Annotated in this window: 101 protein-coding genes, 1 tRNA gene, 1 pseudogene and 1 riboswitch (2 of these 104 only partly in view); of the genes and pseudogenes, 54 read left to right on the top strand and 49 right to left on the bottom strand. The window is 67.1% G+C overall.

Translation table 11 applies throughout. From position 1 onward, the window contains the following. On the top strand, positions 1-187 hold the 3' end of the coding sequence (locus tag G6N57_RS09240) for an FAD-binding oxidoreductase (RefSeq protein WP_077740183.1). 980 nt of this gene lie to the left of the window's left edge; only the last 187 of its 1,167 coding nucleotides appear in the window; the start codon falls outside the window, past its left edge; its stop codon occupies positions 185-187. Between the two features lie 18 nt (positions 188-205). Beyond that, complete coding sequence (locus tag G6N57_RS09235; RefSeq protein WP_077740182.1) at positions 206-1,114, top strand: aldose 1-epimerase; 909 nt, start codon at positions 206-208, stop codon at positions 1,112-1,114. On the opposite strand, the gene G6N57_RS09230 is transcribed toward G6N57_RS09235, so the two are convergent. Genes G6N57_RS09230 through dnaK form a run of 4 tightly spaced genes read right to left on the bottom strand, consistent with a single transcriptional unit; the run spans position 1,111 to position 5,186 of the window. Continuing rightward, positions 1,111-1,485 (bottom strand): heat shock protein transcriptional repressor HspR, encoded by a 375-nt coding sequence (locus G6N57_RS09230; RefSeq protein WP_036447248.1) that lies wholly within the window; start codon positions 1,483-1,485, stop codon positions 1,111-1,113. The two genes, G6N57_RS09235 and G6N57_RS09230, sit on opposite strands and share 4 nt — an antisense overlap. Beyond that, positions 1,482-2,648, bottom strand: coding sequence for a molecular chaperone DnaJ (dnaJ, locus tag G6N57_RS09225; protein WP_077740181.1), 1,167 nt, complete (start codon positions 2,646-2,648; stop codon positions 1,482-1,484). The genes G6N57_RS09230 and dnaJ overlap by 4 nt, the downstream gene beginning before the upstream one ends. A 37-nt stretch (positions 2,649-2,685) precedes the next feature. Beyond that, entirely contained in the window at positions 2,686-3,327 is a 642-nt protein-coding gene (grpE, locus tag G6N57_RS09220) for a nucleotide exchange factor GrpE (RefSeq protein WP_077740180.1), read from the bottom strand. Then, positions 3,324-5,186, bottom strand: coding sequence for a molecular chaperone DnaK (gene dnaK / locus G6N57_RS09215; protein WP_077741861.1), 1,863 nt, complete (start codon positions 5,184-5,186; stop codon positions 3,324-3,326). The genes grpE and dnaK overlap by 4 nt, the downstream gene beginning before the upstream one ends. 304 nt (positions 5,187-5,490) lie before the next feature. Here dnaK and G6N57_RS09210 point away from each other — a divergent pair, with 304 nt between their 5' ends. Both G6N57_RS09210 and G6N57_RS09205 read left to right on the top strand, forming a co-directional pair. After that, entirely contained in the window at positions 5,491-6,309 is an 819-nt protein-coding gene (locus G6N57_RS09210; protein WP_174814470.1) for an Abi-alpha family protein, read from the top strand. A gap of 4 nt (positions 6,310-6,313) precedes the next feature. Further along, positions 6,314-7,624 (top strand): DUF445 domain-containing protein, encoded by a 1,311-nt coding sequence (locus G6N57_RS09205; RefSeq protein ID WP_077740179.1) that lies wholly within the window; start codon positions 6,314-6,316, stop codon positions 7,622-7,624. 8 nt (positions 7,625-7,632) lie between these two features. Here G6N57_RS09205 and G6N57_RS09200 read toward each other — a convergent pair whose 3' ends face one another. The 5 genes from G6N57_RS09200 to G6N57_RS09180 form a co-directional block, all read right to left on the bottom strand. Continuing rightward, positions 7,633-9,135: a PucR family transcriptional regulator gene (locus tag G6N57_RS09200; protein ID WP_133118294.1), complete on the bottom strand. Its 1,503-nt coding sequence runs from the start codon at positions 9,133-9,135 to the stop codon at positions 7,633-7,635. A gap of 40 nt (positions 9,136-9,175) precedes the next feature. Next, a complete protein-coding gene (locus tag G6N57_RS09195; protein WP_077740177.1) occupies positions 9,176-10,594 on the bottom strand; it encodes a purine-cytosine permease family protein in 1,419 nt (472 codons plus the stop codon). Between the two features lie 33 nt (positions 10,595-10,627). After that, positions 10,628-11,020, bottom strand: coding sequence for a hypothetical protein (locus tag G6N57_RS09190; protein WP_077740176.1), 393 nt, complete (start codon positions 11,018-11,020; stop codon positions 10,628-10,630). A gap of 7 nt (positions 11,021-11,027) precedes the next feature. Continuing rightward, a complete protein-coding gene (locus G6N57_RS09185; RefSeq protein WP_077740175.1) occupies positions 11,028-12,653 on the bottom strand; it encodes a GMC family oxidoreductase in 1,626 nt (541 codons plus the stop codon). A gap of 123 nt (positions 12,654-12,776) precedes the next feature. Beyond that, positions 12,777-14,267, bottom strand: coding sequence for a PucR family transcriptional regulator (locus tag G6N57_RS09180; RefSeq protein WP_234815600.1), 1,491 nt, complete (start codon positions 14,265-14,267; stop codon positions 12,777-12,779). Positions 14,268-14,399: 132 nt separating this feature from the next. Between G6N57_RS09180 and G6N57_RS09175 the strand changes: the two genes are divergently transcribed. Genes G6N57_RS09175 through G6N57_RS09165 form a run of 3 tightly spaced genes read left to right on the top strand, consistent with a single transcriptional unit; the run spans position 14,400 to position 16,897 of the window. Continuing rightward, positions 14,400-15,317 (top strand): NAD-dependent epimerase/dehydratase family protein, encoded by a 918-nt coding sequence (locus tag G6N57_RS09175; RefSeq protein ID WP_077740173.1) that lies wholly within the window; start codon positions 14,400-14,402, stop codon positions 15,315-15,317. Next, entirely contained in the window at positions 15,310-16,104 is a 795-nt protein-coding gene (locus G6N57_RS09170) for an SDR family NAD(P)-dependent oxidoreductase (RefSeq protein WP_234815590.1), read from the top strand. Before G6N57_RS09175 ends, G6N57_RS09170 begins: the two co-directional genes overlap by 8 nt. A gap of 19 nt (positions 16,105-16,123) precedes the next feature. Further along, a complete protein-coding gene (locus G6N57_RS09165; protein WP_077740172.1) occupies positions 16,124-16,897 on the top strand; it encodes a creatininase in 774 nt (257 codons plus the stop codon). A 311-nt stretch (positions 16,898-17,208) separates the two neighbouring features. On the opposite strand, the gene lpdA is transcribed toward G6N57_RS09165, so the two are convergent. From lpdA to speB, 8 genes are all read right to left on the bottom strand, one after another. Then, positions 17,209-18,576 (bottom strand): dihydrolipoyl dehydrogenase, encoded by a 1,368-nt coding sequence (lpdA, locus tag G6N57_RS09160; protein ID WP_077740171.1) that lies wholly within the window; start codon positions 18,574-18,576, stop codon positions 17,209-17,211. Next, positions 18,573-19,514, bottom strand: coding sequence for a lipoyl synthase (lipA, locus tag G6N57_RS09155; RefSeq protein ID WP_077740170.1), 942 nt, complete (start codon positions 19,512-19,514; stop codon positions 18,573-18,575). Before lipA ends, lpdA begins: the two co-directional genes overlap by 4 nt. A gap of 5 nt (positions 19,515-19,519) precedes the next feature. After that, positions 19,520-20,905 (bottom strand): L-serine ammonia-lyase, encoded by a 1,386-nt coding sequence (locus tag G6N57_RS09150; protein ID WP_077740169.1) that lies wholly within the window; start codon positions 20,903-20,905, stop codon positions 19,520-19,522. 2 nt (positions 20,906-20,907) lie between these two features. Then, positions 20,908-22,176 (bottom strand): serine hydroxymethyltransferase, encoded by a 1,269-nt coding sequence (gene glyA / locus G6N57_RS09145; RefSeq protein ID WP_077740168.1) that lies wholly within the window; start codon positions 22,174-22,176, stop codon positions 20,908-20,910. 2 nt (positions 22,177-22,178) lie between these two features. After that, entirely contained in the window at positions 22,179-22,577 is a 399-nt protein-coding gene (gcvH, locus tag G6N57_RS09140; protein ID WP_036447229.1) for a glycine cleavage system protein GcvH, read from the bottom strand. 13 nt (positions 22,578-22,590) lie between these two features. After that, on the bottom strand, positions 22,591-23,703 hold the full coding sequence (gene gcvT / locus G6N57_RS09135; RefSeq protein ID WP_077740167.1) for a glycine cleavage system aminomethyltransferase GcvT: 1,113 nt from the start codon (positions 23,701-23,703) through the stop codon (positions 22,591-22,593). Beyond that, positions 23,700-26,573 carry an aminomethyl-transferring glycine dehydrogenase gene (gene gcvP, locus G6N57_RS09130; protein WP_077740166.1) on the bottom strand — a complete coding sequence of 958 codons (2,874 nt, stop codon included), beginning with the start codon at positions 26,571-26,573 and terminating at the stop codon, positions 23,700-23,702. The genes gcvT and gcvP overlap by 4 nt, the downstream gene beginning before the upstream one ends. Before the next feature lie 151 nt (positions 26,574-26,724). Further along, a riboswitch (glycine riboswitch) is annotated at positions 26,725-26,814 on the bottom strand. A 35-nt stretch (positions 26,815-26,849) separates the two neighbouring features. After that, the gene (gene speB, locus G6N57_RS09125; RefSeq protein WP_077740165.1) at positions 26,850-27,851 is read right to left on the bottom strand and encodes an agmatinase; all 1,002 of its coding nucleotides are present in this window, start codon (positions 27,849-27,851) and stop codon (positions 26,850-26,852) included. Between the two features lie 249 nt (positions 27,852-28,100). Here speB and G6N57_RS09120 point away from each other — a divergent pair, with 249 nt between their 5' ends. The 5 genes from G6N57_RS09120 (at position 28,101) to G6N57_RS09100 (ending at position 32,345) form a co-directional block, all read left to right on the top strand. After that, positions 28,101-28,946: an oxidoreductase gene (locus G6N57_RS09120; RefSeq protein ID WP_077740164.1), complete on the top strand. Its 846-nt coding sequence runs from the start codon at positions 28,101-28,103 to the stop codon at positions 28,944-28,946. Beyond that, entirely contained in the window at positions 28,930-29,559 is a 630-nt protein-coding gene (locus tag G6N57_RS09115; protein WP_077740163.1) for a TetR/AcrR family transcriptional regulator, read from the top strand. Before G6N57_RS09120 ends, G6N57_RS09115 begins: the two co-directional genes overlap by 17 nt. 105 nt (positions 29,560-29,664) lie before the next feature. Beyond that, positions 29,665-30,591, top strand: coding sequence for an alpha/beta hydrolase (locus G6N57_RS09110; RefSeq protein WP_077740162.1), 927 nt, complete (start codon positions 29,665-29,667; stop codon positions 30,589-30,591). 93 nt (positions 30,592-30,684) lie between these two features. Continuing rightward, complete coding sequence (locus G6N57_RS09105) at positions 30,685-31,566, top strand: SDR family NAD(P)-dependent oxidoreductase (RefSeq protein WP_077740161.1); 882 nt, start codon at positions 30,685-30,687, stop codon at positions 31,564-31,566. Continuing rightward, positions 31,557-32,345 carry an SDR family NAD(P)-dependent oxidoreductase gene (locus tag G6N57_RS09100; RefSeq protein ID WP_077740160.1) on the top strand — a complete coding sequence of 263 codons (789 nt, stop codon included), beginning with the start codon at positions 31,557-31,559 and terminating at the stop codon, positions 32,343-32,345. The genes G6N57_RS09105 and G6N57_RS09100 overlap by 10 nt, the downstream gene beginning before the upstream one ends. Positions 32,346-32,370: 25 nt before the next feature. Here G6N57_RS09100 and G6N57_RS09095 read toward each other — a convergent pair whose 3' ends face one another. After that, on the bottom strand, positions 32,371-33,693 hold the full coding sequence (locus G6N57_RS09095; protein WP_077740159.1) for a PucR family transcriptional regulator: 1,323 nt from the start codon (positions 33,691-33,693) through the stop codon (positions 32,371-32,373). 115 nt (positions 33,694-33,808) lie between these two features. On the opposite strand from G6N57_RS09095, the gene G6N57_RS09090 reads away from it, so the two are divergent. From G6N57_RS09090 to G6N57_RS09080, 3 genes are read left to right on the top strand one after another with little or no spacing between them, the layout of a single operon-like run. Then, a complete protein-coding gene (locus G6N57_RS09090; protein ID WP_077740158.1) occupies positions 33,809-35,326 on the top strand; it encodes a WS/DGAT/MGAT family O-acyltransferase in 1,518 nt (505 codons plus the stop codon). Positions 35,327-35,352: 26 nt separating this feature from the next. Continuing rightward, complete coding sequence (locus G6N57_RS09085; protein WP_077741858.1) at positions 35,353-36,939, top strand: long-chain fatty acid--CoA ligase; 1,587 nt, start codon at positions 35,353-35,355, stop codon at positions 36,937-36,939. 14 nt (positions 36,940-36,953) lie between these two features. Continuing rightward, on the top strand, positions 36,954-37,550 hold the full coding sequence (locus G6N57_RS09080; RefSeq protein ID WP_077740157.1) for a hypothetical protein: 597 nt from the start codon (positions 36,954-36,956) through the stop codon (positions 37,548-37,550). Between the two features lie 22 nt (positions 37,551-37,572). On the opposite strand, the gene G6N57_RS09075 is transcribed toward G6N57_RS09080, so the two are convergent. Further along, on the bottom strand, positions 37,573-38,553 hold the full coding sequence (locus G6N57_RS09075) for a LacI family DNA-binding transcriptional regulator (protein ID WP_077740156.1): 981 nt from the start codon (positions 38,551-38,553) through the stop codon (positions 37,573-37,575). A 188-nt stretch (positions 38,554-38,741) separates the two neighbouring features. Between G6N57_RS09075 and G6N57_RS09070 the strand changes: the two genes are divergently transcribed. Genes G6N57_RS09070 through G6N57_RS09055 form a run of 4 tightly spaced genes read left to right on the top strand, consistent with a single transcriptional unit; the run spans position 38,742 to position 42,661 of the window. Then, positions 38,742-40,067 carry an aryl-sulfate sulfotransferase gene (locus G6N57_RS09070; protein ID WP_077740155.1) on the top strand — a complete coding sequence of 442 codons (1,326 nt, stop codon included), beginning with the start codon at positions 38,742-38,744 and terminating at the stop codon, positions 40,065-40,067. After that, positions 40,064-40,903: an ABC transporter permease gene (locus G6N57_RS09065; RefSeq protein WP_077740154.1), complete on the top strand. Its 840-nt coding sequence runs from the start codon at positions 40,064-40,066 to the stop codon at positions 40,901-40,903. Before G6N57_RS09070 ends, G6N57_RS09065 begins: the two co-directional genes overlap by 4 nt. Position 40,904: 1 nt before the next feature. Continuing rightward, positions 40,905-41,663: an ABC transporter ATP-binding protein gene (locus G6N57_RS09060; RefSeq protein WP_077740153.1), complete on the top strand. Its 759-nt coding sequence runs from the start codon at positions 40,905-40,907 to the stop codon at positions 41,661-41,663. A gap of 29 nt (positions 41,664-41,692) precedes the next feature. After that, positions 41,693-42,661: an ABC transporter substrate-binding protein gene (locus G6N57_RS09055; RefSeq protein WP_077740152.1), complete on the top strand. Its 969-nt coding sequence runs from the start codon at positions 41,693-41,695 to the stop codon at positions 42,659-42,661. A gap of 6 nt (positions 42,662-42,667) precedes the next feature. Here the strand turns inward: G6N57_RS09055 and G6N57_RS09050 are convergent, their stop codons facing one another. Then, a complete protein-coding gene (locus tag G6N57_RS09050; protein ID WP_077740151.1) occupies positions 42,668-43,450 on the bottom strand; it encodes a DUF3159 domain-containing protein in 783 nt (260 codons plus the stop codon). Positions 43,451-43,533: 83 nt separating this feature from the next. Here G6N57_RS09050 and G6N57_RS09045 point away from each other — a divergent pair, with 83 nt between their 5' ends. The 7 genes from G6N57_RS09045 (at position 43,534) to G6N57_RS09015 (ending at position 48,472) form a co-directional block, all read left to right on the top strand. Then, positions 43,534-44,253, top strand: coding sequence for an oxygen-binding di-iron domain-containing protein (locus G6N57_RS09045; protein ID WP_077741857.1), 720 nt, complete (start codon positions 43,534-43,536; stop codon positions 44,251-44,253). 37 nt (positions 44,254-44,290) lie between these two features. Next, the gene (locus G6N57_RS09040; RefSeq protein ID WP_234815589.1) at positions 44,291-44,839 is read left to right on the top strand and encodes a hypothetical protein; all 549 of its coding nucleotides are present in this window, start codon (positions 44,291-44,293) and stop codon (positions 44,837-44,839) included. A gap of 44 nt (positions 44,840-44,883) precedes the next feature. Continuing rightward, the gene (locus G6N57_RS09035) at positions 44,884-45,507 is read left to right on the top strand and encodes a TIGR03085 family metal-binding protein (RefSeq protein WP_077740149.1); all 624 of its coding nucleotides are present in this window, start codon (positions 44,884-44,886) and stop codon (positions 45,505-45,507) included. Between the two features lie 18 nt (positions 45,508-45,525). After that, positions 45,526-46,455 carry an LLM class F420-dependent oxidoreductase gene (locus tag G6N57_RS09030; protein ID WP_077740148.1) on the top strand — a complete coding sequence of 310 codons (930 nt, stop codon included), beginning with the start codon at positions 45,526-45,528 and terminating at the stop codon, positions 46,453-46,455. A gap of 39 nt (positions 46,456-46,494) precedes the next feature. Further along, entirely contained in the window at positions 46,495-46,977 is a 483-nt protein-coding gene (locus G6N57_RS09025) for a hypothetical protein (RefSeq protein ID WP_077740147.1), read from the top strand. Positions 46,978-46,996: 19 nt separating this feature from the next. Then, positions 46,997-47,458: a hypothetical protein gene (locus G6N57_RS09020; RefSeq protein WP_077740146.1), complete on the top strand. Its 462-nt coding sequence runs from the start codon at positions 46,997-46,999 to the stop codon at positions 47,456-47,458. Between the two features lie 78 nt (positions 47,459-47,536). Further along, a complete protein-coding gene (locus tag G6N57_RS09015; protein WP_077740145.1) occupies positions 47,537-48,472 on the top strand; it encodes a type IV toxin-antitoxin system AbiEi family antitoxin domain-containing protein in 936 nt (311 codons plus the stop codon). 58 nt (positions 48,473-48,530) lie between these two features. Here G6N57_RS09015 and G6N57_RS09010 read toward each other — a convergent pair whose 3' ends face one another. The 5 genes from G6N57_RS09010 to G6N57_RS08990 all read right to left on the bottom strand — a co-directional run bounded on the left by G6N57_RS09010 (position 48,531) and on the right by G6N57_RS08990 (position 55,924). Further along, positions 48,531-50,435, bottom strand: a complete 1,905-nt coding sequence (locus tag G6N57_RS09010; RefSeq protein ID WP_097925793.1) for an Hsp70 family protein — start codon at positions 50,433-50,435, stop codon at positions 48,531-48,533. A 30-nt stretch (positions 50,436-50,465) separates the two neighbouring features. After that, positions 50,466-51,959 (bottom strand): dynamin family protein, encoded by a 1,494-nt coding sequence (locus tag G6N57_RS09005; RefSeq protein ID WP_097925792.1) that lies wholly within the window; start codon positions 51,957-51,959, stop codon positions 50,466-50,468. Between the two features lie 60 nt (positions 51,960-52,019). Beyond that, positions 52,020-53,873, bottom strand: a complete 1,854-nt coding sequence (gene iniA / locus G6N57_RS09000; protein WP_077740143.1) for an isoniazid-induced dynamin-like GTPase IniA — start codon at positions 53,871-53,873, stop codon at positions 52,020-52,022. A 95-nt stretch (positions 53,874-53,968) separates the two neighbouring features. Further along, positions 53,969-55,093, bottom strand: coding sequence for an IniB N-terminal domain-containing protein (locus G6N57_RS08995; RefSeq protein WP_077740142.1), 1,125 nt, complete (start codon positions 55,091-55,093; stop codon positions 53,969-53,971). 282 nt (positions 55,094-55,375) lie between these two features. Further along, a complete protein-coding gene (locus G6N57_RS08990) occupies positions 55,376-55,924 on the bottom strand; it encodes an Rv0340 family IniB-related protein (RefSeq protein ID WP_077740141.1) in 549 nt (182 codons plus the stop codon). 198 nt (positions 55,925-56,122) lie between these two features. Between G6N57_RS08990 and G6N57_RS08985 the strand changes: the two genes are divergently transcribed. The 3 genes from G6N57_RS08985 (at position 56,123) to G6N57_RS08975 (ending at position 63,868) form a co-directional block, all read left to right on the top strand. Further along, on the top strand, positions 56,123-57,910 hold the full coding sequence (locus G6N57_RS08985; protein WP_097925843.1) for an Hsp70 family protein: 1,788 nt from the start codon (positions 56,123-56,125) through the stop codon (positions 57,908-57,910). 10 nt (positions 57,911-57,920) lie between these two features. After that, complete coding sequence (gene iniR, locus G6N57_RS08980) at positions 57,921-60,413, top strand: isoniazid response ATPase/transcriptional regulator IniR (RefSeq protein ID WP_097925842.1); 2,493 nt, start codon at positions 57,921-57,923, stop codon at positions 60,411-60,413. 422 nt (positions 60,414-60,835) lie between these two features. Further along, positions 60,836-63,868, top strand: coding sequence for a heterodisulfide reductase-related iron-sulfur binding cluster (locus G6N57_RS08975; RefSeq protein WP_097925841.1), 3,033 nt, complete (start codon positions 60,836-60,838; stop codon positions 63,866-63,868). A gap of 68 nt (positions 63,869-63,936) precedes the next feature. On the opposite strand, the gene G6N57_RS08970 is transcribed toward G6N57_RS08975, so the two are convergent. Beyond that, positions 63,937-64,182 carry a hypothetical protein gene (locus G6N57_RS08970; protein WP_077741856.1) on the bottom strand — a complete coding sequence of 82 codons (246 nt, stop codon included), beginning with the start codon at positions 64,180-64,182 and terminating at the stop codon, positions 63,937-63,939. 235 nt (positions 64,183-64,417) lie between these two features. Between G6N57_RS08970 and G6N57_RS08965 the strand changes: the two genes are divergently transcribed. Continuing rightward, positions 64,418-65,707, top strand: a complete 1,290-nt coding sequence (locus tag G6N57_RS08965) for a pyridoxal phosphate-dependent aminotransferase (protein WP_077740138.1) — start codon at positions 64,418-64,420, stop codon at positions 65,705-65,707. A 118-nt stretch (positions 65,708-65,825) separates the two neighbouring features. After that, positions 65,826-67,082 carry a YibE/F family protein gene (locus G6N57_RS08960; protein ID WP_077740137.1) on the top strand — a complete coding sequence of 419 codons (1,257 nt, stop codon included), beginning with the start codon at positions 65,826-65,828 and terminating at the stop codon, positions 67,080-67,082. Here the strand turns inward: G6N57_RS08960 and G6N57_RS08955 are convergent. From G6N57_RS08955 to G6N57_RS08920, 8 genes are all read right to left on the bottom strand, one after another. Beyond that, positions 67,057-67,425 (bottom strand): nuclear transport factor 2 family protein, encoded by a 369-nt coding sequence (locus G6N57_RS08955; RefSeq protein WP_077741855.1) that lies wholly within the window; start codon positions 67,423-67,425, stop codon positions 67,057-67,059. The two genes, G6N57_RS08960 and G6N57_RS08955, sit on opposite strands and share 26 nt — an antisense overlap. Positions 67,426-67,443: 18 nt before the next feature. After that, the gene (locus G6N57_RS08950; protein ID WP_077740136.1) at positions 67,444-68,196 is read right to left on the bottom strand and encodes a maleylpyruvate isomerase family mycothiol-dependent enzyme; all 753 of its coding nucleotides are present in this window, start codon (positions 68,194-68,196) and stop codon (positions 67,444-67,446) included. A 1-nt stretch (position 68,197) separates the two neighbouring features. Continuing rightward, positions 68,198-69,511 (bottom strand): cytochrome P450, encoded by a 1,314-nt coding sequence (locus G6N57_RS08945; RefSeq protein ID WP_077740135.1) that lies wholly within the window; start codon positions 69,509-69,511, stop codon positions 68,198-68,200. A 38-nt stretch (positions 69,512-69,549) separates the two neighbouring features. After that, entirely contained in the window at positions 69,550-70,881 is a 1,332-nt protein-coding gene (locus tag G6N57_RS08940) for a UDP-glucose dehydrogenase family protein (protein ID WP_077740134.1), read from the bottom strand. Positions 70,882-70,967: 86 nt separating this feature from the next. Further along, positions 70,968-72,587: a DUF7159 family protein gene (locus tag G6N57_RS08935; RefSeq protein ID WP_097925839.1), complete on the bottom strand. Its 1,620-nt coding sequence runs from the start codon at positions 72,585-72,587 to the stop codon at positions 70,968-70,970. A gap of 221 nt (positions 72,588-72,808) precedes the next feature. After that, entirely contained in the window at positions 72,809-74,152 is a 1,344-nt protein-coding gene (locus tag G6N57_RS08930; protein WP_077740132.1) for an ammonium transporter, read from the bottom strand. 292 nt (positions 74,153-74,444) lie between these two features. After that, positions 74,445-75,014 (bottom strand): dCTP deaminase, encoded by a 570-nt coding sequence (gene dcd, locus G6N57_RS08925; RefSeq protein ID WP_036447189.1) that lies wholly within the window; start codon positions 75,012-75,014, stop codon positions 74,445-74,447. A 16-nt stretch (positions 75,015-75,030) separates the two neighbouring features. Then, positions 75,031-76,023: a DUF7159 family protein gene (locus G6N57_RS08920; protein WP_077740131.1), complete on the bottom strand. Its 993-nt coding sequence runs from the start codon at positions 76,021-76,023 to the stop codon at positions 75,031-75,033. A gap of 385 nt (positions 76,024-76,408) precedes the next feature. Between G6N57_RS08920 and G6N57_RS08915 the strand changes: the two genes are divergently transcribed. The 4 genes from G6N57_RS08915 to G6N57_RS08900 all read left to right on the top strand — a co-directional run bounded on the left by G6N57_RS08915 (position 76,409) and on the right by G6N57_RS08900 (position 78,874). Next, positions 76,409-76,482, top strand: a tRNA-Gly gene (locus G6N57_RS08915). Positions 76,483-76,642: 160 nt separating this feature from the next. After that, on the top strand, positions 76,643-76,891 hold the full coding sequence (locus tag G6N57_RS08910) for a hypothetical protein (RefSeq protein ID WP_077740130.1): 249 nt from the start codon (positions 76,643-76,645) through the stop codon (positions 76,889-76,891). 181 nt (positions 76,892-77,072) lie between these two features. Continuing rightward, on the top strand, positions 77,073-78,188 hold the full coding sequence (locus tag G6N57_RS08905; protein ID WP_077740129.1) for a TIGR03857 family LLM class F420-dependent oxidoreductase: 1,116 nt from the start codon (positions 77,073-77,075) through the stop codon (positions 78,186-78,188). Positions 78,189-78,358: 170 nt separating this feature from the next. Beyond that, positions 78,359-78,874: a TetR/AcrR family transcriptional regulator gene (locus G6N57_RS08900; RefSeq protein WP_234815624.1), complete on the top strand. Its 516-nt coding sequence runs from the start codon at positions 78,359-78,361 to the stop codon at positions 78,872-78,874. A 63-nt stretch (positions 78,875-78,937) separates the two neighbouring features. Here the strand turns inward: G6N57_RS08900 and G6N57_RS08895 are convergent, their stop codons facing one another. After that, entirely contained in the window at positions 78,938-79,612 is a 675-nt protein-coding gene (locus G6N57_RS08895) for a rhomboid-like protein (protein ID WP_077741854.1), read from the bottom strand. 253 nt (positions 79,613-79,865) lie between these two features. On the opposite strand from G6N57_RS08895, the gene G6N57_RS08890 reads away from it, so the two are divergent. The 3 genes from G6N57_RS08890 to G6N57_RS08880 all read left to right on the top strand — a co-directional run bounded on the left by G6N57_RS08890 (position 79,866) and on the right by G6N57_RS08880 (position 83,727). Then, positions 79,866-80,327: a MarR family winged helix-turn-helix transcriptional regulator gene (locus G6N57_RS08890; RefSeq protein WP_234815623.1), complete on the top strand. Its 462-nt coding sequence runs from the start codon at positions 79,866-79,868 to the stop codon at positions 80,325-80,327. 147 nt (positions 80,328-80,474) lie between these two features. Beyond that, a complete protein-coding gene (locus G6N57_RS08885; protein WP_077740126.1) occupies positions 80,475-82,994 on the top strand; it encodes an arylsulfatase in 2,520 nt (839 codons plus the stop codon). Between the two features lie 115 nt (positions 82,995-83,109). Next, entirely contained in the window at positions 83,110-83,727 is a 618-nt protein-coding gene (locus tag G6N57_RS08880; RefSeq protein ID WP_077740125.1) for a maleylpyruvate isomerase family mycothiol-dependent enzyme, read from the top strand. 328 nt (positions 83,728-84,055) lie between these two features. On the opposite strand, the pseudogene G6N57_RS08875 reads toward G6N57_RS08880, so the two are convergent. The 5 genes and pseudogenes from G6N57_RS08875 to G6N57_RS08855 form a co-directional block, all read right to left on the bottom strand. Continuing rightward, positions 84,056-84,223: pseudogene (locus tag G6N57_RS08875) on the bottom strand (HipA N-terminal domain-containing protein); the annotation flags it as partial. Further along, positions 84,207-84,416 carry a type II toxin-antitoxin system RelB family anti-toxin gene (locus G6N57_RS08870; protein WP_077740123.1) on the bottom strand — a complete coding sequence of 70 codons (210 nt, stop codon included), beginning with the start codon at positions 84,414-84,416 and terminating at the stop codon, positions 84,207-84,209. The gene G6N57_RS08870 and the pseudogene G6N57_RS08875, both read right to left, overlap by 17 nt. Before the next feature lie 144 nt (positions 84,417-84,560). After that, complete coding sequence (locus tag G6N57_RS08865) at positions 84,561-86,381, bottom strand: ABC transporter ATP-binding protein (RefSeq protein WP_234815622.1); 1,821 nt, start codon at positions 86,379-86,381, stop codon at positions 84,561-84,563. A 24-nt stretch (positions 86,382-86,405) separates the two neighbouring features. Then, positions 86,406-87,317, bottom strand: a complete 912-nt coding sequence (locus G6N57_RS08860) for a hypothetical protein (protein WP_077740121.1) — start codon at positions 87,315-87,317, stop codon at positions 86,406-86,408. Positions 87,318-87,380: 63 nt separating this feature from the next. Continuing rightward, entirely contained in the window at positions 87,381-88,058 is a 678-nt protein-coding gene (locus G6N57_RS08855) for a VldE C-terminal domain-containing protein (RefSeq protein WP_077740120.1), read from the bottom strand. A gap of 264 nt (positions 88,059-88,322) precedes the next feature. Between G6N57_RS08855 and G6N57_RS08850 the strand changes: the two genes are divergently transcribed. Further along, on the top strand, positions 88,323-89,183 hold the full coding sequence (locus G6N57_RS08850; RefSeq protein ID WP_165777756.1) for a helix-turn-helix transcriptional regulator: 861 nt from the start codon (positions 88,323-88,325) through the stop codon (positions 89,181-89,183). Here the strand turns inward: G6N57_RS08850 and G6N57_RS08845 are convergent, their stop codons facing one another. Further along, on the bottom strand, positions 89,184-90,038 hold the full coding sequence (locus tag G6N57_RS08845; RefSeq protein ID WP_077740119.1) for a helix-turn-helix domain-containing protein: 855 nt from the start codon (positions 90,036-90,038) through the stop codon (positions 89,184-89,186). A 215-nt stretch (positions 90,039-90,253) separates the two neighbouring features. Between G6N57_RS08845 and G6N57_RS08840 the strand changes: the two genes are divergently transcribed. The 3 genes from G6N57_RS08840 (at position 90,254) to G6N57_RS08830 (ending at position 94,129) form a co-directional block, all read left to right on the top strand. After that, entirely contained in the window at positions 90,254-91,672 is a 1,419-nt protein-coding gene (locus G6N57_RS08840) for a hypothetical protein (RefSeq protein ID WP_133118307.1), read from the top strand. A 186-nt stretch (positions 91,673-91,858) separates the two neighbouring features. Then, positions 91,859-93,082, top strand: coding sequence for a hypothetical protein (locus tag G6N57_RS08835; RefSeq protein WP_133118306.1), 1,224 nt, complete (start codon positions 91,859-91,861; stop codon positions 93,080-93,082). Between the two features lie 192 nt (positions 93,083-93,274). Further along, the gene (locus G6N57_RS08830) at positions 93,275-94,129 is read left to right on the top strand and encodes a helix-turn-helix transcriptional regulator (protein WP_077741852.1); all 855 of its coding nucleotides are present in this window, start codon (positions 93,275-93,277) and stop codon (positions 94,127-94,129) included. 65 nt (positions 94,130-94,194) lie between these two features. Here G6N57_RS08830 and G6N57_RS08825 read toward each other — a convergent pair whose 3' ends face one another. After that, positions 94,195-94,911, bottom strand: coding sequence for a GntR family transcriptional regulator (locus G6N57_RS08825; protein WP_077740116.1), 717 nt, complete (start codon positions 94,909-94,911; stop codon positions 94,195-94,197). 176 nt (positions 94,912-95,087) lie between these two features. Between G6N57_RS08825 and G6N57_RS08820 the strand changes: the two genes are divergently transcribed. Genes G6N57_RS08820 through G6N57_RS08805 form a run of 4 tightly spaced genes read left to right on the top strand, consistent with a single transcriptional unit; the run spans position 95,088 to position 99,462 of the window. After that, complete coding sequence (locus G6N57_RS08820; protein WP_077740115.1) at positions 95,088-96,065, top strand: phosphate/phosphite/phosphonate ABC transporter substrate-binding protein; 978 nt, start codon at positions 95,088-95,090, stop codon at positions 96,063-96,065. A 6-nt stretch (positions 96,066-96,071) separates the two neighbouring features. Beyond that, on the top strand, positions 96,072-96,884 hold the full coding sequence (phnC, locus tag G6N57_RS08815) for a phosphonate ABC transporter ATP-binding protein (RefSeq protein WP_077740114.1): 813 nt from the start codon (positions 96,072-96,074) through the stop codon (positions 96,882-96,884). Continuing rightward, entirely contained in the window at positions 96,881-98,473 is a 1,593-nt protein-coding gene (gene phnE, locus G6N57_RS08810; RefSeq protein ID WP_077740113.1) for a phosphonate ABC transporter, permease protein PhnE, read from the top strand. Before phnC ends, phnE begins: the two co-directional genes overlap by 4 nt. Further along, positions 98,449-99,462: a zinc-binding dehydrogenase gene (locus G6N57_RS08805; protein ID WP_077740112.1), complete on the top strand. Its 1,014-nt coding sequence runs from the start codon at positions 98,449-98,451 to the stop codon at positions 99,460-99,462. The genes phnE and G6N57_RS08805 overlap by 25 nt, the downstream gene beginning before the upstream one ends. 74 nt (positions 99,463-99,536) lie before the next feature. Here the strand turns inward: G6N57_RS08805 and G6N57_RS08800 are convergent, their stop codons facing one another. The 4 genes from G6N57_RS08800 to G6N57_RS08785 all read right to left on the bottom strand — a co-directional run bounded on the left by G6N57_RS08800 (position 99,537) and on the right by G6N57_RS08785 (position 104,625). After that, positions 99,537-100,415 (bottom strand): glycoside hydrolase family 16 protein, encoded by an 879-nt coding sequence (locus tag G6N57_RS08800; RefSeq protein ID WP_077740111.1) that lies wholly within the window; start codon positions 100,413-100,415, stop codon positions 99,537-99,539. A gap of 86 nt (positions 100,416-100,501) precedes the next feature. Continuing rightward, positions 100,502-100,945, bottom strand: coding sequence for a cupin domain-containing protein (locus G6N57_RS08795; protein ID WP_077740110.1), 444 nt, complete (start codon positions 100,943-100,945; stop codon positions 100,502-100,504). Positions 100,946-101,020: 75 nt separating this feature from the next. Further along, a complete protein-coding gene (locus G6N57_RS08790; RefSeq protein ID WP_077740109.1) occupies positions 101,021-102,607 on the bottom strand; it encodes a PE-PPE domain-containing protein in 1,587 nt (528 codons plus the stop codon). 170 nt (positions 102,608-102,777) lie between these two features. Continuing rightward, positions 102,778-104,625: an Hsp70 family protein gene (locus tag G6N57_RS08785; RefSeq protein WP_097925838.1), complete on the bottom strand. Its 1,848-nt coding sequence runs from the start codon at positions 104,623-104,625 to the stop codon at positions 102,778-102,780. A gap of 416 nt (positions 104,626-105,041) precedes the next feature. On the opposite strand from G6N57_RS08785, the gene G6N57_RS08780 reads away from it, so the two are divergent. Continuing rightward, the gene (locus tag G6N57_RS08780; protein ID WP_077740108.1) at positions 105,042-106,550 is read left to right on the top strand and encodes an FAD-dependent oxidoreductase; all 1,509 of its coding nucleotides are present in this window, start codon (positions 105,042-105,044) and stop codon (positions 106,548-106,550) included. 50 nt (positions 106,551-106,600) lie between these two features. Continuing rightward, on the top strand, positions 106,601-107,059 hold the full coding sequence (locus tag G6N57_RS08775) for a nuclear transport factor 2 family protein (RefSeq protein ID WP_234793391.1): 459 nt from the start codon (positions 106,601-106,603) through the stop codon (positions 107,057-107,059). A 1-nt stretch (position 107,060) separates the two neighbouring features. Here the strand turns inward: G6N57_RS08775 and G6N57_RS08770 are convergent, their stop codons facing one another. Further along, entirely contained in the window at positions 107,061-107,714 is a 654-nt protein-coding gene (locus tag G6N57_RS08770; protein ID WP_077740107.1) for a L,D-transpeptidase family protein, read from the bottom strand. 78 nt (positions 107,715-107,792) lie between these two features. Between G6N57_RS08770 and G6N57_RS08765 the strand changes: the two genes are divergently transcribed. Further along, entirely contained in the window at positions 107,793-109,256 is a 1,464-nt protein-coding gene (locus G6N57_RS08765) for a bifunctional phosphatase PAP2/diacylglycerol kinase family protein (protein ID WP_077740106.1), read from the top strand. Here G6N57_RS08765 and G6N57_RS08760 read toward each other — a convergent pair. Further along, entirely contained in the window at positions 109,210-109,881 is a 672-nt protein-coding gene (locus tag G6N57_RS08760; RefSeq protein ID WP_077740105.1) for a phosphatase PAP2 family protein, read from the bottom strand. The two genes, G6N57_RS08765 and G6N57_RS08760, sit on opposite strands and share 47 nt — an antisense overlap. Positions 109,882-109,939: 58 nt before the next feature. Between G6N57_RS08760 and G6N57_RS08755 the strand changes: the two genes are divergently transcribed. From G6N57_RS08755 to G6N57_RS08745, 3 genes are read left to right on the top strand one after another with little or no spacing between them, the layout of a single operon-like run. Then, positions 109,940-110,422, top strand: a complete 483-nt coding sequence (locus G6N57_RS08755; RefSeq protein WP_077740104.1) for a hypothetical protein — start codon at positions 109,940-109,942, stop codon at positions 110,420-110,422. A gap of 50 nt (positions 110,423-110,472) precedes the next feature. Further along, positions 110,473-111,468 (top strand): AurF N-oxygenase family protein, encoded by a 996-nt coding sequence (locus G6N57_RS08750; RefSeq protein ID WP_077740103.1) that lies wholly within the window; start codon positions 110,473-110,475, stop codon positions 111,466-111,468. Next, complete coding sequence (locus G6N57_RS08745) at positions 111,468-112,895, top strand: FAD-dependent oxidoreductase (protein WP_077740102.1); 1,428 nt, start codon at positions 111,468-111,470, stop codon at positions 112,893-112,895. Before G6N57_RS08750 ends, G6N57_RS08745 begins: the two co-directional genes overlap by 1 nt. Here the strand turns inward: G6N57_RS08745 and G6N57_RS08740 are convergent. After that, entirely contained in the window at positions 112,892-113,614 is a 723-nt protein-coding gene (locus G6N57_RS08740) for a TetR/AcrR family transcriptional regulator (protein ID WP_077740101.1), read from the bottom strand. The genes G6N57_RS08745 and G6N57_RS08740 overlap by 4 nt on opposite strands. 112 nt (positions 113,615-113,726) lie before the next feature. Between G6N57_RS08740 and G6N57_RS08735 the strand changes: the two genes are divergently transcribed. Both G6N57_RS08735 and stf0 read left to right on the top strand, forming a co-directional pair. Then, positions 113,727-115,097, top strand: a complete 1,371-nt coding sequence (locus G6N57_RS08735; RefSeq protein ID WP_077740100.1) for a sulfatase family protein — start codon at positions 113,727-113,729, stop codon at positions 115,095-115,097. 78 nt (positions 115,098-115,175) lie between these two features. Continuing rightward, positions 115,176-115,343, top strand: partial view of a trehalose 2-sulfotransferase gene (gene stf0 / locus G6N57_RS08730; RefSeq protein WP_077740099.1) — the start only. The gene runs 636 nt beyond the window's last position; the window shows 168 of its 804 coding nt (coding positions 1-168); the start codon lies at positions 115,176-115,178; the stop codon falls past the right edge of the window.

Here is a 115,343-nt window from a genome sequence, read left to right as displayed (position 1 = left end):
GCCGCCGCGCGGCCTGCATGTACGCCAGACCGGCACCCTGGCCGAGGTGGTGACCAGGTACGGCAACTGGGGCGATCGGCAAATCCTCATCTGCGGCGGCCCGGACATGGTCACTGCCACCAAAGCCGCCCTGGTCGAGCGGGGGGCTCCGGCCGAGCGCATCCAGCACGACCCGCTGACGCGCTGAGGATGCCAGACTGGCGCCATGACCGCGGTTCAACCAGTCACCCTGCATGACCCGTCGTCGTCGCTGACGGCGACGTATGTCCCGGCGGCGGGCATGATCTGCACCTCGCTGGCCGACAAGAACACCGGCGTCGAATACCTGGGTCAGCGGCGCGGGTTGCAGGCCTACCTCACCGACGGCAAGACGATGGGCATCCCGATCCTCTACCCGTGGGCGAACCGATTGAGCGCCAATGAATATCGGGGCGACGGCATCACAGTGCGCGTGACACCCGGGGTCAACGGCGTGCGCGCCGACGCGCATGGAGCACCGATGCACGGCGTGCTGGCCGCCAGCCCGGACTGGCAGGTGGTCGAACAAACCGACAACACGCTGACCGCTTCACTGGACTGGGGCGCCCACCCCGACCTGTTGGCGACGTTCCCGTTCCCCCACCGCCTCACTATGGCGGTGGCGCTGGCCGGCTGTGCCCTCACCGTGTCCACGACCGTGGCGCCGACCGCCGACCGGTCGGTGCCGCTGTGCTACGGCTACCACCCGTACGTGACGATTCCTGGTGTGCCCCGGGAAGATTGGCAGTTGCAGACCCCGGTCATGCGGCACCTACTCGTCGACGACCGAGGATTGCCCACGGGCGAATCCCTGGAGTGGCCGGGCGGGGCCAGGCGGCTGGGCGCGACCGAACTCGACGACGGATTCGATGGCGTCGCCCCGGGTGCGGTGTTCACCCTGTCCGGTGGCGGCCACCGGGTCGATGTCAGCTTCGACGAGGGTTACACCGCCGCACAACTTTTCGCTCCGGGCAACGATGCGGTGGTGGGTATCGAGCCCATGGCCGCACCGACCGACGCGCTGCGCCGGGGAGATTACAGAATGGCCGCCCCCGGAAGTCCGGAGACGGCCACCTTTTCGATCAGAGTGGGCTAACGCGCACCTCGGCGCGGTTGCCACAGGACCACTGCTTTGGACGCCACCGAGACGTCGCGGCGCTGATCGCTGAGTTGTTCCACCTGCTGGGTCAACTCGGAAACCCGAGTGCGCAGCGCATCGACCTGATTGGTCAGTTCGATGATGCGCTTGATCCCGGCCAGATTGACGCCCTCGTCCTGCGACAGCCGCTGCACCTCACGGAGCAGATCGACGTCACGCTCGGAGTAGCGACGCCCGCCGCCGGAACTGCGCTGCGGGCTGACCAATCCGAGCCGGTCGTATGTGCGCAGAGTCTGCGCGTGCATGCCGGCCAGCTCGGCGGCCACCGAGATCAAGAACGTGCGTGCTTCCTCTTTCCGCTGGCTCATATGTTGCCTGCCCATCCGGCCCGCGGATCGAAACCGCTGGCCCGTTCGGCTTTCGCATAAGCCTCCAGCGCCTCTGCCGCTTCACCTTCCAGGTTGGGCGGCACCGCGACCTTCACCGTGACCAGCAGGTCACCGTGGCCGCCTGAGCGTTTGGGCACCCCGCGTCCGCGCACCCGCAGGATCCGGCCGTCGGACGTGCCCTTGGGCACCCGCACTCCGACCTTGCCATCCAGCGTGGGAACGGAAAGCGTTGTCCCCAATGCCAACTCGTGGAAGCTGACCGGAACGCTGACAGTCAGGTCGTCGCCGTCCCGCCCGAACACCTTGTCCGGACGCACGTGCACGGTGACGTAGAGGTCGCCCGACGGCGCACCGCGCAGCCCGGCTTCACCCTGGCCGGCCAGCCGGATGCGCTGACCGTCCTCGACGCCCGGTGGAATCCGCACGTTGATCGTGCGGGTCCGGGTCGTGACGCCCGTGCCCTGACATTCGGCGCAGGGGTGCTCGATGATCGAGCCGCTGCCCCGGCATTCGGTGCAGGGTTCGGAGAATCCGAACGCCCCCTGGTTGCGGTTGACCACGCCCGAGCCGTTGCAGTTCGGGCATACCTTGGGGCTGGTGCCCGGCCGCGCACCACTGCCATGACAGTTGGTGCACGGAGCCGGGCTGGTCAGCCGCAGCGGCATGGCCACGCCCTTGGTGGCTTCCAGGAAGGACAGTTCGGTTTCGGTTTCCAGGTCGTTGCCCCGGCGCGGCCGACTCGGCCGCGGTTGCGCACCGCGCCCGAACAACCCACCGAAGAGGTCACCGATGTTGGCGCCGCCGCTCTGACCGGCCGCGTCGAACAGGTCTCCGAGGTTGAATTCGGCTCCGTCGGAACCGAACCCGCCACTGAAGTTTCCGCCCGTGTTGAACCGACGCCCACCCCCGGCGAACAGCCGGCGGGTCTCGTCATACTCCTTGCGCTTCGCGGGGTCCGACAAAACACTGTTCGCCTCGGAAACCGCCTTGAACCGCTCGGCCGCTCCCGAATCGGGATTGCGGTCCGGATGCAGTTCGGAGGCCAGTTTCCGGTAGGCCTTCTTGATCTCGTCGGCGCTGGCGTCAGAGGAGACGCCGAGTTCTTTATAGAAGTCCTTCTCGACCCACTCGCGTTGGGCCATGCGCCACCTCCTTACCTCTTCTCTCTAGTTGGATTGTCTAATTGTCTGATTCTGCGGCCTGACCGCCGGTGGCGTCAGCGTTATTCGCTGTCCCCGCCGGGGAATCCGCACCTGCGTCGGACTCGGGCACCGTGTCGACCACGCCGACGAGGGCGTGCCTGACCACCTGGTCACCGATCTTGTAGCCCCGGCGCATCACGGTCCCGACAACGGGATGGGTGCCTTCGCCCTCATGCTGCACAGCCTCGTGCAGCGACGGGTCGAACTCGTCACCCTCCACGCCGAATCCGGAAAGACCTTGACCTTCAAGGGCACTGACGAGCTTGTCAGCAACCGACTTGAGCGGTCCGGATTCCAGGTCACCATGGCTGCGGGCCCGGTCGAGGTCGTCGAGCACACCCAGCAACTGGGTGATGACGGCAGCCTTGGCCCGGTCGGCGGTGACCTGCTGATCGCGCAGTGCCCGCTTGCGGTAATTGTCGTATTCGGCCTTCACGCGTTGCAGCGTGGCCTTGAGCTCGGCAACCTCGTCGCTCTCGCTCGCCGGCGCACCGGCATCGGAGGCGGCGGACGCCGGCCCACCAGGGGCCGGCGCCTGCTCACGAACCTCACCGGTGTCGGGATCGATGCGCCGTTTGTCGGTGATGGTCACCGGCTCGTGCGAATCGTTCTCGCTCACTTGGTCTCCTGATCGTCGTCGACAACCTCGGCGTCCACCACGTTGTCATCCGCGCTGGACGAGCCCGCGGCTCCGTCCGGTCCACCGGCGGCCTGCTCGGCCTGGGTGGCCTCGTAGATCGCCTGGCCCAGACCCTGGGACTCGACACCGAGCTTCTCCATCGCCGTCTTGATCGCGGAGATGTCGCTGCCTTCCAGCGCGGTCTTGGCCTCGGCGATGGCACCGTCGACCTTGGCCAGCGTCTCTTCGGGGACCTTCGAGCCGCCCTCGGCCTCACGCTGCTCCTTGACGAACTTCTCCGTCTGGTAGACCAGCGACTCGGCCTGGTTGCGGACGTCGGCCTCCTCGCGACGCTTCTTGTCCTCTTCGGCGTGCGCCTCGGCGTCCTTGATCATCCGGTCGATCTCTTCCTTGGACAGGCCGGAGCCTTCCTGGATCTTGATCGTGTTTTCCTTGCCGGTGCCCTTGTCCTTGGCGGTGACGTGCACGATGCCGTTGGCGTCGATGTCGAAGGTGACCTCGATCTGCGGCACGCCGCGGGGGGCCGGCGGGATGCCGGTCAGCTCGAACGAACCGAGCAGCTTGTTGTGCGCGGCGATTTCGCGCTCACCCTGGAAGACCTGGATCTGCACCGACGGCTGGTTGTCGTCAGCGGTGGTGAAGGTCTCCGACCGCTTGGTCGGGATGGTGGTGTTGCGCTCGATCAGCTTGGTCATCACGCCACCCTTGGTCTCGATACCGAGGGACAGCGGGGTGACGTCAAGCAGCAGAACGTCTTTCACCTCGCCCTTGAGCACGCCGGCCTGCAGCGCGGCACCCACGGCGACGACCTCGTCCGGGTTGACGCCCTTGTTGGGCTCCTTGCCACCGGTCAGTTCCTTGACCAGATCGGTGACGGCGGGCATGCGGGTCGAACCACCGACGAGCACCACGTGGTCGATCTCGGAGACCGAGATACCGGCGTCCTTGATCACCGACTGGAACGGCTGACGGGTGCGGTCCAGCAGATCCTGCGTGATCTTCTGGAACTCGGCGCGGGTCAGCTGCTCGTCGAGGAACAGCGGGTTCTTGTCGGCGTCAACGGTGATGTAGGGCAGGTTGATCGAGGTGCTCTGCGAGGAGCTCAGTTCGATCTTGGCCTTCTCGGCGGCTTCACGCAGCCGCTGCATGGCCATCTTGTCCTTGGTCAGGTCGATGCCACTGGTGGCCTTGAACTTGTCGACCAGCCAGTCGACGATCCGGTCGTCCCAGTCGTCGCCACCGAGGTGGTTGTCACCGGAGGTGGCACGCACCTCGACGACACCGTCGCCGATCTCCAGCAGCGAGACGTCGAACGTGCCGCCGCCGAGGTCGAAGACCAGGATGGTCTGTTCCTTGCTGCCCTTGTCGAGCCCGTAGGCCAGGGCGGCCGCGGTGGGCTCGTTGACGATGCGCAGAACGTTGAGGCCGGCGATCTGGCCGGCTTCCTTGGTGGCCTGACGCTGAGCGTCGTTGAAGTACGCGGGCACCGTGATGACGGCGTCGGTGATGTCCTCACCGAGGTAGGCCTCGGCGTCGCGCTTCAGCTTCTGCAGCACACGGGCGCTGATCTCCTGCGCGGTGTAGTTCTTGCCGTCGATCTCGACGGTCCAGTCGCTGCCCATGTGGCGCTTGACCGAACGGATGGTCCGGTCGACGTTGGTCACGGCCTGGTTCTTGGCGGGCTGGCCGACCAGCACCTCGCCGTTGCGCGCGAACGCGACGACCGACGGGGTGGTCCGGGAGCCCTCGGAGTTCGCGACGACAACGGGGTCGCCACCCTCCAGAACCGCGACGCATGAGTTGGTGGTCCCGAGGTCGATACCGACCGCACGAGCCATGGTTGCCTCCTGATAGAGATATAGGGGTCTGAGCGGGCTGCGCTCAAGCTTGCTCCGGGCGACCATAGCTTGTCAACCCAAACTTGAGTCACTGTCACTCAACTTGCTGTCGATGTGGTCAACGGGGGGTTCCGCGGTTTTGTTCCCGAACTCCATGAGTTTTTCTCGGCGGGTTTTCCGGCAGACCCGGAGCCGACGTCGCCGCTGGACTCGGCCCCGCCGCGACCGGGTACCGTGCCCCATAATCAGATGCCCGGTCGGCTCGACCGCGCGCTAGCAGCCACTCGAGGGGGATCGACCGGCGATGGCAGACGAGATAACGACGACCGGGCAGAACGTGCCCGCGGACAAGCCTGCCAAGCGCGGCTACCAGCGGCGGGCGTTCAAATTCGACACCCCGATCGGCGAGATCGCCTTCGCCATCCGCACCCCGCGCAACCAACGCCCGCTGGTGCCGAAGCGGTTCGATCCGTTCGGCCTCACCGACCGCGCGGTGGACGCCGCGAAGACCAGCATGAAGCTGGCCGCCTGGGGCGAAGAGCAGCTGGCCACCCTGGTGAAGAACCGGCTGGAGGCCATCGAATCGGCGCCGCGGCCCGCCCCGACGGCCGCGCCGGAGGAGCCGACGGCCGAATCGCTGAACAGCAAGATGGACCGGCTGCTGGACCGCGCCCTGGACCAGAGCACGGCAGGCAGCCAGGTCGAGCTCTATCACCGCCTGCTCGACCAGCTGGTCGCCGACGAGGCCCGGATCATCGGCGCGCTGTCGGAGGGTGCGGCTTCGCCGTTGGTCAACGTCTACACCTGGACGCGGGCCCGGACTCCGGGGCAGGCCGTGCTGGAGAACGCCTGCCTGATCGGTCGCACCGCCAATGTGGCGCTGCCGACGATGGTCCCGCAGTACGTCGGCCACCTGCTGTCGCTGGGTCTGGTCGAGACCGGGCCCGAGGACCCGTCGCAGAAGGCCGAGTACGAGGTACTCATGGCCGAGCCCATGGTGCTGCGGGCGATCAAGAGCGCCTCCCGTGGGCCGCTGACGGCCCGGGTGGACAAGCTGACGCTGACGCTGTCCGGGCTGGGGCGTGGCCTGTGGGAAGCCGCGGTGCTACGGGACGGTTCGTAGCCGCATGACCGGCAGCGAGACAATTCTCGCGATCCAGACCTGGCAGGAGATCAAGGCAGATTTCAGCGTCAACTGGCTGATCTATCTGTCCATGCCCTTCGTCGCTGCCTTCGTCGGGTGGAGCACCAAGATCGTCGCGCTCGAGATGCTGTACCGGCCGATGGAGTTCAAGGGCATCGGCCTGTTCGGTTGGCAGGGCATCGTGCCCCGCCGCGCGGGCAAGGTGGGATCGAAGACCATCGAGCTGCTCACGCAGAATCTGCTGAAGCCGGAGGAGCTGCTGGAGAAGGTCGACGCCAAGGAGGCCGTCGATGCGTTGCGTGAGCCGCTGACCCAGGCGGTCGACGACATCTCCCGCGACATCGCCGAGCAGATCCGCCCCGGGCTGTGGGATTCGCTGCCCGACGCCGCGCGCAAGGCGATCATGGCGCGTATCCACGACCAGACGCCGAAGGTCGTGGAGAAGATGCTCAACGAGATGCGGTCGGACCTCAACCGGTTCGTCGACATCCAGTACCTGGCCGTCACGACGCTGGTCCGCAACAAGGACAAGCTCAACAAGCTGATGCGCGGGCTGGGCGACAACGCGATGGCCTTCGTCCGCCGCAGCGGCATCTACTTCGGGCTCGTGATCGGCGTGGTCCAAATGGTCGCGTGGGCGTTGTTCCAGAACCCGTGGATCATGCCGGCCTTCGGCTTCGGCGTGGGTCTCGTGAGCGACTACATCGCGCTCAACATGTTGTTCCGGCCGGTGCGGCCCACGAAGTACCTCGGCTTCATCCCGTTCCAGGGATTGCTGCACGCCGAGCGCGACAAGATCACCCAGGACTACGCACGCATCCTGGCCGAAGACCTGTTCTCACCCGAGATCCTGTTCGACGGCGTGCTGCGCGGGCCGGGCGCCGACAAGCTGTTCTCCTTGATCGGCAAGGAGGTCGAAGCAGCCATCGACGCGCAGACCGGCATCGCCACCCCGCTGGTCAAGTTCGCCGTCGGCACCCAGCGGTACAACGCCCTCAAGGACACCATGGTGAAGATGGTGCTTGAGCGGCTCCCCACCACGCTGGTCGAGGCTCAGGACTACGCCATGAACGCGCTGGACCTGGAGAAGACCATCATCGACAAGATGGGTCAGCTCACCAACGAGGAGTACGAGTCGATCCTGCGGCCGGTCTTCAAGGACGACGAACCGACCATGATCGCGGTCGGCGCGATCCTCGGCGGCGTCGTGGGCGAGATCCAGGTGCAGGTCGTCGAGCACTTCGGCAACGACCCCGAGGCCGTCGCACTGCGCACTCTTCTGCTCCATCACTAGCCCAGCGGTTACTTGCCGCCGGCCAACAGATCTCGGGACTGCAGGGCCAGCCAGAGCTGGGCGATGTCCGCGGTGTCGGACAGGTGCGCGCCGGTGAGTTCCTCGACCTTGTGCACGCGGTAGAGCACGGTCTGCCGGTGGACATTCATCGCGGCCGCCGTGCGCTGCCAGGACCGCTGGTTGGCCAGGAACGCCTCCAGGGTCTCGACCAGATCGGTCCGGTGCTGGGCGTCGTGCTCGATCAGCGGCCCGAGCCAGCGCTCCACCATCGCCCGGGCATCCTCGACACCGCCCATGCCCACCCACGAGGTGGCGGTGCCGTAACGCACCACGGCGTCACCGGTCCGCTGCGCGGTGCCCAACGCCCAGGTCGCCTCGCGGGCCGATTCCGCCGAGCGGGCAACGGTTTTCAGCACCCGGCCGGCACCAACCCTGGCCGTGGGCCCGAGGGAGGCGGCGATGGCGTCGACCGCGGCATCGGTTCCCGGCACCACCGCGTGCGCGACGCCTGACCGGAACGCGGACACATGGGGAATGCGGCGGCGCCACAACGCCACATGGAGATCGCGCAACCGACGTTCGTCATCGCAGGTGGCCGAGACGAACATCGACGTCGCCGGGTCCAGCCCCGAAGACAGCAGTTGCCTGCGCCCGACGCGCTGGTCCATCCGGCCGTCGATGAGCTGCGCGGTGAGCTCGGCGCCTGAGCGCCGGGCGTGCTCGAGGGTCAGGTGGGTCTGGGACAACTCCAGCGCGACGACGGTCGCAGCGTGCTGGATCAGCACCCCGTCGAGCGCGGCTCCGCCTTCGCGGATGACGGCCAGCACCGCGTCGTCATGCGTGGGCACCTCGCCGACCAGCACCTCGACCCCGCCGGTGGTGAGCACTGAGCGCGCTCCGGCGGCGAGCGTGCCCTGCGAGGCCGTCCGCACGGTCTCCTTCACATCGTCCGGCGGGTGCGGCCCGTCAGGGTGATAGGCCTCCCCGGTCATCCGATCACACACGTACACAGCGCATTTCAGTTCCTTCGTGAGTGCATCGGCGATGCTCGACCGCCCCGCGTCGCCGGCCGTGGAATGGCGCAACGCGTCATAGATGCGGGCCGTGCGCATGAGCCTCTGGGACTGCTCGAGCAGAGTGGCCTCGGCGACCGCGCGCGAGATCGCCACGAACGGCATCGGATAGCGAATCCACAGCACCGGCAGCTCGAGCCGTTCGCTGGCCCGGGTGAACCGTTGGGTGAGCCGGGGGCAGAACATGTCCTCGCCGATCGCCAGGCCGCTGGCGCCCACCCGATGCAGTTCCTCGAGCAGGTGCTCCTGGTCGTCTGCCGACGACGGGAACGACATCCCGTTGGTCATCAGCAGTTCGCCGGCGCTGACCCACTGCCACGGCTCGGGCAGATCCGAGGTGTGCGTCCAGGTCACCTGGCGGTCCAGCCCGGCCTTGCCGGAGTGCAGGCGCAGCTGCAGGTGCGGCATGTCCAGCAGTTCGCGCACCGTGATGCTCACATGCCAACCGTATCGAGTCACCGCGGTCACGCCACTGGAATCAGTGCGCACTCTCGGCGGCGAGCGCGGGCTGCACCTCTTCGACCTGGCGAACCCGCCACAGCTTGATCAGCCCGAGGTAGATGAAGAACGTCGCGATCGTCCCCACGATCCACGCCGTATCGATGCCACCGATCTTGCCGGCAATCGCGCCCTGATAGAACGCCGTTGACATGAAAGGGATTTGGACGACGAAGCCGAGGAAGTAGCTGAGCACCGCCGGGACGTTGAACGCGCCGTACCCGCTCTTCGGATCGCTGAACGAGGCCGGGTCGTAGTGCCCCTTCTTCACCACGTAGTAGTCGATCAGGTTGACGATGCTCCACGGGATCAGCAGGTAGATCAGGATGCTGATGAAGTTGGAGTACTGCACGAGGAAGTCATCGGAGAATCCGACGGCGGCGACGAAGACCACGACCGCGATCGCGGTGGCCGTGATGTTCCTGGCCGAGGATTTCGGCGACCACTTCAGCTTGAAGGCCTGGATACAGGTCAGAGTGCACAGCGACGATCCGTACATGTTGATGACGCCGGCGTCGATCGCGCCGAAGAAGAACACGAGCATCACGAAGACGAACAGCGGGCCGGGCATGATGTGCGACAAACTGGTCAGCTGCGCATCGGCACCCAGGGCCGCGACGAGGAGCGCCCCGACGATCATCGCTCCGGCGGCACCCAGCAGCGTGCCGAAGTAGGTGTACCAGAACGCGGACCGCGGGGTGGTCGAGGACGGCAGATAGCGGGAGTAGTCCGAGACATACGGTGCGTACGAAAGCTGCCAGATCCCGGCAACGGATGCCATGCCGAGGAAGCCGGTCCAGTTGAAGGCGCCACCACCACCGCCGTCACCGATGCCGCCGTGTGCCGCGGCGAGCGCGGTGTAGCCGAGGGTGAGCACCAGGGCCAGACCTGAGAGCCAGACCATCACCCGGTTCAGCCGGAGGATGAGCTGGTAACCGACCACCACGGTGACCAGCGTCAGGGCGGTGCTGACGGCAAGCGCCACACCGGCATTCAGCGATGGGAAGACGGCGACCAGGGTCTGCTGCGCCAATATCATCAAAGAGACGATCCAGCCGACGTAGGCAAGAATGACGACCACGATCACCAGCAGCGACCCGTACATCCCGAACTGGGCGCGCGCCTGGATCATCTGTGGCACACCGAGACCCGACCCCTGCACCGAGTGAAGGGCCATGAACACCGCGCCCACGACACTGCCGAGCACGATCGCGATGATCGTGGAGGTGACGTCCAGCTTGTAGATCGTCGGCCCCAGAAGACCTGTGACCACGGCGAGCGGGATGATCTGGACCGTAAACCAGAATGAGAAGAGGTGCCGCACCTTGCCGGTGCGCTGCGATTCCGGCACCGGCTGGATGGTCAGATACTCGACCCGCGAGGCACTGTCATGCGACATGGAAGGCGTCCTTGTTCGGTGGGATCGGCCGGATCAGCGGATCGTGAAGCCGCGGTCGACGACGGTCTCGAGCATGTCCACATAGGTGTCCATGTCGTCGCGCGCCGGCCGGGGCGCCGCGTCGTAGGGCATGGCGGCTTTCACCACCGGGCTGAGGAAATAGGCGCCCGCAGCCAGCACGGTCAGCGCTTCGAACTGGTCCGGCTGCTCGGCGGACAGGCTGTCCAGCGCGGCTTCGGGATCCTTACCGGCGCTGGAGTCCAGCGCCGCGGTGAGTGCGTCGACGAGGTCGGGCCGGTAGTCCAGGACCTGGTCGAGCAGGCTGCCGGACACGTCTGCGGTGGTCGCCGACGGCATGGTGTCGCTTGCCGGGATAAGGGTTTCGGCCAGGGTGGCGAACACTTGCCGCTGTTCGGAATTGAGCATGGGGACCTCAGAACGGAGTCGGGATGTCAGAGCGGGTTGCGGCGAGATGTCGCATGGACCGCAGGGCGACCGCCATGATCGTGGCGGTGGGGTTCATACCGGTCGACGTGACCATGGTGCTGCCGTCCACGATGAACAGGTTCGGGACGTCATGCGTCCGGCACCATTCGTCGACGACGGAGGTGGCCGGGTCGGTGCCCATCTTTGTTGTCCCCAGCAGGTGCCAGGCACTGTGCCGGACCACCGGAATCGGGTGCACCTCAACGGCTCCCGCGGCCTCGTGAGCTTCGACGGCCCGTGCGACGTTGAAGTCGAGCATGCGCCGGCAGTTCTCGCCGATCTGGTAGTGGATCTTGGCTGCTGGAATCCCGTCGGAGTCGGTGACGTCGGGATCCAGTGTGACGGTGTTGGTTTCGTCGGGCAGGTCCTCGGTGGTGATGCCCCACTCGGTGTAGCGGCCGAATGTCTTCTTCAGCCGCGGGTGGAAGTTGGCGCCGAATCCGTCGCGCCAGTTGTCGCCGGGCTCCCACAGGGTCTGGGCCAGCGGGCCGCCGGTCGGCATGAGGTTCCACTTGGCGCCACGCACGAATCCGCGGTCGGTGTCGGTCTCGTAGAACTGCAGGGACTGCAACGCCTGCCCGGCCGGACCGAGCCAGGTCTCCATGTCCTCGTCGTACGCACCGTACACCGAGGCGTAGGGATGGGTCATCAACCGCTTGCCGACCAGGCCCGAGGAGTTGGCCAGGCCGTCGGGGGCCGAGTTCAGCAGCAGACGCGGCGTGCCGATTCCGTTGGCCGCCACCACCGTCACTCGTGCAGCCTGATGCTGCAGCGTGCCGTCGCGGTCGATGTACTCGGCGCCGGTCGCCAGTCCGCGGTCATTCGTGGTGATTCGGCTGACCCGGGCTCCGGTGACCAGCTGCACCCCGAGTTTGATCGCGTCACGCCAGTGGGTGATGTCGGTGCTGGCCTTGGCGCCGACGGGACAACCGGATTCGCAGGCGCCGTAGCGCTGGCAGGCTTCCTGGTTCTTGTACTTGCGCGACGCGATGGCGTTCGGCGCGGGCCACCAGTGCCAGCCCAGCTTGTTCATACCCTTGGCCGCGACCAGGCCGTACTTGCCGATCGGCAGCGGCGGCAGCGGGAACGTGTGCGGGTCCGGGTAGGCCGGGTCGCCTTCGAGACCGGACGCCCCGATGTGGTGGGTCACCTCGTCGAGGAACGGCCGCAGATCCTCGTAGGTGAACGGCCAGTCCTCGGCCACCCCGTCGAGGGTCTTGACCCGGAAGTCCGACGGCATCGGGCGCACCCAGTGGCCGGAGAACATGATCGTGCTGCCGCCGACACCGTTGAACATCAACGGTTCAACCGGGCTGTCAGTGCTGTCGATCGGATAATCGGCTTGGTTCTGCCGGACATTCGGGCTGGAGTTCCACTGCTTGAGGCGGGTGAGCTCCCACGCGGGCTTGCCCGCGGTGAAGTCGTCGGGCAGGTTCCAGCCGCCCTGCTCAAGGCAGACAACCTTGAGTCCGTGGCGGGCCAGTTCGAGGGCCGCCACCCCGCCGGAGGCTCCGGCCCCCACAATCAGCACGTCGGGTTCGTCATGGATGTCTCGGGTGTCCACTGCTCGCACTCCAGGTCAGATGGGCTGCTGTGCGAACAATGATGCGTGCGTCACACCTTTGAGGGCGAGAATCGATCCGCACAAAGTGCCGGACCCGCCTTGTGCATGCGCACAAACGCTGTCAACAACCTGTCAGTTCTTCGGCCGGGTGACCCGGCGGGCCGCAATGGCGACCGCCAAGGTTGTCAGCTGACCCGGCTCATCGAGGTTGACCTCGAGTAGACGCGCGATCTGATCGAGCCGGTAGTACAACGACTGTCTGCGGATGTGTAGGCGCTTGGCGGCCTCGGCCTTGCTGCCCGCGCACGCGACCAGCACTTCCAGGGTGCGGACCAGCTCGCTGCCCTTGGCCTCGTCGCTGCGTTCCAGTGCGCCGATCTGGTCCTCGACGAACTGGCGCACGGCACCGGCGTCGCCGTGTTGGGCCAATAACCGCTCCAGCACGAGTGTCTGCACACCGATGACCGGGCCGGCCTCGCCCAGCTCCTGGCCGAGCTGCAGCGTCTCGCGTGCCTCGGTCATGGCCCGTGGCAGCAGGCCGACCGTGTCGACTGTGCGACTGGCAGTGGCGCACAGCTGGTTTCGTGGCAGCCGGGCCACGCGGGCCGCCTCGCGCACGGCGTCGAGGACCTCGATCGTCGGCACCCCGGCAGGCATGACCAGCACACCGCATAGCAGGCCCTCAACGAGTCCGAAGATGCCATGGCCGACCTGGCGCATCAAGGCATCGGCCACCGAGGCAACCGATTCGACGCGTTGCGGGTCGATCGCGACGCACACATAGCGTTGGCCGGCCGTCGCGATGCCGGCCGCCCGCAGCCGCGCTTCCAGCGCGCTGTGGTCGATGGGTTGATTCGCCACCAGTTGATCGAGCACCAGCTGCTGGGCCCGCAACGTGCCCGCGATGCCCGTCTGCTCCCGCATCAAACAGAGGCCCAGAACCGTCGGCGCCCGGTCGAGGACTGCGGCACAGAGCAATTCGGGTACGCCTTCTGGGTCCACCGACAGCCGGCCCCACGCCGTTCCGTCGACCATCACCGGCACCTCCGACCGCGGACCACCGCCTCCGTCGCCGGCCCCGGACTCGACCATGACGCGTCCCGCGTAGTCGCTCAGCCGCGCCGAAGTCCCGAGCATCGAGGCGACCTGATCGATCAGTTCGTTCAGGGTCGCGCCTCGGGCCAGCGCTTCCGACAGCGCCCGGGATGTCTCGTCGGCGTAGCGCAACCGGGAGACCGAGCGGTCGATGAGCTCGCTGTTCACCGCCTCGGCCACCTCGGTGAACCGTAGCGTCGGTGCCAGTTCCACCACCGGGAATCCCAGCGGCAGCGCCTCCTCGACCATCTCCGGCGGCACCTGTGCGAATGTCCTGCCGACCTCGAAGAACAACCCGGCCACCCCTCGCTCGGCCAGCCGCCGGACATAGAGCCGGCGCCCGGCGTCGCTGACGTCGAGGAGGCCGACACCGTTGGTCAACAGCACTTCGTCGCCGCGCAGCAGGCCTGCGATGTCGTAGAGATCGGTCGAATGGACCCAGCGCACCGGGTGCTCGAGACTGTCGTGGCCGCTGAGCACGGCGGGCCTCGCCGATTGCAGCGACGGGTGCGCCAGCACGTCTCTCACCGTCAAGGACATACGACAGTATGTCCCACATGAGCCGATAAACCTATGACAATGCGTCCGTTGTCGTGGCGCGGGCGGCGCGGCATTCTGTGTTCGACACAACAGGTTCGACCCACCAGTTGAGGAGCACGCATGACCACACTCGTCACCGGCGGCCGCGGATTCGTCGGCCGCCGCGTGGTGGACCAGTTGCTCGCCGACGGCGAACGCGTCGTCATGTACAACCGCGACTACTCCGTCGACCCCCGGGACGGGGTGGTCGCTGTCCTCGGCGAGCTGTTCGACATCCCGCGCCTTACCGACACCCTCCGCACCTACGAGGTGGACCGCATCATCCACACCGCCGGGCAGAGCCATCCGGCGCTCTCGATCGAACTGCCGGTCACCACCTTCGCCGCGAATGCCGATGGCACGCTTGCGGTTTACGAAGCGGCGCGGATGACGGCCGTGCGGCGCATCGTGTTCTTCTCATCGGAGTGCGCGCTGGGCAACATCACCGGGGACGGGCCCGTCACCGAAGACATCAAGCCCGCCCCGACCACCGTCTACGGCGTGACCAAGGTGGCGGGCGAACTGCTGGGCAACGCGTACAACTCGCTCTACGACATGGAGATCGTGTCCCTGCGCATCACCGAGGTGTACGGGCCGGGCCTGTGGATGCCCAGCCTGCTCGGCGACATGATCCGGGCCGGCCTGCGCGGTGAGACCTTCACCCTCGAATCCGGCGGCGATCACGGATTCCAGTTCGTCTACGTCGACGACGTCGCCTCCGCCGCCCAGTTGGCCTCGACCACCGCCAATCTGACCCAGCAGGCGTACTTCGTCTCGGGTGGCGACCGGATGACCGTCTTCGAAACCGCCGACCTGCTGACGAAGTTCCTGCCCGACGCCCGCTTCGACATCGGACCCGGCTACCTGCCCGACTGGGACCGGCAGGTCCAGTTCGATCTGAGCCGGTCTGAGCGCGACCTCGGCTACGTACCGGGATGGGCCTTGGAAAAGGGGCTGGAGAAGCAGATCGATTGGCTGAGAGGACATGCACATGGGTGAGATGACGGACCGGATTGCCCTGGTGAGCGGGGCCTCATCGGGTATCGGGCTGGCCACCGCCGCGACCCTGGCCCGCGAGGGCGCCGACGTGGCTCTGCTGGCCCGGCCGCAGGATGATCTGTCCGAAGCCGTGCGTCTGGTCGAGGGACACGGCAGGCGCGCCCTGCCGGTCAGCGTCGACGTGCGTGATTCGGTTGCGGTGCGCACGGCGTTCGATCAGGTCGAGGACGAGCTGGGTCCGATTGATGCGGTGCTCAACAACGCCGGAATCTCCCGTGTCGCACCGCTTGTCGAGACGACCGACGAGATCCTCGACGATCTCATGTCGATCAATGTGGCCGGCTCGTTCTACGTGCTGCGGGAGGCGGCTCGCGTCATGCAGCCGCGAGGCAAGGGCTCCATCGTCAACACCGGCTCCGAGCTCGCCCTCATGGGCCAGCCGGGCTTCGTCGCCTACACCGCCACCAAGGGCGCGATCGTGGCGATGACCCGCAGTGCCGCAGCGGAACTGGTGTCCTGGGGCATCCGGGTGAACTCGGTGTGCCCCGGCACCACCAGGACCCCGTTGCTCATGGTCGAGTTCGAGGACAGCGCCGACCCCGAGGCCGAGATCGCTGAAATCGCCTCCAGCGTCGCCGCCGGACGGTTCGGCGAGCCACAGGAGATCGCCGAGGCAGTGGTGTTCCTGTTGTCCGACCGGGCCAGCTACGCCGTCGGCACCCATCTTGTCGTCGACGGCGGGAGGTCGAGCTGCATCCCCGCCGGAAACGTCGGCGTTTCCCACTGAGCATCAAGGAGTTTCGCAAATGACCGAGAAACAGCCCCGGATGTACCGGGACATGACCTGGACGGAGATCGCCGAGGCGGCCCGCGCCGACATCCCGGTGGCCATCCCCATCGGGTCGACCGAACAGCACGGTCATCACCTACCGGTGTGCACCGACTGGCTCATCCCCGAGAAGCTGCTGGAAGAGGCCAGCCGTCGCACCGACCTGGTCGTCGGCCAGTTCGTTCCGTTCGGCTATCGCAGCCGCCCGGGCAGCGGTGGCGGACAGCATATTCCGGGCACCCTGTCGCTACGGGCCACCACCTACATCGCGCTGCTGGAAGACATCCTCAGCGAGCTCAAGCGGGCCGGGTTCCGCAACATCGTGCTGTACAACTGGCACTTCGAGAACAGCGGCTTCATCTACGAGCCCGCATTCCTGATCTCCGAGAAGCACCCGGAACTGAAGATCCTGGTGATGGAGGACGCCAACCCCGATTTCACCGAGGAGCGTCAGCAGGCCATCTGGCCCGAGGGCTTCCCCGGCCTGGCCTTGGAGCACGCGGCCGTCATCGAAACCTCACTGCTGCTGCACCACGCACCGCACCTGGTGCGGACCGAGCACATCAAGGCCGATGCTCCCGAACGCGTCGTCAACCACGACGTGCTGCCGATCGACACCCGGATGTCCACGGCCAGCGGAGTATTGGCATCCCCCGAGGCGGCGACCGCCGAGAAGGGCAAGATGCTCACTGAGTGGATGGTCGACCGGCTCGTGACCATCCTCGACGAGGAGTTCGCAGGCCGCCGCTAGATTCGCACCGCGAGCGTGCGTGTCTGCCCCTCGACACTCCGCTCGCAGTCGGCATTTTGCGCACGCTCGCGGCTATCGATTGGCATGCGGGCACACTGACCGCCACAACGCCGAGGATTGCTGTCAAATACTCACTGACCGCAATCCTCGGCGTTGTCGTTGAGTCGTTGATCGCCCACATGGGGCAGACTCCGGCTCGCGATAACCACTTACAGCGCACGCTCGCCATCCTGATGCGGCGCGAGCGTGCACGAACTGTTGCCACAACACGGTGTGTTGGGCAGCAGACACGCATGCTCGCGGTGCCTGGGTTACCCGTGCAGGTGAAGCGGCGCGCCGGACACCGCCATCAACGCCTCACCCAGCGCCTCGTTCTGGGTGGGGTGGGCGTGCACGAATCGCGCGGCCTCGTCGGCCTTGACGCCCAGGTTGTACAGCATCTGAGCCTCACCGATGAGTTCCGAGACACCGTGGCCGATCATGTGAACTCCTGCGACCGCGCCGGCCGGGTCGACGACGAGCTTGATCGCACCGGAGGCCTTGAGGATCTGGCTGCGCCCGTTGCCGGCCAGGTCATAGGTGACGGTTTCGACGCCGTCGCCGTAGCGTTCCCGCGCCGCCTCCTCGGTGAGCCCCACCGAGGCGATCTCCGGGTTGCAGTACGTGACCCGAGGGATACCGAGGTCCGAGACCGGCTCGGGGTTGCGTCCGGCGATCTGCTCGGCGACGAAGATGCCCTGCTGAAAGGCGCGGTGCGCCAACTGGAGTCCACCGACGATGTCGCCGATCGCGTACACGCTCGGCACGCTGGTGCGCAGCGCGTCGTCCGTCACCACGAACCCGCTTTCGAGGGCAACGCCGGCCTCCTCGAGCCCGAGGCCGGCAGTACGCGGCGCCCGGCCGACGGCGACCAGCAGCACATCGGCGGACAACTCGTCGCCCGATTCCAGGGTCACGCGCACATCGTCGGCGTCGGTGGCGACCGCGGTGACGCGGGCTCCGGTCTTGGCGGTGATACGGCGACGGCGGAACAGCCGCTCCAGATAGGCAGAGACGGCGGCGTCTTCGTTGGGCACCAGCCGTGGCAGCGCCTCGACGATGGTCACCTTGGTGCCGAAGGATGCCCAGAGACTGGCGAACTCGACGCCGATCACGCCGCCGCCGAGGATGATCGCCGATTCGGGGATGGTCTGCAGTTCCAGGGCCTGGTCGCTGGTGAGCACCCGGTCGGAGGCCGTGATGAGCCCGGGCAGTTTCGGTGCCGATCCAGTGGCCAGCACGATCGACTTGCCGCTGATGGTGGTGCCGTCGACCTCGACGGTGGTCGGCCCGGTGAGCCGGCCGCGGCCGTTGACGACGGTGATGCCCAAGGCCTCGATCAGCCCGGACAGTCCCTTGTGCAGGCGTGACACCACAGTGTTCTTGAACGCGTGCAGCTTCTCCGGGTCGACGCCGTCGAAAGTCGCGTTGATCCCGAATTGCGCTGCGGTGCGTGCGGAATCGGCGACCTCGGCCGCGTGCAGCAGCGCCTTGGTCGGGATACATCCGCGGTGCAGGCAGGTGCCGCCCACCTGGGCCTCGTCGATCAGGACCACAGACAGCCCGAGCTGCGACGCGCGGATCGCGGCGGCATATCCGCCCGGCCCGCCGCCCAGGATGACGACATCTGCTGTATTCACGAGTGACTCCTTGAAAGTTCGATTGCGGTGCGGGCCTGGGTGTAGAGCCACCCGGCCCGGTAGGACGAGCGGACCAGCGGGCCGGACATCACCCCGAGGAAGCCGATCTCACGGGCAACACTGTCGAGCTCGGCGAATTCCTCTGGAGTGACCCAGCGTTCGATGGGGTGATGCCGCGGCGTGGGCCGCAGGTATTGGGTGATGGTGATCAGCCGGCAGCCGGCAACGTGTAGATCCCGCAGGGCGGTGACGATCTCGTCGGTGGTCTCCCCCATCCCGAGGATCAGGTTCGACTTGGTGATCAGGCCTTGACTGCGGGCCCGCTCGATCACGGCGAGTGAGCGTTCGTAGTCGAAGCCCGGCCGGATGCGCCGGAAGATGCGCGGCACCGTTTCGAGGTTGTGCGCGAGCACTTCCGGCGCCGCGTCGAACACTTCGTCGAGCTGTTCTGGCGTACCGGTGAAATCCGGGATCAGCAGTTCGACGCCGGTGTCCGGGCAAGCCGTATGGATCTGGCGCACGGTCTCGGCGTACAGCCAGGCACCGCCGTCGGCGAGGTCGTCACGCGCCACCCCGGTGACGGTCGCGTAGCGCAGCTGCATCTGTGCCACCGACTCGGCCACCCGCCGCGGTTCATCGCGGTCCAACGGGTCGGGACGACCGGTGGCGATCTGGCAGAAATCGCAGCGCCGGGTGCACTGGTCCCCACCGATCAGGAAGGTGGCCTCCCGGGATTCCCAGCATTCGAAGATGTTGGGGCAGCCCGCTTCCTGGCACACCGTGTGCAGGTCGTTGCGCTCCACGAGCGCCCTGACCTCCCGGTACTCGGGCCCGGTTCGCAGTTGGGTCTTCATCCAGGCCGGTTTGCGCTCCACGGGGGTCTGCGCGTTGCGGACCTCCAGGCGCAGGAGCCGGCGGCCTTCCGGGGTGACGGTCATATCCCTCAGCATTCGACGACGTTGACGGAGACGTTGACCGCCAGCCCGCCCGTGGATGTCTCTTTGTACTTGGCGCTCATGTCCATCCCCGTGGCGCGCATGGTCTCGATGACCTGGTCCAGGCTCACCCGGTGCGTGCCGTCACCGCGCAGCGCCATGCGGGCCGCGTTGATCGCCTTGCCCGCCGAGATGGCGTTGCGTTCGATGCACGGGATCTGCACCAGGCCGCCGATCGGATCGCAGGTGAGGCCGAGGCTGTGCTCCATGGCGATCTCGGCAGCGTTCTCCACCTGTTGCGGTGTACCACCCAGGATCTCGGCCAGGCCTCCGGCGGCCATCGACGCCGCCGAGCCGACCTCACCCTGGCAGCCCACCTCCGCACCCGAGATGGAAGCCCGCTCCTTGTAGAGCGAACCGATGGCGCCTGCGGTCAGCAGGAAGCGGATGGTGGTGTCGTCCGGGTCGGCGATGCCGGCCGGGGTGTAGCGCAACGCGTAGTGCAGGACAGCCGGGATGATCCCGGCCGCGCCGTTGGTCGGCGCGGTCACGATCCGGCCGCCCGACGCGTTCTCCTCGTTTACCGCGAGCGCCACCAGGTTCACCCAGTCCTCGGCGAAGGCCGGATCACGCTGCGGGTCTTCGGCATCGAGCCGCACGAACCAGTCCCTGGCCCGACGGCGGACCTGCAGGTTGCCGGGCAGGTAGCCGTCGCGCGACATCCCGTTGGCCTGGCAGGCGACCATGACGTCGCGGATGTGCAGCAGGCGTTCCCGAACCTCGGCTTCGCTTCGGTTCACGCACTCCTGCCGCATCATCGCCTGGCTGACCGACAGCCCGTCCCGCTCGGTCAGCGCTAGGAGCTCGGCGGCGGAGCGGAACGAGCCGTCGACGCAGCCTTCCGCCCCGTCGGCTGAAGCGGGCGAGGTTTCGGTGACGACGAAGCCTCCACCGACCGAGAAGTACGTCTCGCGGTAGACGACATCACCGCAGGCCGAAAACGCCGTCAGCGTCATGGCGTTCGGGTGCTGGTCGAGCCGGCGACTCGGTTGCAGATTCATGTCGGATTCGGTCAGCGCGATGACGGTCCGCCCGGCCAACAGGATTTTCCCGTCGGCACGGATGGTCGCCAGCCGCCGCTCCATCTCGTCGGTCTCGATCGTCTCGGGCCGGTAGCCTTCGAGACCCAGCAGGATGGCCGGCATCGTGCCGTGCCCGGCCCCGGTCGCCGCCAGCGAGCCGAACAGATCCACCCGGACCTCGCCGACGTGATCGACCATGTCACGACCGAGGAGTTCGTCGACGAACATTCCGGCCGCCCGCATCGGGCCGACGGTGTGTGAGCTCGACGGGCCGATGCCCACCGAGAACAGGTCGAACACGCTGACCGCCATGGCTACAGCTCCGGATACAGCGGGAACTGTTCGGCCAGCGTACGCACCTGCGCCGCAAGCTCTTCGGTGTCCGCCTCCCGATCCGCGATCAGCGCGGCGGCGATGACGTCGGCGACGCGCGCGAACTCCGCGTCGCCGAACCCGCGGGCGGCCAGCGCCGGGGTGCCGATCCGGAGCCCGGAGGTGACCATCGGCGGACGCGGGTCGAACGGAACCGCGTTGCGGTTGACCGTGATCCCGACGGCCTCGAGCCGGTCCTCGGCCTGCTGCCCGTCGATGGCGGCGTTGCGCAGATCGACCAGAACCAGGTGCACATCGGTGCCACCGGTCAGGACGGTGATCCCGGCGTCCTTGACGTCAGGCCGGCTCAGCCGTTCCGCAAGGATTCGCGCGCCGCGCAGGACGCGCTGCTGACGTTCGGCGAACTCCGGCTGCGCGGCCATCTTGAAACCGACTGCCTTGGCGGCGATCACATGCTCCAGCGGCCCGCCCTGCTGGCCGGGGAACACCGCCGAGTTGATCTTCTTCGCGATGTCGGCCTCGTTGGTGAGGATGACACCACCGCGGGGCCCGCCAAGGGTCTTGTGCGTGGTGGAGGTGACGACGTGGGCGTGCGGCACCGGCGACGGGTGCAGACCGGCCGCGACCAGTCCCGCGAAGTGCGCCATATCGACCATCAGGTAGGCACCGACCTCGTCGGCGATCTCACGGAAGCGGGCGAAGTCCAGCTGGCGCGGGTAGGCCGACCAACCGGCGATGATCAACTGCGGCTTGTGCTCTCGCGCCGCGTCGGCGACGGCGCCCATGTCGATGAGGTAGTCCTCTTTCGACACCCCGTAGGCGGCGACGTTGTAGAGCTTGCCGGAAAAGTTCAACCGCATGCCGTGGGTCAGGTGTCCGCCGCAGTCCAGGGACAGGCCGAGGATCGTGTCGCCCGGTTTGATCAGTGCGTGCATCACCGCCGCATTGGCCTGGGCACCCGAATGCGGTTGGACGTTGGCGAATTCGGCGCCGAACAACGACTTCACCCGGTCGATGGCCAGCCGTTCGACCACGTCGATGTGTTCGCAACCGCCGTAGTAGCGCCGGCCCGGATAGCCTTCGGCGTACTTGTTGGTCAGCACCGAGCCCTGGGCCTGCATGACCGCCAGCGGCGCGTGGTTCTCCGAGGCGATCATCTCCAGGCCCAGCCGCTGCCGGTGCAGTTCGTCGCCGATCGCCGAGAAGATCTCAGGGTCGAAGTCGGCGAGACGTTCGTCGAGGATGCTCATGTCTAGGCCTCGCTCTTCTCGGTGTATTCGGCAGCGGTCAGCAGGTTTCCGGCCGCGGTGGCCTGGACCTCGAACAGCCAGCCCTCGCCGTACGGGTCGGAGGTGACCAGGGCGGGATCGTCGACGGCCGCGGTGTTGACCGCCGTGACGGTCCCGCTGACCGGTGGATACAGCTCTGAGACGGTCTTGGTGGATTCCACCTCACCGCAGGTCTCGCCCGCGACGATGTCGGAGCCAACCTCGGGAAGGTCGAGGTACACCAGGTCACCGAGTGCCGCGGCCGCGACCGAGGTGATGCCGACGCGCACCGGGGTGTCCGGCAAGGCAGCGCCCGGTGCGATCAGCACCCATTCGTGTTCTTCGGTGTAGCTACGGTCATCGGGGATGGTCTGATTCGTCATGTCTGGGGTCCTTTCAGCTGCGGCGGTAGAACGGGGCCGGGGTGACTTCGAACTGTTCTTTGTTGCCGCGGATGTCGACCTGCAGCACGGTTCCTGGTTCGGCCAGGCTCGTGTCGAGGTAGGCCAGCGCGATCGGGTAACCAAGGGTCGGCGACAGCGCGCCCGACGTCACGGTTCCCACCTGGCTTCCGTCGGCGTTCTCGACGGCGTAGCCGGCTCGGGCCGCCCGGCGGGTGGCGCCCTTCAGCCCGACCAGGACGCGTGAGATCGGCTGCTCGGAAAGCCCTTGCAGCGCCTCACGTCCGACGAATTCCTTGCCCAGTCGGACAACCTTGCCCAGTCCGGCCGCATACGGGTTGAGCTCGCGGGTGAGTTCATGCCCGTAGAGCGCCATCCCGGCTTCCAGTCGCAGTGTGTCGCGGCAGGCCAGGCCGGCCGGCAACCCGCCGGCCTCGGTGGTGGCGGCCAGCAGGGTTCGCCACAGGGCGACGGCTTGCGCGTTCGGCACATAGAGTTCGAAGCCGTCCTCGCCGGTGTACCCGGTGCGGGCCAGCAGCACATCGATGCCGTCGACCTGAGCCTCGGTCACCGCGTAGTACTTGAGTTCGGTGACCGCTGCACGCTGGTCCTCGGGCACCAACGTGCGCACGATGGCTTCGGAAGCGGGGCCCTGAACGGCGATCAGCGCGGTGCTCGTGGACTGGTCGTCGACATTGGCATCGAACTGCGCTGCCCGACTGACCAATTCCCGGGCCACCACCGGTGCGTTCGCGGCGTTGGCGACCACCAGAAAGTGCTCGTCCGTGAGCCGGTACACCACCAGGTCGTCGATCACCCCGCCGTCGGCGTCGCACATCAGCGAGTACTTGGCCCGGCCGAGGCCGATCTTGGAGGCCTCGCCCACCAACGCGAAGTCCAGGGCGTCGGCGGCCTGCGGCCCGGTGATCGAGATTTCGCCCATGTGGGACAGGTCGAACAGCCCGGCGGTCTCCCGGACCGCCTTGTGCTCGGCCAGTTCACTGCCGTACTTCAGCGGCATTGCCCAGCCGGCGAAGTCGGTGAACGCGGCGCCCAGCCCCCGATGTTCGTCGAGCAGCGGCGATGCCGGGGTGTTGTTGTCGGTCATGCGAAAACCTCCTGAAGGCTGTCGGCGATGTCGGTCTGGAACGCCTCGGGTGCGGGGCACGAGCAGGCGAGATTGCGGTCCCCGTGTACGCCATCGATGCGGCGGACCGGGGGCCAGTATTTGTTGAGTCGCAGGGAGGCAACGGGATACGCCGCGTACTGCCGGCTGTAGGGCAGGGTCCATTCGGCGCCGGTGACCTGCTCTGCGGTGTGCGGAGCCTGCCGCAGTGGGCTCTGTTCGAGCTCCCACTCTCCCGAACCGACGCGGCTGATCTCGTCGTGGATGTTGATCATCGCCTCGATGAACCGGTCCAGCTCGGCCAGGTCCTCAGATTCGGTGGGCTCGACCATCAGCGTTCCACTGACCGGGAAGGACAGGGTCGGGGCGTGGAAACCGTAGTCGATCAACCGCTTTGCGACGTCCTCGGCGGTCACCCCGGTGCGCTTGGTGATCTCCCGGAGGTCGAGGATGCACTCGTGCGCGACCAGCCCGGTTTCCCCGGTGTACAGCACGGGATAGTGCCCGGCCAGTGACGTCGCCAGGTAGTTGGCGCCCAGCACTGCGGCCTTGGTGGCCGCGGTCAACCCGTCCGGGCCCATGAGTGCCAGGTAGGCCCAGGTGATCGGCAGAATGCCGGCCGATCCGTAGTTGGCCGCCGACACCGGCGCCGGGCCGTCCTGCAACGGGTCACCGGGGAGGAACGGTGCCAGGTGGGCGCGGACCGCGACGGGCCCGACGCCGGGACCGCCGCCGCCGTGGGGGATGCAGAACGTCTTGTGCAGGTTGAGGTGCGAGACGTCGCCGCCGAACTCACCGGGTTTGGCCAGCCCGACAAGGGCATTCAGGTTGGCGCCGTCGACGTAGACCTGCCCGCCGGCGCGGTGGACCAGCTCGCACACCGTGCGGACGTCGGTCTCGTACACGCCGTGGGTGGACGGGTAGGTGAGCATGATCGCGGCGACGTTGCCGTCGTGGTCGGCGAGCTTGGCCTCCAGGTCGTCGTGGTCGATGTTGCCGTTGGCGGCTGTCTTCACCACGACCACCCGCATTCCGGCCAGGACCGCCGAGGCTGCGTTGGTGCCGTGTGCCGACTGCGGGATGAGGCAGATGTCGCGGTGGTTCTCGCCACGTGACCGGTGGTAGGCGTTGATGGCCAGCAGTCCCGCGAGCTCACCCTGAGACCCGGCGTTGGGCTGCAACGAAACCCGGTCGTAGCCCGTGATCTCGGACAGCCAGGCTTCCAGATTGCCGACCAGCTCGCGGTAGCCGGCGGTCTGCTCGGCCGGGGCGTACGGGTGGATGCCGGCGAAACCGGGCCAGCTGATCGGTTCCATCTCGGCGGCGGCGTTGAGCTTCATGGTGCAGGACCCGAGCGGGATCATGGTGCGGTCGAGCGCCAGGTCCCGGTCGGAGAGTTCTCGCAGGAAACGCAGCATCGCCGTCTCGGACCGGTGTGTGTGAAACACCGGGTGCTGCAGGAACTCCGATGTGCGCAGCAGATCGGCGGGCAGCGCAGCCGGAGGGTCGGCCGCCGCCGGAACGGCGCCGAACACATCGAGCACCCGCGCCACGATCTCGTCGGTGGTGCACTCGTCGCAGGCGATGCCGACATGGTCGGCGTCGACCAGTCGCAGGTTGATGCCTGCGGCGTCGGCGGCCGCCACGATCTCGTGGGCGGTGCCTGGGGTACGCACCTGCACGGTGTCGAAGAACCGGTCGTGGACGACCTCGCGACCCGCCGCCCGCAGGCCGTCGGCCAGCGCGACGGCGTGCCGGTGCACACGAGTTGCGATGGCGCGCAATCCATCCGGTCCGTGGTAGACGGCGTACATGGCGGCGACGTTGGCCAGCAGTGCCTGCGCGGTACAGATGTTGCTGGTCGCCTTGTCCCGGCGGATGTGCTGCTCACGGGTCTGCAGGGCGAGCCGGTAGGCGGGCTTGCCGTCGACGTCGACCGAGACGCCGACCAGGCGCCCGGGCAGCATGCGCTCGAGCCCGGACCGCACCGCCATGTAGCCGGCGTGGGGCCCGCCGAAGAACAGCGGCACACCGAACCGCTGGGCCGAACCCACGGCGATGTCGGCGCCCTGCTCACCGGGGGCCGCGATCAGGGTCAGCGACAGCAGGTCGGCGGCGACCGTGGTGAGCATGCCGCGCTCGCGTGCCGCGGCGACGAGCGGGGCGAGGTCGCGGACCACACCGCTGGCGCCCGGAGACTGGAACACGATGCCGAACGCGTCGCCGTCCGGCAGCGCGTCGGTCAGATCGGCGACCACGACCTCGACCCCGACGGCCTCAGCCCGCCCACGCACCACCGCGAGGGTCTGCGGCAGGCAGTCGGCGTCCAGGATCACGCGGTTGGAGGGCACCGCCTTGTTGGCCCGTCGCATCAGCAGCACCGCTTCCATCACCGCTGTGGCCTCGTCGAGCAGCGAGGCGCCGGCCACCGGCAGTGCGGTGAGGTCCTCGATCAGCGTCTGGAAGGTGAGCAGCGCTTCGAGCCGGCCCTGCGAGATCTCCGGTTGGTACGGCGTGTAGGCGGTGTACCAGGCGGGCGATTCGAGCATGTTGCGGCGCAGGACGGCCGGTGTGATGGTGTCGGAGTACCCCAGGCCGATCATCTGGATCCGCGGTTGATTGCGGTCGGCCAGTTCGCGCAGCACCGCCAGCACCTCCTGCTCGGACCGGGCCGCGGGCAGTCGCAGGCCCTCAGGGCAGCGGATCTGCTGCGGCACCGCGCTGTCGATCAGCTCATCGGTGGTTGCGAACCCCAGAACGCCGAGCATGTGCCGCTCGCCCGCCTGGTCGGGGCCGATGTGTCTGTCGCGAAAAGAGTTGACGTCGTTGACTTTTGCGGTGCGCTCAGGCATGAGGTGACTCCGGTTTCGGGCACCGCGGTTACGCGATGCGTCGTGAAGTTTCACCTCCCCGCTCTGTCCTGAAACCTGAGAGCTTTAGCGCGTTGCGCCTGTCCCCTTCGGTAAGCGCGATACGTGCGATCGCGCTGTTCTCCAGAGTTGTCTCGACACTGCGGTATTGGGCCTGAGAGATTCCCGGGGAGGAGTTGCTCCTACGGCGCCTCCGAATCGGAGGTTCTCCCACAGCGCGTCAACGACGTATTGAGTTATGTGACGGATGCTACTCGACTACGGCGCTGTGGCCGCAACTTCTCCGTTGACGGGCAGATTTGACACCCGTCCAGCGACCATCAGCGACACGAGGTCGAATACCACGGTGGCCGCGGCCACGCTGGTGATCTCGGCATGGTCGTAGGCGGGTGCCACCTCGACGACATCGGCACCGACGATGTTGAGCCCGGACATCTTGCGCAGCATCTTCAGCAGTTCGCGCGAGGTCAGGCCACCGGACTCGGGGGTGCCGGTGCCCGGGGCGAACGCCGGGTCGAGCACGTCGATGTCAACTGACAGGTACACCGGCACGTCGTCGACCCGGCGCCGCACCACGTCGACGGCCGCGTCGGTGCCGATCACGTCGAGATCGCCGGCCCGGATGATCTTGAAGCCCATGCGGGCGTCGTCATCGAGGTCGATCTGGTCGTAGATCGGGCCGCGGATACCGACGTGGATCGAGTGGTCCTCGATGAGCAGACCCTCTTCGAAGGCCCGCCGGAAGATCGTGCCGTGGGTGACCGGGGCGTTGAAGTAGGTGTCCCAGGTGTCCAGGTGGGCGTCGAAGTGCACCAGGGCGACGGGCCCGTGCTTGGCATGCAGTGCCCGCAGGTTCGGCAACGCGATGGTGTGGTCGCCGCCGATGGACACGATCCTGCGATCGCCGCCGGCCAGGATGTCGGAGGCGTGATCCTGGATCTGCTGGCAGGCCTCGGCGATGTTGTACGGGGTGACGGCGACGTCGCCGGCGTCGACCACCTGCACGTGCTCCAACGGGGCAACGCCGAGTTCCACGTGATAGCCGGGGCGCAGTGTGCGGGCGGCCTGACGGACGGCCATCGGGCCGAAGCGGGCACCGGGCCGGTAGGACGTGCCGCCGTCGAACGGGACACCGAGGATTGCGATGTCGTAGTCGGACACCTCGTGGATGTCGGCGATCCGGGCGAACGTGCCCTTCCCGGCATAGCGCGGGACCTTGGTGGCGGGCAGTGCGCCGATGATGCCGTTATGCGTGCTCATCTGTGGTTTCCAGCCTTTCGACTCGCCAGGTGTTGAGAGTCAGCATCACTCCCGGCGCACACGTGTGGCGAGCAGATAATGCCCAAACACTGACGAGTGCCATTGAGCAATCGCACAACGGATCTGCCGTCGGCAAGAGGCGTCGAGTCCTGCCGGAATACCTCCGCCGCGAACGCGGTTACATCGACCATCAACGACAACTAAACTGGACGTACAGTTCAGATAGACAAAGAACAGGTGGTCAGAGACATGAGCGTTTGGTTCATCACCGGAGCTTCCCGCGGATTCGGATTGCAGATCGCCCGCGACGCCTTGGAGCGCGGCCATCAGGTGGTCGCCACCGCGCGCGACGCCGCCGCCGTCACCGCCGCCCTCGGCGAGAACGACAATGTGCTCGCCGTAGCCCTCGACGTAACCAACGAAGCGCAGGCACAACAGGCCGCGCAAGCCGCCGTGGAACGCTTCGGCCGCATCGACGTGCTGATCAACAACGCCGGGCGGGGACTGCTGGGAGCGGTCGAAGAAGCCACCGACGCCGAGGTGCGCGCCGTCTATGAGACCAATGTGTTCGGACTGCTGACCGTGACCCGCGCCGTGACCCCGGTGCTGCGGGCCCAGCGGTCGGGCACCATCGTCAACATCTCCTCGGTCGGCGGATTCGTCGGGTCGCCGGGGTGGGGTGTCTACGCGTCGACCAAGTTCGCCGTCGAGGCGCTCTCCGAGGCACTGCACGCCGAACTGCAGCCGCTGGGCGTGCACGTGATGGTCGTCGAGCCCGGTTACTTCCGTACCGATTTCCTCGACTCGTCGAGCCTGCAGACCCAGCGCAACATCATCGACGACTACGCCGACGGCCCCGCCGGCCAGATGCGCGTCGCCGCCGGCGAGCGCAACCACGACCAGCCCGGCGACCCGGTGAAGGCCGCGAAGGCCATCATCGACGTCGTCGAATCGGCAGAGCCGCCGCTGCGCCTGCTGTTGGGCAACGACACCATCGCGGCGGTCGAAGGCAAGATCGCCCACGTGCAGGCTGAGCTCGCGCAGTGGCGAAGCGTCTCGGAATCAACGGATTTCGACGATGTCGCCGCGAGCTGAGGCGGGAGTCGGCGGGGCGGGCGAGGATTTCGTCCGCCCCACCGGCGCGCGCAGCGACCGAATCCACCAGGCCATTCTTGACGCCACCGCGGAACTGCTCGACGAGGGCGGACTCCCGGCGGCCACCATGGACGCGATCGCCGCCCGATCGGGCGCCAGCAAGGCCACACTGTACAAACACTGGCCATCGCGGACCGCTGTCGCGGCCGAGGCGTTCGGAACGATGATGGCCGAGGCACTGCCGCTGCCCGATACCGGCAGCACCGCAGGCGATCTCACCGAACAGGTGGTACGCGTGTCGGCGTTCTACGCGAGTGCGCGCGGTGAAGTCTTCGCCCAGCTGCTCGCGGCGTGCGTCGAAGATCGGACGGGCGCAGCGTATTTCCGCGAGTACTTCCTGGGCGGCCGGCGCGCGGCGATCACCGAACTGTGGCAGCGCGGGGTGGATCGCGGCGACGCCGACGCGGACATCGCGATCGACGACGTCATCGACATCCTGTTCGGGCCGCTCATCTTCCGCCGCATGACGGGCCATTGTGCGCTCACCGACGAGAACGCACGGCGGCTGGCAGAAACAGCCATGCGGGGTCTCAAGCCACAAACTTCCCGGTGATTCGATCTACCGAGTTCTGCATGTGTACCTGCGACAACGAAGCCCGCGTTTTTCAGCCGGTCACGACAAGCGGCTACCGGATGAGCAGCGCTAGCGTTCCGCCGGGTGAACACAGCCACGTCGACCACGCCGCGGCGAGCAGGCGCCTGGGTCGCAGCCCATCTGGCGCAACGCCTGCTGCCGCTGGTCCCCACCCCGCGAAGTTTCAGTTCGGCGACACGACGGGTCACCCCACCTGAGATAGTCGACGTCCCCACCCGCCACGGCGTGGTCCGGTGCCTTGTCTATTCTCCCCACCCCGACGCCCCGCTCGCCGAGACCGGCGTAGACGGGCCGCCGGTCAACCTGCACCTGCACGGCGGAGCCTTCATCGTGCGCAACCCACGGCAAGAGGAATACATCGCCCACCACATCGCGGCGGAGGTCGGCGCAGTGGTCATCCTCGCCGACTACGCCACGGCGCCGCAGGTCCGGTATCCGACAGCCGAACAACAATGCTTCGACGTCGCGTCGTGGGTACACAGCCAAGCCGGCCGCCGCGGCTGGGACCAGGCCCGAATATCGGTGTCAGGCGCGAGTGCCGGGGCCAAGCTGGCCGTCAACGTGTGCCAACAGGCTTACCGTGCAGGCGATGTCAGGCTACGGGCGGCAGCATTGGCCTTCCCGGTGATCGACCTCAGCCGAGCCGACCGCACCTCTGACAAGGTGCGTCCACGGATCTCGCCTCGGATCCAACGACTGGCGATCGACGCCTACCTCGTGGACACCAGCCGTTCTCGAGAACCGCTGGCATCCCCGCTGTTCGATGACGACCTGGCAGCCGCGTTGCCGCCGACATTGATACTGACCGGCGAACTCGACACCCTCGGACCCGAGGGCGACCATCTGGCGGCACGACTGGCCGGCGCGGGTGTCCCGACCACTCACCATCGCCTGCCTGGCATCGACCACGGGTTCGCCAGGTCAGAGGCGGCCGCTGCCCACGACGCGATGAACCGTATTGCCGCCCATCTCGTCCGGCATCTGCGGTGAGCAGGGTCCGTTGGCCCATCGCGACAACCCACTGCCCACATGTTGGCGCATCCGCACGAGCGGACGACCCTGTCGCCTCCCTAGCTTGCTCGTATGCCTAGAACTCGATTCCGATTCAAGACCGCAGACCTCACCGATCGGGTCGTGGTGGTCACCGGCGCAGGCAGCGGTATCGGCCGCGAAGTAGCGCTGTTGTGTGCCCGGCGCCACGCCCTCCTGGCACTGTGCGACATCAACGAGGCCGCGCTCGACGGTACCGCCGAGATGGCGGAGAAGCTGGGCGCCGAGGTGCTGACCTGTCAGGTCGACGTGTCCGACGCCGACTCGATGAGCAGTTTCGCGCAGGCCACCTTCGAACATTTCGGACGGGTCGACCTGTTGGTCAACAACGCCGGAGTCGGTCTGGTCGGGGGCTTCTTGGAGACCGATGTCAAGGATTGGCAATGGCTGATCGGTATCAACCTCATGGGCGTGGTGCACGGTTGCGGCGCCTTCCTGCCGACAATGGCCGAATCGGGTCGCGGCGGCCACGTCGTCAATCTGTCGTCGGCAGCCGGCCTCCTGGCCAACCCCCAGCTGACCGCCTACAGCGCAACGAAGTTCGCGGTTCTCGGGTTGTCCGAAGCGCTGCGGATGGAATTGAAGCCTCATGGCATCGGGGTCACCGCGGTGTGTCCCGGCATCATCAACACCGCCATCACACAGAACAGCGTCATCCGCGGCACCGGGGACATCGACGAACGGCGCAAGCATCTCGCATCGGCCTACCAGAAGCGCGGGTACACCCCCGAGCGCGTCGCGAAGAACATCCTGCGCGCGGTCCACCGCAATCGTGCCGTGGCGCCGGTCGCCGCGGAAGCACACCTGATGTATGTGCTCTCCCGCACCGTCCCACCGCTGGCCCGGTGGCTCGCAGCACGCACCGCCGAATTATCCAAGCGACAAACCACATTTGAGGACCTGACATGCAACTGAAAGGGCGCAGCGCACTGGTGACCGGAGCGACGGGAGGCATCGGCCGCGCCATCGCACACGAACTCGCCGACCGCGGGTGCGCACTCACGGTGACAGGTCGGCGCGAGCTGGAACTCAAGCGGCTGGTCGGTGAGCTCGGACCACCCGCCCAAGCGTTCACCGCAGATCTCGCCGACCTCGACGAGGTGCGGAATCTGATGGATGATGCGGGCGACGTGGACATCCTCGTTGCCAACGCGGGCGTCGGCATCCCACAGGATCTCGCGATGTTGAGCGACAGCGAGATCGCGGAGGCCGTGCGCATCAACCTGCTGGCCCCGGCCGTACTCGCACGTGCGGCAGTGAACTCGATGACACGTCGCGGCCGAGGACACATCGTTTTCATCTCGTCGGGAGCCGGACTCATCGCAACGCCGGGGAACGGAGCGGTGTACACGGCCACCAAATGGGGCCTGCGCGGGCTCGGGCTTGCGCTACGGCAGGAGTTGCACGGCACCGGCGTCGGCGTGTCCACGATCTTTCCCGGCCCGATCCGTGACGCCGGGATGCTGGCCGACACAGGTGCCGCTCTTCCGCGAGGCTTCGGGACGAGCTCACCGGGGGACGTCGCGTGGGCGGTGGCCGCGGCGATCGAACGTGGCACACCGGAGACGACGGTTGCGTCGGCCGGCATCCGCCTGCTGGCCGGGATCGGTACCGTCGCACCGGTTCTGATCGGCGACCTCGCCCGCCTGGCCGGGGTCGGACGGGTCCGCGAGGCGATGCTCGGCCGCGTGTGAGCAGACCGCGCACAAAGCACAACGATCAGTTGGCCGGCCTGAGCGAATCGGCCTGTTCAGCAGCTGCTGCCGCGTCGGCCGGTTCGCCGACCACATCGGCCAGGGCCAGGGCGACACGCAGCTCGAGCGTGCGCCGCTCCAACGACCGTCCCAGCAGTTCCTCTGCCTGACGGATCCGGTAGGCGACGGTGTTGTCATGGACGTGAAGTCGCTTGGCTGTTCGTCCACGACTGCAGTTCTCGTCGAGATAGGCACGCAACGTGGCGGCGAGCCGTCGGGTGGTTTCGTCCGTCTCCCCCAGCCGACCGAGTTCGCGCCGCACGAACTCCCGCGCCTGGTCGATGTTGGCGGTCGCGAGGGCACGCAGCACCACGTTGTCGTAACGGGTGACACTGCCGGGCGGGCGGCCGGCGAGGCGGGCGACGCGTTGCGCCTCAACCGCTTCCACATAACTTGAGCGAAAACCCGTGATGCCGGCCGCCGGCTCCCCGATCGCGACGCGCACGCCCGGCGCACTCGCCGTCCGAAACCGTAACTCGTCCAACACTTTCGAGGGTATGTGACTGTGTGAGCTGATCCAGGCGGCCGTCGACAGAATTCCGAGCGGATGCACAAGCGGTTTCTGATTGCCGATGGCGGAGGCGATATCGCGAATCGCCGCCTCAAGAACCGCCTGCGTGTTGCGCCCTTCCTCGTGAGATTCCAGCCAGGCGATCGCGGCGACGTGGACACGGCGGACGTCGTGACGAAGCCGCCGGGTGGCCACGTCGATGTCGACGGGTTGTCCGGCCAGGATGGTGGCGATGGTCTCGGCTTGACTGGCCGCAGCGCTGCGCAGCCATCGGTCGCGCTCTGCGGTATACACCTCGTCTACCAGACATAGTGCGGCGTCGACATAGGCAAACATCCACGCTCCACCCAGCTCCGATGCACGGTGCAGTTCCTCGGCATTGCACGCATGTCGCTGAAGAATCTCGTTCAGATGAGTCGATGACGCGGCATGTGCGAGACGGTAGCTGCGCATGAGCGTGGTGAGCGGTATTCCGTGTTGAGCTCCGTCCCGCGCATAGTCCAGAGTCGGCGACTGCAGCTGTACCGCCAGGGCGGGGTCGTCCCCGGCCGCCAGTACTTTCGCGAAGTCGCGAATGCTCGCCTCGGTACTCGCACGATTGACCTCGAGGGCTTGTTCGTCGACAAGCAGGTCGCTCAACCGCGTACGGGTGTATTCGTTCACCGCCGCCGAGATTTCACCCGCCCGCTCGATGAGTTCGGCGGCGGCCGGCCGCAACACTGCCGACCACACCCGCCGCTGCTCATCACCCTGTGCGCCTGCCCAGGAGGGCTCCATGCAGTGCACGGTAGCGCCGCCCCCGGCCGACGGTGCGCAAATTGGACAACCGCCGGGCACAGCGTTGGCGCGCGCAGACAAGAGAACGCCGCCCTGTGCGGCGGACGATCTTCACATGCGACAACTGACCAGCCTCGACGCGCAGTTCCTGGCCATGGAGAACGACCGTGTCCAGGGGCACGTCAGTGTTCTCGGCATCTACGACTCCCACACCGCATCGGGCGAACCTTTGGATGCTGCCCTGGTTCGCGGTGTGATCAGCGAACGTCTGCATCTGCTGCCCACCTTCCGCTGGCGGCTCGCCCAGGTGCCTTTCTCGCTCGACTATCCGTACTGGGTCGACGACGGCTCCTTCGACATCGAGTACCACGTGCGCGAGCTGGCGTTGCCCGCACCGGGAGATCAGCGGCAGCTCGCCGAGCAGGTGGCCCGGATCATCGGCCGCCAACTCGACCGGGCGCGCCCGCTCTGGGAGGTGTACGTCATCCACGGACTCGACGACGGCGGCGTCGCGGTGCTGACGAAGATGCACCATGCCGCGGTCGACGGGGTGTCCGGTGCCGAGGTCATGAGCATCCTTCTCGACGACACCACGGGACGCGACCGGGAAGCGGCACCGACGATCGTCGCGGAGAAGTACCCGTCCGAGGTGGAGATGCTGGGCCGCGGTCTGGTCGGGCTGGCGAGCCAGCCGCTGCGGGTCATGCGCGCCGGCCCCACGGCCCTGCCACACCTCGACGACGTCCCGACGATCCGCCATCTGCCCGGAGTGAAGACAATCGCGCGCAGCAGCCGGCTGGTCAAACGCGCCCTGCGAGCCGGCGCCGGCGCGTCCGGCTTTCGGGGCAGTGACGTCACGGCTCCCCGGACCCGGTTCCAGGCTCGGGTGTCGCCGCACCGCCGCGTCGCCTTCGGCTCGATGTCGCTTGCCGAGGTCAAGGCGGTCAAGAACGCCCTCGGCTGCACGGTCAACGACGTCGTCCTGGCGATCTGTACGGCGGGCCTTCGGTCCTGGCTCGACAAGCAGGGTGAGCTACCCGCCGAACCCCTCGCGAGCTTCATCCCCATGTCCGTGCGGACCCCCGAGCAGCAGGGCACTTTCGGCAATCGGGTCTCGGTGATGATCACCGAGCTGCCCACCGATGTGGCGGATCCCGTTGAGCGCGTACGCCGGATCAACGAATCGATGAGCACCGCCAAACAGCGCCAGCGCGCGCTGCCTGCCTCGCTGTTGCAGGACGCCAATCACTTCATCCCGCCCGCACTGTTCGCGCAGGCAGCCCGGTCCCTGTCCCGCCTCGCCGGAATGCGCGGGCTCAATCAGCCGGCGAACGCGATGATCTCGAATGTCCCGGGGCCGTCGACGCCGCTGTACCTCGGCGGTGCCCGCCAACGTGCCCAGTTCCCGGTCTCCGGAGTGCTCGACGGGATCGGCATCAACATCACGGTGATGAGCTACCAGGACTCTCTGGAGTTCGGAATCGTGGTCGACCGCGAACTCGTCGATGACCCATGGCCGATCCTGGCCGCACTCTGCGACGGGCTGGAAGAGCTGCGCAACGCCACCCAGGCCACGCAGCCCAAGGCGCCGACCCGACGCAGCGCATCGAACCGGCGGAAGGCGACGTCGTGACCGGAAACACGTTGAGCAGCAACAGCATGGATGACTCTCCGCTGACGCTGACGAGCATCGTCGAACGCGCCGAACGATTCCACTCCGACGTAGACGTGGTGTCGCGGCGCCCTTCCGGAGCGGTCACGCGAACCACATTCGGCGAATGTGCGGTGCGCGCACGGTATCTGGCGAATGCGCTGAGCGCCCTGGGCGTTCACGAGGGCGACCCGGTGGCCACATTGTTGTGGAACCAGAGCGAGCACCTGGAGCTGTACTTCGCCGTGCCCGCCATGGGCGCGGTCATCCACACCCTCAACCCCCGGCTGTTCCCCGACGAGTTGGCGTTCATCGTCGACGATGCCGGAGACAAGGTGATCGTCGTCGACGAGTCCCTGCTGGAGGTATTCGAAACCTTCCGCGCGGTACACGATTTCCGCCGCGTCATCGTCGTCACCCACGACAAAGCGGCTCCCGAGGGAATGCTCGATTACGAAGCCCTCCTGGCCGACGCCGAACCGGCCGAGTGGCCCGTCCTCGACGAACGTCGCGCGGCAGCCATGTGCTACACCTCCGGCACCACCGGGCGCCCCAAAGGGGTGGTGTACTCGCATCGAGCGCTGGTGCTGCACTCGCTCGTCGCGGCGCTGCCCGACCAACTGTCCGTATCAGCCAGGGACACAGTCCTTCCCGTTGTGCCGATGTTCCACGCCAACGCGTGGGGCCTGCCATATGCCGCGGCACTGGCCGGCGCTCGCCTGGTTCTGCCGGGCCCTCGCCTCGATCCGGAAAGCATTCTCGACCTGTGCGCGGTGGAGCGGGTCACCATGACCGCGGGTGTGCCGACGGTGTGGATGGGCATGCTTGCGGCGCTCGATGCCGAACCGAACCAGTGGGACTTGCCGGAGCTCGACCGCCTGATCGTGGGAGGCGCCGCCGTGCCCCGGTCGATGTTGGAGGGCTTCGACCGCCACGGGCTGACCGTCGTGCAGGCCTGGGGAATGACAGAAACCGCTCCCCTTGGCGCGGTCTGCCGCCCGCCGGCCCGCCTCGACGAGGGCGAACGCGACGAGCAGTACGACTACCGCATGCGGCAGGGCGTAGCGAGCCCGTTCTTCGACATCCGCGCCCGCGACGACAACGGCGAAGCCATCGCCTGGGACGACGCCGCCATGGGTGAACTCGAAGTGCGTGGCCCGTGGGTGGCGGGCAGCAACCACGGCGGCCGGGGTACGGACAGCTTCACCGCCGACGGCTGGTTCAAGACCGGCGACGTCGTGCGCATCGATGCCCACGGATGCATCCGGATCTGCGACCGCTCAAAGGATTTGGTCAAGTCCGGCGGCGAGTGGATCTCCTCGGTGGACCTGGAGAACCAGCTGATGTCGCATCCCGCGGTCGCACAGGCCGCCGTGATCGCCGTGCCCGACGAACGCTGGGGCGAACGGCCTCTGGCGGTAGTGGTGCTTCAGGACGATGGCCACGCGTCCGCCGAGATCCTGCGCGAGCACCTGGCCCGGGACTTCGCCAAGTGGCAGCTGCCCGACCGCTTCGAGTTCGTCGAGGCGATTCCCTGCACTGCCACCGGGAAATTCAAGAAATCCGAACTCCGAAACATGTTCTTGTCAGCCTGAAAGGAAACGAACAGATGAGCCGCTACGACATCACCCAGACCAATCGAGCCGTGGAGCGCTTGATCGAGACGACGGACAACCCGCGTCACCTCTACATGCTGCACGCCTACAACCGGCACCGCTACCTGGAAATGGCCGGCCGCTACGAGGAGATCTTCGCCCCGGACATGACCGTCGAAAAGCCGGTCTACCACTTCAACATGCTCGGCAAGAGCGTCACCGTGGAAGGCACCGATGCGGTCAAGGGCCTGTACCACGCATGGAAGGACACGGCCCAGTGCATCTTCTACGCCGACGACGAGAAGCTGGCCATCAGCGATGACATGATCGTGTCGACGTCCTATATCTACCAGCAGACGCCGGGCGTTCTACTCGCGGCCGAAGGGATGGCGGCCGACCCCGAGGCCACCTATCTGGTCAAGACCGCCGAGCACATGATCTGGCCCTACGACAACGGCCGACTCGTCGGGGAAGACGTCTGGGAGTACGACGAAACTGCCCGGGAATTCATCCAGCTCGACCCAGCTGACGTGCTCACCGTCGAACAGTCGGCGAAGCTGCTCGATCCGTTGATCAAACCGCTCCCCGAGCACAATCCGTTCCTCGCGTGACGACGGCGGCCTGCGGGTGCGTTCACCCGACGACGCACCCGCAGGTCTCCCCCACCCGCAGCGTGGGCAGGAGGTCGCCGCCGAGCGGGTGATCCCCGAGCAGCCGGCCCAGCGCCAGCCCGGCCAGCGCGTCGACAGGTTGCTGGGCGGTGGTGAGCCGCAACTGCCCGTAGTCGACGGCGGCGCCGTCGAACCCCACGACCCGGATGTCCTCGGGCACGCGCAGCCCGGCATCGATGATCGCCCGCACCGTGGCAGCTGTCTGACCGTAGGTCCCCACCACCAGGGCTCGCGGGACGGGTGTCGCGCCGTTCAGAAAAGCGCTGACCGCGGCATACGCGCCAGACGGAGTGAGATCGGTCCGGATGAGCGGCACCTCATGATCAACACCGGAGGCAACACCCTCGAATCGCTGCTGCACGGTTTCCCGGTCGCCGTGGCGGACATCGTCCTCGGTGAAACCGCCGACGAACGCGATGTCACGACAGTCGTGAGCGTCGAGCAGGTGCCGGGCGAGCAATTCGCCGGCCTGGGCGTGATCGACCCCGACGATGTCGGCTTCGACATCACCGCGGATGTTGTGCATCCAGACCACCGGAATCCGTTCCTGCTGACAGAGCTTCGCGGTCTGCGGGGCGTTGGCCGCACCGACCACCAGGAGCCCGTCGACGCCGACCTCAGCGAATGCCGTGGCGAACTCGAGTTCCCGTTCGGGGTCGTATCCGGTGTTGCCGATCAGGGTCAGGTGATCACGCGCCCGGGCCTCGACCTCGATACGTCCGACGAACTGGCCGAACAGCGGCAGCGTGAGGTCGGGAACCAGCAGCCCGATCTGTCGCCACCGCCTCGAGCGGCGCAGCGCCCTACCCCGCGCATCCGGCCGGTAGTTCAACTCGTCGATCGCACGGATCACCTTGGATCGCAACAGCTCTGACACCGGGCGCGGGCCGTTGTTGAGCACATAGCTCACCACCGCCGTCGAGGTGCCGGCGCGGCTGGCCACATCTGCCAATGTCGGACGTTTCCCATTCACAACGGGTGGACCCTCCGCTCGTCGATGACCGCTCGAAAGAGTTTGAATCACCTCGATTGTGACGGTTCCATCCAGGTTTCGCCTGCCTCACGCTAATCGATTAGAACCGTAACGAGGAGGACCCGTGGTTGTAACCGGACGTTGGTGGAGTAACTGACATGGCATTTGTACGTCTCAATGGAGTCAGCTACCTCGATCCCGACCTGGTCCACGACAGCTATGTCCTGTTCACCGGCGCAGACGGAACCACCCGGGTGATCGACCTCAACGGCACCGTGGTGCACGAGTGGCCGTATGCCGGTGTGCCACCGCGCATTCTGGACCCTGCGCTCAATGACGGCCGGCTCGGCGACGTCGGGGTGCAACTGTCCGACAGCGACGACGCCCGCGGCGGCATCTACGCCAACGGCACCGTCGGCCAGCTCAACTGGAACGGCGAGATCGTCTGGGAGTGGGGCACCCAGGCACCCGACGGCGCGGCCCGGCAGAACCACGACTGGGAACTGCTGCCCAACGGCAATCGACTGATCCTGGTCACCGTGCCCCGGGTGGTGCCCGGTCTCGGCGAGCACACCGTCGGAGACCAGGGACTCTACGAGGTCACGCCCGGCGGCGAGATCGTCTGGCAGTGGCTGGCCGGCGACCACCTCGACGAGTTCGGATTCTCCGAATCAGGTTGGGAGGCCCTACGACAGACCGTCGCTCGCGACCCCGACGATCCCTGGGGCTACCTGGAGATGAACAGCGCCAAGACCCTTGGGCCCAACCGGTGGTACCTCGACGATCCGGACTCCGTCTTCCGCCCGGACAACATCCTGGTCAGCTTCCGCAAGGCCAACATCATCGCGCTGATCGACAAGGCCTCCGGTTCGATCGCCTGGAAGCTGGGGCCTTATTACGACGCCGAGTTCGGCGCCCAGCATCAGCGGATCAACGTGCACAAGGTGCCGCGCCCGGTCGATCAGACCTCCGGTCAGCACAACCCACACATGATCGCCGCGGGCCTGCCCGGTGCGGGCAACATCCTGGTGTTCGACAACCAGGGCGGCGCCGGATACCCGCCGGCCCCGCTGGGCATCTACGCCGGTTCCCGGATCCTCGAAATCGACCCGGCCACCAAGGAAATCGTGTGGCAGTACACCGCCGAGGACTCAGGTCTGCCGTCCTGGACCTTCTTCAGCTCGTTCGTCAGCAATGCCCAACGCCTGCCCAACGGCAACACCTTGATCACCGAGGGGATGCAGGGCCGGTTGTTCCAGGTCACCCCCGACGGCGACGTGGTGTGGGAGTACCACAGCCCGTATCAGGGATATGGGGTGGCCGGCGAACCCGAGGTCAAGCAGACCCGGGTGCCCGGGGTGGACCGGCTCACCCGGACCGCGCTGGTGTACCGGTCGCAGGCCGTGCCGTTCGACTGGGTGCCTGCCGGTGCCGCACGCGAACCGCTGCACCCCGTCGGTGTTGAAGCGGGAAGCGTGCCATGACAGCCGGTTTGGCGGTCCGCACGCCCGCCCTGGACCGCCTAGGTAGCACGCGTCCGGCCCGGGTGCGGTCGGCGTTCGCGCGGTTGGGTGTCCTCGGGTGGACGCTCGCCGGGCTGGGCATCGCCGCGGCGTTATGGTCGCTCATCGTGGCGACCGGACGGTTCCCCCGGCAGCTGTTCCCGAGTGTGCCGGAGATCCTCGCGGCCGGGCACACCCTGTGGACCGAAGGCTTGCTGGCCGACGACATCGTCGCCAGTCTGCGCAGGGCGGCAGTCGGTTTCGCGATCGGAGCCGCCGTCGGGATCGTCGTCGCGATGTTCACCGCCACCACCGCGGCGGGCCGCAACTTGCTACAACCCGTACTGCGGGTCTTCTCACCGATCCCGACGATCGGCCTCGTCCCACTGGCGATCCTGTGGTTCGGGCTTGGCGAGAACAGCAAGCTCCTGGTCATCGCCCTCGGAGTCTTCGTGCCGGTGTGGATCAACAGTCATTCCGGGCTGGCGAGCACACCGGTCGACTACCTGAAGGCCGCGCGCTGCCTGGGCGCCGGCCGGTGGCAGACCCTGTCCAGGGTGGTCTTGCCCGAGGCCGCCCCCGACATCGCGTCGGGCCTGCGGGTGGGCGCCGCGATGGCGTTCGTGCTCATCGTGGTGGCCGAGATGACCGGTACCACATCGGGTATCGGGTACCGGATCTCGCAGGCGCAGCTGTTCTCTCAGGCGGACCGGCTGATCTTCTGCCTGATCATCCTGGGCATCGTCGGTGCGCTGTGCGACCTGCTGGTCGCGTCGGCGACGTCCCCGTTCACCCGTTGGGCTCAAGAGGAGCGCTGAGATGGCCATCCAGACCCACGACCTCGTGGTGCGGTTCCCCGGTAAGCAGGAGCCGACCCTCAAGGGCATTTCGCTGACCATTCCGGACGGGTCCTTCTCCGTCCTGGTCGGCGCGTCCGGCAGTAGCAAATCCACCCTGCTGCACTGTCTGGCCGGCCTCATCACCGCGACCACAGGCTCGGTGTCCGACAACGGCGAGACGGTCACCGCGCCGCATCCGCGACGCGGTGTCGCCTTCCAGCGGGACGTGCTGTTCCCGTGGATGACGGTGGCCGACAACATCGACTTCGCCCTGGCCGCGCGACGGTTGTCAAAGTCCCAGCGGCGGGGCAAGATTCACGAGCTGCTCGACCTGGTGGGCCTGCATGACGAAGTCGCCGCGCAGCGGCCCGGCGAGTTGTCCGGCGGGATGCGGCAACGGGTCAGCATCGCCCGCGTGCTGGCCGGAGAGCCGTCCGTGATGCTGATGGATGAACCGTTCGCGGCGCTCGACGCACTCACGCGGCTGCGGATGCAGGATCTGCTGATCGATCTGTGGACCCGGTTGAACCGCACGATCGTCTTCGTCACACACGACATCGACGAGGCGATCCGGCTCGGCGACACCGTCAGCGTGCTGCGCGACGGGCAGATCGCCGATCAGATCACCAACCCGCTGAGCCGTCCCCGGCCCGCCGACTCCCTGGCCGATCAGCCCGGCTACAGCGAGATCCGCAAGACCCTGCACCACCAGCTCGGCATCGACCACGCCGTGCACTGATCCCCCACTCCCACAAAGGAACCCACAACGTGAAGACTCCTCTCCGGCGCATCGTCGCCGCCGTCGCCGCTGCCGCCCTCGCCGTGACCGGAACCGCCTGCACCGACTCGGGCACCGCGAACGCTGATCAACTCACCGTCGGGTTCGTCGTCGACCCGTCCTGGGCGCAGATCCCCGTCGCCGCCGACACCGGCCTGTTCGGCAAGCACAACGTGAACGTCAAGGTGGTGAACTTCCAGTCCGGCGTCGAGGCCTTGCAGGCCGCGGCCGCCGGTCAGGTCGACATCACCACCGCCGCCGACGTGCCGACCTCGGCCGCACTGACCCGCACCCCCACGCTGCGGGTGATCGCCGACGGTTCCCGTTGGGAAGGCTCGCGCATCGTGGCCCGGCGCAGCGCAGGCATCAACACGCTCGCCGACCTGGCCGGTAAGTCGATCGGCACCCCGCTGGGCACCAGTGCCGCCTACTACGTGTCGAACGCCTTGGCGCAGAACAACATCAAGGCCGAGCTGGTGCAGGTCGCGCCGTCGGCCATCGTCACCGCCGCCACCCAGCGCAATGTCGACGCGGTGTCTATCTTCCAGCCTTACCAGGCGCAGGCCATCAAAGCTCTCGGCGACGATGCCGTCGCTCTGACCGGCGGGACCTACAACCAGCACAGCCTCTTCGTCGCCACCGAATCGGCCGTCTCGACCAAGGGCAAGGCGATCACCGCCTTCCTGGCCGCGCTCGGCGACGCCGGCACCGCCCTGTCCCAGCACGACAAGGCCGCCACCGACGCCGTGGCCAAGGCCACCCAACTGGATCCTGAGCTGCTGGGCACGGTGCTCGGCGAGTTCGACTTCACCCTGCAGCTCAAGCCGGACCTGGCCGACAAACTGGCCGAGCTGGGAGCCTGGGCCAAGACCCAGAAGTCGATCGACCCGGGCACGCAGCTGCCGGACTACGCGAAGTTCCTCGACAACCAGTTCCTGCCGGAATCGAGCAAGTCGTGATGCCTATCAAGCCCGTACTCGCGCTCGATGGTCACGCAGCCGCAGCAATGCCGTCCCGAATGCACCGACCACCACCAGGTCGGAGGCCACGCCGCTGCTGACAGTCGCCAGTAGCCAACCGGCGATACCGGTGGCCAGCACGAACGGTGGCAGCCATTCGAACACCTGCGACCAGGACGGCACCGGATGCAGGGCATGCGGCGCCGCCTTCGCCCGGGCGTATTCGGGATAGAACTCGGTGACGGCCACCGCGAAGAACAGCGCGCCCAGCTGCAGGATCCACCCGGTCCAGAAATTGTCGGTGCTGCCGTACACCGCGTCGCCCAGGAAGCCGACGGACGCCGAGAAGCCGAACGCCGCCGCCCACACCGCGGTCACCACCATGTTGGTGCGCTTGAACAGCGGGGTGTCCCACCGGTCCGGCGGAGTGACATCGCGTGCATACGCCGTGGTGTACGGCCGGCCGATCACCACACTGACCAGGGCGAACAACGCGAGCGTGGCGTTGGTGATCTCCCCCGACCACATTTCCAGCCACGCCTTCTGGCCGCTGGAGGCCACCAACCCCACAGCCGCCAGCACCACGAAGAAGGCCACTCCGAGCCCCTCGAGCACGTGCACCGGGATATCGCGGCGCCGGTCCAGGGCCAGCACCAGCAGTGAGAAACCGAGCGCACCCCACACTGCGATCTCGTAGCGACCGGGGCCCGCCAGGATCGCCATCAGTGCCCACGGCACGATCCCGGACAACGGGGAGTCCAGAAACGCATCGAGGGCCTTGCCGAGCACGCGACGACGGTAGGCGACGTAGCTGGGAAAATCCCAAGACTTCGGGTTCTCCTCCGGCGGACCATGGAGGCATGGCCACCGACCTGGACACCCGTATCGACGAGATCGCCCCGGACATCTACCGGCTGTCCACCTGGATACCCGGGATCACCGAGCACGGCTTCACGTTCAATCAGTTCCTGCTGACCGGCGACGAGCCGTTCCTGTTCCACACCGGTCAAAGGTTCCTGTTTCCGCAGGTGTCGGCGGCCATCGAGCGCGTCCTGCCGCTGACCCGGCTGCGCTGGATCTCGTTTGGACACCTGGAAGCCGACGAATGCGGCGCCGTCAACCAGTTCCTGGCGACCGCACCGCACGCCGAGGTGATCCACGGCCCGCTGGCGATCATGCTGTCGCTGAACGACATGTGCGACCGTCCGCCCGTCACCGCACCCACCGAGGCCGCGCACGACATCGGTGGACATCAGCTGCGCTTCATCGCCACCCCGCACGTGCCGCACAACTGGGAGGCGGGGCTGTGGTTCGACGAGACGACGTCGACGCTGTTGGCCGGTGACCTGTTCACCCACACCGGTCAGTGCCCAGCCCTCACGGAATCTGATTGCGTTGCACCGGCATTGGATGCCGAAGGGCTGTTCCACGCCACCGGCCTGACCACGAACCTGGCGCCCACGTTGGCTCAGCTCGCCGAGCTGAACCCCACCACCTTGGCGATCATGCACGGCGCGTCGTTCCACGGCGACGGGGCCGGGCAGCTGCGTGCCCTGTCCGACGGTTACGCAGGGCTTTTCGGCGCGTCATAACCCGGCGCGACCATGGGCGATGCGTACCCTAGGCCCGGTGAAGGCGTGGCAATCGCTGAGCGCCCTGCTGGCCGTGGGTGTGCTGTTGTCCGGCTGCCAATCGAGCATCGAAGGCACCCCGAGCACCAGCCCGCAATCACCGACCGAACCCAGTTTCCCGACCGCGCGGCCCACGCGGTCCAGCCCGGCGCCCGCACCGAGCACCACCGCCGCAGCGCCACCCAGCACGTCCCGTGCGCCATCCGGCGCCACCCCGCTGGAGCCGGAGAACGGGTACGTCTTCATCGAGACCAAATCCGGCCGGACCCGCTGCCAGCTGTCCAAGCAGTATGTCGGCTGCGAATCGGATTTCGACGATCCGCCGGTGATCGACGGCGAGCACGCGACCGGGGTCCGGCTCACCCCCGACGGCCAGATCAAGTGGGTCGTGGGCAACCTCGGTGACATTCCGGTGGTCACCCTCGACTACCGCAAGTACAGCGCGGTCGGCTGGACCATCGATGCGAGCGAGGGCGGCACCCGCATCAGCAATGACGGCAGCGGACATGGAATGGTCATCGCTGTCGAAGGGGTCAAAACCTTCTAGAGTCGCTTTATGACTTCAAGCGAGAAGCCGAAGGCGGATCGCGCATGACTATCGCTCGGCGCGAACGTGCCGCCCTGGTCGAGTCCATGCGTGCCGCCGGACCCGATGCACCCACCCTCTGTGAGGGCTGGACCGCCCGTGATCTGGCCGCCCACCTGGTAGTGCGCGAGCGTCGCCTCGATGCCGCCCCGGGAATCCTGGTGCCTCAGCTCGCCGGCTACACCGAGCGCGTGCAGCAGAAGGTCACCGAAAGCACCGAATGGGACGACCTGGTCGACCAGATCGCTGCGGGCCCACCGCTGTACTCCCCGTTCAAGCTGCTCGACCCGCTGGTCAATGTGGCCGAGATGTTCATTCACAACGAGGATGTACGCCGGGCCCAACCTGATTGGGAACCAAGGGAACTCGATAGCGCGACCGTTTCCGCGCTGTCCCGCGGGATCGCCGCGATGGCCCGCATGACGATGGGCAAATCTCCGGCGCGGGTGGCCTTGACCACCCCGGCGGGCAAGACGCTGGCCACCGTCGGCTCCGGCCCTGAGGTGACGGTGACCGGAGAGCCCGGCGAGCTGCTGTTGTTCGCCGCCGGGCGCGAGCCGGCCCGGGTGACGTTCTCCGGCGACGACGCTGCCGTCGCCGCGCTGCGCGCCGCCCGGCGCGGGCTGTAGCACTCTAGGCTGGCGTCCGTGGACTTCCGTGTTTTCGTCGAACCCCAGCAAGGCGCTACCTACTCTGACCAGCTCGCGGTGGCTCGCACCGCCGAAGCCCTCGGCTACTCGGCGTTCTTCAGGTCCGACCACTACCTGGCGATGAGCGGTGACGGCCTGCCCGGGCCGACCGACTCCTGGGTGACGCTGGCCGGCATCGCTCGCGAAACCTCGACGATCCGACTCGGCACCATGGTCACCTCGGCCACCTTCCGCCATCCAGGGCCGTTGGCCATCTCGGTGGCACAGGTCGACGAAATGAGTGGTGGCCGCGTCGAATTGGGTCTTGGCGCCGGCTGGTTCGAGGCCGAGCACCAGGCGTATGCGATCCCGTTCCCGCCGCTGGGTGAGCGGTTCGACCGGCTCGAGGAGCAACTACGCATCCTGACCGGCCTGTGGGGCACACCGATCGGCGAGACGTTCGACTTCTCAGGCAAGCACTACACCGTCGTCGACTCCCCGGCGCTGCCCAAGCCCGCCCAGTCCAACCTGCCGATCATCATCGGCGGCATGGGAGCCAAGCGCACACCGGCACTGGCCGCGGAGTTCGCCGCGGAATTCAACATCCCGTTCGTGCCGCTGGACACCCTCAAGACGCAGTTCGCACGGGTGGCCGACGCGGTGACCGCGGCGGGACGGGCCGCGGACTCCCTGACCTACTCGGCGGCGTTCGTGCTGTGCGCCGGGCGCGACGAAGCACAGATCGCCAGGCGGGCTGCCGCGATCAACCGCGAGGTCGACGAGCTGCGCAGTAATTCGCCGCTGGTGGGCACGCCCGCCGAGATCGTCGACAAGCTCGGGCCGTTCCTGGAGGCCGGGGTGCAGCGGGTCTACCTGCAGATGCTCGACCAGTCCGATCTGGATCATCTGGAGCTGTTCGCGGGTGAAGTCATCCGTCAACTGAGCTGATCGAGACCCGCTCGGCGGCCGGGCATAGTATCGGACCCCGTGACCGGTGACGACGACGATCAGGGCCAGCCTCCCGAGGCGCCCTGGCATCACTCGACGCCGGCAGTGGCAGGGGCCAGCGCGGCTGCCCTCGCCGTGATCGGCCTGGTGGTGTGGGCGGCGATCGCGCTGACCGGCTCCGGCGGGCCCGAGGATGCGCCGATCGATTTCGTCCCGCCCACCTACACGTCGACGACGGTGAAGACCACGAAGTCCACCACCACGCGCACCACCAGCAGCCGCCTGCCCATCACCACCGAGTACGGCGTGCCCGGGGAGTCGGACACCTCGACGACGTCGCCCTCAGAGACCTCGGGGACCTCGACCACGTCCGAGACGTCGCCCACGTCGACGACTACGACCACCACCACGACCACAACGACGGAGTCGGGCAGCGCGGGCTACGGCGAGTACCCCACCACGACGCACCACCGGCCGCGCACCAACGTGACACGCACGCTGTATCCGCCGCCGGGCGGCTGAACCCGCCTACCATCGGCGAGTGTCGAACTATTACGACGACGACGAGCCCACCCAGTACGCCCCCAGCTACGGCGAGTACTCCGAGCCACCCGCGCCGCCTGCTCCCGAGCCTGTTCCCTGGTACCGCAAGCCCGCCGCACTGATCGGCATGGGCGCCGCGGGGGCCGTCATCGCGGCGCTGGTCATCTACGCCCTGGTGCAGCTGTTCTCGTCAGACTCCCCGTCGACGACAACGACCACCACCACTACGACCACATCGGCGACGACCACATCGGTCGCCACCACGGCACCGGTGGTTCCGGCGCCGACTCACACCGTCACCGAGACCGTGGTGCCCACGACGACCACAGTCGAGGAGACCACCCCCACGACCACCGAAACCACCGCTACCGAGACCACGACCACAACGACTTCGCCGACGACGACCACGACGACCGCACCGGTGACGACGACAACGCAGCCGCCCGCGGGCAACCCTTAACCTGGCTCGGCGGGAGTTATCCACAGGTCCTGGAAATGCTTCTGGCCGCCGTAGCGTTCGCCCACGAGTATCGAGTTGGTGGACGTCGGCAATGTGCTTCGCCAACAGGACGGGGTGATCTCGCGTCGGCAGGCCTTGGACGCGGGCCTGCGGGAGCACGAGATCCGGCGACTCCTCAGGCGCAACGAGTGGGCACGGGTCCACGTCGGGGTCTACGTCGACCACACCGGACCACTGACCTGGTCGCAACGTGCATGGGCCGCAGTGCTTTACGCGGCACCGGCCGCCCTGTGCTTCGAATCTGCCCTCGGAGCCGACGCGTTGCCCATCCATGTCGCTGTCGCGCAACAGCGGGCGATGCTGACTGAACCGGTGGGAGTCCGCATTCACCACCTTGCGAATCTTCATGAGCGGGTGCTGTGGAACGTCAGCCCACCGCGGATGCGCTTTGACGACGCCGTGCTCGACGTCGCATGCCGCGCCACGCGCGAACTCGATGCCATCGAGGTCCTGGCCAACGCCTGCCAATCGCGGCGCACCACCGCGCGGCGGCTGCTGCAAGTGCTCGATTCTCGGGCACGAGTCCGTCGTCGCCGGTGGTTGCGCGCGGTGTTGGTCGATATTGCCGACGGCACCTGCTCGGTTCTGGAGCACGGCTACCTCGTTCGCGTCGAACGTCCGCACGGTCTGCCCAAGGCCGCACGACAGAAGCGGTCCACGTCGTCGGTCGGCGTCTGCTATCGCGATGCCGAGTATGGCGAACGGCTCATCGTCGAGCTTGACGGCCGGGTGCACCACGATTCTGCGACCAGGCGGGATGCGGACTTCGAACGGGATCTCGACGCTGCGGTCGACGGCCGTTCAACCGTCCGGCTCTCCTACGGGCAAGTCTTTGACCGGCCGTGCCAGACCGCACGCAAGATCGCCCAGGTGCTGCAACGGCACGGGATCGCGGTGGCCGGCCAGCCGTGTGGGCCGGGCTGTGAGTTCACTCGACTGGACCGCGCCGCGTAGTCGTCAACACCTAGGTTTCCAGTCAATATCAAGCAGGAATCCTCGGTTTAAGTGCGACTCAGGGTGTGGGCACCGCTGAGGTGGGTGCAGGCTCAGGCACCTGGGTGGGCTCGGGCGCCTGGGTGGGCTCAGGCGCCACAGTCGGCTCCGGTGCATGCGTGGGCTCAGGCGCCTGCGTCGGCTCTGGGGTATGCGTCGGCTCCGGCGAAGGTGAAGGAGTCGGCGACGGGCTGGGCTCCTGCGTAGGCGTAGGCGTGGGCGTGGGACTCGGACTTGGCGACGGCGACTGCGACGGCTCAGGCACCGGCGGCTTGAACGTCGGGATCGGCAGTTGCGGAAGTGTGACCGGTGGAAACACCAACGGCGGCACCGGGATCGGTGGGATCGCGGCAGGCGGAGGCGGAAGCGCAGGTGCCGGAGCCGGAGCGGCCGGCCGAGGCTGGGGTGCCCGTGGTGCCGGGGCCACCCGCTGCGGGGCCGGGGCCAGCGGCGCGCTCTGGCGGCTCTGCACCAACCATGGCGCAGCCGCGGGTCGGGGAGCAGCAGCCGGCGCACCGGCCTTGGGTCCCGGCCACGACGGATCGCGAACCACCACGGTTCGGGTGGGCGGTGCGGATGCCGCGGCCGGCGCCAATGGCGACTCAGCCGGAACGTTGTGCGGCGCAGACAAACTGGAGCCCAACGAAGCATCGAGGCGGTCGGCCCGTGCCGACAGCACCATGCCGACCGTGCCGACGACGGCGAGGAAGACCCCCGCGTAGGCCACCACTCCCCCACGCCGATACCAGGCACGACGCGGCGGAGTGGGCGCCACGGGCGCTTCGGCGAACACGAACTCGGGGCGGGCTGAATCCTCGGTCACCGACTCCGGGACGAACGCGGCGACCTCAGCCGCCGAATCTTCCACCGACCAGGCCAGCGCAGACGCGGCCACAGTAGCCGTCCCCGTCACGGGAACCGCAGCGGGTGCCACCGCCACTTGCGTCGCGGTCTCGTCGGCTCCGCGGCGGCCCAGCAGCGCGGCCCCGACTGCGGCAATCACCTGCGCCTGCGGCACGGTGGTGACCGGCATCCGGAAGGAATCGGAAAGTCGTTGGGTGACAAGGGGTATCCGCGCACCACCGCCGACTGTGACCAAAGCGGACAACTGTGCGGGGTGAATGCCGTTGCGGCGCAGCAGGTCCAGCAGCGCCTCGATCACGCCGCCGAGCGGCTCGGAAACCACCGCGTCCAGTTCGGCACGGGTCAACCTGATCGTGCCGGACGGACCGTCCAGGCTGGTCGCACTCTCATCACTCAGGCGTTCCTTGGCGGCCCGGCACTCGTCACGCAGTCGGCCCAGTGCGGCCACCGCTGCGGTGCCTGCCGGTTCGGCCTCCAGATTGCGCAGGACGTGGCGGAGCATTTCCTGGTCGATCAGGTCGCCGGAAAACTCGTCGAACCGCACCGTCTGCCCGATCGTGGCGAACCCCGCAGAAGCGTCGGCAAGGGTCAGGCTGGTGCCGGACCCGCCGAAATCACACAGGGCGACGACGCCGCGGGCGGGCAGACCGGGATGTGCCTGGATGGCCGTCAGCGCCGCGACAGAATCGGGAACCACGCGGACGCCGGGCATCGCGCGCCGCACAGACTCAACGGCACCATTGCCCCAATGCGCGGGCACCGTCACCACCGACACGTCGGGCCGATGTGTCGGGCTGGACTCCCGCGTCAGTGCCTCGACCGCGCCGGCCAACAACAGCTCAGCGCGGTGCGTCGAACCGTCCGCGGCGACCAGCGGCACCGGGTCGCCGACCCGTCCCACGAAATCGGTGAACACCAACCCGCCGTCGACCGAAGGCACGCCGACCACAGGCCCCTGTTGCGCGGACACGGTGAGCACCGCCCGCCGCACCAGCGGCGCATGATCAGCGATCGCCACCAGATTGGTCGCCCCGACGGACAACCCCAGGCAATCACGCATACCTGTATGTCGACGGCGAGGCCGGATTCGTTAGTACTGGCGTGACGCGTACTCGGCGACCAGCGCCTCGGCACTGCGCACCGCGGCCCGGCAGGCCCGTGTGGTGAACGGATCGTTGAGCGGGTGATCCGCCCGCCGCCGCCAGCGCTGCGCCGCGGCGAAGGCCGAGCGAGGCCCGTCGAACGGGGCGTCGGGCTGCAACCCGAGTCGGCTGGCCGCATCGGTGCCCGAGCCGCCGATGATGCGGCGCAGTGAGGCCATCTCGTCCTCGTTCAACGTCGTGGGACGCGAGCGCAACAGGCTGAGCAACCGCAGCTCTTCGAAGGCATGAGTGTCGGCGAGCAGCGGGTCGATGTCGGCCAGGATGTATGGCGTTGCGTAGATCGGGTTGGCCTGCACGAACTGCCGTAACGACAGCAGCGCGGTGTGCGCCTTGAGCAGCTCTGAACGCTGTGCGAACTGCTGGTCGATCACGTCGCGCAAGGCAATCAGGCCGCTGCGTTCCAGCAGTTCGTCGGCCAGGGCGACGGAGTCGGACACCCCCGCGTGTATGACCGCGATCGAGATCCGGATGCCGAACATCCCGAACCGGTCCAGCAACGCCGCCCGGGTGGCCGCGTCCACCGGCAGCGCACTGTCCTCGCGGACGAACCGGTCCACCGAGAGCATCGCCTTCGTCAGTTGGGCGGGCTCGATGCTTGCGAGCTTCTGCAGTGCGACGAATTCGCTCTGCCGCAGCGTGCGGGCGGTCAGGGCGAGCAGTCCGGACACCGGGACGACGGCCTGGCAGATGCCGGTCTTGTCCATCTCTTCGGTGAACCGCTTGGCCACGTCCTTTGCGGACATCATCGCGTCGATGCGGCCGGCCCCGATCTCGTCGGCCCGTGAGGCCACGCCGATGACGCCGAGCGCGCCGGAGGACCCGCCGACCAGCTCACCGATCTGTTTGAGCAGCGCGATGTCGGCCGCGTTGAGGGTGCGCAACAGGAACACCACGGCGTCGACGCGGGGCACGCCGTCCTCTGGCACCAGCAGCCGGTGGGTTCGCAGCGAGACGTCACGCGACAGCGACGAGGTGCCAGGGGTGTCGATGATCGTGGTGTCGACGAGCTCGGCAGCCGGCCACTCGACGTCGAGGTCCATCACGTCTTCTGGGTTGAGCCCGGCGAAGCTGAAGGTCAGACCGCGGTCGTGCGGGTCTCGCGCGATCGGGACATTGGAGCGGCGGCCGCCGCGGTGGTTGGCCGTCACCTTGGGTGTGGGCCCGTGCCGGAACCAGGTGACGATGCGGGTCGCCTCGGTGGCATCGGTGGGCGCGATGTCCTCCCCGACCAGGGCGTTGACGAGCGTCGACTTGCCCGCCTTGAGCGGGCCGGCCAGCGCGATGCGGATCGGCTGGTTGAGCCTGCGCCCGATGCGGTCGAGCTCGTTGTGCACGTCGGGCCGATTGAGGTAGGCCGGGTCGCCCCGGTACGCCTTGATGGTGCCGCCCAGAATCGAGCGCACCTGATCGGCCGTGCTCACGCTGCGGAGTCCACCCCTTCCAAACCGGAAACCCGGAGATCGAAAACTAGCTCTTGGAGCTTAGTTGCCCGCTGCGGCCAGGTTCTGGGCGTGGTCGACCACCTGGGTCAGGATGTTCTTCTGCCGCTCCAACTCTTTGACCCGAGTGTTGCGTTCGGACTCCTCGGTCCTCGCCGCAGCGAGCGTGGCCTGCAGCGACTCGTTGAGCGACCGGGTGGTCTGGTTTGCGATCTCGCGGTAGTGGTCGCGCAGTTGCCGCTGGATGCCTTTGAGCCGGTCCCGCGATTCCTTACCGACGACGAAGGCGACGTCGTCGATGAACTTGCGCATGTTGGTCTTGGCCTCAGCGCGCACCCGGAGCATGCGGTTCTCCATGTCCTCCTTGTAGGCCTTGCGGCCCAGCACCAGACCGGCGCCCAAAGACAGCGGGTTGAACATGCCCAGCCCGGCGAAGGAAGTGAGCATGCCGAACATCAGCACACCGCCGTAGGAGCCGCGCATGCCGGTGATGACCTTGTGTCCCGCCTTGATCGGTTTGGCCTCCAGGCGGGCCAGCGATTTCATCTCACCGAATCCGGCACCCATGTCGCGCGCGTCGATCTGCGGCAGCTGCACCGCCTCCAGACCCGCCTCGGTGAAGGTGCGGGCGACTTCGGCGGCGAGCGCCTCGGCACGCTGGTAGGCCCAGACGAAGTTGTCGCCGACCGCGGTGGCCACTGCCTCCTCCAGCTCCGAGCCGATCTCGGCCCAGTGCAGCGTGGGGTCGCCGGTGTCGATCACCTTCTCGGCGTGCTGGGTGATGTTGCGGAACCGGTTGCGCAGATCGTGGTCGACGTCGGCGGTCAGGTCGGAGATGCCGTCGTTGAGCACCTGCTGCCACAGCGCGGTCTGTTGCAGCGCATCCTGGGCTTCCTGCTTGCGCCGTTCCAGCTCGGCGGTGAGTCGCTCGCGTTCGTCGGGATCGGTGAAGGCGGACAGCTCCGAGTCGACCGCCAACAGCAGATGCTCTGCGGCCGAATGGATTTCCGCGACCACCTGGTCGCGGATCCGGTCGCTCTCACGGTTCAGCACTCGGTCGGACAGGAACTTCACGATGGCCGGGAAGTTCGATTCCTCGTTGAGCTCTTTGTCGTTGAGCTGGATCGCGTGGCTGCGCAGCACGCTGGAAACAGGGGTGATGGGCACGTGCACGCCCGCCCGCTGCAGGTGGCCGGTATTGGCGCCGACGATCTCACGCCAATGCGGGTAGAGGTCGGTCTTGGTCGCGACAATCGTTGCCACCGGGCAGATCTCGATGGCCTGCCGGATGAAGGTCATCTCCGGTTCGGTGAACTCCTGGCTGGTGTCGCTGACCATCAGCAGCGCGTCGGCGTCGGGCAGCAGGCCCAGGGTCGCCGAAAGATGCGGCTGTCCAAGGCCGCCGACACCCGGAGTGTCGACGAAGGCCAGCCCGCCCTTGAGCAGTGGGCTCGGCGCGGTGACCTCCACCCGCAACACCTCACGCCCGCCGGCCTGGGGAGCCCGGCGCAGGTCGTTGGTCACCTCCGAAGGCGGGATCTCGATCAGTTCGGGTTCGGCCCCGTCGGGCCGGGCCACCACCAGCCGCGCCGACGGCTGCTCACCGTAGGCGACCACCGTGGCCAGCACGGTGGACTCGTCATCACCGACGCGGGCCACCGGAATGTTGAGCAGCGAGTTCAGCAGCTGGCTCTTGCCCTGCTTGAGCTGGCCGGCGATGACCACCCGGATCTGCGGGTCGCTGATGCGCACCTTCGCCACGCGCAGCCGCTCCACGAGGTCGCCGCGGTCGTAGGTGGCGGCGATCGTGCTGGTGTGGTCGATGAGTTCGACGATCACCTTGACCTTGCGCGGGTCGCCCGCTGCGGCGTTGCGCTGGTCGTTCGGTTGCGTCATCAGATTTCCTCCTGCGTGCCGGGCTCAACGGTAGGCGCGCCAATAGGGCGGGGACCACCCGCGTACGGATGGCCCCCGCCCCTATGGCGATCGGATCAGAAGGCGTCGAACCCGGTGTCGGTCGCATTGTGCGACGCGACGTCGGTGTGCGACTGCGACTCGTAGCTGTTGCCGGAACCGAATGCCGAGCTGGTGTCGTAGCTGTTGCCCGACGCGAGCGCGGTGTTGGTTTCGTTGCCGGAACCGAGTGCAGTTTCGTTGCCCGAGGCGATGTTCGACGAGTAGGACGAGGAGTTGTCCTCGACGCTGGAGTGCGTCTCCGTCTGCACCGAGGTGCTAACCGAGTTGTCCTGGGTGTTGCGGCTGCCGTAGTCGCCGTCGACCGTGGTCTGGTTGCCGCCGACCGCGGTGGTGGACGCATCGGTGAGGATGATCGAGCCGGCGTTGCCACCGTCGCCACCGGAGGCACCACCGCTGCCGATACCGATCAGGCTGTCGCCGCCGGAAGCGCCGCCGCCGTGGCCGCCGCTCATATCGACGTCGCTGATGACCGGGCCCTCGTTGTCGGAGATCAGGTCCCCGCCGGCGGTCTGCGAGTTGTCCTCGATGTCGTTGTCCTTGCCCACGGCGACGTTGGATCCGGCGCCGGCCCAGATGTCACCGTTGTTGGTGGTGTTGCCGTCACCGAGCACGGCGCCGTCACCGCTGACGATGTCGCCATCGTTGTCCCCGTCGACCACTACGCCGCCGTTGGTGGCGGTGTTGGTGCTCTTGTCGCCGAGGGTGATGTCACCGAAGCCGAGGTTGAACGCACCCTGCTGGGCGTTGGCGCCGGCGTCCTGGTTGGGGCTCATGATCGGCGTGTGGTTGTTGCTGGCGAAATCGGTGTCGTTGTGGCTGGCGAAATCGGTGTTGTTGCGGCTGGCCACCTCCGGCGCGAACTGGGTCTGCGGGGAGAACGGCGAGGCCACCTGGTTGGCGAACTGCGCCGGGATGCTGTGGTGATCGGCGACCGCGCGCTGCAGGCCGAGCACCGGGTTGCCGCCCCCGAGGAGGACACCGGCTGGGGCCGCGGTGGCCGCGACGGCGTGCAGCTGGGCCGCAGTCACGTTCGGCAGGCCGGCGTCGCGCAGGCTGCCGTCCGGGTCGGCGATGAACGAAGCTGCCGAGGCGGGGCTGCGGAACAGGTCCAGGATGAAGTCGATCAGTGAGATTGCCATTGCTCCAACCCTTTCGGTTGTTGTGGGAAGTTCTTGCGAGTTCCCCCGCCGGGCTGTCCGGCGATCTGGAGACCAATTTATGGATCCGCGGCAGCCCCGGAAACGGGGTCGATTCCCCTCCCCGTACCGCCCCTACTCGGGGTGCAGGGGGTTACCCCAATAGGGGGTTAGGGGATAGGTGGGGGTAGCGGGTCCAAGCCCCAGTAGTATTGACGTTTCCGCAGGTAAATGCGAAAAAGCGCACGACCACTTGGGTCGTGCGCTTTTCCGACGCGGGGCTGATCAGTCGAAGATGTCGAATCCCCCACCGCTGTCGGTGTGGTGCTGGTCGTCGATGATCGGCTGGGCCCAGTCGGGAGTCGGCGCCGGATCGACGATCGGCGCGTCCTCGATGACGGGCTCGGTGAGCTGCAGCGACAGATCGTCGAGCGGCTGATCCGCCAGGCCGCCATCATCGATGGTCGACGCGGCGGTGGCGAGATGGTCCAGCGAGCCGGACTGGTCGATGACGTTGCCCGCCGTCGCGTCCCAGGCGTCGTTGGGGGAATCGAGCGGCACGTGATCGCCGAAGGCGTCGAACGCCGCCGTCGCAGCGCCGCTGGCCCATACGTTGCCGCTGGAGTCGGCGGCACCAAGGTCGCCGAATCCGCCGTTGGCGCCGGCCGTCGACAGCGACTCCGAGACGACGGGAATCAGGTTGTTGACGTCCGCGCTGGTCACATCGGTCAAATGAGCGTCGGCGATAGCCTGTGCCGGATCCGCGGCATAGTGGGCAGCGGCGTCAGGGTCGCGTACCAGCGACATCACAAAGTCCAGCAATGTGTTCGCCATGCTCCACCTCCTCAACAGTTCGATTTGAATGCTAGCCAGCTGTGAGGGCGCTGGGATCGGTGCCGAACCCACCCCTCCCAACCCGGCATTAGGGGGGCGGACATTAGGGGATTGACGCCACTAGGGGATCAATCACGGGCTGCGGAGGTCTCAGCAGCTAGGGTGAGGTTTCGGCCGAGACAACAGGAGTGACGCCTGATGACCGACTCACTGGGATTGTCGATCGGGATGACCAACCTGGTGGCAGCCCGCGAGGGTCGCCAACCGGTGATCCGCCGATCGATCCTCACCCTGCACAACGACCGCGCCCCGGACGTGGGCGAGTACGCCGGCAACGGACTGCCGCTGGCCGGCTTCGTGGAGCGGGTGGGTGATCCGGTTCCGCTGGTCGCCGCCGATGGGTCCCAGCACCGCGGTGAGCTGGTGCTGGCCGAGGCGTTGGCCGCGATGGCACGCCTTGCCGGTGGCGGCGCACCGGTGGTGATCGCCGTGCCGGCGCACTGGGGTCCGAGCACCGTCAGCGCTCTGCGCGATGTACTGCCTCGTTATCCCGCGCTGGCCCCCAATGGCGCCGCTCCGGGCCTGGTACCCGACTCCCTGACCGCGCTGGCGGCCCTGCAGGCCGATCCGGGGTTGCCCACCGAGGGCGTCGTGGTGTTGTGCGATCTCGGTGGCAGTGGCACCAGCGTGACCCTGGCCGACGCCGGTGCGGCGTTCGCCACCATCGGACCGACGGTGCGTTATCCGGATTTCTCCGGCGACCTGATCGACCAGGCCTTGCTCAACCATGTGCTCAGCGGCGTCGCCGCGGCCAACGATGCCGACCCGGCAGGCACGGCAGCTGTGGGATCGCTGGCCCGGTTGCGGGCCGAGTGCCGTCAGGCCAAGGAGCAGTTGTCCGCCAACACCGCCGCGGTGATTCGCACCGAGCTACCAGGGTTCAACTCCGATGTCCGGGTGACCCGTCCCGAACTCGACCAACTCATGTCCGCGCCGCTGGCGGGCCTGTTGGATGCCATCGAAGACACGTTGCAGCGCAACAACATTGCGTTGTCGAGTGTGAACGCGGTGGCCACCGTCGGCGGTGGTGCGGCGATTCCTCTTGTCACCCAACGGCTCTCGGAACGCCTACGCACAACGGTCGCCACCACTCCGCGCCCACAGTTCAGCGTGGCCGCCGGGGCGGCACTGGTGGCCGAGCGGGTCATCGACGCGGGTGCGCCGACCGGGATGGCCCCCATCGTGGCGGCCGCCGAGGCGCCAACGGGTTTGGCTCCCGAGGTCACCGGCGCCGACGCGCCGACGGGCATGGCGCCGACGAGTCAGGCGCCGGCAGCCGGGGCCGAATCGGGCAACTTCGGAGCACTGGCCTGGTCGCAGGACGACGCGCCCGGCAATGAGCCGGTGCCGTATGCGGGCGGCGAGTACGAGACTCCGGCGGGCTCGACGGCAGCGCGGCCGTCGGTCGAGTTCGCCCACGACGAGGAGATGTTCGACGCCGGCCCGGCTCCGCTTCCCTGGTACAAACGCCCGACGATCCTGTTCGGCGCCGCAGCCGCGGCCGTGCTGCTGGCCGCCGGCGGGCTTGCGGTGACTTTGACCAGCTCCGAAGGGGATTCGACCCCGGTCACCGAGACGAGCACCACCTACTCGATGGAGGGGCCGCCTCCTGAGCCGGTCACGACCGTGACCGAGGGGCCGGACGGAGTCAAGACCACCACGGTCGTGGTACCGCCGCCTCCGCCGCCGGAGACCACGACTCCACCGCCGGAAACCACCACGACGACCAACCCGACCACCACAACGACGACCACCACGACAACGACGACTACGCAGCCGACGACAACCACCACCACCCGCACCACGACCACCACGACGCAACCGCCGACGACAACCACGCAGCCACCGACTACGACAAAGCCGCCCACCACCACCCAGCCGCCGGTCACGACCACTGCGGCGGCGGAGGGCGACGGCGGCGCCTAGGCCGGCCGTGATGACCGCACCGGATTCTGCTCCGGAGCTCCCGTTGGCGGCCCGGCCGGCGATCGACGCCGTCCTGGCCAACCCGACCGCACCGGTCAAGCTGCTGGTCTCCGGCGGCATCGGAACAGGCAAGAGCACGGTGCTCGCCGAGATCCGCGAGGCGTTGCGCCAGGCCGACCGCGTCGTGTTGACCCGTGCACCCCGACCGGACGACGCACCCGAAGCCGCATTCGTCATCGACGATGCGCACCTGCTCGACGACAGCGAAATCGACCGCCTCGCAGAGAAAGTCGCCGATTCGTCCTCGACCGTCGTGGTGGCGAGCGAGCCGTTGACTCATCGCGTGCCGTTGGTCGCCTTGGCTACCGCCCTGGAACGGGAGAACCCCGCGGTCCGGCTCGGTCCGCTGACGGTCGCCGATGTGGGTCGGGTGCTGAGCACGGCTTCGACAGCGCCGGCGACTCAGGAAACGGTTCGGTCGGTGCTGGCCGCCACCGCGGGGCTGCCGTTTCTGCTGTCGGCAACAGCGGTGGCCGAGGCGCAGGCGGACGCGGCCCGGTTCACCCTGCTGCAGCGGTTGCGCCGGCTCGACGACGACACCCGCGACGCACTGCTGATCCTGTCCTTGAGTCACGACCTCGGTCCCGACGATGTGGCGGCCGCGCTGCGATTGCCCAGCGCCGAGGCGTCAGCCCTGGTGGATCGAGCCCGGGCCGGCGGCCTGGTGGAGCCGTCACACGACCGGCGGTTCGTGCGGATGGTTCACGAGTCACTCGCCCAGATCGCCGGCGCCGCCCGCCACCATGAGATCGAAACCTCGCTTCTCACTTCACAACTCGAGCTGTCCACATTGTCGGCCGACCTCGCGGTGCGGCTGGCCGAGCATGGCCTGCGTGACGACCGGCTGGCCGAGGCACTCGCCGAGCACGCCGCCCACAACCGCGCCCGGCCCGCACGGGCAGCCCGCCTCTACCGCGCCGCGGTCACAGCGGGCGCGGCGGCGGTGAGTACCCGACTGGCCGATGCACTGGCCCTGGCCGGGGACTGCACGACGGCGGCGCGGATGGCCGACGAGCTGCTCGCCTCGGAGGATCCGGCCGAACGGGCCACCGCGGTGCGGATCGCGGCCAGCGTCGCCCTGCACGACGGCGGCGCGGCCCAGGCGGCCGATCTGTTCCGCTGGCTCGGCTCGTACCCGGATGTGCTGGTCAGCTCAGCCGCCGCGACCTGCTTTCTCGCCGCTGGTGACGCCGAGGCCGCGCGAGCGTCGTCAAGTTCCGACGCTGTCGGGCCACCCACCTCGACGGCACGCGCCGCCCGCAGCCTGGCCGAAGGTTTGGTGCTGTCGCTCGATCAGCCGTTCGCCGTGACCGTGGCTCGGCTGGGCCAGGCCGTCACAACGGAATATCAGGCCGGCGGCGTCGCCCCCGACACCCCGGCTGCGTTGGTGACGCTGGCGGCGCTGCACGGGGGCGACTCGGTGCGCGCGCGCAGTGTGATCAGCCGGGCCGTCCGCGCGGGGGCGGCCGGTGACGAGGCATTCAGCGCGGCCCGGCACCGCCTGCTGCTGGGCTGGGTGAAGATGCAGGACGGTCAGCTCGGAGCGGCCGGGGCCGACGCTGCCGCGGCCGAAGCCGGTGAGGAGCTGCACCGGCGCGACGCCTTGTGGGCCGCCGCGCTTCGTACTGCGATCGCCCGGCGCAGCGGGGACAGCGGCGCAGTGCAGAAGTATTGGTATGCCGCGGTGGAGGTGCTCGCCGAGTATTCGATCGACCTGTTCTCGCTGCTACCGCTGGGCGAGTTGTGGGTGGCCGGTGCCCGCATGCGTCAGGTCGACCGCCTGGAGCACACGCTGGCCGAGGCGTGGAATCTGCTTGCGGCGCTCGGCAATCCGGTGTTGTGGTCGGTGCCCCTGCATTGGGCCGGTGTGCACGCCGGGATCCTGGCCAACTCCCCCGGCGCCGTCGCCCCACATGGGCAGGCGTTGACGGCGGCCGCCGGGCAGAGCGCCTTCGCCCGCGCGCTGGCCAATGGCGGGCGCACCTGGTTGCGAGTGCTGGCCAACCACGTCGACATCGACGAGGTGACGGGCGCAGCTCGCGCACTGTCCCAGTTTGGCCTGACCTGGGATGGCACCCGGCTGGCCAGCCAGGCCGCGCTGCAGACCCCGGACGCGCGGGTGTCACAGGCGATGCTGCAACTGGCCCGCGATCTGAAGCAGACCAGTGCGGTCGAGGAGGTCGAGGTCGCGTCATCGGCGGCTCCGGCCGGCGCTTCGACGCAGCCCGCCCCGGCCCCGGCGTCGACCAAGCTGTCCGACCGCGAGCGCGAGGTCGCCGAACTCCTCCTGCTCGGGATGCCCTACCGCGACATCGGCAGTCAGTTGTTCATCTCGGCCAAGACCGTCGAGCATCACGTCGCCCGCATTCGGCGGCGCCTCGGCGCTGAGTCCCGTACGGAGATGATCTCGATGTTGCGGGCGATGCTCGCGCCGCAGGGCTGAGCCGCGATAACGCGGGGGATTGCTGTCAACATGTGGCAGCAATCCGCCGCGTAGTGCCGATCAGTCGCTGCTGGCCCCGCCATCGTCGCCGGCCTCGCGACCCCCGCAGTGAGATGTGGGCGAGCAGCTACGTGCATCGCAGTCCTTACCTCGTGGGTGTGGTTCGGACGCTCAACGGGTCGCTGAGCCGTCCGCTGCGGGAATGTAGCCACGAATGCCGTTTTCGACATTCGCATTCTTTGCCACTTTTCGATTCTTGACGTGGCGGCCGCCGCCGACAGGAGCTGAGAGCTATACCACTGTGCCCTCAAAGTTAGGTAAGCCTCGGTAGCGGTAAGAAACACCTAAATGTCACTATGAGCTGAAGGAAGCTAAGTTACCGACGGGTAACTATGCCCAAGTTACCCGCGAGTAACTCGCGAATGGAGGCGTTTCTGGTGGAGAGTCTCGAACACACCCTTGTGGTGGCGCGGCTGATTCTCGGTGTGCTCGCCACGCTCGTCGTTTTGGCGTTCGCCGCCAAGCGCGTCATGTGGCTCACGAAGCTGATCAGCTCGGGTCAGAAGGTCGGCGACGAGCGCGGCCGTAAGGACCATCTGGTTGAGCGCTTCCTGAACCAGAACAAGGAGGTCTTCGCCCAGTCGAAGCTCCTGAAGTGGTCGATCCCCGGCATCGCGCACTTCTTCACCATGTGGGGCTTCTTCGTCCTGGCCACGGTGTACCTCGAGGCCTACGGCGTGCTGTTCGACCCCGAGTTCCACATCCCGTTCGTCGGCCGCTGGGCGGTACTGGGCTTCCTTCAGGACTTCTTCGCCGTCGCCGTGCTGGCCGGCATCATCGTCTTCGCGATCATCCGTATCCGGAAGAACCCTGAGCAGCTGGGCCGCGAGTCCCGCTTCTACGGCTCGCACAACGGCGGCGCCTGGACGATCCTCATCATGATCTTCCTGGTCATCGCGACCTACGCGGTGTTCCGCGGTGCGGCCGTCAACGTGCTCGGCGAGAACTTCCCCTACCAGTCGGGTGCCTTCTTCTCGGACGGTATGGCCAAGCTGCTGGCTCCGCTGGGCCACACCGCCAACGTCTGGCTGGAGAGCCTGGCGCTGCTCGCCCACCTCGGCGTCATGCTGGCCTTCCTGCTGATCGTGCTGCACTCCAAGCACCTGCACATCGGTCTGGCCCCGATCAACGTCACCTTCAAGCGTCTGCCCAACGGCCTCGGCCCGCTGCTGCCGATGGAATACAAGGGCGAGAAGATCGACTTCGAGGATCCCGCCGAAGACGCGGTGTTCGGCAAGGGCCGTATCGAGGACTTCACCTGGAAGGCCAACCTCGACATGGCGACCTGCACCGAGTGCGGTCGCTGCCAGTCGCAGTGCCCGGCCTGGAACACCGGCAAGCCGCTGTCTCCCAAGCTCGTGATGATGAACCTGCGCGATCACCTGTTCGCCAAGGCGCCGTACATCATCGAAGGCAAGGAGATGCCCGAGGAAGGCTCGGTCGACTTCGCCAAGCTGGGCGACAGCCTGCACGGCCACGGTGTGCCCGAGGACGGCTTCGCCCGGATCGAGGGCTCCGGCCCCGAGCAGGCGCTACGCCCGCTGGTCGGCACCGCCGAGCAGGGCGGCGTCATCGACCCCGACGTGCTGTGGTCCTGCACCAACTGTGGCGCCTGCGTCGAGCAGTGCCCGGTCGACATCGAGCACATCGACCACATCGTCGACATGCGCCGCTACCAGGTCATGGTCGAGTCGGAGTTCCCCGGTGAGCTCGGCGTGCTGTTCAAGAACCTGGAGACCAAGGGCAACCCCTGGGGCCAGAACGCCAAGGACCGCACCAACTGGATCGACGAGGTCGACTTCGACGTGCCGGTCTACGGCGAGGACGTCGAGAGCTTCGACGGCTTCGAGTACCTGTTCTGGGTCGGTTGCGCCGGCGCCTACGAGGACCGCGCCAAGAAGACCACCAAGGCCGTCGCCGAGCTGCTGGCCGCCTCGGGCGTGAAGTTCCTGGTCCTGGGCACCGGCGAGACCTGTACCGGTGACTCGGCTCGCCGCTCCGGCAACGAGTTCCTGTTCCAGCAGCTCGCCGCGCAGAACGTCGAGACCATCAACGAGCTGTTCGAGGGTGTCGAGACCGTCGATCGCAAGATCATCGTCACCTGCCCGCACTGCTTCAACACGATCGGCCGCGAGTACCCGCAGCTGGGTGCCAACTACACCGTCGTGCACCACACACAGCTGCTGAACCGCCTGGTCCGGGACAAGAAGCTGGTTCCGGTCAAGTCCACCGGCGGCCCCGAGGTCACCTACCACGACCCGTGCTTCCTGGGTCGCCACAACAAGGTCTACGAGGCTCCTCGCGAGCTGGTCGAGGCTTCCGGCGTGACACTCAAGGAAATGCCCCGCCACGCCGACCGCGGCCTGTGCTGTGGTGCCGGTGGTGCGCGGATGTGGATGGAAGAGCACATCGGCAAGCGCGTGAACGTGGAGCGCACCGAAGAGGCGATGGACACCGCCTCGACCATCGCGACCGGCTGCCCGTTCTGCCGCGTGATGATCACCGACGGTGTCGACGACGTGGCTGCTGCCCGCAACGTCGAGAAGGCCGAAGTCCTCGACGTGGCTCAGCTGCTGCTGAACTCGCTGGACAAGAGCTCCATCACGCTGCCCGAGAAGGGCACGGCGGCAAAGGAATCCGAGAAGCGGGCCGAGGCACGCGCCGAAGCGGAGGCCAAGGCCGCAGCTGCGGCACCGGCACCGGTCGTCGAGGAAGCCCCGGCAGCCGAGGCGGCACCTGCTGCCGAGGCACCGGCTGCACCCGCCGCTCCGGCCGCGGCTGCCGCCCCGGTCAAGGGCCTGGGCATGGCCGGTGGCGCCAAGCGTCCGGGCGCCAAGAAGACGGCGGCTCCCGCGGCGTCCGCGGCTCCGGCTGAAGCAGCCGCCGCTCCGGCTGCTCCGGTCAAGGGTCTGGGTATCGCCGGTGGCGCCAAGCGTCCAGGTGCCAAGAAGACCGCCGCTCCTGCGGCGTCGGCCGCTCCGGCCGCTCCGGCTGCCGAGGCACCGGCGGCCCCGGCTGCACCCGCGGCTCCGGTGAAGGGTCTGGGGTTGGCGGCCGGCGCGCGTCGTCCGGGTGCCAAGAAGGCTGCTCCTGCCGCGTCGGCTGCCCCTGCGGCTCCGGCTGCCGAGGCACCGGCTGCCGCTCCTGCGGCAGCCGAGCCGGCCAAGGCCGAACCGCCGGTCGTGGGCCTGGGCATTGCCGCAGGCGCGCGTCGTCCGGGCGCCAAGAAGGCCGCCCCGGCTGCGCCCGCCGCTCCGGCTGCACCGGCGCCCGCCGCGGAGCCGACCCCGGAGGCCGAAAAGCCTGCGGAGAAGCCCGCCGAACCCGCCAAGCCGGAACCTCCGGTGGTGGGCCTGGGCATCAAGCCGGGCGCCAAGCGCCCCGGCAAGCGCTGAGCACGTCGTTAACGCACCGAACGGCCATCTTCCGCAAGGAAGGTGGCCGTTCGGCGTCAGACGGGGTGTCAGCCCCCGCTGCCGCCGTAGGGCGGGGCTTTGACCGCGGGCGCCGCGACGGCGGGGGCGATCGTGCCGGTGTAGGTGACCGTCGTGGTCTCACCGAGGGTCATCGATCCGCCGGAGACGACGGTGGCCGGGCCCTCCGGTGCGCCACCCATGGTCGCAGCGATGACGCCCATCGCGACGACGGCGCTGCCGCCGAGCGCCGCAGCCAGGGTGTTGACTCGGAGGATGCTGGTAATTCGTGCCATCTGATTGCCAATCTTGTAGAACTTGTTGCTGACGCAAACACCCTTTGAGCTGGGAAAATAGGCGGCCGTTTGCGTTCCAGCCATGGTTGCGCAGGTTCAGGGACAGTGCGCGGCCACCCAAGGGAACCCACAGGGGCTGGCATGTGTCTGCCAGGAACACCCACGGTTGCCGCGCCTCGGCAAATCGGCGCACTGTGGCGGTGGCCACCTACAAGATCGGCAAATTCCAAAATCAGTGGACTGTGGTGAGACCATGGTGAGCGTGACTACCCATCAGTTGCCGTGGCATACCGGTCAGCACCCGAAGCCGCGTACGTTCGCCCAGTCCACGAAGCTGCAGGACGTCCTGTACGAGATCCGTGGACCGGTACACGAGCAGGCCTCACGGCTGGAAGCTGAAGGGCACCGCATCCTCAAGCTCAACATCGGCAACCCCGCGCCGTTTGGCTTCGAGGCACCCGACGTGATCATGCGCGACATGATCCAGGCCCTGCCCTACGCGCAGGGGTATTCCGACTCCAAGGGCATCGCCAGCGCGCGCCGCGCAGTGTTCACCCGCTACGAACTCGTCGAGGGTTTCCCCCGGTTCGACATCGACGACGTGTATCTGGGCAACGGCGTCTCCGAGCTCATCACGATGACCCTGCAGGCGCTGCTCGACAACGGCGATCAGGTGCTCATCCCGGCGCCGGACTACCCGCTGTGGACGGCCTCGACCGCGCTGGCCGGCGGCACCCCGGTGCACTACATGTGTGACGAGACGCAGGGCTGGAATCCCGACGTCGCCGACATCGAGTCCAAGATCACCGAGCGCACCAAGGCGCTCGTCGTGATCAACCCGAACAACCCCACCGGCGCGGTGTACAGCCGCGAAACCCTGGAACAGATGGTCGAGTTGGCCCGCAAGCATCAGCTGCTGCTGCTGGCCGACGAGATCTACGACAAGATCCTCTACGACGACGCCAAGCACATCTCGCTGGCGACATTAGCGCCTGACCTTCTGTGTCTGACTTTCAATGGGCTGTCGAAGGCCTACCGGGTGGCCGGCTACCGCTCGGGCTGGCTGGTCATCACCGGCCCCAAGGAGCATGCGACCAGCTTCATCGAGGGCATCAGCCTGCTGTCGAACATGCGGCTGTGCCCGAATGTGCCTGCGCAGCATGCCATTCAGGTCGCCTTGGGCGGTCATCAGAGCATCGACGATCTGGTTTTGCCGGGTGGCCGGCTGCTCGAGCAGCGAGACACCGCGTGGACCAAGCTCAACGAGATCCCCGGGGTTTCCTGTGTGAAACCAGAGGGTGCGCTCTACGCGTTCCCCCGCCTGGATCCCGAGGTACACGACATCCACGATGACGAGCAGCTGGTGCTCGACCTGTTGTTGCAGGAGAAGATCCTGCTGACACAGGGCACGGGATTCAACTGGCCCACACCGGATCACCTGCGCATCGTCACGCTGCCGTGGGCGCGGGACCTGGCCCAGGCCATCGAGCGGCTGGGCAACTTCCTGGCGAGCTACCGCCAGTAGATCTTCGCGCCGGCACTACGGTTTCTGGCGCAAATCTGCCCAAACCGCGACATAAAGCGTCGTCTGGGCGGACCACGGCCCACGGGAAACTGCTAGCCACTCCCTCTACTCTGTCGGGGTGGCGCACACGCATTCCCACTCCCATTCGCTGGCCGGCCCGTCTCCGCTGGGCCCGTTGGCCGCACGCGTCGTCGTGGGCCTGCTGGTGACCATCGGACTGGCGGTCCTGATCGGCGCGGCCGTGTTGTGGCCCAGCCATCAGCGGGTCGACATCCCGCTGCCTTTCCAGAACGCCGCGGGCGGCGCCGTCACCACCGAGGCCGGGCACGTGGTGTCCAGCAGCCTGGCCGACTGCGGCAGCCCGTCAGCCGGGGGTGTGCTGACCTCCAAACCGCAGCCTGCCGCCCCCGGCGGCGGCACGTGCGTGCAGAACCTGGTGGCCATCGATTCCGGACCGAACAAGGGCGCCAACACGCTGCTGGAGTTCACCACCGGCCCCGGGCAACCGAATCTCGTTGCCGGAGACAATATTCGGGTGAGCCGCCAGGTCGATGAGGCCGGCACGACAAGCTACGCGTTCTTCGACTACGAGCGCACCTGGCCGTTGATCGCCCTGGCCGTGGTGTTCGCCGTGGTGATCGTGGCGGTGGCGCGCTGGCGCGGGCTGCGGGCGATCATCGGCATCGTGGTGGCGTTCGCCGTGCTGATGATCTTCCTGTTACCCGCATTGCGCGACGGTGCCCCCGCGATACCGGTGGCGCTGGTCGCCTCGGCAGCCATTCTGTATGCGGTGATCTATCTGGCCCACGGCGTCAGCCTGCGCACCAGTGCGGCCCTGCTGGGCACGCTGACCTCACTGCTATTGGCCGCCATATTGTCCTGGGCGGCAATCGAAATGGCCCATTTGACGGGCCTGTCCGAAGATCAGAACAACGAGGTCGCCGCGTACCTGGGCAATGTGTCGATCACCGGCCTGCTGTTGGCCGGGTTCATCATCGGCTCGCTCGGTGTGCTCAACGATGTGACCATCACCCAGGCCTCGGCGGTGTTCGAGCTCGCCGAGCACGGCGGAAGCCGGCGGGCGATCTTCGTCGGCGCCATGCGGGTCGGCAGCGACCACATCGCCAGCACCGTCTACACCCTGGTGCTGGCCTATGCCGGCAGCGCGCTGCCGCTGCTGCTGTTGTTCAGCGTGGCCAACCGGTCGTTGGCCGATGTGCTGACGGGTGAGAGCGTGGCCATCGAGATCGCCCGCTCCGCGGTCGGTGGTATCGCGCTGGCCCTGTCGGTTCCGTTGACGACGGGGATCGCCGCAGTGCTGGCGACGCCGACGCCCGCGAAGGCAGACGTCAGCCGACGAGGTCCTTCTCGGTGAGTTCGGTGGCGGCCAGCGCGGCCGCCAGAGTGTCATGGCGGAACACCGAGGTGACGTGGTCGTGCACCACGCGGAAGGCGGCGGCCCCGGCGTGAGCCGTCCCGTCTGCGGCCCGGACGGTCTGTTCGACGACGACCACGCCGTCGTGCACGAACATCCGCCCCGGCGTCACGGTGTCGCCCGCAGATGCGGCCCAGTCGCGCAGCGCGGCATGGCCCTGGGCGGCCCCGGCGGCGTCTCCGACCTCGATGTCATCGCTGGACAGTGCGATCAGGGTGTCGATGTCGTGGTCGTTCAGCGCGTCATGCCAAGCCAGAACCGTGGCGATCTCGGAAGTGGTCATGAACGAAACGTACGCCACTCAGAACGGTGTGCGGTCGAGCCAGGTGTCCCAGGTTGCGGTGTCGCCGAACACTTCGATCCCGAGGTCGGCCGCACTGCGCCGCCGGGTGATGGCCAGCAGCAGGGCGTTGGCCGACCCGCGCAGCGCGACGGTGCCCTTGCCGTGGCTGTGCGACCATCCGAGCCCGTCCTCGTCGTGCTCCACCGTCCACTCCCCTGTCGGCCCGAGCCCCTCGTCGGTGGCGTGCAGGTGGATGCTGGTGTTCAAGGCGAGCGGTTCGCCGTGCCGCTTCTTGGCCATGCCGGTGGAGATATCCAGCCATTCACTGACCGCGTCGGCGGCGAGGTCGGCCGGCATGTCGAATGTGGTTCCCAGGGCCAGCGCGGCGTCGGTGTGGTGTACCGCCACCTCGTGCACGCGTCGTCGGATCCACCAACCCCCGGGTTTGGGGCCCAGAAACGTCCACACCCGGGTGTCGGTGCCGACCTGGTCGACGGCCTTGAGGATCTGTGCCGCACCGGCGTTGAGCCATTCGATCGCGGCGGCGAGATCATCGGGCGGTTTGCCCTCGTGGACCTCGCGGGGGTCCAGGGGTGACACCCGGCGCTCGGAGATAATCTGTGCCGCCCAACGGTTTCCGCGTCCGACATGGCGGAACAGTTGCTTGAGCGTCCACTCCGGACACGTCGGCACCGGCGTCTCAGGATCGCTGGAGGCGATCAGCTCCCCGAAGGTCCGGGTCTGGTCGAGCAGAGCAGCTCGGAAGTCCACGTCACGAACTTACCGCTGTGCGTGCCTTCCCGAGCGCGATCGGCAGAGTCGACCAACCCCGCAGGATTCGGGTCTCACGGCGGCTGCCTTCGCCGGCCGCCCGCGCGTCGGGGAACCGCTCGAAGAAGGTCTGCAGACCGACCTGGCCTTCCGCTCGGGCGAGGGCTGCGCCCAGGCAGAAATGCCGGCCGCCGGAGAACGAGAGGTGCCGGCCGGCGTTGTCGCGTTCGATGTCGAAGCGGTGCGGGTCGGTGAACACCGCGGGGTCGCGGTTGGCTCCGGCCAGATGGATGATGACGAGTTCCCCGGCCTGGACCGAGGTTCCGGCCACTTCGGTGTCGCGGAGGGCGACCCGCGCGCTCATCAGCACCGGCGAGTCCAGGCGCAGGATCTCCTCGACTGTGTTCGGCCACAGCTCGGGCCGCGCCGCCAGCGTCTGCAGGTGTTCGGGGTGATCCAGCAGCATGCGAATGCCGTTGCCCAGCAGGTTGACCGTGGTCTCGAAACCCGCCGCCAGCACGAGCCCGGCCAGTGCCCGCAGTTCCGATTCATTGAGCGGTTCCCCGGCGGCTCCGGCCTCGGAGGCCTGGATGATCTGGCTGAGCAGGTCCTCGCCGGGGTTGCGGCGCAGTTGGCGTAGGTGATCGGTCAGCCAGGTCTCGAACCCGTGGATGCCGGAGTTCACCTCCTGGTACTGCCGCCAGGTCAGCCCGATGTCCAGGCTGGGCGCGCCGAGCTCGCCGAAGCGCAGGATCTGTTGCCGGTCCGCGTCGGGCACCCCGAGGATGTCGCTGATCACCGCGACGGGCAGCTGCGCGCAGTAGGTGTCGACGATGTCGACCACCCCGCCGCCGTCCATCGAGTCGAGCAGCTCGTTGGCGGTGTCCTGGACCCGTTCACGCAGCCGGGAGACCGCGCGGGTGGTGAACACCGAGGACACCAGCTTGCGGTAGCGGGTGTGATCAGGTGGTTCCGTCGCGAGCAACGACGGCGGCATCAGGGGGTGCAGCCCGCCGGTATCGGTCTTGTCGGCCACCCACCGCAGCGGACGGGGCAGGTTCCCGCCGAGCCGCGACACCCGGAAGTCGTCGGAACGCAGCAGGTCGGTGGCGACGTCGTGGTCGAACGTCATCAGGAGCGCACGACCGCGCACAATCGGTCCGCGACGGCGCATCTCATCGGCGAAGGGCGCCGGATCCGCACGCACCGCCGGGTCGGCGATCAGCCGAGCCTGAGGATCCCCATGACGCATCCCGTACGCCGAGATGCCTCGAACCACCCCGTGCAGGGCCATCCACCGGATTCGTTCCCGCATGGCCCGAGCCTACGACCGCAGAAATTGTTCTACAAGCGTCAAACAGTGGCGACCGGTCGCCCCAACGCGTACACGCGCCATCCCGCGTCCCGCCACCGCTGCGCGTCCAGGCAATTGCGGCCGTCCACAACGACTTTGACGCGCACCATGTCCGCCAGCTCGGCCGGGTCCAGGTCGACAAACTCGGCCCACTCGGTGAGCACCAGCACCGCGTCTGCCCGGTCGCAGGCTTCGACGACGGAGGTGGAGTAGTTCAGCGTGGGGAACACCCGCTGCGAGTTGTCCATGGCCTTGGGGTCGTACACGTTGACCGCGGCACCGTTGAGCTGCAGCATGCCGGCGACGTTGAGGGCGGGTGAATCGCGCACGTCGTCGGATTCGGGTTTGAAGGCCGCGCCCAGCACCGCGATGTTGGCGCCCAGCAGCGATCCGCCACAGGCCCGGGTAGTCAGCTCCACCATGGCGGTGCGGCGCCGCATGTTGATGCTGTCGACCTCACGCAGGAAGGTCAGCGCGTGGTTGGCGCCGAGCTCACCGGCCCTGGCCATGAATGCCCGGATGTCCTTGGGCAGGCAACCACCGCCAAAGCCCAGGCCCGCGTTGAGGAATCGCCGGCCGATTCTCGGGTCGTAGCCCAGGGCGTCAGCCAGCAGGGTCACGTCGGCGCCGACGGCTTCACAGACCTCGGAGATCGCGTTGATGAACGAGATCTTGGTGGCCAAGAACGCGTTGGCCGACACCTTGACCAGCTCGGCGGTCTCCAGGTCGGTGACCAGGAACGGCACGCCGTCGGCGATCAGCGGCGCATACAGCTCGCGCACCGCTGACTCACCGCGCTGCGAATCACGCTGCACCCCAACCACAATCCGGTCCGGGTGCAGGGTGTCGTGCACGGCGTAGCCCTCGCGCAGGAACTCCGGGTTCCAGGCCACCTCGACGTCCACGTCGACCGGCGCCAGGGCCCGGGCCCGCTCGGCCAGGTCGGCAGCGGTCCCGACCGGGACGGTGGATTTGCCGACGATCACCGCGGACCGGCGCAGCCGGGGCACCAGGGTGTCGATGACAGCGTGCACGTGGCGCAGATCGGCGCTGTAATCGCCCTTCTTCTGCGGGGTGCCGACGCCGAGGAAGTGCACGTCGGCGAAGTCGGCGGCCTCGTCGTAGTCGGTGGTGAACCGCAGCCGGCCGGCAGACAGGTTGTCGTTCAACACCTTCCGCAGGCCGGGTTCGTAGAACGGGATGTCACCGGCGGCGAGTTTGGCCACCTTGCCCGGGTCGATGTCGACCCCGATCACCTCGTGGCCGAGCTCGGCCATGCCCGCGGCATGTGTCGCGCCCAGATAGCCGGTACCGAATACGGTGCATCGCATACTGCCTGGATAGGCCGCGATAATGAGCTAGCTGCTACGTGACACTGAGCGGCAGGCCAACGTCAGGTAACGGTTGGTCGCGGGGCCTAGTGCCCGCCGAATGACGGGAAGGGCCACAGGCCTCCGCCGTCACCGCCACTGCGCGATCCACCCGACCGCCCAGGGTTCCAATCACCAGAGCCCGAGCCACCCGGGTTCCAGTCACCGGAGCCGGAGCCGCTGGACCGGCCAGGGTTCCAGTCACCCGATCCCCGGCCCGGGTTCCAGCCCGAGCTCGGAGGCTCCCAGTCATCCGACCCTGAACCCGGCCACTTCGGGGCTTGGGGTTCGTGGCGCGACGGCGGATCCCACGGCTGCTGACGCTGCGGCGGGTCCCACGGCGGCCGGAAGATGTTCGGCAGCCGCGGTGCGGGCGGCAGCACGACCAGCGGCGGGATGTACGGCGCAGGCGGGTTGTAGATCGGGGCCGGCGGCGGCGCGACCGGAACCGGCGCCGGGGCCGGGGCCTCGGGCGCAGGTGCCGGAGCGGGCGCCTCAGGCGCGGGCGGCGGGGCCGCTGCGGGCTGCTCGACATAGACCGTGCGCGGCGGCGCCTGCGGTGCGGGCGCTTCCTGGACCACCGGGATCGGGGCCTTGATGGTCTCGGGCGGTGGGGCCGGTGGCGGCGGCACCAGCGCTTCCGGCGGCGGTGCGGGTGCGGGCGCCGGAAGCTTGGCCGGGGCAGTCGGTGCCACCGCGCCCTGCGCCGGGGCGGGACGCTGATCGACCGTCGGCCGGATGCTCACCGCGAGCGAAATAACCAGTGCCACAACACCAACCACGAACACCGACGTCAACGCGGAACCCACCAGGAGGAAGGGTTTGCGTTCCTCGTCCATCGGCATCTCGTCGGCGACGAGGTCCACGCCGTCGATGGCAGCGGCTCCAGCCGGCGCCATCTCGGTGGCCAGACCGGCCAGTGCATAGGCACTGCCCGCGGTCGTCCCGTCGGGATCTTGCGAATAGGCGAGACCGACCGTGGTGGCCTCGAAAGCCGGAGCGTTGGCCGACGCGAGCGCGGCACCGCGGGCCAGCGCCATCTCGGGCTCGTCCGGGGCACTGACGGGAAGCGACACCAGGGGTTCCAGATGCGCCTTGACCGAGGCGACGTCGACGCCGGCACCGAGGACGAACATGCCGTCCGGCGCGGACTCGGCAGCGTCGACCGCGGCAGCCATGTCGGTGAGCACGGCCATGGCATCGGCACTGTGCAACGACCTGCTCAGCACCTTGACCACCGAACCGTCGTCGGTCTTGACCACCGAGAGCGTGGCCGCGTCACGGTCGATGAACAGCAGCGCCGTGGTGTCGTAACCGACGGCGCGCCCGACCGCCTGGGCCAGCGCGGCGGCGGCGTGACTTTCGGAGACCAGCATGACGTCGTCGATGCCGTGCGCGGACAGCGTGTCGCGCAGCGCGGCGGCATCGGAATGGTCGGTCCAGGTGACGCCGATCGACTTCAGATGGTGCCCGCCGGAGGCCGCACTCTCCTGGGTTCCGAGGATGGCAGCGACCACCTGATCGGCCGCCGTGGTGGTTGCCGAATCTTCACCGGCGGTGACGTCGAAGACGTCGTGATCGACGGTAACCCCGTCGGCTTTCTCCCCCTCGACCAGCACCATGCGGACCGTTGTAGGTGCCATCGCCACACCCAATACGATGTCCACCGAGCCCTCCAATGTGTTTGCTGCACTGCACTTGTCGCCATTGCGCACACATTCCGCACGAACCGACAACTAGAACCTTTTTCGGTGTAACCAGCTCGTTCGTTACACCTGCGCTCATTAGCTACAGCGCCCAGATTCTGGTCGGACCGCGACGGCATGCTGCGCGCCGGCGCCGGTTAGTTAGACCCTACTCGGCATTACGACAAAGAGCGCCGCCCGGTTCATCCCGCGCTGTCTTCTTCAGCCGGATCTGGCCGCTGATCTCGGTCTCCGAACTGGCCCAGCTGACCCAGGGTGCCGCCGAACAATCCCGGCCGGCGCTGCGGCAGATGCCCGTGCACGCCCTCGGCGTACGCCGACTCCGCGTGCTGGGTGAAGTCGACGCCGGTGGTCTCGTCCTCGGGGCTGAGCCGGAAGCCCATGAACCGGTCGATCAGCTTGGCGAGTCCGTACGACACGGTGAACGCGTAGGCCGCCACGACGACCGCGCCCAGCAGCTGCTTACCCAGCTGGGTCAGCCCACCGCCATAGAAGAGGCCTTGCGGGCCCGCGGTCATCACCTCGGTGGCCAGGAATCCGATCAGCAGCACGCCGACCACACCGCCGACGAAGTGCACACCGACCACGTCGAGCGAGTCGTCGTAGCCGAACCGGAACTTCAGGCCGATCGCAAAGGAACAGACCACGCCGGCGGCCAGGCCCACCACGACCGCGCCGAGGGTGTTGACCGTGCCGCAGGACGGGGTGATCGCGACCAAGCCGGCCACCACACCGGAGGCGGCGCCGAAGGTGGTCGGCTTGCCGTCGCGGACCTGCTCGACCGTCAGCCAGCCGAGCATGCCCAGGCAGCCGGCGACCAGGGTGTTGAGGAAGATCGCGGCGGCGGTGCCGTTGGCGGCGAGCGCCGAACCCGCGTTGAAGCCGAACCAGCCGAACCAGAGCAGGCCGACACCGAGGAGCACGAAGGGCAGGTTGTGCGGGCGCATCGCGTCCTGCTTGAAGCCGATGCGCGGACCGAGCACCAAGGCCAGCGCCAGGGCCGACGAGCCGGACACGATCTCGACGACGAGGCCGCCGGCGTAGTCGAGCACGCCAAGGCCGGCCAGCCAGCCGCCCGGCCCCCAGACCCAGTGCGCGACGACGGCGTACACCGCGACAGCCCAGAGCGGCACGAACAGCATCCAGGCCGCGAACTTGGCGCGGTCCGCGATGGCCCCGCTGACCAGGGCAGCAGTGATGATCGCAAAGGTCAGCTGGAACGTGGCGAACAGCAGCTCGGGCACCGCGCCGTGGGCGGTGCCGGGCGTGATGCCGAGCATGCCGAAGTGCTGCAGTCCGCCGATCAGGCCGCCGCCGGCGTCATCCGAGAACGCCAGGGTGTAGCCGACCAGCAGCCAGGCCACTGTGACCAGCGGGATCGAGATGAAGCTCATCATGATCATGTTGAGGACGCCGGTGGTGCGGACCATGCCGCCGTAGAAGATGGCGAGGCCGGGGGTCATCAGCAGGACCAGCGCGGTACTGGCGAGCAGCCAGGCTGTGGCGGCCGGATCGATTTCGGACACGTCGAGCTCCTTTGGTCTCGACGAGAATGTCGGGCGCGCGTTTCAGCCAAGCGGCGCGCGTGTTTCAGCCGTGTTTCGTGTTGCGGTGTGGTTACTGAAAGTTCACCGGCGCTCTTGGGCGGACTTGTTCGCCGTTTCCCACACCTGGGCTGCTCAACGGCGATTTTCACAGCCCACAGGTAGAAAGCGGCGCAAGGGTGCGGCCTGCCCGCGCCTCGTGGCGCGCCGACTGGCCACTTATGACACGCGAATCGCTGATCTGCGTGTCATAGGTGGCCACTCGGCAAGCGGGCTACGACTTGATGAAGTTCAAATGCGAGCGGGACGGCGTCGGACCCCGCTGGCCCTGGTATTTCGAGCCGACCTTGTCGCTGCCGTACGGGTGCTCGGCCGGGCTGGTCAGCCGCAGCAGGCAGAGCTGGCCGATCTTCATGCCGGGCCACAACGTGATCGGCAGATTGGCGACGTTGGAGAGCTCCAGCGTGATGTGCCCGGAGAAGCCCGGGTCGATGAACCCCGCCGTCGAATGCGTCAACAATCCGAGCCGGCCCAGCGAGGACTTGCCTTCCAGGCGTCCGGCCAGGTCGTCGGGCAGCGTGCACACCTCGAGCGTCGAGCCGAGCACGAACTCACCAGGGTGCAGGACGAACGGCTCGCCTTCGGCGGGTTCGACGAGGGAGGTCAGCTCGTCCTGCTGTTTGGCCGGGTCGATGTGGGTGTAGCGGGTGTTGTTGAAGACCCGGAACAGGTTGTCCAGGCGGACGTCGACGCTCGACGGCTGCACCAGGGCATCGTCGAACGGCTCGATGGCCAGGCGTTTCGCGGCGATCTCGGCCCGGATGTCTCGATCGGAGAGCAGCACCCGACGAGCGTATCGGTTAGCGACGGACCACCTGCGGCAACGGCGGCGTGGCGGTGTGGGCGCACGGCCCGATCACGGGTTTCTCGGCCGTCGGCACGGCCCATGGCAGCACTCTGCATGCCACGGTGTGGACCGACTGACCGGTGCCGGGCGGCGGGAGCAGCGGCTGGGCGGGTGACACCGGTGCGTTGTGTTCAGCCGACGTCGACGCTTGCGGCGGGGTGGTGCCGTTCCTCCCCTGCACCATGAGCGCCAGGAACACCGATCCCGCCAAGATCAGCACCGCCGTCGCGACGACGGTGGTCAGGGTGCGCATCAGCGGGTCGCGCTTGGGTGTCGGCACGGCATCGTGGCGAATGTCGGCACTGGAAACCAGCGCACCGCGCGCCAGCAGCAGGGCGGCATCGTCGCCGAGCACGACGGGCCGCGGCATCACCGAATTCACCTCCTCGACAAGACTTTCCACGTCCGGAGACGATCCCGCGATGGCGACCGCGTCGACCCGTTCGGGAAAGCTGTCGCAGAGACCGCACAGCGCCAGCACTGCGGTGGCCTCGTCAGCTCCGTCCAGTAGGCGGCTGCGTACTCGGCGCTTCCCGTCTTCACCCTCGGCACCGACCACCGCCAGCAGAGTCTGTTCGGGTTCCACCACGCACAATGCGATCGAGTCGCAGTCGGCGATCTGAACGGTGTATTCGGCGGCGGCTTCGAGCGCGTCGGTCATGGAGACCACTCCCACGTTGGTGACGCCCTGCTCGTCGAGGTCATCCAGGACCAGGCTTGCCTCACCGGCCACCGCGTCGGTCCAGGTCAGTGCGACGCGCGTGACGGTGTAGCCGTTGGCCGGGGCGGTGTCCCGGGCGTCGATCACCGCATTGACGACGCGCTCGCGGAAGCCAGGGTGTTCGCCGCCGATGCGGGTGTCCGCGTCGAGCGAACCGTGGTCGATGACCGCGCCGTCGCCGTGAGTGCCCTCCACCAGGAGAAGCCGAGCGTCGCGCGAGGTCATGGCAATACCGATAACAACATCCATGGGTGCAACCCCTCGATTGATTCGGCCCGGGTTGCGGGCCTGTTCGCTCCATTCAGCGCCGGATGGAGCCCACGAGAACCAACGGTAGAGAGAGCGTCTGAGAATGACGGCCCGTGCTTTTACCCGATTCTCAGGGTGCCGCGTGAACGGCAATCACGTTCTGGGGTCATCTGTTTCGCCGCACCTGCCTAGGCTCCGGGTCCGCACTGGGCAGCCGTCTGTCAGCTGTGTCGGCAACCTTCGCCAGACACCGGCCGCCGCCCTTCTGCTGAGCCGGCGTCAATTTCTTAGACTCACCGTGACGATGTCCGCCCGCCTTACCCACAGACCGGGCCGGGTTGCTATCCTTCGTCAGCACCATGCCGATGTAGTTCAATGGCAGAACATCAGCTTCCCAAGCTGAATACGCGGGTTCGATTCCCGTCATCGGCTCCACACCTGGAGGTCAGCGGCGCCAGTGCGCACCTGGGCCCCGAACGCGGGCGATTGGCATTTGCAGCGCACCCACCAAATCTGACGCGCGATCAACGGAAACGACCCGGACGACACGGGTAGCATTACCACTTGTCGGGGACCATCGGCCGGAGGTACCGATATGTCTTATGCGACCCGCTCACTCGTCGTTACTGCCGCAGCAACACTGACGCTGGGCTTCGGCACCGCCGTCGCCAATGCCGACCCGCCAGGACCCGGCTCCCCTTGCGGCCCAGACAAGGTCATCACGTCCGTCTACACCTGCGAGCCGCTCAACTCATCGTGCACGGGGTATGACGGCATGGTGATTGGTCGGGTGGCCGCTGACGGCCGGTGCGTGATTCCGGGGCTCGACGGCACCCGGTGGTAGGCCGGACCGGCAACGGGAGAGTCGTCACAGACCGTCGGTGATGACGGCTGCTCCAGCACAAAAATCACGAGAGTGGTTGCAGCATGCCTGCACCCAGCTCACGCCGCCACATCCTCCCATTCATTGAGAACCCTCATTGACAATTGCGCTCACCGTGGCCGACAGTGCTAGGCGTCCACGCATGAAAGGCACGCAATTGAGCGCGAACCACCCCGATGACCAGCTCAACGAGCTCGGCTACTACGCCGTGACCCGCCACCCCGCGGATGTCCGAGTGGTTCTGCCCGAGGCTCGTACGGCGGATGAGCTCGGCCTGGGCTCCTGCCACATCGGTGAACGCTTCACGGTGAAGGACCCGGCCGTCCTGTCAGGCGCGGTCGCGGGCACCAGCACCACTCTGGGTATCGCGCCGTCGACCAACTACCACACGCGGCATCCCACGGTCACCGCGACGATCGGCTCGACCATGCACGCCCTCACCGAGGGCCGCTTCGCCATGGCGTTCGGCCGCGGCATGGCGGCGTACTGGCAGGCGATCGGCCTGCCGGTGGTGACCGAAGCCCGGCTGCGGGACTTCTTCGGCGTCCTGCGCAGACTCTGGGCCGGCGAGATGATCCTGGATCACGACGGTCCTGCCGGGAAGTGGCCGTTCCTGCGCCACGCCAGCGGCCTGCCGGACGGACCGCCCATCGGCTTGGTGGCGGTCGGTCCCAAGACGATGGAGCTGGCCGGCGAGATCGCTGATTTCGTTGTGCTCCATACGTTTTTCTCCGACGAGGCGACGACGTCGTCGGTCGAGGCGGTGCGCCGGGGTGCCGAGCGCGCGGGCCGCGACCCCGACAGCGTCCGCATCTGGGCGTGCCTGGCGACGGTCCCCGATGCGTTGTCGGAGGAGGACCAACTGCGTCGTGGCGTCGGACGCCTGGCGACCTACCTGCAGGCGTACGCGGATGTGTTGGTCTCGGCCAACGGCTGGGATCCCGCAGTCTGGGAGCGGATCAAACAGTCAGAACTGTTCGCCGATGCGGCCACTGCCGGACCCATCGACGCGAGTGCCTCCTTCGAGACGCTGCAACGGATCGGCGAGCTGATCCCCGCCGAATGGCTGGACTCGGTGGCCAAGGGGTCTCCCAAGGAGTGCGCGAGCACCATCGCCCGGCAGTTCGATGTGGGCACCCATTCGGTCATCATGCACGGGGCGAGCCCGCATGAACTGGCGCCCGTCGTGCAGGCCTACCGGCAGAACCGGCCGACGCTGCGCCGAGCGGTCGCGGCGAACCCGGGCAGGTTTGCCTGAGCGCCCGCGAATCTCCGCAGGCCGCCCGCGCTCAGGAGCAGTGGCAGGCGGCAGTACCCTCCACGGTCACCTCGGCCGCCGGCACCAAGCTGAACAAGCGCGGTCTTGAGACCCGCGCACGCCTGCTCGACGTCGCCATCCGCTGCCTTGCCGACAGCGGTGGCGAGCCGGTGTCGGCGAATCGCATCGCCAAGGATGCCGGCGTCACCTGGGGCACGGTGCAGCATCAGTTCGGCGACCTGGACGGCCTGTGGGTCGCGGTGATCACCGAGATCCATTCCCGCAGTTGGTCATCCAATGACTCCCTGCCGCGCAGCGGTACCCTGCGGGAGCGGGTGACGGCAGCCATCGACTCGGTGTGGACGTACCTGGACACCACCGAGGGCCGGGCACTGACGGCGCTACGCACGTCACTGCCACCCCGCCGTTCCGATATCGCGGCCGAATATCCGCAGACGGCAGCGGCTTTCGCGGCCCGCGAACTCGATTGGATTCAAGGCTTCGACTACTTGATGGACGGGCTCGATCTCGACCCGGATCAGGTGCACCGGGTGCGGTGCCTGCTTCCCGCCGCGATCCGGGGCCTGAGCAACGAGCGCCAGGTCGGCTTCACCTCGGATCTCGAGATCGCCCGTGCGACGTTGACCGACGCGGTGGTGGCACTGCTGTCCCAGCCACGGCAGTAAGTCGGGCCGGCCGCCCACCGACGCCGCGCCGGTTTCCACGCCCGGGCTGTCGATCGCGCGCCGTCACGGCCCTGCGGTAGAAATCGACGACGACGACGACGCCGCCGACGACGCGGGCGCGGACCCGACGCGCCCAACCCGCCGCCGCACAACCGGATAACAGCACAACCCGATCAGTAGCGCCGACACATGGCCGATGGCAGTGAAGTTGATGTTGCCGACCAACGCGGCACCGAAGTACACAAACGCCACGCCGAGATACAGCCATCGCCATGGCCGCGCGATGTGGTACGCCAGCACAGCACCCACCCCGGCGAGGAAGTAACTCACCCCGACGTCGCGGACATGGACCAGTCGCTCGGGCGCGAGGTGATCGTGGATGGCCAGATACAGCAAGCCCTCGCTGATGTAGGTCGCGAGCACATGTGCAATCAAACCCACTGCAAGCCAACGAATCTGACCGAGCCAGCGTTCGGCCGGCGCAAGAATGAGGCTGAACAACACCAGGTACGGGGTCCAGAACCGGCCATCGATCCAGAACAGGCTGGTGACCAATACGTACAGCGGGTCGGTCCCCAGATGGTGGATGTTGGTCGAGCTCTGAACCAGAAGATCGTGCAGCTCCCGCCCGTGCGTCTGGCGCTGGATGATCGTAGTGACGAGTAGAACTGCCAACCACGCATAAGTCAGCGGGGCGCTGCGGACATATCGCCACACCGCCGCCGGCCATGACTTCAGGCGCACCCTGCCAGTATGTGCTTGGTACCTGAGCGTTCCCCGAGAATGCGCTGACGACAGCGTCGCCCAAAAACTGGCGACCGACAGGTATTCCGAATCACCTTGCGATACCGGCTTTTTGCTCACGGATGTATCCACAATCGACGGGAAACCTCCACTCGCCACGGATATTCGATGCCAAGGCAACGACTCACCGCCACGCAACCCGTTCGCATGGGATACTCACTGGATGGGCAGCGCGCCGCAGAACGGTATGACCCGAACCCCTGTCGACGAACTGTCGGCGTTCGAAGTCGCGACCCGAGATCTGGTGGGCGTTGCGCTGCGAAGCGTGGAACAACTGGAGCTCTCGCTGCCGCAATTCCGGCTTTTGCTCGTGCTACAGGAACGCGGAAAGTCGACCTCGACGGAATGCGCCCAGGCGCTCGGCGTGGTCGGCTCGACGGTGACGCGCCTCGCCGACCGGTTGGATGCCTCCGGCCATCTGGTCCGCGGTTCCGATCCGACCAACCGAAGCATCGTCACCCTGGCGCTGACCGACCGCGGTCGCAAACTGGTCCGGCAGGTGAACACGCGGCGGAGGCGCGAGCTGGCCAAGGTCCTCGACCGTCTCGACCCGGCCGAGCGAGCAGCGTGCGCGTCGACTTTGCGGAATTTCCACGAGCTACTCGCTGACGACGACGCCGACGACCTGAATCGCCCGATTCCGTTGTAGCGATCCCGAGACCTCGCCCAAAATGGGCGATTGACAGATCGGCATTTCCAACCAGAAATGCATTGGGACACAACGTTTGTCGACTGTTACCAATTCTGCGGTGATTTATCCGGACAACGCGGGCAAATCGTGCTTAGTGTTGCCCACATGGAATCGAACAACGATGACATCACCGAGACCGACAAACGCGGCAAGCTGTCGCGGCGTTCGATGCTGGGGGGCATCGCAGCTGCCGGAGTCGGCGCGGCCGCCGTCGGCGCGCTCGCCGGCTGTGACGACACCGACAAAGCCGGCAGCAAGCCGGGCGCCAGCGGGCACGCAGGTCCGCCGGACTATGGCACGGGCATCAATGAAGGGTTCGACGGGAAGATCGAACTCGACGTTCGGGACTCGAAGCCGGACTGGAAACCCTTCGAGCTCAAGCACGCGCCGGAAGGGGCGCCCAACGTCCTGGTGGTGCTGTTCGACGACACGGGCATGGCCTCGTGGTCGCCCTACGGTGGCCGGATCAACATGCCGACGCTGCAGAAGTTGGCCGACAACGGACTCACCTATTCGCAGTGGCACACCACGGCTCTGTGCTCGCCTACCCGGTCCTGCCTGCTGACCGGCCGCAATCACCATGTGAACCGGTTCGCCAGCATCACCGAGGGTTCCGACGGCTTCCCGGGCGCGGCGGCCCGGCTGCCTGCGCAATGCGCGACGGTGGGCCAGGTGCTGCAGGACAACGGCTACAGCACCTTCTGGGTCGGCAAGGACCACAACGTGCCTGAGGAGGACGTCTCCAGCGGCGGCAGCAAATCGGAGTGGCCGCTGCAGAAGGGCTTCGACCGGTTCTACGGCTTCCTGGGCGGCGAAACCAACCAGTGGTATCCCGATCTGTCCGAGGACAATCGGTTCATCGATCAGCCGTATCCACCTGAACAGGGCTATCACCTGTCGAAAGACCTTGCCGATCAAGCGATCCGCATGCTGCGCGACCAGCGTTCCAGTAACCCCTCCAAGCCCTGGTACATGTGGTTCTGCCCGGGGGCGAACCACGCACCGCACCACAGCCCCGAGGAATACTCCGCGAAGTACAAGGGCAAGTTCGACGACGGCTACGAGGCCTACCGCGAGTGGGTGCTCAACCGGATGATCGACAAGGGCATCATGCCCAAGGGCACCGAGCTGACGCCGATCAACCCGCTGCCCGAGGACGTGGCCTCGGAGGCCGACGCGGTGCGGCCCTGGGATTCGCTGAGCCCGGACGAGAAGAAGCTGTTCAGCCGCATGGCGGAGGTGTTCGCCGGTTTCTCGGAGTACACCGATGCGCAGGTGGGGCGCGTCGTCGACTACCTGGAGCAGACCGGGCAGCTGGACAACACCGTCATCTTCTACTGTGCCGACAACGGTGCGTCCGGCGAGGGATCACCGAACGGTTCGGTCAACGAGAACAAATTCTTCAACGGCTACCCCGATGATCTGGCCGAGAACATGAAGATGCTCGACAAGCTCGGCACTCCCGATACCTACAACCACTATCCGACGGGCTGGGCGGTCGCCTTCTCCACACCGTTCCAGATGTTCAAGCGCTATTCGCAGTTCTCCGGCGGCACCTGCGACCCGATGGTGATCCACTGGCCCAAGGGCATCAAGGCCAAGGGTGAGGTGCGCCATCAGTACCACCACGCCACCGACGTCGTCCCGACCATTCTCGACGTCGCGGGCATCGAGATGCCGGAGGAATACCGCGGCATCAAGCAGTACCCGCTCAACGGGGTGTCGATGCGGTACAGCTTCGACGGCGCCGACGCACCCACCACCAAGAAGCGGCAGTACTACGCGATGCTGGGCACCCGCGGGATCTGGCAGGACGGCTGGAAGGCATCAGCGCTGCACGCGCCGATCAGCGGCAAGGGTCATTTCGATCAGGACAAGTGGGAGCTGTTCCACGTCGATGAGGATCGCTCCGAGGCCAAGAACGTCGCCGATCAGAATCCGGAGAAGCTCAAGGAGCTGATCGACGCGTGGAACGAGGAGGCGAAGAACAACTACGTCCTGCCCCTCGACGATCGCGCCGCGGTCGAGATGATCACCATCGAACGGCCGCAGTTCGAACCGCCGCGCAACCGCTACCTCTACTACCCGGACACCGCACCGGTGCCCGAGGGCGTGGCGGCCAACATCCGCGGCCGGTCCTACAAGATCATCGCCGACGTCGACATGACCAAGGACGCCCAGGGCGTGCTGTTCGCGCACGGGTCCCGCTTCGGCGGGCACGCCCTGTTCATCAAGGACAACAAGCTGCACTACGTCTACAACTTCCTGGGCATCAAACCCGAGCAGGTGTTCGTTTCCGGCCCGCTGCCGGAGGGCAAGCATGCGCTCGGCATGGAGTTCATCCGGGAGAAGAAAGGCGAGCACGGTGAATCCCTCGGAACCACAATCCTTTACGTAGACGGCAAGGAGGCAGCCAAGGGACCGATGCGGGCCCAGATCGGCAAGTTCACCCTCGCCGGTGACGGCCTGTGCGTCGGGTTCGACAGCGGTGACAACGTGTCGTCGCTCTATCAGAATCCGGGCCGGTTCACCGGCGGCACCATCAAGGGCGTCGCGGTGGACGTGAGCGAGGAGAAGTACGTCGACCTCGACAAGGAGGCACAGGCGGCGTTCGCGACCGACTGATCTGCAGACGACGACTCTGGCCCAGCACCCTGTGCTGGGCCAGAGTGCTGTCTGGACAGCGCCCGATATGGGCACGACTATCTTGATCGGGGAACCCTGACGATAGGAGCGGGCCGTGGACTCCGACACGATCTGGCGCAACATCGATGAGCAGCGGGGACAGCTCGCCGATCTGCTCGACACTTTGCGGCCCGACCAGTGGTCGACACCATCGTTGTGCAAAGGCTGGACGGTGCGCGAGGTCGCCATTCACATCACGCAGTCCCAGGCGACCATTGGCGAGATGTTGCCGGCGGCCATCAAGTCGGGCTTCCGGTTCGACGCCATGGTCCGACGGGCGGCGCTGGAGAATCCCTCCGAACCGGCCGCCATCACAGCACGGCTGCGTGGCATGGCCGGTTCACGCAAGCGTCCGCCCCTGACCAAGGAAGTCGACCCGCTGCTGGACGTCCTGATCCACACTCAGGACATCTGCATCCCGCTGGGGATCGACCGGCCGATGCCCGTCGACGCAGCCGTTGCTGTCGCAGACCGCTTGTGGCACATGAAGTTTCCGTTCGCCCCGCAGCGCGATCTGCCGGGCTACCGGTTCGTGGCCACCGACGCTGACTTCGCGGTGGGCCCGGAGTGGGGCGGGCTCCGGGAGGCGCCGATTCACGACCTCGTGCTGATGTTCGCGCGACGACGCGACGTGCCCGATCCCGAACCTGAGGCCGAACCCGAGGACGACTAGGTCGTGCCAACCCTTAAGGCACTTAAACCGAGTATTACTGCCAGCATCTGGCTGGAATGCTAGACATAGAGCACATCTAATGAATATGAATGGTGTTGTGGCACATAGGGAGAGCACGGACACAGCCAGGACCAGCCCTATTTCAAGCTGCCCAGTCTCGTCCGCAGCATGTCGGCCAGAAGGTCTGTCTGCCGGTCGTCGAATCCGGTCTGTCCACATCTGTCCGGCCAGTCAGAGGCAGCGTCGACAAGTTCGTCGATCATTCTGGTCGTCGCACGTGCCCTGATACCAACACGCTCGCCGGCATCGACGAAGTTGGCCCGAGAGAGTTGCCGATGGTGTCCGCCCCGATCGCCAGCAGCAGCGTCAAGTGATCGTCAGCGGAAGTTTTGGTCAATGTGGTCACGACGCCCAGTTGCACCCCTTCCGGCAACAGACCCGCGAAGTCGTCGAAGCTGACATCTACCTCGGCGATGTCGTCATTCGACCGCCTCACTGACCTTGAAGTGCAGACCCAAAACCTCGGCGATCTCGAGGACCGAACCGAACTTGATCGAACCGCTTCCCCGCTCCAGCGACTGAATGCTGGAGCGGGACACACCAGCCAACTCAGCGACGGCTTGCTGCGTGAGGCGCAGCGTGACCCGACGCTCAGCGAAGAGCCTCCCTATGCGTGCAATTTCAGGCATAGGCATGTCCGTCGAAGATTTCGTGCGACGTGGGACAGCCATCTCCACCCCTATGCTTGAAAAAAGAGGCATAACCACCATGGCATGCACGGCATCGGGCAGCCAAGAAGTTATGCCTGAAATACAACGCCTAACCGAGGACGACTAGCGCCCGTTCTGCACCTCGTGCAGCCGCCTGTACAGGCCGCCTTGGGCCATCAACGTCTGGTGGTCGCCGCTCTGCGTGATACGCCCGTCTTCGAGCACCAGGATCCGATCGGCCACCGCGGCAATGAAATCCAGGTCGTGGCTGACCACCATGCAGGTGCGGTCCTTGGCGTAGTCCTGGATCACGCCGATCATCCAAGCCCGCTGGTTGGCGTCGAGGTTCTCGGTCGGCTCGTCGAGCAGCAGCACCTCGGGCCGGCGCAGCAGGCAGCGCGCCAGCGCGATCAGCCGTTTCTGCCCACCGGAGGGGACCTGCACGTCCACCACGGTGTCGTAACCGTCGTGCATCTTGGTCGTGATGACGGAATGGATGTGAGCCTCGGCGCAGGCTGCTTCGATGTCGGCGTCGCTGGCCCCGGGCCGGGCCAGCCGGATGTTCTCCCGGATGGTGTCCTTGGTGAAGAACGGGAACTGCGCGAGTTTGGACACCTGTTCGCGCAGGGAGTCGATGGTGACGGCCGAAATATCGTTGCCGTCCAGCAGGATCCGCCCGCGTTGCGGGTCCCGGAACCGCAGTAGCAGGTTGAACACCGTCGACTTGCCCGACCCGATTCCGCCGACCAGCCCCACCGTCTCCCCCTCGGCCACGGTGAACGACAAGCCGTCGAGGACATTCTCACCGGGCACATACCCGAACGTCACGTCCTCGAAAACCAGGTTGCCGTGCACCTCGCCCAGCGCGACGGCGTCGGCGGCCTCCCGCACCGACGGCCGGGTGTCGAGCAGTTCGTAGGTGGACGTCACATTCGGCGCCAGCGACTGGTAGGTGGTGTAGGCACCGAGAACCCGTTGCGCAGCACTGAACATCACCGGAACCACACCCGCGAACACGAGGAGGCCGGCGAACGTCAACCCGAAGTGCCCGCTGAGCCCGACACCGACGAGGAGCACGACCACCGTGCTCAGCGCGACGAAGATCTGCGAGCCGTTGACGGTGGCCTGCATCCAGACCACCGAGGCCGCCGATCCTTTCGCGGCTTCCTCGGATACCGCATGAAATCGCTTGCTGCGGACGGGTTGTGCGTTGAACATCTGGATCTCGGCGATCCCGCTGATCGTCTGCTCGACCTCGGTGGCCATCGCCCGCTCGGAGTTTCGCACCCGTGTCATCACCGCCTGCACGTGACGGCCGGCGAATCTGAGAGTGAGCAGCGCCAGCGGCGTCAGCACCAGTGCCGCCACCGTCATCTGCCACGAGATGGCCAGCAGGTAGCTGATCACCACCACCAGCACCACCACGTCGATCAACGGCGGCAGCAGGCAGTCGGTCAAGAGCCTTTGTACCGCAGTGGATTCCGTCATCACCCGGTGCATCAGCTCGCCGCTGCGCGAGCCCAGGAAGAAATCCAGGGACAGCGACTGCAGGTGGTCGTGGACGCGCTGGCGGATGTCGACCACCAGCACCCGCTCGACCCGAGCGCCGATCCAAGCGTTGACGAAATACATGAGCTGGGTCAGCACCAGCGAGGACGCCCAGACCGTCAACAGCACGGCGAACGGCACCGGCCCGGCCATCGAGTGCAGCAGGCCATCCTGACGGGCGACCAGCGGACCGCTCAAATCCCATACACCGCTTAGGTTTCCGTTGTTTCCGGCCTCGGAGATGACCTGGACCATGGGACCGAAGGCGGCCACCGTGACGTAGGGCAACGCCGAGGCGATCACCCCGATCACCAACAGCAAGACCAGCACGCCGCGGACCGCACGCAGCATGCCGAGGCTGCGCCACACCAGGCTTAGCGACGAGGCCACACTCACTGGCACCCCCTTTTTCCGCGAAGGCTAACCCGCGGGTTCGTCGCTGTCGCGGGGAGCGTCCGGAACGGAAGGCCCGTCGTCTTCGAAAAACCGCCGGATCGCGATGAATCCGCCACGCCGGTATGCCTCGTAAGCCCAGATCGCGGCGATGATCGGCAGCGGACCGAACGCCACCCACCACCGCGCCGACGGCGGAACCAGTTCGGCGATCACCTGGGCGCTGGGCCGATCGTCCACGACGGCGGGTAACCATTCGTGCAACAGGATGGTCAGCATGCGGGTTGCTTCGAACGGCCCCACGACGGTGGCCAGCACCCAACTCAGCGACGCGATGATCAACGCCCACGGCCAGGCCAGCAGCAGCGACTGGTCGTCGACGATGTCGGCGGCTGAGCGGATCGATTCGGCGACGAACGCGAAGCCGAGCGCCACCAGCAGCACCCCGATCTGGGCCGCCAGCAGGTCGTCGAGCACCGAGTTGGCCAACTCATCGCCGCTGCGGGTCGGCAGCCCGAACGCCAGCGACAGCAGGCCGGCCAGCAGGGCCAGCAGCATCAGCGCCGAGGTGGAGTCGTCGATGCGCATGAAGGAGTCGGTGAGGATGCGCATCACCAGCCGCGAGGAGGAGGCAGGCCGGGTCCGGTACAGGATCATCACCACCAGCCCGGAGATGACGATCGAGATCAGCCAGGCCACTACGGCCGCACAGATGATCACCAGCGCCAGCGAGCCGATGACAGGGACCAGCTGTTCGTTCGCGGTCTCCCCGTTGCGGACCACCAGCAGCGGCACCAAGCCGATGGCCACCACACCCAGGGCGCGCACCAGGATCGGCAGGGTGAATCCGGCGATGTCACCGGCGTCGAGGTCAGGATCGGTGCGGCGGATCGCGGCGATCTCGGCGCTCATCACCGACCGAGCCCGGCGGAACGACATTCTGCGCGCCACGACGCGAATCTAAGCGGCGCAGGGCTCCCTGGCCTTGGGACACGCCACGGCTCAGCGCAGGTAGAGCTCGCCGCCGGTCGGGTAGCCGCCACCCTTGGTGGTGAGGTGGACGTGGTCGTAGTGGCCGTAGCCGCCGGCCTTGGCCCCGCCGTCAGGCGTGTAATAGGTGCCCCGCCAGATGGCATCCTGCAGGGCGAAGCGGTCGGCATTCTTCAGGGCGTAGGCGACGATCCGGTTGCCGAGCTCGATGCCGTGGGCACTGCTGGGGTTGGGGATCATCACGTCGAGGGCCAGGCCGTTGGGGTGCCAGCGCAGCGCATCCGGCCGGACTCCGCCGATGTCGCGGATCTCTGGGAAGTCGGCGCTCACCGCGCGGGACGCCAGGATCGTCTTGACCTGCAGGCCCCGTTCGGGGGCGTCGCCGACGGGCAGCAGCTGCGGGATGTTGATGACGCGCCAGCGCGACGCCGTGCCGGGTGCCGCCTGGTTTGCGCTCAAGCCCACGGTCTGCGCGACGGCGGTCGACGCGGATGCCGGGGCGGCCACGATCTCCATGCAGCAGGCCGGCTCGGGGGGTGCAGGAGCCGCGACAGGTTTGGCAGCGTCGGAAAATGGGGATGAAGGAGCACCACTGGCACTGGCGAAGAACGCAGCGACCGGCGCGATGATCGCAGCCGCTACAGCCGGCAGTTTGCGCTGACTGGGGCTGGCTAATGCGTGTCGGCCCACACGGGCACCTTACGGGCACTATCGGGGCGTTGCAGCAACCGCCTCCCTGTTCTGAGAGTTTCCTTAAATGACTGTCAAGCACATTTGCGGCGTGTTTGCGCAGGTCAAATGTCACGAATTGGTCACGGACGCCCGACCTTTCTAAGAGGCGGATCACCGCGGTGATAGGTCTTTCAATTCAAAAACACCCACTCGGTTAGCGCGCCGTCGCTACGCTCCTGTCCAGATTTACGCCGCCGCAAATCGCCCAGGAGGTTGTCTCGTATGGCGATGAAGCTGTGGAACGACGACCGGCCGCTTACCCGACGCCTGGTGTTGGGCGAGCGGGCTGTGTCCACCCGCGGCCTGTCCCTGCGATTCGCCACCGAACAGATCGACAACACAACCGACTGGTGCTGCTTCGATGACACCCGCCACCTGGTCTTCGTGCACCGCGCCGGCCGCCTGCGGTCGATGGAGACCGACCTGGACTGGGGCCCGTCGGGCCGGGCGCTTCCGAGCGTGGGCGACGTTTGGGTGGTGCCGGCCGGCGACAAATGTTCGTCACTGGTCGAAGGGGACACCGCGGGGTACTGCGAGATCGCGATCCCCGATCACCTGCTCGGCGAGACGACGTTGGTTCCCCGCGTCAAGCATCACGACCCGCTGATCCATCAGATGGTCGAGCGCATCCACGCCGTGGCCGATCGCGACGACGCCCTCGCCCGTCTGCTCACGGAGTCGATCGGGGAAACCCTGCGACTGCTGATCACCGACAACTACACCGAAGTCACCCCGAGCCGCACAGAGCACCGGACCGACGGCCTCGATCCCGCCGCGCGATCCAAGCTGATCGCGTTCCTCGAGGACAGCATGGACTCCGAGATCACCCTGGAAGCGCTTGCGCAGCAGGCGAAAATGTCGGTCGGGGGCTTCATCAAGGCGTTCCGGGCGGCGTTTCACACCACGCCGTACCAGTTCCTGTTGGATCGACGGATCGAGCGCGCCAAGACACTGCTGCAGACCACACCGCGAACGGTCACCGAAATCAGTGCGATGGTGGGGTTCTCGACGCCGAATCATTTCGCCACCGCATTTCGACGACGCGTCGGGGTCTCGCCGAGCGCCTATCGCGACCGTTGCTGATCAAGAACCCTGACGGTAACCGCTCGGCGAAATACCCACCCGCCGCCGGAATGCGTTCGCGAAGTGACTTGGTGTCGAAAAGCCCACTGCGGAAGCGATTTCCGAGACAGTTCGCGAGGTTGTCGCCAAGAGCATCTTGGCACGGTCGATCCGCAGGTCGAGCAAGAACTGGTACGGCGTGGTGTGAAACGCCCGGCGGAACGCACCGATGAATCCATGGACGGGCATCCCGGTCAACTCGGCCAGGGCGTCGAGGTGAATATCGGAGTCGAGGCTGTCGTTGAGGTAGTCCACCAGCATCTTGCGCTCAGCGATGCCCAAGGTCCGGTGTTCGCGTTCCCGCGGCGGCGCCTCGGTGTACTTGTCCCTGATCAGCAGGCGCATGGTCTCGGTGACGGAATCGGTGAGCAACCGAGCTACGGCGTCGTCACGATCGGCGACACTGTAGATCTCCTCGACCAGGTAGTGCATCAGGGGATCCCGGTACTTGATCCGCGGGAGCAAAGCGGTGTCACCGATCATCCGGCGCGGGATGGCGATCTCGCAATATCCCGCCACGTCACCCTGAACCAGCGCCGCGCAGGACACCCCGGCCGGTTTCCACCAGACGTCCCCCACCGTCGGCGGCACCTGCCCGGACGGGCCCCAATCAAGTGCGGTCTTCATCGAATGCATTGTGCCGCCGCGGTATACGTAAACCAGATGATCGGTGTCGCTGAAACTGCACCAGTCCGTGGGAGCCGATATCTGTTCCGTCCCGAACGTGAACGACAGCCCGCGCGCCACGACGTCCTTCTGTTCCAGAACGATGCGCGGAGTCAGCGGCCGGTCACCATCCCACGGCTTCATACCCATCCGAACAACCCCTAGGCACAACGAGAACGGACGGCGTCAGGCTACGCCCCTTAAGTCCTGAAACCGACCGTTTAGCTCGACTTGCCGCACGTCGACGGCCATGACCGGAATATTTCGCAAGCCGAAAAGAATGTGAATGCGCGTCCGCGGGTCTCTCCGTATTTTCGGCCAGTCAGCCACAGCTGACGCCCTCATCCGAACCGAAGGAGACCGAGTTGAACCTCGCTCTACGGCAATATGCAACCGCGGGGATAGCCCTCGTCGGCGTCGGCGTCATCGCCGCCACGCCCCTAGCTCCACCAGCCCAGGACGTCCATTTGCCCGCGCTACCCTCGCAGGCCTCGGTCGAGCTGTCGGCCTTCACCAACCCGCTCGATACGTGGACTGCAGTACTGACCAAAGCAGCCACGAACGCCGACGCCCTCGGTCAGACGTTCGCAAACAATCCTTTCCCCATCTTGCGGCAGATCATCGCCAACCAGACCGCTAACGCATCGAAGCCGATCGGCAGTTTCGATCCCGATTGGCAGCAGGTCGGCGCCGTGGTGCAGCAGATCATCGCCAATCGGATGGCGAATGCAACGCAAGTTGGCACCATTTTGCAGTCGTTGGTTACCGCCGCGCAGGGCCTGTTGGATCCGAACAACCCGTACTCTTCGGTGACTCGACTCCAAACGGCCTTCAGCTATCTTGCGGCGGGCGAGGTTGACGATGCGATCACGTATGCATGGTTGGCGCTCATCAACGCACCGGTGAGCCAACTGGGATTCTCCGCACTGACCCTCTGGGATCCACTGGTCGCCAGCCCAGCCAAGGACCTCGGAAAGCTCATCACAGCGCTGGAACTCGGCGACGCCGCCTCCAGCACAGCTACAAACTTTGGCAAATTCGTCACGGCATTGCCGGGCCTCGTTGTCAGTCCGGGCCAAGCGTTCCTCAACGGCATGATGAGCGCCGTCACTATGGTGCTGGCTGACAGCGCTCAAGGAATCGTCGATGCCGTCAAGGCGGGTGACGTCGAAACCGCGGCGAGCATCGCCATCAACTTCCCCGCAGTGATGGCCGGCGCGATGCTGAACGGATACTCATCCTGGGGCGACAGCGGGATGCTAGGCAAGTACGGCCCGATCAACAGCTTCTTGAGAGCCACGGAAACTATCGCACGAGCGATCGGAAAGCCGAAGCCGAAGCCACCAATTGCACTCGCACCCGCAGAAGCGTCGACGGCCCCAGCCTCATCGGCGACAATAACCCTGTCGACCGACCCAGCGCCCACCTCGACTAACCGGGAGCCTGCACCGCCGACTGACGTCGTTGCCACCGCGGCTGTTTCGGCATCAGCTGCACCCGAGACGACGACTGCAGCTCCGACTGCGACCCACACACCCGACCTGTCCAAGGGAGCAGCGGTTCCGCTGGTCCGAGGAAGCTTGGTCTCCGTTCCCGGCCAGACCGGCGTTCTCGGCACAACCCACAATCTTGAGGCCAAAACGGCCTCGGCAGTGGGAGACCGAATCTCAGCCACAGCTAAGAAGATTGGCGACAGCGTGAAGAAGGCATTCGCCAAACCTGCCAAGGCGGAGAAGCCCGATACAGGCAGCACTGCTTCTGACAGTTCGGGCGACGCCAAATAGCGACAACACAATCAGCCCACTCCTCGCCCGGGAGTGGGCCGATTGCGTTGGGCATCAGGCCCGCCGAATCCCCGACCGGAATATTTCGCAAGCCGAAAAGAATGTGAATGCGCGCTTTCGGATCAGTCCGTATTTTCGGCCAGTCAGCCACAGCTGATGCCCTCATCTGAACCGAAGGAGACCGAGTTGAACCTCGCTCTGCGGCCCTATGTAACCGCCGGCGTCGCCCTCGTCGGCGCCGGCGTCATCGCCGTCACCCCCGTTGCGGCTCCGCCGCCGGAGGTCCACCTGCCTGCACTACCCTCGCAAGCCTCGGTCGAACTCTCGGCATTCACCAACCCGCTGGAGACGTGGGCGGCCGTAATTACGACGGCCTTCACAAACGCCGGCGCCCTGGGGCAGGCTGTTGTCGACAACCCGGCCCCGATCCTGCGTCAGGTGATCGCCAATCAGACGGCGAACGCCACCACGCTGGCCGGTATCGGGCAGACTGTAGCCACCAACATCGGCACCCTGCTGGATCCCAGTAACCCGTCCAGCATCCCGGGGTTCCTGCAGAAGGCGCTCAGTCAGGCCGCAGCCGGAGATGTCCGGAGCGCGATCGACAGCATCTATAGCGGCCTGATCGTGTTCCCCGCCTTCTTGATCGGCTTCCCGCTGCTACAGACCTATGGCGTCGTGAACACGACAGCGGAGAATATTCAGAAGTTCGTCGCCGAACTGCCGGGTCTTGTTGCAGGCGCCGGAATGAATTTCGCCTTCGGCACGCTGGGCAGTATCAAAGGGGCTCTTCAGGACAGCGCTCAAGGGATCGTCGATGCGGTCCAAGCCGGTGATATCGAGACCGCAGCAAGTGTTGCGTTAAATGCCCCTGCTGCGTTGATCGGTGCTGCGCTCAACGGGTACGCACCATTCGGGAAGAGTGGGCTGCTGGGCGAGGATGGGCCGATCAGGGCCATAATCAACTGGCAGGAGCACGCTGCGGAAGCCATCGGGAAACCGGCGCCGCCGATCACTTTCCCCGAGTTAGCGCGTATCTCGACAGTGCCGGACGCTGCAGCTGCTTCGACTCTCACACTGTCTATGGATCCGACTCCAGCCGCGCCAGAGCCTAGTGCGAATTCTGTTGACCCAACTGCGGCAGATGGTGTTGCTCCCATACCTGCCAAGCAAGCAAGGAGTTCCCTCGTCCGCCAGAGCTTGGTTGCTGCACCCAGCAAGGTCAGCAGTCTCGGCAGCACGAGTAAGCAGGCAGCTCGGGTGACCTCGGGTGTCCGCGACGGAATCTCGGCTACCGTCAACAAGATTGGCGAGGGCGTCAAGAAGGCACTGGCCAAACCTGAGAAGAAGGCCACCAGCGCACCCAACGACAAGGGCGCCAGTCCCGGAAGTTCGGGCGATTCCAAGTAGCGGCGCCAGCGTGGCCCTTGCCCGCCGAGGTGGGGGCTACGCACCACTCCTCATTGACCGCGACGACATGACCCCACGCATCCGCGATGCAGCTTTTAAATTGAAAAATGCCTCCCCGCTCGCCTCCGCCCGCTACTGTTCGTGCCCAGATTGACGCAGCCGTAGATCGCACCGGAGGTTGTGCGGGTGGCGATGAAGCCCTGGAATGACGACCGGCCCCAGACCCGGCGCATCGTGTTGGGCGAGACCCTCGTGGCCACCGCAGGTCTGTCCGTCAGATTCGCCACCGAGCAGATTCACACCGCAACGGACTGGTGCTGTCGCGACGACACCCGTCACCTGGTCTTCGTCCACCGCGCTGGGTCGCTGCGTTCCATGGAAACCGACTTGGACTGGGGGCCATCGGGCCGGGGCGTTCCTGAGGTGGGCGACATGTGGCTGGTGCCGGCCGGCGACAAGTGTGCGGCGCTTGTCGAAGGCGACACCGCCGAATACTGCGAGATCGCCGTTCCCAGTTACCTGCTCGGCGCAACGACACTGATACCGCGGATCAAGCACCGCAACCCCTTGATCCATCAGATGGTCGAGCGCATCTACGCCTTCGCCGATCGCAACGACGCCCCAGCTCGCCTGCTCACCGACTCGGTCGGCGAAACGCTGAGGCGGGTCCTCACCAAGATGTGCACGGTGGACCCACCACCGGCGGTCGAGCGCCGGCCCGACACTCTCGATGCGACTACCCGCGCGAAGATTATCGAGTTTCTCGAAGACAGCATCGATTCGGACATCACTCTCGCAACGATGGCGCAGCAGGCGAAAATGCCGGTGGGGGTGTTCATTACGGCATTCCGCGCCGCGTTTCACACCACGCCATACCAATACCTGCTGGACCGACGGTTCGAACGTGCCAAGTTCCTGCTGCGGAACACCACGCGCCCGGTCGCTGACATCAGTGCGGCAGTCGGGTTCTCAAGCCCGGGCCACTTCTCCACCGCCTTCCGGCACCGCATCGGGGTGTCACCCCGCGCCTACCGCGGCGGTTCCTGATCCCAGAGCCGACGGACGGGCCGCCACGCAGCCGGCACGTCGTCGCCAACTGCGGTGCGCGATCGCTACGGCGCGGTCATCACCGCGGTGAATGTCATCCTGTCACCCCGATACAGCGAGCGCCGCTGCTCGATCGGAATGCCGTCCTGGTCGTAGGACACCCGGTTGAGCAGAAACATCGGGGTCCGGCTGTCGACGGTGAGCAGTGCCGATTCGCGTGAGTCCGGCAGCGCGGTCTCGATGGTGTCGACGGTTCGCGCGAAATGAATCCCGCGGCTGCGGATCTCGGCGTAGAGCGAATCCCGGTAGTCGAAGGTCTCTCGCAATCCCGGGTAGCGGAAAGCCGGCAGCTTGGTGGTTTCCAGGCCGACGCGGATGCCGTCGGTCGTCAGCACCCGCTCGAGCTGCAGGATGGGCGCGCCGACCTTGATCGCGAGCTGCGCGGCCAGGATGTCGTCGGCGATCAGATCGCTCCAGCCGACCAGGATGCGACCGCCGCTGCGGCCCTGCTCCTTGGCGGCCTCGGTGTAGGACCCCATGGACAGCGGCTGCAGGATCTTGGGCCGGGCCACGATGGTCGTCCGGCCTCGGCGTTCAATACGCCCGGCCAGCAACAACTCTCGCAACGCCTGCCGGACCGTCTCGCGGGCGACATCGAATCGTTCCGCGATTTCCCGCTCGGCCGGGAACGGGTCACCGACCTCCAGGTCGTCGAGCAGTCGCTCCAGCTGCGCGCGGACAACCTGATGCTTGAGAACCCTCGGTTCTGCGCTCGCGGCCACCCGCCCACAGTACCAAGTCTTGGTATAGACCAAGACTTGCCGAGTTGTTAACCTTCTCGCCAACTTCGATGCACCCGCTGGTATAGACCAACCCACAGGGTGTGGGGCAGGGCAGTTGCGCACCCCCGCTCGCGCACTGCCCGTCAAACGTCCCCGCCCGAAAGGTCCTCCGCGCCATGAAGTTCCGCACCCTTTGTCAGCCTGCCCGCATCGCTGCCGTGGCAACCGCCAGCGCGGCCCTCGTATTGTCCGGCTGTTCGAGTTCCGACAACTCCGACGCCAGGACCGCCCAGGGTTTCCCGGAAACCCTCACCCTCGCCGCCATCCCGGCCGAGAACTCCACCGACCTCAAGGCCAGCTACCAGCCGCTGATCAAGCTGCTGGAGAAGGAGACCGGCGCCAAGGTCGAGTTCGTGCAGGCCTCCGATTACGCCGGCGTGGTCGAGGGCATCATCGCCAACAACGTCGACCTCGCTTTCTTCGGCCCGTTCGCCTACGTAGTCGCCGGCGTCAACGGCGCCAAGATCACGCCGGTTGGTGCGGTGATCCAGGAGCAGGGCGCCAAGCCTGGCTATCAGTCTTACGGCCTGGCCCGCGCGGACGAGGCGAACGTCAACGGCCTCAAGGACTTTGCCGGCAAGAAGGTGTGCTTCGTCGATCCGAGCTCGACGTCGGGATTCCTCTACCCGACGGCCGGCCTCATCGAAGCCGGCGTGATCAAATCCGGCGCCGAGGGCGACCTTTCAAAGGCGATGTCCCCGATCTTCGCCGGGGGCCACGACTCCTCCGCGCTGGCAATCGCCAACGGTGACTGCGACGCCGGCTTCGCCTTCGACACCATGGTCGACAAGACCATGATCGCCAAGGGCGATCTCAAACCCGGCCAGCTCAAGACGGTGTGGAAGTCGGAGATGATCGCCGGATCGGTGTTCGCCGCCAACGACGCCCTGGGCCCCGAGGCCATCGGCAAGCTCAAGGCCCTGTTCGCCGACAAGGTCAACGTGCCCAACCTGGAGGCTGAAGGCTTCTGCCAGGGCGACGCCTGCCGGATCACCGACGAGCGGGCCTGGGGCTTCGTCCCGGTCCAGGATTCGGATTACAGCGGCGTGCGCCACGTCTGCGACGTCACCGGCTCCGAGAAGTGCAAGGGCTGAAAACCCGTGAGCATCAATGGGCCCCACCATCCCGTCGCGGGCGACGATCTGGTCGTCATCGCCAAGGACGTCACCAAACGCTTCGGTGACACCCTGGCGCTCGACCACGTCAGCCTCGAGGTGCGACGCAGCGAGATGCTGGTGCTGCTCGGCCTGTCCGGGTCGGGTAAGTCCACCCTGCTGCGCTGCCTCAACGGGTTGCACCCCGTCACCTCCGGCAGTGTCGAGGTCGGCGGCACCCACGTCGATCGGGCCTCGGCCAAACAGCTTCGCGCCCTGCGCCGCAACGTGGGGTTCGTGTTCCAGCACTTCAATCTGGTCGGGCGGCTGAGCTGCCTGGAGAACGTGCTGATCGGCGGGCTCGGGCAGCTGCGGCTCCCCCGCTACGGCGCACTGACCTACCCCAAGGCGATGCGCGCCGAAGCCCTGAGCTATCTGGACCGCGTCGGCCTGGCCGACTACGCCGACCGGCGCGCCGACACCCTCTCCGGTGGCCAACAGCAGCGGGTCGCGATCGCCCGCACCCTGATGCAGAAACCCGGCCTGCTGCTGGCCGATGAGCCGGTCGCCTCACTCGATCCCGAAAACGCCGGTGTGGTCATGGATCTGCTGTTCCGGGTCTGCATCGAGGAGAAGCTGACCGTGGTCTGCACGCTGCACCAGGTGGACCTCGCACTCGGCTGGGCGCACCGCCTCGTCGGCCTGCGCAGCGGCCAGAAGATCCTGGACCGGCCCGCGGTCGGGATGACCCGCGACGACGTCATGGAGATCTACCAACGCGTCGACCCCACATCTCGTTCGGCGGCCCGTCCCTCGTGAGTACCGATCTGACCGAACGTCCGACACCCGCGCCTCCCACGCCCGTACGCAGTCCGCTGCCCGGGCTGCTGCACCTGGTCGCGGTAGGCGCAGTGCTGGCCACCCTCGTCGCGGCCTGGTCCATCGACTTCGCGCCGGGAACCCTGCTGGACGGGCTCGACGAGGTTGCGGCGCTGCTGGAACGGATGATTCCGCCCCGGCTCGATGATCCGGGGCGCATCGGTGGGCTGGCCGTCGAGACGCTGTTGATGGCGGTGCTGGGAACAGTGCTCGCCGCGATCGCCTCAGTGCCGCTCGCGTTTCTGGCCGCCCGCAACACCACTCCGCACCCCGCTGTGCAGGCCGTGGCCCGGGCGATCATCACGTTCTGCCGGGCCATGCCCGACCTGCTGTTCGCGGTCCTGTTCGTCCGCGCCCTCGGAATCGGCGTGCTGCCGGGCATTCTCGCGCTGGCTATCCATTCCATCGGCATGCTCGGCAAGGTGTTCGCCGATGCCATCGAGCAGACCGACCCAGGCCCACGGGAGGCGGTGCGCAGCACTGGTGTCGGGTATTTCCGCGAGATGCTCAACGCCGTCGTCCCCCAAGCCATGCCGTCCTGGATCGCCACCTTCATCTACCGCATCGACATCAACCTGCGCATGTCGGTGGTGCTCGGGTTCGTCGGTGCCGGCGGTATCGGCTTCGCGCTGCAGGATGCCTTGCGGGGCTTGATCTATCCGCGGGCCCTCGGCATCGCCTGCGTCATCCTGGCGATCATCGCCGCGATGGAGCTGCTGTCCATCGTGATCCGGCGGATGCTGCTGGATTCCGCGCAGTCGAACCCGACGCTTGAGCGCGCGGCCAGGTTCTTTTTCGGCGGTGCGCTGGTCGCAACCTGCCTCGCGGCCCTCGTGGTGTTGAAGATCAACCCACTGTCCCTGATCACCTGGGTGGGGCCGGCCATCGAGGTGTTCACCCGGATGATCCCGCCCAATTTCTCGGCGCTGGGCAGCGAATTGTTCACCGCGGCTGGTCAAACCGTCGCGATCGGTGTGGTGTCGACGGCCATCGGTGTGGTGCTGTCGATCCCGGTCGGCATCCTGGCCGCCCGCAACGTCACTCCCCATCCGGTCGTCTACTGGGCAGCGCGCGGGTGGATCCTGTTGGTGCGGGCCGTACCTGAGCTGATCCTGGCAGTGGTGTTCGTCGCGGCGTTGGGGCTCGGCCCCATCGCAGGCACGTGCGCGCTGGCCATCGGCTCGATCGGGTTCTTGGCCAAACTGGTCGCCGATGCGGTCGAGGAGATCGATCCCGGGCCGCTGGAGGCCGTCCACTCGGTGGGCGGCGGCTGGTGGAAGACGTTGTTCTCCGCCGTGCTTCCGCAAGCCATGCCGGCGATGGTCGGATCCAGCCTGTACCTGTTCGACGTGAATGTGCGGACCTCGACCATCCTGGGCATCGTCGGCGCGGGCGGTGTGGGCTACCTGCTGTTCGAGTCGATCCGCACGCTGAACTTCGACGTCGCCGGCGCGATCGTCCTCGTCATCTTCGTCATCGTCTACGCCATCGAAAGGTTGTCCGGATGGATCCGATCCCGCCTCGTGTGACGGCGGCCGCGGTGTGGACCGGTTCCGGCGTCGACGTGCGGACGGTGCCGGTCCCCGACCTCGGCGCCGGCGAGGTCCTGGTCCGGGTACGGCTCGCCACGGTATGCGGCAGCGACCTGCACACCGTCATGGGCCGGCGCTCCGCGGCCTGCCCGTCGATCCTCGGTCACGAGGCCGTCGGAGACGTCGTCGCCGTCGGCCAGAGGGCGGATGTCCAAGTCGGGCAACGGGTTATCTGGTCGGTGACGGTGGCCTGTGGTCAGTGCCCGCGGTGCCGGGCCGGCCTGAGCGCCAAGTGCCTGTCGGTGCGCAAGGTGGGCCACGAGGCGTTCGACGGAGACTGGGCATTGTCGGGTTCCTATGCCGCACACGTGGTGCTGCCGCGCGGCACCACGATCGCCGCTGTCCCCGACACGCTTTCCGACGCGGTCGCCGCGCCGGCCGCGTGTGCGACGGCGACGGTGATGGCCACGTTGGAGGCCGCCGGTGAGCTGACCGGGCAGCGGGTTCTCATCAACGGCGCGGGGATGCTCGGGCTCACCGCCGTCGCGGCCTGCGCGACAGCCGGAGCCGATGTTCAGGTCGTCGACCGTAATGCCGACCGTCTGGAGTTGGCCGCGCGTTTCGGTGGCCGGTGCTCTGATGGCAGCCCCGTGGACGTCGCGATCGACTACACCGGGTCCTCCGCGGCCGTTTCGGAAGCGTTGGGGCGCCTCGACATTGGCGGCACCTTGGTACTGGCCGGCTCGGTCACCCCTGGGCCGCCGTTGACAGTCGATCCGGAAACCGTTGTCCGGCACTGGCTGACCATCACCGGCGTGCACAACTACGAACCCCGGCACCTGCACCAGGCCGTCAAATTTCTTGACGGAACTCGCGAACACTATCCGTGGGACGCGCTCGTTGTCGCGCCGGTGCCGCTCGAAGACATCGAGAAGGCGCTACGCACCCCGCCGGCGGGCAAGCTGCGGACGGCCATCACCCCGTAAACGCCGAAACTACGGGTAGTGGCGTGAAATCGGTGAAATCACGTCATAACCCGTAGTCTCGGCGCGAGAGAAAATCAGCCCTGGAAGACGCGGATCCAGTCGACCAGCATCTCGGCGGGGTAGTTGCCGCCACTCGGATCGCGACCGCCCGAGCCACCGACGGCGATGTTGAACACCGGCACCAGTGTGTAGCCAGGATCGTTGAAGGGCCAGTCCTCCAACGAGTTCGCCGGGACCTCGAAGAACGGCTCCATGCCCGGGGCGTAGTCCTTCCAGAAGTACATGCCCGTCGGGGTCCACGACATCCGCCAGGTGTGCCAGCCGCTGTCGATCGGGTGGGGGTTGGTGGCGAAGGACTCGCCGTCCAGCCGGGCGTGCACCGTCGAGCCCGACGGCCAGTCCCGGTTGCCGTACCACTCCACCAGGTCGACCTCGCCGCCGCGGACCGGATCGTCATTCAGGAGCCAGAACGCGGGCCAGGCGCCGTCGGTCAGGCAGTTGAGCTTGACCCGGGCCTCCCACGTGGTGCCGATGCCGCCGCGCCAGTTGCCGACGACCTTGGCGCTGGCGTACTTCTCCTGGATCGTGGTGCCCGGACCGCGCGTCGCACGGATCACCAGGTTGCCCTTGCCGTCCTGGAAGGCGTGCTCGGTGTCGGTCACGTAGCGGCCCATGTTGAACGGCTTGTCCCATTCGACCGGGTTCTTGATGGTCTCGCGCTCCGGGATCAGGTGCCACCACGCCGGGTCCGGCGGAGAGCCGGCCGGGCCGTTGAACTCATCCTGAAACAGGAAGGTCGGCTGCGCTGCGGCAGCGGCGGGCGGCGTGGGAGCTCCGGGGGCAGGCGCAGGCGGGTTATCGCCAAGGGCCGGGTCGGCATTCGCCGTCCCGGCAGGCAATGCAGCCGCTGCCACCCCCAGACCCATCATGAACATCACACTGCGACGATCCATCTCAGGCACAGCAGAACCTTAACCGAACTCTTACGTACATTTCCGACCCTGCCCAAACTTTCGGCGTACCAGATCCGTTTTCGCAGCTAGGGACACACGGCTGGGGCATCATCGCGCACCGGTGCGTCGGCGGGCAGCGTGTACGTCACCACGACGTCGGCGTCGACCGCGCCCTCATTCGTCACCCGGTGCGCCACCCCGGCCGGAACGATCACCGCCTGGCCCGCGACGTACTCCACCGGCGCACAGTCGGCCGCCGTCTGCACCACCACGGCACCCTCGTTGATCACCGACTGCTCCCATCCGGGGTGGCTGTGCCAGCCGCTGCCGGCGCCCGGTTTGAGCAGCAGACCCTGTACGTGCAGTGTGGTGGGCTGGCCCGCGGTCACCACCCAGATCGGTGCGGTGGTGGTGCCTTTACCAAGATCGGTGCGCACCACATCACCCTCGGCGGGGGTGGCGGCGGCCGGTGCGGCCGGCACGCACATGGCGGTGACGGCTCCGACGACGACGGCGTAGATGCGCTTCACAGTGCCTCCCGATTGTTGATCGAAAGGTACAGCCGAGTCGATGGCTCGGCAGCACATTCCCCGAGCCGGGGCCGGTCAGTCGTCTGCCGAGGCAGCGGCAGACTTCTTGCTGACGGACTTGTCGGCGGTCTTCGCCTTGGCGGGCTTCGACTGGGTGGTCTTCGCCTCGGTGGCCTTCGACTCGGTGGCCTTCGACTCGTCCGCCTCGGACGTGCCACCCCGGACCACCTTCTTGACCGCGGCCCGAACGTCATCGGCGGCCTTGTCCACCTGTGCACGGACACCCTTGGCCGCGTTGCGAACCTGCGTGCGGACGTCTTTCACCGCGGATCTCGCCGGGTTGCGAAGCGGCGTCGATTGCCGTTCCTCCGCCTGCACCGGCGCCTTCTCGTCCGGCTGCGCGAGCTTCTGCGCCGGCGGTTCCGAGGCGTCCGTAATAGCAAGCGGGGCAGTGATTTCCGGTGCCGGATCGTCCGCGTCGGGCGCACCGGGCAGGAACTCGTCGCGGAACCCACGCACCAGCGCACGAGCGACATCCCCGGGAACCCGCAGGTACTCGGCCGGCGAGTCCAACGGGAACTCCGAGAGCAAGGGGGTCGGGTCACCCGCGGTGTCGTACGTGCGGTGGTACGTCCCGTCCGGCTCGCGCACCACGTCGGAATAGCCGATGTCGACGAGGATCTGGAGCGCGGGCTGGATTGCGTCAGCCAGCGGGGTGTCGAGATTCCAGCCCGTCACGGCGTTGATCACCCGCACCGGCAGGCGCATGGGCTCCAGCAGTGCCAGGTCGTTGGGCACCGCGGTCAGGTAATAGCTCCCGCCGGTCGGCGTGACGTCGATCAGGGTCCCTGCGAGTATTGCGCCGACGTTCAGGAGGACGTCGTTCGGAGCATCACCCTTGATCTCGACTCCGCCGAGCACATTCGTCAGGAAGATCGACGCGGCAATGGAATTCGCCCATGAGACCGGATTGAGCGTGACGGGCGCATCCGACAGCACGTCATAGGCCCAGGTGACGTCCACTGTCGCGGTGTTCAGGTCGATGCCCGTGGCCGGGTCCGGCACGCGCCCGCCCGGCGGGGTCACTGTGTCGACCCCGAACAGATCCGCAACCGGGGCGAACCGGGCGAACAGACCACCGTTGGGCCGACTGGGGTTGCGGATCAAGACCAGAACCAGGTTGGTGGTGTTGGTGCGTTGTCGCCCCAACACGACGGGACCAGGCTCCAGCGCGTCGTAGCCTTCCCAGGTATCACCCTGCGCGCTCGACCGCAGCGCCTGATAGGCCCGCGTCGCCTGGTACGAGCCGAGGCCGAAGCCGACCACTACGCCGGCCCTGCTGTTGATGAGCGGCGGTGCGACAAAACTGATGTCGTTGACCGCGTTGTTGATGGCCACCGAGTTCGACGGGATGTTGACGATGTCCACGCCGAGCGGGTCGAGGATCGCCTGCACCTCATCGGGTAGCAGGTCGTTGATGTCGACACCCACCGCGTCGAGTGCACCGAACAACGGTCCGGTGGTGAACACCCCGTAGGCAGCCTCGGCGACAGGCGCCACCGGCGGCACCGCGGTACCTACGGTCAATGCCGTGGCCACGACCGCGGCCGCACCCACCATCGCGAACTTCTGAACTGGCTTGGCCCCACCCATTCCCACCATGGCCGGTGACGTTACGCCGCCGTCAACTCACTGTATTGACAATGCGCACAACACTTTTCAATCCGAGCGGACTAGGTCCCAGCGCTGCTGAACGAGCGAATCGGCACCAGAGCGGATCTTTCGCCACAACCATCGGCAAGTACCGTTCAGCGCAGCGTCAGCAACGAACCCTACGGATAGGGCTGGTACGGATACTGCGGCTGCTGCTGGTACGGATACTGCGGCTGCTGGGGCTGCTGCGTCTCACCCCGGTTCGGCACCTGGATCGGAATCGGCACCGGGACGAACGGCACGGTGACGTACGTCGTCGTCATCGGATTCGTCGTCGTGGTGGTCGTGGTCGGCACCGTCGTGGTGGTGGTGGTCGGTGGCGTAGTCGTTGTGGTGGTGGTCGTTGTCGTCGTGGTTGTTGTGGTCGTGACGGGAGGGGGCGTGGTCGTCTGCGTGACGACGCGCGTCTCCGTCACCGGCGGCGGCGGCGGAGCCTGGGTCACGGTGACCGGCGGCGGGGCTTGCGTCACCGGCTCGGGCGCGGGCGGCGGCTCGACCGGGGCCGGCGGCGGGGCCTCGACCGGACTGGGCGCCACTTCCTGCGGGGGCAACGGCTTGGGCTCGGGCGGCTTGACCTCGGAACTCGGCGCCGTGCCCGTCGCACTGGTCAGGGCATAGGTGACCCCACCGATGGCGACGACGACCAACGCCGCGGCCACCACGAAGACCGTCAACGGCAACCGCTGCCAGCCTCCGCCCGGCTGTTCGATCGGACCGGTCGGCGGGACGTACTGGACGGCCGGCCGAGCGGCGGTCTCGCTGCCGTAGGAGTCCACCAGGTCAGGACCCGTGTAGGGCACCACGTCGTCGTCGGCGTCGTCCTCGGACCAGGCCAGCGCGCGGAAGGTCGAGGAGCCCTCAGAACCCCCTGCGCCGGAAGGTATTTCGACTGGCGGCACCACCGCCGCCGCACCCAGGGTGGGCGCCACACCGGTTTGCGCGTCGGCGTCGGCGAGGTAGGCGGCGGACAGTGCCGCACCGATCGCGGCGTCCAGCGCGGGCTGAGGCGTCGTCACCACCACGGCCTGAGAGTGTTCCGAAAGCCGTTGAGTGACCAGAGGAATGCTGGCACCGCCACCGATCGTCACCACCGCCGAGACGGCCTGCCAACTGATCCCGTTGCGCTCCAACGCTTTTTCCAGCGCCTCCAATGCGCCGGCCAGTGGAGCTTGCATCAACGACTCGAGTTCGGTGCGTGTCACCCGCACGGTGGCCGAATAGCCGGGCAGTTCGACCACCAGATCGGTCGCGGTGTCCGCCGACAGCCGCTCCTTGGCCTGACGGCATTCCTCACGCAACCGGGTCAGCGATCCGACCGCCGCAGTGCCTGCCGGATCGATTCCGCCGGCCTGGGTCACGCCGTCGAGGACATGCGTCAGCAGAGCCTGGTCGATCTGGTCGCCGGAGAAATCGGGATAACGGGTGGTCTCGTCGATCGGCTCGAAGCCCGCTGCGGCATCGGCCAGCGTGATGCTGGTCCCGCCACCGCCGAAGTCCAGCAGGGCGACCACACCGTTGGGCGGCAAGCCCGGATTGGCGCGCAGGGCGGCCAGGGAGGCGACGGCATCGGGAACCAGTCGCGGCGGACGTCCGTCGCGGGAGAAGCTCGGATTGGTGCGCAGCGCATTGCGCAGAGCGCGCAGCGTGGGCGCTCCCCAGTGCGCGGGAACAGCGATGGCCAACTGATCGGAGGATCCGCCGGCGAGTTCCACCATCGCGTCGAGCGCCTCGACCAGCAGCGTGTCAGCGGGATAGGAGGCGCCGTCAGGCGCAACGAGCGGCACCGGATCGCCGACCCGCTCGACGAAGCCGCTCAACGTGACGCCGGAACCGGATTCGGGCATGCCGACTTGCGGCGTCCGGTCGGTCGACAAGGTCAACACCGAACGCCGGCTGACAGGTTGATTGCCGACGCGCGCCGCAACCAAGTTGGTGGTCCCGATCGACAACCCCAACGGGCCGCTCATAACGCACGCCACGATAGCCGCCGCGGGGCGCCGGAGCAGTCTGACACTCCGTGAGACCGCCGCCAAGCGCGTTCCGCCAGTATGGCTTTGATTGCGCCAGCAACGCTAATGCCACGCACAGGAACAAGGGTGGTTACCTCAGATGATCGTTAATTAGACGACCCGGCAACCATCTCAGGCCGCCGCGTCGGACTGGGTGTACCGATTCCCAATCCCTGCAGCGAGCGTGCAGCTTCTGGAGCCCGCCACCGCCTCTTCGCCGCAAAAACCTACACATTCGCCACAGTGCCCGGGAGTGGTCCTCGCGCCCGAAGAGGTCGTGACCCAAAGCCGTTTTGCATCAATACTTCTACGGCGGCCGGAGGCACACCGCAGGTACACGTTTGGCTTTCCTGCCTGCGGGTACAGCCACCTCCATGACATCCCTCTGGCTCGCCGACCGCCCGGAGCACCGGATCGTGCCCACCCTCGCCGAGGAATCCGAGCGGACCGCCGACGTCGTCGTGGTGGGCGCTGGGATCACCGGACTGGTCACCGCCGTCCTGCTGGCGCGCGCCGGGCGGGACGTCCTGGTCCTGGAGGCCCGCACCGCGGGCGCCGGCGCCACCGGAAACACCACCGCGAAGATCAGCCTGCTGCAAGGCACCCGGATGACCGACATCGTGGCCAAGCATTCACCGGAGGTGGCTCGGCAGTACATCCAAGGCAACCGTGAAGGGCAGCAGTGGCTGATCGACTACTGCGCCCAGCGCGGGATCGGCCTGCAGCGCGAGGATGCCTACACCTACGCGCAGTCACCTCGCGGCGTCGCGAAGGCCAAGGCCGAGTTGAAGGCCTGCCAGACCGCGGGCCTGGATGTCGAATGGGTCGACGACGCCGACGTCCCCTTCCCCTTCCACGGCGGAGTCCGGTTGGCCGATCAAGCCCAATTCGACCCCATGCCATTCCTGGACCAGCTGACCGCCGAACTCCACGAACGCGAGGGGCGCCTGGTCGAAGGCGCCAGAGTGCAACGCGTCAGCCACGACGGCGGCGCTCGCCTGAGACTGGGGGTGCAGACCAGTGCCGGCACCGAACTCGACGTTCTGGCCAACCGGTGCGTCCTGGCCACCGGTGTACCGATCCTGGACCGGGGCGGGTTCTTCGCCCGACTGAGTCCCCACCGGTCCTACTGCATGGCGTTCCAGGTACCCGGCGATATCACCCGCGGCATGTTCATCTCGACCGATTCCCCCTCGCGCTCAACACGTTCGGCTCCGACCGCTGACGGCGAACGGCTCATCGTCGGTGGGGCCGGGCATCCGGTGGGCCGCAGCAGCGACCCCGCCTCAGCCGTCGACGAACTCGAGGCCTGGGCCACGATGCACTGGCCCGGCGCCGTCCGGACCCACTTCTGGTCCGCGCAGGACTACGCCCCCATCGACGGGCTCCCCTACGTCGGCCCGATTCTTCCCAGGCGCGAAGAGATCCTGGTGGCAACGGGTTTCGACAAATGGGGGATGACCAACGGGGTGGCTGCCGCGCTGGCCTTGGCCGGCCGCATCTTGGGCGGTCGGATGGACTGGGCCGAAGCCTTCGCGAGCTGGAGTCCGCACGAACTGTCCGGGCTCACCACCGCGGTGCAGGCCAACTTGACGGTCGGATTGAATCTGGCCAAGGGCTGGATCGCCCCGCTTACCCGCATCGGTACCGCCGCCGCAGAAGACTGTGGCGTGGTCACCGGGCCGCCGTGGCATCTGGAGGCACACAGCGTGGTCGACGGAGTCGAACGCACCGTGTCGCCGGTGTGCCCTCACCTGGGCGGCATCGTGAATTGGAACGACGCGGACAAGTCCTGGGACTGCCCGCTGCACGGCTCGCGATTTGCTCCCGACGGCACCCTGATCGAGGGCCCGGCAACCCGAGACCTCACCCGTTCCGGATAGCGTCGGGATAGCGCCACGCCCGCTCCGGCCGGTGTGCTCCAATGTCGGGCATGGGTGACATCGACGACATCAAGCAAGTCAAGTACCGGTACCTGCGAGCGCTGGACACCAAGCACTGGGACGAGTTCGCCGACACCCTGACCGAGGACATCAAAGGCGACTACGGGCAGTCCATGGGCAAGACGCTGCACTTCACCGACCGCGACTCACTCGTCGAGTACATGAAGAGCTCGCTGGGCCCCGAGGTCATCACCGAGCACCGCGTCGCCCACCCCGAGATCGAGGTGAACGGCGACGAGGCCACCGCCACCTGGTATCTGCAGGACCGCGTGATCGTTGCCGCCATGAACTTCATGCTGTTCGGCTCGGCGTTCTATCACGACACCTATCGCCGCACCGCCGACGGTTGGAAGATCAGCAGCACCGGCTACGACCGCACCTACGACGCCACGCTGTCGCTGGAGGGGCTCAACTTCAAACTCGAACCCGGTGCCGCCCTGAATCTCTGAGCTACTGCGCGACGGCGATCACGGCGCCCGGCCGTAGCCACTGCATGATCTTCACCAACGTGGCGTCGTCGATCGCGACGCAGCCCGCCGTCGGACCGCCATCGGTGGTGTGCACGAAGAACGCGCCACCGTTGCCGGGCACCCGCGCCTTGTTCACCCCCATCACGATCGCGTGTTTGTAGGCCGTGATGTGGAGGTTCTCGGTGCCGCTGGCCGGGTCGGTGTTGAACGGGCACTGCGCCTTCTTGCACACCTGCATGGTGTTGTAGGTCGGGCTCTTCATGTCGCCGTCCCACCAATGGTCGGGCGTGACCTGGACGTACTGCAGCCCACCGCCGGGATTGGGCGCGGTGCCGAAGGCGAAGTCCAGGCTGAAAACGCCCATGGGCGTTTTCATTTCACCGTCGTGGGTCTGCGGGGCCATTCCGTTGGAGCCGATGTTGGCCGGAATCCCGGCACCGATCGGTTGCCAGCCGGCGGGCCCACGCTGCCAGACATCCATCTTGGCTTTCGAACCACCCACGCCGACAACCGAAATCACCTGGGTGGCGTTGCCCACGGACTGCGCGAACCACGGTGGGTCGACGGCGCCGGCCGCCGGTGCGCATGCCAGTGCCAGCACCCCGGCACACAGCAGGGCGAGCAGTCGGCGCATCCGTCCATCCTCGTCGCCGCCCCTCTCGGCCGGATAAAGCTTGGAGCACGATCCGGTCGCGACGGCTACGTTGGCGCCATGGACGTGCGCGCGATCGGCAAGGGCTTGGGCACTCTGGACCGCGAGGTCTTCGAGGCGGTCGCCGAGTCACCCAGCCCGCTCTTGGACAGCCTGATGCCCCGGCTGACCAGGGCCGCAGACCACTCCAAGCTGTGGTTCGCCATCGCGGCGGGCCTGGGCGTAGTCGGCAGCGCGTCGGTACGCCGGGGCGCCGCCCGCGGCGTGGTCAGCCTCGCGGTGACCAGCTTGCTGACCAATCAGGTGGCGAAGCGGATCTGGCGGCGGCCCCGGCCGGATCACCGCCTGATTCCGGTGGCCCGGCGAATCCGGCGGATGCCGACATCACCTTCGCTGCCGTCGGGACACTCCGCCAGCGCCGCGGCCTTCGCCGTGGGTGTCGGCCTCGAGTCCGCGCCGGCCGGCCTGCCGCTGGCCCTGCTCGCCGGACTGGTGGGGTTGTCCCGGGTCGCCACCGGTGCCCACTACCCCGGCGACGTGTTCGCCGGATTCGGCATCGGCGCGGCCATCGCGGTCCTCGGCGCCCGCGTCGTCCCCACCATCCCGGCGGCGACCCTGCCGAAATCCGATCCGCTGCGCTACCGCACCGAGCCCCGGCCGGACGGCACCGGCGTCGCCCTCGTCATCAACCCCGCGTCCGGCGATGGCACCGGCGCGCGCATCATCGACGAGGTCCGAAAGTCCTTGCCCCACGCCGAGATCATCGAGCTCGGCGGTGACGACGACATCGAGGCGGTGTTGCGGGAGACCGCCGCACGAACCGATGTGCTCGCCGTGGGCGGCGGCGACGGCACGGTGGCGTGTGCGGCCGGGATCGCCGTCGAGACCGGTGTTCCGCTGGCGGTGTTCCCCGGCGGGACCTTCAACCACTTCGCCAAGGACATCGGCTGCGACACGGTGGCCCGGACCGTCAAGGCGATCGCCGAGGGTTCTGCGGCCTACGTGGACCTGGTGTGCCTCAACGAGGAACACATGGTGATCAACACCGCGAGCATCGGGGCCTACCCGAAGTACGTGCGAACGCGGGAGAAGCTCGAGCATCGGATGGGCAAGCGGTTGGCCGGGATCTACGCGCTGTACCTCACGCTGCGCCGGGAGGCCCCGGTCCGGATCCGCTACGACGACAAGACCCTTGAGACCGAGTTGTTCTTCCTGGGCAACTCGACCTATTTCCCGTCCGGATTCGCCCCGTCTCAGCGCCCGCGCCTCGATGACGGGCTGATCGACGTGCGGATCCTGGAGACCGGGCGGCGGTTCAGCCGGCTACGCATCGCGACGGCCGTGGCGCTGGGCCGGCTCGAACGCAGCCCGCTCTATCACGAGCTTCAGGTTCCGGAGTTCCGGTTCGTCGCGGTCGACGGGCCCACCACCCTGGCCCATGACGGCGAGGTCGGCGAGGCACTCAGCGAGGCCAGTTTCAGCGTGCGCTACCGGGCGCTGCCGGTGTTCCGTCCGCTGCCGTGACCGCCGGATACGGCGGGTACAGCAGGTAGATCGCCGCGAACCAGGCGAAGCCCAGGGCCCAGCCGGCCACCACGTCGGAGGGGTGATGGACGTTGAGGACGACGCGTCCCACCCCGATCGCCACGATGACGAGCACACCCGCGGCCACCCACCATCCTCGGAGCTGGGGGCGAATCCCGGGCCACGCCACGGCCAACAGCGCCAGCACCGACACCATCACGCCCAGCGCGTGCCCCGACGGGAACGACGTCGAGAGAGCGTGGACCAGCGCGGTGTCCGGACGCGGACGGTCCACCAGGAACTTGGCCAGCTCGGTCGTCACCGCGCTGAGCTCGACGGTCAGCACCAAGAACAGCGCGATCCGCCGCTGCCGACGCATCAGCGCCACGACGATCATCACCAGAGCCAGCAACCGGAACGCGAACGGCCCGAGCACCGTGCAGAACACGTCCCACGCCGTCACCCAGGCCGGGTGCGCCGCGCCGTACCGGTACGGACCCGCCAACCCGGCGGCGTCGATGTCGCCCAACCACGTCCACTGCATCACGTATCCGATCCACAGCGCCGCGTACACCGCGACGGCCACCACCGCGCTCACGATCAGCCGTCGGTCCCGGGTTTTCATCAGATCATCTCTACCAGCTCCAACCGATTTGCCATGTTTGCGCGCTACCGTCGAAGACATGGCACTGATCCTGCGAAAGCTGATGCACATCGGCGCTCTGCCGGAGGGTCTACGGGCCGAAGCCGAGGCTGAAGGCATCCTCTTTCTCGCCGAGTACGTCCCGGTGACCAGGCGTTTCACCGGGGCGATCCCTGGCAAACGGTCGGCGGGCAGTGTCGCGAGCTACGCGGGCGCGCTGGTCCTGACCAACTACCGCGCGCTGGCCACGATGTCCACTCTGCCCAAGCTTGCCGGGCGCAGCCTCGACCAGCCGTGGTCGGCGCCGCAGATCGGTGCGGTGCATGCCGAACTCGACCCGACCGGGCTCACGCTGACCGCCGACGTGGCCCAGATCGACCGGCGCTGCCGTGGCCAGCTGTCGCTGCACTACAAGACCGAGATACCGGACGAGGTCCTGGCGCAGCTGCCACGCCGGTCACTGGCCTTCGACGTCGGGCCCGAGTACGTGTTCCGCGCGGTCGGGGTGCCGTACCACCCGTAAATCCGCAAATCGGTATTTACTGGGACCCAAAGTCTCGGTAAATTGTCGCCATGGCTTCGAGCTCCCCTGACGCCGCATCGCCGGATGCGGATTACCAGGATCTGTTGCAGACGCTGTCCGAAGGTTCCGTGCGCCGCCGCTTCGACCCGTACCTGGACATCGCGTGGGACTCCCCCGATTTGGCGATCGACCTCGACGATCCCCGCTGGGTGCTGTCACCGAACGTCGATCCGCTGGGTGCCACCGCCTGGTACCAGGCCCAGCCCCTGGCCCGCCAGATCGAGATCGGCCGCTGGCGGACGCTCAACTCGGTCAAGGTCGGCGCGGCCTTCGAGAGCATCCTCATCCGCGGGTTGATGGCGTTCATCATGAAGCTGCCCAACAACTCACCCGAGTTCCGCTACGCGTTGCACGAGATGACCGAAGAGTGCAACCACATCCAGATGTTCCAGGAGCTGGTCAACCGCAGCGGCGTTGACGTGCCGGGCATGCGGCCGCTGTTCCGTCGGTTGTCGCCCTACATCGGCCTGGTCGGCCAGTACTCCCCGACGGCGTTCATGGCGGGCATCCTCGCCGGCGAAGAGCCGATCGATCACTTCCAGAAGGGCCTGATCCGCGAGGGCGCCAACATTCCGCCCGCGGTGCTGCGGACCATGCAGATCCACATCGCCGAAGAGGCCCGCCACATCTCCTGGGCGCACGAATTCCTCAAAACCCATATGCCGGAACGCTCCTGGCGGATGAAGGCATTCGCGTGCGTCGCCTTTCCGTTGACGCTGCGCTGGCTGGCGCACGAGATCGTGGCTCCGCCGAAGTCGTTCGGCGAGGAGTTCGGGATTCCGCGTGCGGTGATCAAGGACGCATTCTGGCGCAGCCCGCACTCCCGCAAGATCCTGTCCGGCTACTTCGGTGAAATGCGCGCCCTCAGCGAGGAACTCGGTCTGATGAACCGGGTCGGCCGGTGGGTCTGGAAGCGCTGCGGCATCGACGGCGAGGCCGCGCGCTACCGTGGCGTGCCGGACCGTGAAGCGGTTGCCCTCGCCTGATGCCCCACGTCATCACGCAGTCCTGCTGCAGCGACGCATCGTGCGTCTACGCCTGCCCGGTCAACTGCATCCACCCCACACCGGACGAGCCCGACTTCCACACCGCCCAGATGCTCTACGTCGACCCTGTCGAATGCGTCGACTGCGGGGCGTGCGTGACGGCCTGCCCGGTGGACGCGATCAAACCGCACACCAAGCTGACCGCCGACGAAGACGTGTTCGCCACCCTGAATGCCGATTTCTACGCCATGCCCCGGCCGCGGCCGATCCTGGCGCCGGTGGTTCCGCCGTTGGCGGTGCGCACCGGCGACCTGAGGGTGGCGATCGTAGGGTCCGGCCCGGCCGCGATGTACGCCGCCGAAGAGATCCTGACCGTCCCCGGTGCCCGGGTGCGGATATACGAACGGCTCACCCAGCCATACGGTTTGGCGCGATTCGGCGTGGCCCCCGATCATCAGCGAACACGGGGAGTGTCGCGCCAGTTCGACCACATCGCCGCCGACCCACGCCTCGAGATGCGGTTGGGCGTCGAGGTGGGTAGCGACGTCACCCACGACGATCTGTTGCGTGAGCACCACGCCGTCATCTACGCGGTGGGCGCTTCCACGGACCGTCGCCTCGACATCGACGGCATCGATCTGCCCGGCGTCACCTCGGCCACCGAGTTCGTCGCCTGGTACAACGGTCACCCCGAGCACGCCGGCCGGTCCTTCGACTTATCGAGCCCTCGCGCGGTCATTGTCGGCAATGGCAACGTGGCGCTCGACGTGGCGCGCATCCTCACCATGAACCCGGATCGGCTGGCCTCCACGTCGATCGCCCCCAATGCACTGGAGGCGTTGCGCGACAGCGCCATCGAAGAGGTCGTCGTGGTCGGCCGGCGTGGGATCGAACAGTCGGCGTTCACGATTCCCGAACTGGTCGGGCTGTGCTCGACACCGGGGGTAGACGTTGTCGTCCGCGACGAGGACCTGCGGACCCTGCCGGACTCCGACCCGCGCGCGGCGATCCTGCGCGCGGCGCCACGCGGTCAGGGCAATCGCCGGATCGTGCTCGAGTATCTGTTGTCGCCGACCGCGATACTCGGCGAATCCGCCACTACCGGAGTGGAATTCGTCCACAACGAGCTGATCGCCGCGCCCGACGGTTCGACTCGGGTGAAGGCGACCGGGCTCCAGCGCGTCATCGAGGCCGGTCTGGTGCTGACGTCCATCGGGTACCGCGGCCGCCCGGTGCCGGGGCTGCCGTTCGACGACGACACCGCGACGGTGCCTCATGAGGGCGGCCGGGTGCCGGGGGTGCGGGGCGCGTTCGTCACCGGGTGGATCAAGCGCGGGCCGACCGGTTTCATCGGCACCAACAAGTCGTGCGCCCAGGAGACGGTGCGCAGCGTGGTCGACGATTTCAATGCCGGGCTGCTGGCCTAACCGTCCTCGCGGTTCATCAGCCCGGCGATCACCGACGTCAGCTCGTCGTCGCGGTTGATGTCGAGCCCGCTCGCGCGTGCCGCGCCGTCAAGGACATACCAGCCGAAGTCGGCCAGGTGCGTCACGATCTCTTCCCGTGACCGCTCCGGCGCCGCGCCGCGGATCCACGCCGACAACGTGGCCTCCACCATCGTCACCACCGCGAACGGGACGGTCTTGAACGCGCTGTCATCCACCCCGATGGTCTGCGCGATCGTGGCGATGATCCCCTCGGACTGCCTGGTCATGCGCAGCTTGAGCTCGCTGACCGCGTCCAGCGAGCCGTCGCTGTCATACGTGGGGCCGCGCCGGACGAACTCGTCGAGCCGCGGATGGTCGAGCATCCAGTCGGCCACCGCCGCCACGGTGCGGGTCAGGATGTCGCGCAAGGATCCGTTAGAGACGTCGAGGTTGGTGTCCAGCACCGCCGCGAAATCGTCGAACACGAAGGACCGGACGCGGCGCTCAAGCTCGTCTTTGCCGCTGAACTGGCGGTACACCACCGACTTCGCCAGTCCAGCGCGGTCAGCGATTCGCGCCATGGAGATCTCGGCGCCCGGAGGATTCTCCTCGATCAACGCGACCGCCGCCTGCAGAATCTGGGCCCGCCGCTCGGTGTTGTGCTGCTCCCAGCGGGCCTCATAGCCGCTGACCGCAGCGGGTTCGGTGGCGGTCGGCATGACCCCACCCTACCGATGACCCCGCGGCGATTAAGTAGCTCTCGGTGAGCCAAACGGTTGCGGACGGCAAGCTCAGACGGTTCGGTCGTAGTGTGGATGGAAAGGATGTGACGTGACCGAGCCGCAACAGCAGAACCTGCTGGTCGTGCACTGGCATGATCTCGGGCGCTACCTCGGCGTATACGGCCACCCCGATGTGGCCAGCCCACACCTCGACCAGCTCGCCGCCGAGGGGATCCTGTTCACCCGCGCACACGCCACCGCGCCGCTGTGCTCACCGTCGCGGGGTTCGCTGTTCACCGGAAGGTACCCGCAGAGCAACGGTCTGGTGGGCCTGGCCCACCACGGCTGGGAGTACCGCGCCGGAGTGCGTACCCTGCCGCATATCCTCGCTGAATCAGGCTGGCACACAGCGCTGTTCGGTATGCAGCACGAGACGTCGTACCCGGCGAACCTCGGCTATCACGAATTCGACGTGTCGAATTCGTTCTGCGAGTACGTCGTCGAACAGGCCACCGCGTGGCTGGCCGACGCTCCGCAACAGCCGTTCCTGCTGACCACCGGGTTCTTCGAGACTCATCGCCCCTACCCGCGGGACCGCTACGAGCCGGCCGAATCGGGATCCGTCGCGGTGCCCGCCTACCTGCCCGACAGCTCTGAGGTGCGCGACGACCTCGCCGAGTTCTACGGGTCGATTGCGGTTGCCGATGCGAAGGTGGGCGAACTGCTGGACGCCCTCACCGCGGCCGGGCTCGACGAGAACACCTGGGTGGTCTTCATGACCGATCACGGGCCCGCACTGCCCCGGGCCAAGTCGACGCTGTACGACGCCGGCACCGGCATCGCATTGATCGTGCGCCCGCCGCGGGGTTCTTCGATTGCTCCTCGCCGCTACGACGAGTTGTTCAGCGGCGTCGATCTGTTGCCCACCCTGCTGGAGTTACTCGGGGTCGTGATCCCCGCCGAGGTCGAGGGGTTGTCACACGCCAGCAACCTCACGGCCACCTCAACTGAGACCGATGAGATCCGGTCCGAGGTGTACACCACAAAGACCTATCACGATTCTTTCGACCCCATTCGTGCGATCCGCACAAAGGAATACAGCTATATCGAGAATTACGCGGCACGACCATTGTTGGATCTGCCGTGGGATATTGCCGACAGCCCGCCCGCACGAGCTCTCGGCGACACGGTCCTGAGCCCTCGACCGGACCGTGAACTGTACGACCTCGTCGCCGATCCGGCCGAACGCAACAACCTGCTGGGACCCGATGCCACGGACAAGGCCGAGGCGATCGCCGAGAACCTCGCGCTCCTACTGAACGACTGGCGCCAGAAGACCCTCGACGTCATCCCCTCCGAGTTCGCCGGGACCCGCATTTCCGAGCGCTATACCCAGACTTATCTGAGTATTCACGGCCGTCCCGCCACCAGCCGATCCGCCATCGCCGCAGACCGTGGCATCACCGATACCCGCCAATAGTTTTCATCTCGGTGAATTAAAACTCTTGACGCTTCTTTGAATAGGCGCCGCAAATCAATGATGGTTAGAGTCTCGCCCATGCCAGATCATCCGACTGCCTACCTGGTGCTCGCTTCCCAGCGCAGCGGCAGCACCTTGCTGGTGGAGTCCCTGCGCTCCACCGGGATGGCCGGTGAGCCCCAGGAGTTCTTCCAGTACCTGCCGACCACCAGCATGTCGCCGCAGCCCCGCGAATGGTTCGCCGGT

The sequence above is a fragment of the Mycolicibacterium boenickei genome (genome assembly GCF_010731295.1).
GTDB lineage: Bacteria > Actinomycetota > Actinomycetes > Mycobacteriales > Mycobacteriaceae > Mycobacterium > Mycobacterium boenickei.
This window is presented reverse-complemented; position numbering and strand designations above follow the sequence as displayed.

What these genes read in the sequence shown, in the direction of transcription:
- G6N57_RS08750 (WP_077740103.1), top strand. Translation starts at nt 110,473, where the DNA reads ATGGCTTCGAGCTCCCCTGACGCCGCATCGCCGGATGCGGATTACCAG.
- dnaJ (WP_077740181.1), bottom strand. Translation starts at nt 2,648, where the DNA reads ATGGCCCAACGCGAGTGGGTCGAGAAGGACTTCTATAAAGAACTCGGC.
- G6N57_RS09100 (WP_077740160.1), top strand. Translation starts at nt 31,557, where the DNA reads ATGCAACTGAAAGGGCGCAGCGCACTGGTGACCGGAGCGACGGGAGGC.
- lipA (WP_077740170.1), bottom strand. Translation starts at nt 19,514, where the DNA reads ATGACCGTCACCCCGGAAGGCCGCCGGCTCCTGCGCCTGGAGGTCCGC.
- G6N57_RS09195 (WP_077740177.1), bottom strand. Translation starts at nt 10,594, where the DNA reads ATGTCGCATGACAGTGCCTCGCGGGTCGAGTATCTGACCATCCAGCCG.
- G6N57_RS08755 (WP_077740104.1), top strand. Translation starts at nt 109,940, where the DNA reads ATGGCACTGATCCTGCGAAAGCTGATGCACATCGGCGCTCTGCCGGAG.
- G6N57_RS09150 (WP_077740169.1), bottom strand. Translation starts at nt 20,905, where the DNA reads ATGGCGGTCAGCGTGTTCGACCTGTTCTCGGTGGGCATCGGCCCGTCG.
- G6N57_RS08995 (WP_077740142.1), bottom strand. Translation starts at nt 55,093, where the DNA reads ATGGCAATCTCACTGATCGACTTCATCCTGGACCTGTTCCGCAGCCCC.
- G6N57_RS08905 (WP_077740129.1), top strand. Translation starts at nt 77,073, where the DNA reads ATGAAAGGCACGCAATTGAGCGCGAACCACCCCGATGACCAGCTCAAC.
- G6N57_RS08910 (WP_077740130.1), top strand. Translation starts at nt 76,643, where the DNA reads ATGTCTTATGCGACCCGCTCACTCGTCGTTACTGCCGCAGCAACACTG.
- G6N57_RS08985 (WP_097925843.1), top strand. Translation starts at nt 56,123, where the DNA reads ATGACCGACTCACTGGGATTGTCGATCGGGATGACCAACCTGGTGGCA.
- G6N57_RS09190 (WP_077740176.1), bottom strand. Translation starts at nt 11,020, where the DNA reads ATGCTCAATTCCGAACAGCGGCAAGTGTTCGCCACCCTGGCCGAAACC.
- G6N57_RS08805 (WP_077740112.1), top strand. Translation starts at nt 98,449, where the DNA reads ATGGATCCGATCCCGCCTCGTGTGACGGCGGCCGCGGTGTGGACCGGT.
- dnaK (WP_077741861.1), bottom strand. Translation starts at nt 5,186, where the DNA reads ATGGCTCGTGCGGTCGGTATCGACCTCGGGACCACCAACTCATGCGTC.
- G6N57_RS09085 (WP_077741858.1), top strand. Translation starts at nt 35,353, where the DNA reads ATGGATGACTCTCCGCTGACGCTGACGAGCATCGTCGAACGCGCCGAA.
- G6N57_RS09060 (WP_077740153.1), top strand. Translation starts at nt 40,905, where the DNA reads ATGGCCATCCAGACCCACGACCTCGTGGTGCGGTTCCCCGGTAAGCAG.
- iniR (WP_097925842.1), top strand. Translation starts at nt 57,921, where the DNA reads ATGACCGCACCGGATTCTGCTCCGGAGCTCCCGTTGGCGGCCCGGCCG.
- G6N57_RS08770 (WP_077740107.1), bottom strand. Translation starts at nt 107,714, where the DNA reads ATGCGCCGACTGCTCGCCCTGCTGTGTGCCGGGGTGCTGGCACTGGCA.
- G6N57_RS08920 (WP_077740131.1), bottom strand. Translation starts at nt 76,023, where the DNA reads ATGACCTCGCGCGACGCTCGGCTTCTCCTGGTGGAGGGCACTCACGGC.
- G6N57_RS08975 (WP_097925841.1), top strand. Translation starts at nt 60,836, where the DNA reads ATGGAGGCGTTTCTGGTGGAGAGTCTCGAACACACCCTTGTGGTGGCG.
- G6N57_RS09115 (WP_077740163.1), top strand. Translation starts at nt 28,930, where the DNA reads ATGTCGCCGCGAGCTGAGGCGGGAGTCGGCGGGGCGGGCGAGGATTTC.
- G6N57_RS09070 (WP_077740155.1), top strand. Translation starts at nt 38,742, where the DNA reads ATGGCATTTGTACGTCTCAATGGAGTCAGCTACCTCGATCCCGACCTG.
- G6N57_RS08845 (WP_077740119.1), bottom strand. Translation starts at nt 90,038, where the DNA reads ATGGGTATGAAGCCGTGGGATGGTGACCGGCCGCTGACTCCGCGCATC.
- G6N57_RS08990 (WP_077740141.1), bottom strand. Translation starts at nt 55,924, where the DNA reads ATGGCGAACACATTGCTGGACTTTGTGATGTCGCTGGTACGCGACCCT.
- G6N57_RS09090 (WP_077740158.1), top strand. Translation starts at nt 33,809, where the DNA reads ATGCGACAACTGACCAGCCTCGACGCGCAGTTCCTGGCCATGGAGAAC.
- G6N57_RS08800 (WP_077740111.1), bottom strand. Translation starts at nt 100,415, where the DNA reads ATGGATCGTCGCAGTGTGATGTTCATGATGGGTCTGGGGGTGGCAGCG.
- speB (WP_077740165.1), bottom strand. Translation starts at nt 27,851, where the DNA reads ATGAGCACGCATAACGGCATCATCGGCGCACTGCCCGCCACCAAGGTC.
- G6N57_RS08885 (WP_077740126.1), top strand. Translation starts at nt 80,475, where the DNA reads ATGGAATCGAACAACGATGACATCACCGAGACCGACAAACGCGGCAAG.
- G6N57_RS08745 (WP_077740102.1), top strand. Translation starts at nt 111,468, where the DNA reads ATGCCCCACGTCATCACGCAGTCCTGCTGCAGCGACGCATCGTGCGTC.
- G6N57_RS08790 (WP_077740109.1), bottom strand. Translation starts at nt 102,607, where the DNA reads ATGGTGGGAATGGGTGGGGCCAAGCCAGTTCAGAAGTTCGCGATGGTG.
- G6N57_RS08775 (WP_234793391.1), top strand. Translation starts at nt 106,601, where the DNA reads ATGGGTGACATCGACGACATCAAGCAAGTCAAGTACCGGTACCTGCGA.
- G6N57_RS09230 (WP_036447248.1), bottom strand. Translation starts at nt 1,485, where the DNA reads ATGAGCCAGCGGAAAGAGGAAGCACGCACGTTCTTGATCTCGGTGGCC.
- G6N57_RS09165 (WP_077740172.1), top strand. Translation starts at nt 16,124, where the DNA reads ATGACCGAGAAACAGCCCCGGATGTACCGGGACATGACCTGGACGGAG.
- G6N57_RS08850 (WP_165777756.1), top strand. Translation starts at nt 88,323, where the DNA reads ATGGCGATGAAGCTGTGGAACGACGACCGGCCGCTTACCCGACGCCTG.
- glyA (WP_077740168.1), bottom strand. Translation starts at nt 22,176, where the DNA reads ATGAGCATCCTCGACGAACGTCTCGCCGACTTCGACCCTGAGATCTTC.
- G6N57_RS08760 (WP_077740105.1), bottom strand. Translation starts at nt 109,881, where the DNA reads ATGAAAACCCGGGACCGACGGCTGATCGTGAGCGCGGTGGTGGCCGTC.
- G6N57_RS09175 (WP_077740173.1), top strand. Translation starts at nt 14,400, where the DNA reads ATGACCACACTCGTCACCGGCGGCCGCGGATTCGTCGGCCGCCGCGTG.
- G6N57_RS09120 (WP_077740164.1), top strand. Translation starts at nt 28,101, where the DNA reads ATGAGCGTTTGGTTCATCACCGGAGCTTCCCGCGGATTCGGATTGCAG.
- G6N57_RS08945 (WP_077740135.1), bottom strand. Translation starts at nt 69,511, where the DNA reads ATGCGGGAACGAATCCGGTGGATGGCCCTGCACGGGGTGGTTCGAGGC.
- G6N57_RS08940 (WP_077740134.1), bottom strand. Translation starts at nt 70,881, where the DNA reads ATGCGATGCACCGTATTCGGTACCGGCTATCTGGGCGCGACACATGCC.
- G6N57_RS09170 (WP_234815590.1), top strand. Translation starts at nt 15,310, where the DNA reads ATGGGTGAGATGACGGACCGGATTGCCCTGGTGAGCGGGGCCTCATCG.
- G6N57_RS08860 (WP_077740121.1), bottom strand. Translation starts at nt 87,317, where the DNA reads ATGTCGTTCCGCCGGGCTCGGTCGGTGATGAGCGCCGAGATCGCCGCG.
- gcvT (WP_077740167.1), bottom strand. Translation starts at nt 23,703, where the DNA reads ATGACCGACAACAACACCCCGGCATCGCCGCTGCTCGACGAACATCGG.
- G6N57_RS08955 (WP_077741855.1), bottom strand. Translation starts at nt 67,425, where the DNA reads ATGACCACTTCCGAGATCGCCACGGTTCTGGCTTGGCATGACGCGCTG.
- G6N57_RS09205 (WP_077740179.1), top strand. Translation starts at nt 6,314, where the DNA reads ATGACCGGCAGCGAGACAATTCTCGCGATCCAGACCTGGCAGGAGATC.
- G6N57_RS08870 (WP_077740123.1), bottom strand. Translation starts at nt 84,416, where the DNA reads ATGCCTGAAATTGCACGCATAGGGAGGCTCTTCGCTGAGCGTCGGGTC.
- G6N57_RS09095 (WP_077740159.1), bottom strand. Translation starts at nt 33,693, where the DNA reads ATGGAGCCCTCCTGGGCAGGCGCACAGGGTGATGAGCAGCGGCGGGTG.
- G6N57_RS09235 (WP_077740182.1), top strand. Translation starts at nt 206, where the DNA reads ATGACCGCGGTTCAACCAGTCACCCTGCATGACCCGTCGTCGTCGCTG.
- G6N57_RS08820 (WP_077740115.1), top strand. Translation starts at nt 95,088, where the DNA reads ATGAAGTTCCGCACCCTTTGTCAGCCTGCCCGCATCGCTGCCGTGGCA.
- gcvH (WP_036447229.1), bottom strand. Translation starts at nt 22,577, where the DNA reads ATGACGAATCAGACCATCCCCGATGACCGTAGCTACACCGAAGAACAC.
- G6N57_RS09210 (WP_174814470.1), top strand. Translation starts at nt 5,491, where the DNA reads ATGGCAGACGAGATAACGACGACCGGGCAGAACGTGCCCGCGGACAAG.
- G6N57_RS08830 (WP_077741852.1), top strand. Translation starts at nt 93,275, where the DNA reads ATGAAGCCCTGGAATGACGACCGGCCCCAGACCCGGCGCATCGTGTTG.
- G6N57_RS09080 (WP_077740157.1), top strand. Translation starts at nt 36,954, where the DNA reads ATGAGCCGCTACGACATCACCCAGACCAATCGAGCCGTGGAGCGCTTG.
- G6N57_RS09010 (WP_097925793.1), bottom strand. Translation starts at nt 50,435, where the DNA reads ATGCGTGATTGCCTGGGGTTGTCCGTCGGGGCGACCAATCTGGTGGCG.
- gcvP (WP_077740166.1), bottom strand. Translation starts at nt 26,573, where the DNA reads ATGCCTGAGCGCACCGCAAAAGTCAACGACGTCAACTCTTTTCGCGAC.
- G6N57_RS08890 (WP_234815623.1), top strand. Translation starts at nt 79,866, where the DNA reads ATGACCCGAACCCCTGTCGACGAACTGTCGGCGTTCGAAGTCGCGACC.
- G6N57_RS08785 (WP_097925838.1), bottom strand. Translation starts at nt 104,625, where the DNA reads ATGAGCGGCCCGTTGGGGTTGTCGATCGGGACCACCAACTTGGTTGCG.
- G6N57_RS09105 (WP_077740161.1), top strand. Translation starts at nt 30,685, where the DNA reads ATGCCTAGAACTCGATTCCGATTCAAGACCGCAGACCTCACCGATCGG.
- G6N57_RS08765 (WP_077740106.1), top strand. Translation starts at nt 107,793, where the DNA reads ATGGACGTGCGCGCGATCGGCAAGGGCTTGGGCACTCTGGACCGCGAG.
- G6N57_RS08780 (WP_077740108.1), top strand. Translation starts at nt 105,042, where the DNA reads ATGACATCCCTCTGGCTCGCCGACCGCCCGGAGCACCGGATCGTGCCC.
- G6N57_RS09035 (WP_077740149.1), top strand. Translation starts at nt 44,884, where the DNA reads ATGACTATCGCTCGGCGCGAACGTGCCGCCCTGGTCGAGTCCATGCGT.
- iniA (WP_077740143.1), bottom strand. Translation starts at nt 53,873, where the DNA reads ATGACGCAACCGAACGACCAGCGCAACGCCGCAGCGGGCGACCCGCGC.
- G6N57_RS08970 (WP_077741856.1), bottom strand. Translation starts at nt 64,182, where the DNA reads ATGGCACGAATTACCAGCATCCTCCGAGTCAACACCCTGGCTGCGGCG.
- G6N57_RS08740 (WP_077740101.1), bottom strand. Translation starts at nt 113,614, where the DNA reads ATGCCGACCGCCACCGAACCCGCTGCGGTCAGCGGCTATGAGGCCCGC.
- G6N57_RS09065 (WP_077740154.1), top strand. Translation starts at nt 40,064, where the DNA reads ATGACAGCCGGTTTGGCGGTCCGCACGCCCGCCCTGGACCGCCTAGGT.